Source organism: Microbacterium sp. Leaf320, assembly GCF_001423485.1.
Classification (GTDB): Bacteria; Actinomycetota; Actinomycetes; order Actinomycetales; family Microbacteriaceae; genus Microbacterium.
This window is the reverse complement of sequence record NZ_LMOD01000004.1, coordinates 277,746-391,218: the sequence shown is the minus strand read 5'-3', so window position 1 is coordinate 391,218 and position 113,473 is coordinate 277,746. Positions and strand designations below refer to the sequence as shown.

The 113,473-nt window shown below is 67.7% G+C and carries 108 protein-coding genes and 1 tRNA gene (2 of these 109 only partly in view); 44 read left to right on the top strand and 65 right to left on the bottom strand.

Annotated elements, in window-relative coordinates; translation table 11 throughout:
• On the bottom strand, positions 1-540 hold the 5' end (the start) of the coding sequence (locus ASF63_RS15440) for a hypothetical protein (RefSeq protein ID WP_056515990.1). Its footprint begins 765 nt before the window's first position; 540 of the gene's 1,305 nt are visible here — the first part of the coding sequence; it begins with the start codon at positions 538-540; the stop codon falls past the left edge of the window.
• A 48-nt stretch (positions 541-588) separates the two neighbouring features.
• Positions 589-1,014, bottom strand: a complete 426-nt coding sequence (locus ASF63_RS15435) for a hypothetical protein (protein ID WP_162238899.1) — start codon at positions 1,012-1,014, stop codon at positions 589-591.
• A 1,025-nt stretch (positions 1,015-2,039) separates the two neighbouring features.
• Between ASF63_RS15435 and ASF63_RS15430 the strand changes: the two genes are divergently transcribed.
• The 3 genes from ASF63_RS15430 to ASF63_RS15425 all read left to right on the top strand — a co-directional run bounded on the left by ASF63_RS15430 (position 2,040) and on the right by ASF63_RS15425 (position 3,337).
• Entirely contained in the window at positions 2,040-2,525 is a 486-nt protein-coding gene (locus ASF63_RS15430) for a hypothetical protein (RefSeq protein ID WP_056515984.1), read from the top strand.
• 40 nt (positions 2,526-2,565) lie between these two features.
• On the top strand, positions 2,566-2,697 hold the full coding sequence (locus ASF63_RS19560; RefSeq protein WP_268771071.1) for a hypothetical protein: 132 nt from the start codon (positions 2,566-2,568) through the stop codon (positions 2,695-2,697).
• Positions 2,698-3,058: 361 nt separating this feature from the next.
• A complete protein-coding gene (locus ASF63_RS15425) occupies positions 3,059-3,337 on the top strand; it encodes a hypothetical protein (RefSeq protein ID WP_056515981.1) in 279 nt (92 codons plus the stop codon).
• Positions 3,338-3,597: 260 nt separating this feature from the next.
• Here the strand turns inward: ASF63_RS15425 and ASF63_RS15420 are convergent, their stop codons facing one another.
• Positions 3,598-4,191 (bottom strand): CD225/dispanin family protein, encoded by a 594-nt coding sequence (locus tag ASF63_RS15420; protein ID WP_162238898.1) that lies wholly within the window; start codon positions 4,189-4,191, stop codon positions 3,598-3,600.
• Positions 4,192-4,437: 246 nt separating this feature from the next.
• Between ASF63_RS15420 and ASF63_RS15415 the strand changes: the two genes are divergently transcribed.
• From ASF63_RS15415 to ASF63_RS15400, 5 genes are all read left to right on the top strand, one after another.
• A complete protein-coding gene (locus ASF63_RS15415) occupies positions 4,438-5,157 on the top strand; it encodes an ABC transporter ATP-binding protein (protein WP_056516331.1) in 720 nt (239 codons plus the stop codon).
• Positions 5,154-5,888, top strand: a complete 735-nt coding sequence (locus ASF63_RS19495) for an ABC transporter permease (RefSeq protein ID WP_235560817.1) — start codon at positions 5,154-5,156, stop codon at positions 5,886-5,888. The genes ASF63_RS15415 and ASF63_RS19495 overlap by 4 nt, the downstream gene beginning before the upstream one ends.
• Positions 5,889-5,897: 9 nt before the next feature.
• Positions 5,898-6,443, top strand: coding sequence for an ABC transporter permease (locus ASF63_RS19490; protein WP_235560816.1), 546 nt, complete (start codon positions 5,898-5,900; stop codon positions 6,441-6,443).
• Positions 6,444-6,492: 49 nt separating this feature from the next.
• The gene (locus ASF63_RS15405) at positions 6,493-7,080 is read left to right on the top strand and encodes a TetR/AcrR family transcriptional regulator (protein WP_235560815.1); all 588 of its coding nucleotides are present in this window, start codon (positions 6,493-6,495) and stop codon (positions 7,078-7,080) included.
• Between the two features lie 224 nt (positions 7,081-7,304).
• Entirely contained in the window at positions 7,305-8,018 is a 714-nt protein-coding gene (locus ASF63_RS15400; RefSeq protein WP_056515972.1) for a CPBP family intramembrane glutamic endopeptidase, read from the top strand.
• Between the two features lie 619 nt (positions 8,019-8,637).
• Here ASF63_RS15400 and ASF63_RS15395 read toward each other — a convergent pair.
• Positions 8,638-11,391 carry a hypothetical protein gene (locus ASF63_RS15395; RefSeq protein WP_157534393.1) on the bottom strand — a complete coding sequence of 918 codons (2,754 nt, stop codon included), beginning with the start codon at positions 11,389-11,391 and terminating at the stop codon, positions 8,638-8,640.
• 663 nt (positions 11,392-12,054) lie between these two features.
• Between ASF63_RS15395 and ASF63_RS15390 the strand changes: the two genes are divergently transcribed.
• The gene (locus tag ASF63_RS15390) at positions 12,055-12,684 is read left to right on the top strand and encodes a hypothetical protein (RefSeq protein ID WP_056515967.1); all 630 of its coding nucleotides are present in this window, start codon (positions 12,055-12,057) and stop codon (positions 12,682-12,684) included.
• Here the strand turns inward: ASF63_RS15390 and ASF63_RS15385 are convergent.
• Entirely contained in the window at positions 12,681-12,908 is a 228-nt protein-coding gene (locus ASF63_RS15385; RefSeq protein WP_235560814.1) for a helix-turn-helix transcriptional regulator, read from the bottom strand. The two genes, ASF63_RS15390 and ASF63_RS15385, sit on opposite strands and share 4 nt — an antisense overlap.
• 89 nt (positions 12,909-12,997) lie before the next feature.
• Here ASF63_RS15385 and ASF63_RS15380 point away from each other — a divergent pair, with 89 nt between their 5' ends.
• A complete protein-coding gene (locus tag ASF63_RS15380) occupies positions 12,998-13,843 on the top strand; it encodes a hypothetical protein (RefSeq protein WP_056515964.1) in 846 nt (281 codons plus the stop codon).
• A gap of 19 nt (positions 13,844-13,862) precedes the next feature.
• Here the strand turns inward: ASF63_RS15380 and ASF63_RS15375 are convergent, their stop codons facing one another.
• Positions 13,863-14,297 carry a hypothetical protein gene (locus tag ASF63_RS15375; RefSeq protein WP_056515961.1) on the bottom strand — a complete coding sequence of 145 codons (435 nt, stop codon included), beginning with the start codon at positions 14,295-14,297 and terminating at the stop codon, positions 13,863-13,865.
• Between the two features lie 114 nt (positions 14,298-14,411).
• Between ASF63_RS15375 and ASF63_RS15370 the strand changes: the two genes are divergently transcribed.
• Both ASF63_RS15370 and ASF63_RS15365 read left to right on the top strand, forming a co-directional pair.
• Positions 14,412-15,314 carry a hypothetical protein gene (locus ASF63_RS15370; protein WP_056515958.1) on the top strand — a complete coding sequence of 301 codons (903 nt, stop codon included), beginning with the start codon at positions 14,412-14,414 and terminating at the stop codon, positions 15,312-15,314.
• The gene (locus ASF63_RS15365) at positions 15,307-17,130 is read left to right on the top strand and encodes a hypothetical protein (RefSeq protein WP_157534392.1); all 1,824 of its coding nucleotides are present in this window, start codon (positions 15,307-15,309) and stop codon (positions 17,128-17,130) included. Before ASF63_RS15370 ends, ASF63_RS15365 begins: the two co-directional genes overlap by 8 nt.
• A 226-nt stretch (positions 17,131-17,356) precedes the next feature.
• On the opposite strand, the gene ASF63_RS15360 is transcribed toward ASF63_RS15365, so the two are convergent.
• Both ASF63_RS15360 and ASF63_RS15355 read right to left on the bottom strand, forming a co-directional pair.
• Positions 17,357-17,441 (bottom strand) — tRNA-Tyr (locus tag ASF63_RS15360).
• Positions 17,442-17,527: 86 nt separating this feature from the next.
• Positions 17,528-18,457, bottom strand: coding sequence for a PfkB family carbohydrate kinase (locus ASF63_RS15355; protein ID WP_056515950.1), 930 nt, complete (start codon positions 18,455-18,457; stop codon positions 17,528-17,530).
• An 85-nt stretch (positions 18,458-18,542) separates the two neighbouring features.
• Here ASF63_RS15355 and ASF63_RS15350 point away from each other — a divergent pair, with 85 nt between their 5' ends.
• Positions 18,543-19,139 carry a hypothetical protein gene (locus tag ASF63_RS15350; protein WP_056515948.1) on the top strand — a complete coding sequence of 199 codons (597 nt, stop codon included), beginning with the start codon at positions 18,543-18,545 and terminating at the stop codon, positions 19,137-19,139.
• A 106-nt stretch (positions 19,140-19,245) separates the two neighbouring features.
• Here ASF63_RS15350 and rpoC read toward each other — a convergent pair whose 3' ends face one another.
• From rpoC to ASF63_RS15320, 6 genes are all read right to left on the bottom strand, one after another.
• Positions 19,246-23,121, bottom strand: coding sequence for a DNA-directed RNA polymerase subunit beta' (rpoC, locus tag ASF63_RS15345; RefSeq protein WP_056515946.1), 3,876 nt, complete (start codon positions 23,119-23,121; stop codon positions 19,246-19,248).
• Positions 23,122-23,206: 85 nt separating this feature from the next.
• Positions 23,207-26,710 carry a DNA-directed RNA polymerase subunit beta gene (locus tag ASF63_RS15340; protein WP_056515943.1) on the bottom strand — a complete coding sequence of 1,168 codons (3,504 nt, stop codon included), beginning with the start codon at positions 26,708-26,710 and terminating at the stop codon, positions 23,207-23,209.
• Between the two features lie 231 nt (positions 26,711-26,941).
• Entirely contained in the window at positions 26,942-28,651 is a 1,710-nt protein-coding gene (locus tag ASF63_RS15335) for an ABC transporter ATP-binding protein (RefSeq protein WP_056515940.1), read from the bottom strand.
• Entirely contained in the window at positions 28,648-29,613 is a 966-nt protein-coding gene (locus ASF63_RS15330) for an ABC transporter permease (RefSeq protein WP_056515937.1), read from the bottom strand. Before ASF63_RS15330 ends, ASF63_RS15335 begins: the two co-directional genes overlap by 4 nt.
• A gap of 34 nt (positions 29,614-29,647) precedes the next feature.
• Positions 29,648-30,652, bottom strand: a complete 1,005-nt coding sequence (locus ASF63_RS15325) for an ABC transporter permease (RefSeq protein WP_056309358.1) — start codon at positions 30,650-30,652, stop codon at positions 29,648-29,650.
• Between the two features lie 86 nt (positions 30,653-30,738).
• The gene (locus tag ASF63_RS15320) at positions 30,739-32,412 is read right to left on the bottom strand and encodes an ABC transporter substrate-binding protein (RefSeq protein WP_056515933.1); all 1,674 of its coding nucleotides are present in this window, start codon (positions 32,410-32,412) and stop codon (positions 30,739-30,741) included.
• Between the two features lie 169 nt (positions 32,413-32,581).
• Here ASF63_RS15320 and ASF63_RS15315 point away from each other — a divergent pair, with 169 nt between their 5' ends.
• A complete protein-coding gene (locus ASF63_RS15315; protein ID WP_056515931.1) occupies positions 32,582-33,502 on the top strand; it encodes a sugar kinase in 921 nt (306 codons plus the stop codon).
• A gap of 39 nt (positions 33,503-33,541) precedes the next feature.
• Here ASF63_RS15315 and ASF63_RS15310 read toward each other — a convergent pair whose 3' ends face one another.
• The 5 genes from ASF63_RS15310 to ASF63_RS15290 are packed head-to-tail and all read right to left on the bottom strand — an operon-like array spanning position 33,542 to position 39,048.
• Positions 33,542-34,408 (bottom strand): MurR/RpiR family transcriptional regulator, encoded by an 867-nt coding sequence (locus tag ASF63_RS15310; protein ID WP_056515928.1) that lies wholly within the window; start codon positions 34,406-34,408, stop codon positions 33,542-33,544.
• Positions 34,409-34,422: 14 nt separating this feature from the next.
• Positions 34,423-35,937, bottom strand: a complete 1,515-nt coding sequence (locus ASF63_RS15305; protein ID WP_056515925.1) for a glycoside hydrolase family 3 N-terminal domain-containing protein — start codon at positions 35,935-35,937, stop codon at positions 34,423-34,425.
• Complete coding sequence (locus ASF63_RS15300) at positions 35,934-36,767, bottom strand: carbohydrate ABC transporter permease (RefSeq protein WP_056515922.1); 834 nt, start codon at positions 36,765-36,767, stop codon at positions 35,934-35,936. Before ASF63_RS15300 ends, ASF63_RS15305 begins: the two co-directional genes overlap by 4 nt.
• Positions 36,764-37,741: a carbohydrate ABC transporter permease gene (locus tag ASF63_RS15295; RefSeq protein ID WP_056515921.1), complete on the bottom strand. Its 978-nt coding sequence runs from the start codon at positions 37,739-37,741 to the stop codon at positions 36,764-36,766. Before ASF63_RS15295 ends, ASF63_RS15300 begins: the two co-directional genes overlap by 4 nt.
• A 14-nt stretch (positions 37,742-37,755) precedes the next feature.
• Positions 37,756-39,048: a sugar ABC transporter substrate-binding protein gene (locus tag ASF63_RS15290; protein ID WP_056515917.1), complete on the bottom strand. Its 1,293-nt coding sequence runs from the start codon at positions 39,046-39,048 to the stop codon at positions 37,756-37,758.
• Between the two features lie 144 nt (positions 39,049-39,192).
• Between ASF63_RS15290 and ASF63_RS15285 the strand changes: the two genes are divergently transcribed.
• From ASF63_RS15285 to ASF63_RS15270, 4 genes are all read left to right on the top strand, one after another.
• Positions 39,193-40,461 (top strand): LCP family protein, encoded by a 1,269-nt coding sequence (locus tag ASF63_RS15285; RefSeq protein WP_056515912.1) that lies wholly within the window; start codon positions 39,193-39,195, stop codon positions 40,459-40,461.
• Positions 40,462-40,478: 17 nt separating this feature from the next.
• Entirely contained in the window at positions 40,479-41,339 is an 861-nt protein-coding gene (locus tag ASF63_RS15280) for a spermidine synthase (protein ID WP_056515908.1), read from the top strand.
• Between the two features lie 102 nt (positions 41,340-41,441).
• A complete protein-coding gene (locus ASF63_RS15275) occupies positions 41,442-41,969 on the top strand; it encodes a hypothetical protein (protein WP_056515905.1) in 528 nt (175 codons plus the stop codon).
• Positions 41,970-42,015: 46 nt separating this feature from the next.
• Positions 42,016-42,504 (top strand): SprT-like domain-containing protein, encoded by a 489-nt coding sequence (locus ASF63_RS15270; protein ID WP_056515903.1) that lies wholly within the window; start codon positions 42,016-42,018, stop codon positions 42,502-42,504.
• Positions 42,505-42,539: 35 nt separating this feature from the next.
• On the opposite strand, the gene ASF63_RS15265 is transcribed toward ASF63_RS15270, so the two are convergent.
• The 11 genes from ASF63_RS15265 to ASF63_RS15215 form a co-directional block, all read right to left on the bottom strand.
• Entirely contained in the window at positions 42,540-43,028 is a 489-nt protein-coding gene (locus tag ASF63_RS15265; RefSeq protein WP_056515901.1) for a DUF3054 domain-containing protein, read from the bottom strand.
• A gap of 71 nt (positions 43,029-43,099) precedes the next feature.
• Positions 43,100-43,756: a 2-phosphosulfolactate phosphatase gene (locus ASF63_RS15260; RefSeq protein WP_056515899.1), complete on the bottom strand. Its 657-nt coding sequence runs from the start codon at positions 43,754-43,756 to the stop codon at positions 43,100-43,102.
• A 94-nt stretch (positions 43,757-43,850) separates the two neighbouring features.
• The gene (locus tag ASF63_RS15255) at positions 43,851-45,323 is read right to left on the bottom strand and encodes an ABC transporter permease (RefSeq protein WP_056515895.1); all 1,473 of its coding nucleotides are present in this window, start codon (positions 45,321-45,323) and stop codon (positions 43,851-43,853) included.
• The gene (locus tag ASF63_RS15250; RefSeq protein ID WP_056309384.1) at positions 45,320-46,081 is read right to left on the bottom strand and encodes an ABC transporter ATP-binding protein; all 762 of its coding nucleotides are present in this window, start codon (positions 46,079-46,081) and stop codon (positions 45,320-45,322) included. Before ASF63_RS15250 ends, ASF63_RS15255 begins: the two co-directional genes overlap by 4 nt.
• Positions 46,082-46,173: 92 nt before the next feature.
• Entirely contained in the window at positions 46,174-46,809 is a 636-nt protein-coding gene (locus ASF63_RS15245) for a response regulator (protein ID WP_056515891.1), read from the bottom strand.
• Positions 46,806-47,981: a histidine kinase gene (locus ASF63_RS15240; RefSeq protein WP_056515886.1), complete on the bottom strand. Its 1,176-nt coding sequence runs from the start codon at positions 47,979-47,981 to the stop codon at positions 46,806-46,808. The genes ASF63_RS15245 and ASF63_RS15240 overlap by 4 nt, the downstream gene beginning before the upstream one ends.
• A gap of 64 nt (positions 47,982-48,045) precedes the next feature.
• Positions 48,046-48,837 carry a class I SAM-dependent methyltransferase gene (locus tag ASF63_RS15235; RefSeq protein WP_056515882.1) on the bottom strand — a complete coding sequence of 264 codons (792 nt, stop codon included), beginning with the start codon at positions 48,835-48,837 and terminating at the stop codon, positions 48,046-48,048.
• A gap of 43 nt (positions 48,838-48,880) precedes the next feature.
• A complete protein-coding gene (locus ASF63_RS15230) occupies positions 48,881-50,041 on the bottom strand; it encodes an AMP-binding protein (RefSeq protein WP_056515880.1) in 1,161 nt (386 codons plus the stop codon).
• A gap of 31 nt (positions 50,042-50,072) precedes the next feature.
• Positions 50,073-50,984, bottom strand: coding sequence for a 1,4-dihydroxy-2-naphthoyl-CoA synthase (locus tag ASF63_RS15225; RefSeq protein WP_056515875.1), 912 nt, complete (start codon positions 50,982-50,984; stop codon positions 50,073-50,075).
• Between the two features lie 80 nt (positions 50,985-51,064).
• Complete coding sequence (locus ASF63_RS15220) at positions 51,065-52,024, bottom strand: permease prefix domain 1-containing protein (RefSeq protein WP_056515871.1); 960 nt, start codon at positions 52,022-52,024, stop codon at positions 51,065-51,067.
• Between the two features lies 1 nt (position 52,025).
• Positions 52,026-52,358, bottom strand: a complete 333-nt coding sequence (locus ASF63_RS15215) for a PadR family transcriptional regulator (protein ID WP_056515870.1) — start codon at positions 52,356-52,358, stop codon at positions 52,026-52,028.
• Between the two features lie 89 nt (positions 52,359-52,447).
• Between ASF63_RS15215 and ASF63_RS15210 the strand changes: the two genes are divergently transcribed.
• The gene (locus ASF63_RS15210) at positions 52,448-53,467 is read left to right on the top strand and encodes a GNAT family N-acetyltransferase (RefSeq protein WP_056515866.1); all 1,020 of its coding nucleotides are present in this window, start codon (positions 52,448-52,450) and stop codon (positions 53,465-53,467) included.
• Between the two features lie 59 nt (positions 53,468-53,526).
• Positions 53,527-54,504, top strand: a complete 978-nt coding sequence (locus ASF63_RS15205) for an o-succinylbenzoate synthase (protein ID WP_056515863.1) — start codon at positions 53,527-53,529, stop codon at positions 54,502-54,504.
• A gap of 7 nt (positions 54,505-54,511) precedes the next feature.
• Here the strand turns inward: ASF63_RS15205 and ASF63_RS15200 are convergent, their stop codons facing one another.
• Positions 54,512-55,135: a TetR/AcrR family transcriptional regulator gene (locus ASF63_RS15200; protein WP_056515859.1), complete on the bottom strand. Its 624-nt coding sequence runs from the start codon at positions 55,133-55,135 to the stop codon at positions 54,512-54,514.
• 121 nt (positions 55,136-55,256) lie between these two features.
• Here ASF63_RS15200 and ASF63_RS15195 point away from each other — a divergent pair, with 121 nt between their 5' ends.
• The 3 genes from ASF63_RS15195 to ASF63_RS15185 all read left to right on the top strand — a co-directional run bounded on the left by ASF63_RS15195 (position 55,257) and on the right by ASF63_RS15185 (position 60,707).
• Complete coding sequence (locus tag ASF63_RS15195; protein WP_056515856.1) at positions 55,257-58,046, top strand: MMPL family transporter; 2,790 nt, start codon at positions 55,257-55,259, stop codon at positions 58,044-58,046.
• Positions 58,043-59,926, top strand: a complete 1,884-nt coding sequence (locus ASF63_RS15190; RefSeq protein WP_056515853.1) for a YhgE/Pip domain-containing protein — start codon at positions 58,043-58,045, stop codon at positions 59,924-59,926. Before ASF63_RS15195 ends, ASF63_RS15190 begins: the two co-directional genes overlap by 4 nt.
• Before the next feature lie 184 nt (positions 59,927-60,110).
• Positions 60,111-60,707 (top strand): 2'-5' RNA ligase family protein, encoded by a 597-nt coding sequence (locus tag ASF63_RS15185; RefSeq protein ID WP_235560813.1) that lies wholly within the window; start codon positions 60,111-60,113, stop codon positions 60,705-60,707.
• A 31-nt stretch (positions 60,708-60,738) separates the two neighbouring features.
• Here ASF63_RS15185 and ccsB read toward each other — a convergent pair whose 3' ends face one another.
• From ccsB to ASF63_RS15160, 5 genes are all read right to left on the bottom strand, one after another.
• Positions 60,739-61,728 carry a c-type cytochrome biogenesis protein CcsB gene (ccsB, locus tag ASF63_RS15180; RefSeq protein ID WP_056515851.1) on the bottom strand — a complete coding sequence of 330 codons (990 nt, stop codon included), beginning with the start codon at positions 61,726-61,728 and terminating at the stop codon, positions 60,739-60,741.
• 9 nt (positions 61,729-61,737) lie between these two features.
• A complete protein-coding gene (locus ASF63_RS15175) occupies positions 61,738-63,534 on the bottom strand; it encodes a cytochrome c biogenesis protein ResB (protein WP_235560812.1) in 1,797 nt (598 codons plus the stop codon).
• Between the two features lie 28 nt (positions 63,535-63,562).
• Entirely contained in the window at positions 63,563-64,342 is a 780-nt protein-coding gene (locus ASF63_RS15170; protein ID WP_056515846.1) for a cytochrome c biogenesis CcdA family protein, read from the bottom strand.
• A 16-nt stretch (positions 64,343-64,358) separates the two neighbouring features.
• Positions 64,359-65,012, bottom strand: a complete 654-nt coding sequence (locus ASF63_RS15165; protein WP_082478234.1) for a TlpA family protein disulfide reductase — start codon at positions 65,010-65,012, stop codon at positions 64,359-64,361.
• Positions 65,013-65,076: 64 nt separating this feature from the next.
• Positions 65,077-65,481, bottom strand: a complete 405-nt coding sequence (locus ASF63_RS15160) for a MerR family transcriptional regulator (protein ID WP_056515844.1) — start codon at positions 65,479-65,481, stop codon at positions 65,077-65,079.
• Between the two features lie 6 nt (positions 65,482-65,487).
• On the opposite strand from ASF63_RS15160, the gene ASF63_RS15155 reads away from it, so the two are divergent.
• Positions 65,488-66,441 carry an NAD(P)/FAD-dependent oxidoreductase gene (locus ASF63_RS15155; RefSeq protein ID WP_235560811.1) on the top strand — a complete coding sequence of 318 codons (954 nt, stop codon included), beginning with the start codon at positions 65,488-65,490 and terminating at the stop codon, positions 66,439-66,441.
• 25 nt (positions 66,442-66,466) lie between these two features.
• Here ASF63_RS15155 and ASF63_RS15150 read toward each other — a convergent pair whose 3' ends face one another.
• On the bottom strand, positions 66,467-67,096 hold the full coding sequence (locus ASF63_RS15150) for a histidine phosphatase family protein (protein WP_056515838.1): 630 nt from the start codon (positions 67,094-67,096) through the stop codon (positions 66,467-66,469).
• A gap of 1 nt (position 67,097) precedes the next feature.
• Positions 67,098-67,472, bottom strand: coding sequence for a DUF5684 domain-containing protein (locus ASF63_RS15145; protein ID WP_056515832.1), 375 nt, complete (start codon positions 67,470-67,472; stop codon positions 67,098-67,100).
• 129 nt (positions 67,473-67,601) lie between these two features.
• Here ASF63_RS15145 and aspS point away from each other — a divergent pair, with 129 nt between their 5' ends.
• On the top strand, positions 67,602-69,383 hold the full coding sequence (gene aspS / locus ASF63_RS15140) for an aspartate--tRNA ligase (RefSeq protein ID WP_056515831.1): 1,782 nt from the start codon (positions 67,602-67,604) through the stop codon (positions 69,381-69,383).
• Positions 69,384-69,562: 179 nt separating this feature from the next.
• Here aspS and ASF63_RS15135 read toward each other — a convergent pair whose 3' ends face one another.
• A complete protein-coding gene (locus ASF63_RS15135) occupies positions 69,563-70,393 on the bottom strand; it encodes a sulfite exporter TauE/SafE family protein (RefSeq protein ID WP_056515830.1) in 831 nt (276 codons plus the stop codon).
• 25 nt (positions 70,394-70,418) lie between these two features.
• Between ASF63_RS15135 and ASF63_RS15130 the strand changes: the two genes are divergently transcribed.
• The 6 genes from ASF63_RS15130 (at position 70,419) to ASF63_RS18900 (ending at position 75,307) form a co-directional block, all read left to right on the top strand.
• Positions 70,419-70,949, top strand: a complete 531-nt coding sequence (locus ASF63_RS15130; protein ID WP_056515829.1) for a GNAT family N-acetyltransferase — start codon at positions 70,419-70,421, stop codon at positions 70,947-70,949.
• A 131-nt stretch (positions 70,950-71,080) separates the two neighbouring features.
• Positions 71,081-72,229: an ABC transporter substrate-binding protein gene (locus ASF63_RS15125; protein ID WP_056515826.1), complete on the top strand. Its 1,149-nt coding sequence runs from the start codon at positions 71,081-71,083 to the stop codon at positions 72,227-72,229.
• A complete protein-coding gene (locus ASF63_RS15120) occupies positions 72,226-73,176 on the top strand; it encodes an ABC transporter permease (protein WP_157534391.1) in 951 nt (316 codons plus the stop codon). The genes ASF63_RS15125 and ASF63_RS15120 overlap by 4 nt, the downstream gene beginning before the upstream one ends.
• Positions 73,173-73,967, top strand: coding sequence for an ABC transporter permease (locus ASF63_RS15115; protein WP_056515813.1), 795 nt, complete (start codon positions 73,173-73,175; stop codon positions 73,965-73,967). Before ASF63_RS15120 ends, ASF63_RS15115 begins: the two co-directional genes overlap by 4 nt.
• The gene (locus ASF63_RS15110) at positions 73,964-75,043 is read left to right on the top strand and encodes an ABC transporter ATP-binding protein (protein WP_056515810.1); all 1,080 of its coding nucleotides are present in this window, start codon (positions 73,964-73,966) and stop codon (positions 75,041-75,043) included. Before ASF63_RS15115 ends, ASF63_RS15110 begins: the two co-directional genes overlap by 4 nt.
• An 87-nt stretch (positions 75,044-75,130) precedes the next feature.
• Complete coding sequence (locus ASF63_RS18900; protein ID WP_082478232.1) at positions 75,131-75,307, top strand: YegP family protein; 177 nt, start codon at positions 75,131-75,133, stop codon at positions 75,305-75,307.
• A gap of 89 nt (positions 75,308-75,396) precedes the next feature.
• On the opposite strand, the gene ASF63_RS15105 is transcribed toward ASF63_RS18900, so the two are convergent.
• Genes ASF63_RS15105 through ASF63_RS15095 form a run of 3 tightly spaced genes read right to left on the bottom strand, consistent with a single transcriptional unit; the run spans position 75,397 to position 77,793 of the window.
• A complete protein-coding gene (locus ASF63_RS15105) occupies positions 75,397-76,152 on the bottom strand; it encodes an amino acid ABC transporter ATP-binding protein (RefSeq protein ID WP_056515807.1) in 756 nt (251 codons plus the stop codon).
• Positions 76,149-76,946, bottom strand: a complete 798-nt coding sequence (locus ASF63_RS15100; RefSeq protein ID WP_056515803.1) for an amino acid ABC transporter permease — start codon at positions 76,944-76,946, stop codon at positions 76,149-76,151. The genes ASF63_RS15105 and ASF63_RS15100 overlap by 4 nt, the downstream gene beginning before the upstream one ends.
• A 34-nt stretch (positions 76,947-76,980) precedes the next feature.
• Positions 76,981-77,793, bottom strand: a complete 813-nt coding sequence (locus ASF63_RS15095; protein ID WP_056515800.1) for a transporter substrate-binding domain-containing protein — start codon at positions 77,791-77,793, stop codon at positions 76,981-76,983.
• A gap of 237 nt (positions 77,794-78,030) precedes the next feature.
• On the opposite strand from ASF63_RS15095, the gene ASF63_RS15090 reads away from it, so the two are divergent.
• From ASF63_RS15090 to ASF63_RS15080, 3 genes are read left to right on the top strand one after another with little or no spacing between them, the layout of a single operon-like run.
• The gene (locus tag ASF63_RS15090) at positions 78,031-78,789 is read left to right on the top strand and encodes a hypothetical protein (protein ID WP_056515797.1); all 759 of its coding nucleotides are present in this window, start codon (positions 78,031-78,033) and stop codon (positions 78,787-78,789) included.
• Positions 78,779-82,708, top strand: coding sequence for a Pls/PosA family non-ribosomal peptide synthetase (locus tag ASF63_RS15085; protein ID WP_082478230.1), 3,930 nt, complete (start codon positions 78,779-78,781; stop codon positions 82,706-82,708). The genes ASF63_RS15090 and ASF63_RS15085 overlap by 11 nt, the downstream gene beginning before the upstream one ends.
• Positions 82,705-84,021, top strand: coding sequence for a M1 family metallopeptidase (locus ASF63_RS15080; RefSeq protein WP_056515792.1), 1,317 nt, complete (start codon positions 82,705-82,707; stop codon positions 84,019-84,021). Before ASF63_RS15085 ends, ASF63_RS15080 begins: the two co-directional genes overlap by 4 nt.
• A gap of 71 nt (positions 84,022-84,092) precedes the next feature.
• On the opposite strand, the gene ASF63_RS15075 is transcribed toward ASF63_RS15080, so the two are convergent.
• The 7 genes from ASF63_RS15075 to ASF63_RS15050 form a co-directional block, all read right to left on the bottom strand.
• Entirely contained in the window at positions 84,093-84,716 is a 624-nt protein-coding gene (locus tag ASF63_RS15075) for a 4'-phosphopantetheinyl transferase family protein (RefSeq protein WP_056515789.1), read from the bottom strand.
• Between the two features lie 50 nt (positions 84,717-84,766).
• Positions 84,767-85,066: a Dabb family protein gene (locus tag ASF63_RS15070; RefSeq protein ID WP_056515786.1), complete on the bottom strand. Its 300-nt coding sequence runs from the start codon at positions 85,064-85,066 to the stop codon at positions 84,767-84,769.
• On the bottom strand, positions 85,063-85,353 hold the full coding sequence (locus ASF63_RS15065; protein ID WP_056309447.1) for a glutaredoxin family protein: 291 nt from the start codon (positions 85,351-85,353) through the stop codon (positions 85,063-85,065). Before ASF63_RS15065 ends, ASF63_RS15070 begins: the two co-directional genes overlap by 4 nt.
• Positions 85,350-85,652, bottom strand: a complete 303-nt coding sequence (locus ASF63_RS15060; protein ID WP_056309450.1) for a rhodanese-like domain-containing protein — start codon at positions 85,650-85,652, stop codon at positions 85,350-85,352. The genes ASF63_RS15065 and ASF63_RS15060 overlap by 4 nt, the downstream gene beginning before the upstream one ends.
• An 81-nt stretch (positions 85,653-85,733) precedes the next feature.
• Positions 85,734-85,832 (bottom strand): 30S ribosomal protein bS22, encoded by a 99-nt coding sequence (locus ASF63_RS18895; protein ID WP_003792170.1) that lies wholly within the window; start codon positions 85,830-85,832, stop codon positions 85,734-85,736.
• A 135-nt stretch (positions 85,833-85,967) separates the two neighbouring features.
• Complete coding sequence (locus ASF63_RS15055; protein WP_042538977.1) at positions 85,968-86,159, bottom strand: helix-turn-helix domain-containing protein; 192 nt, start codon at positions 86,157-86,159, stop codon at positions 85,968-85,970.
• Between the two features lie 148 nt (positions 86,160-86,307).
• Entirely contained in the window at positions 86,308-87,240 is a 933-nt protein-coding gene (locus ASF63_RS15050; protein ID WP_056515784.1) for a TetR/AcrR family transcriptional regulator, read from the bottom strand.
• Between the two features lie 113 nt (positions 87,241-87,353).
• Here ASF63_RS15050 and ASF63_RS15045 point away from each other — a divergent pair, with 113 nt between their 5' ends.
• Together ASF63_RS15045 and ASF63_RS15040 are read left to right on the top strand one after the other, a co-directional pair.
• Complete coding sequence (locus ASF63_RS15045) at positions 87,354-88,235, top strand: ATP-binding cassette domain-containing protein (protein WP_056515781.1); 882 nt, start codon at positions 87,354-87,356, stop codon at positions 88,233-88,235.
• Positions 88,232-89,056, top strand: coding sequence for an ABC transporter permease (locus ASF63_RS15040; RefSeq protein ID WP_056515778.1), 825 nt, complete (start codon positions 88,232-88,234; stop codon positions 89,054-89,056). Before ASF63_RS15045 ends, ASF63_RS15040 begins: the two co-directional genes overlap by 4 nt.
• 197 nt (positions 89,057-89,253) lie before the next feature.
• On the opposite strand, the gene ASF63_RS15035 is transcribed toward ASF63_RS15040, so the two are convergent.
• Entirely contained in the window at positions 89,254-89,670 is a 417-nt protein-coding gene (locus tag ASF63_RS15035) for an ArsR/SmtB family transcription factor (protein WP_056516323.1), read from the bottom strand.
• Positions 89,671-89,774: 104 nt separating this feature from the next.
• Here ASF63_RS15035 and ASF63_RS15030 point away from each other — a divergent pair, with 104 nt between their 5' ends.
• The gene (locus tag ASF63_RS15030; RefSeq protein ID WP_056515776.1) at positions 89,775-91,205 is read left to right on the top strand and encodes a TrkH family potassium uptake protein; all 1,431 of its coding nucleotides are present in this window, start codon (positions 89,775-89,777) and stop codon (positions 91,203-91,205) included.
• Complete coding sequence (locus ASF63_RS15025) at positions 91,198-91,869, top strand: potassium channel family protein (RefSeq protein ID WP_047520565.1); 672 nt, start codon at positions 91,198-91,200, stop codon at positions 91,867-91,869. Before ASF63_RS15030 ends, ASF63_RS15025 begins: the two co-directional genes overlap by 8 nt.
• A 22-nt stretch (positions 91,870-91,891) precedes the next feature.
• On the opposite strand, the gene ASF63_RS15020 is transcribed toward ASF63_RS15025, so the two are convergent.
• Entirely contained in the window at positions 91,892-92,179 is a 288-nt protein-coding gene (locus ASF63_RS15020; protein ID WP_056515773.1) for a DUF1905 domain-containing protein, read from the bottom strand.
• Between the two features lies 1 nt (position 92,180).
• Positions 92,181-93,020 (bottom strand): pyrroline-5-carboxylate reductase, encoded by an 840-nt coding sequence (gene proC / locus ASF63_RS15015; RefSeq protein WP_056515762.1) that lies wholly within the window; start codon positions 93,018-93,020, stop codon positions 92,181-92,183.
• A 60-nt stretch (positions 93,021-93,080) separates the two neighbouring features.
• Between proC and ASF63_RS15010 the strand changes: the two genes are divergently transcribed.
• Positions 93,081-94,052: a cation diffusion facilitator family transporter gene (locus ASF63_RS15010; RefSeq protein ID WP_056515760.1), complete on the top strand. Its 972-nt coding sequence runs from the start codon at positions 93,081-93,083 to the stop codon at positions 94,050-94,052.
• A gap of 45 nt (positions 94,053-94,097) precedes the next feature.
• Here ASF63_RS15010 and tadA read toward each other — a convergent pair whose 3' ends face one another.
• Positions 94,098-94,553, bottom strand: a complete 456-nt coding sequence (gene tadA, locus ASF63_RS15005) for a tRNA adenosine(34) deaminase TadA (protein ID WP_056515757.1) — start codon at positions 94,551-94,553, stop codon at positions 94,098-94,100.
• An 82-nt stretch (positions 94,554-94,635) separates the two neighbouring features.
• Between tadA and upp the strand changes: the two genes are divergently transcribed.
• On the top strand, positions 94,636-95,268 hold the full coding sequence (gene upp / locus ASF63_RS15000) for a uracil phosphoribosyltransferase (protein ID WP_056515754.1): 633 nt from the start codon (positions 94,636-94,638) through the stop codon (positions 95,266-95,268).
• A 58-nt stretch (positions 95,269-95,326) separates the two neighbouring features.
• Here the strand turns inward: upp and ASF63_RS14995 are convergent, their stop codons facing one another.
• From ASF63_RS14995 to nadE, 3 genes are all read right to left on the bottom strand, one after another.
• Complete coding sequence (locus tag ASF63_RS14995) at positions 95,327-96,094, bottom strand: hypothetical protein (protein ID WP_235560810.1); 768 nt, start codon at positions 96,092-96,094, stop codon at positions 95,327-95,329.
• Positions 96,095-96,118: 24 nt separating this feature from the next.
• Positions 96,119-99,589 carry a TM0106 family RecB-like putative nuclease gene (locus ASF63_RS14990; RefSeq protein WP_082478226.1) on the bottom strand — a complete coding sequence of 1,157 codons (3,471 nt, stop codon included), beginning with the start codon at positions 99,587-99,589 and terminating at the stop codon, positions 96,119-96,121.
• A gap of 70 nt (positions 99,590-99,659) precedes the next feature.
• Complete coding sequence (gene nadE, locus ASF63_RS14985; protein ID WP_056515752.1) at positions 99,660-100,478, bottom strand: ammonia-dependent NAD(+) synthetase; 819 nt, start codon at positions 100,476-100,478, stop codon at positions 99,660-99,662.
• A 112-nt stretch (positions 100,479-100,590) separates the two neighbouring features.
• On the opposite strand from nadE, the gene ASF63_RS14980 reads away from it, so the two are divergent.
• Positions 100,591-101,148: a nucleoside phosphorylase gene (locus tag ASF63_RS14980; RefSeq protein ID WP_056516314.1), complete on the top strand. Its 558-nt coding sequence runs from the start codon at positions 100,591-100,593 to the stop codon at positions 101,146-101,148.
• A 72-nt stretch (positions 101,149-101,220) separates the two neighbouring features.
• Here ASF63_RS14980 and ASF63_RS14975 read toward each other — a convergent pair whose 3' ends face one another.
• From ASF63_RS14975 to ASF63_RS14955, 5 genes are all read right to left on the bottom strand, one after another.
• Positions 101,221-104,217 (bottom strand): AAA family ATPase, encoded by a 2,997-nt coding sequence (locus ASF63_RS14975; RefSeq protein ID WP_056515749.1) that lies wholly within the window; start codon positions 104,215-104,217, stop codon positions 101,221-101,223.
• Between the two features lie 93 nt (positions 104,218-104,310).
• Positions 104,311-105,465, bottom strand: a complete 1,155-nt coding sequence (locus ASF63_RS14970) for an exonuclease SbcCD subunit D (protein WP_056515747.1) — start codon at positions 105,463-105,465, stop codon at positions 104,311-104,313.
• A 107-nt stretch (positions 105,466-105,572) separates the two neighbouring features.
• Positions 105,573-107,018: an MFS transporter gene (locus ASF63_RS14965; protein WP_056516311.1), complete on the bottom strand. Its 1,446-nt coding sequence runs from the start codon at positions 107,016-107,018 to the stop codon at positions 105,573-105,575.
• Positions 107,019-107,347: 329 nt separating this feature from the next.
• Entirely contained in the window at positions 107,348-107,815 is a 468-nt protein-coding gene (locus ASF63_RS14960) for a DIP1984 family protein (RefSeq protein WP_056515745.1), read from the bottom strand.
• 52 nt (positions 107,816-107,867) lie between these two features.
• Entirely contained in the window at positions 107,868-108,107 is a 240-nt protein-coding gene (locus tag ASF63_RS14955; RefSeq protein WP_056516308.1) for a GNAT family N-acetyltransferase, read from the bottom strand.
• A 399-nt stretch (positions 108,108-108,506) separates the two neighbouring features.
• Here ASF63_RS14955 and ASF63_RS14950 point away from each other — a divergent pair, with 399 nt between their 5' ends.
• The 3 genes from ASF63_RS14950 to ASF63_RS14940 are packed head-to-tail and all read left to right on the top strand — an operon-like array spanning position 108,507 to position 110,441.
• Entirely contained in the window at positions 108,507-109,211 is a 705-nt protein-coding gene (locus ASF63_RS14950; RefSeq protein WP_056515741.1) for a winged helix-turn-helix domain-containing protein, read from the top strand.
• Between the two features lie 34 nt (positions 109,212-109,245).
• Positions 109,246-110,205: a DNA-3-methyladenine glycosylase family protein gene (locus ASF63_RS14945; protein WP_056515739.1), complete on the top strand. Its 960-nt coding sequence runs from the start codon at positions 109,246-109,248 to the stop codon at positions 110,203-110,205.
• Between the two features lie 38 nt (positions 110,206-110,243).
• Positions 110,244-110,441 carry a hypothetical protein gene (locus tag ASF63_RS14940; RefSeq protein WP_056515736.1) on the top strand — a complete coding sequence of 66 codons (198 nt, stop codon included), beginning with the start codon at positions 110,244-110,246 and terminating at the stop codon, positions 110,439-110,441.
• 6 nt (positions 110,442-110,447) lie between these two features.
• Here the strand turns inward: ASF63_RS14940 and ASF63_RS14935 are convergent, their stop codons facing one another.
• The 4 genes in view from ASF63_RS14935 to ASF63_RS14920 are tightly spaced (at most 54 nt apart) and all read right to left on the bottom strand, a layout consistent with a single transcriptional unit that may run on beyond the window.
• Positions 110,448-111,203: an ABC transporter ATP-binding protein gene (locus ASF63_RS14935; RefSeq protein WP_056515733.1), complete on the bottom strand. Its 756-nt coding sequence runs from the start codon at positions 111,201-111,203 to the stop codon at positions 110,448-110,450.
• Positions 111,200-112,225, bottom strand: a complete 1,026-nt coding sequence (locus ASF63_RS14930) for an iron chelate uptake ABC transporter family permease subunit (RefSeq protein ID WP_056515730.1) — start codon at positions 112,223-112,225, stop codon at positions 111,200-111,202. The genes ASF63_RS14935 and ASF63_RS14930 overlap by 4 nt, the downstream gene beginning before the upstream one ends.
• Entirely contained in the window at positions 112,218-113,204 is a 987-nt protein-coding gene (locus ASF63_RS14925; protein ID WP_056515728.1) for an iron chelate uptake ABC transporter family permease subunit, read from the bottom strand. Before ASF63_RS14925 ends, ASF63_RS14930 begins: the two co-directional genes overlap by 8 nt.
• A 54-nt stretch (positions 113,205-113,258) precedes the next feature.
• Positions 113,259-113,473 carry the end of a siderophore ABC transporter substrate-binding protein gene (locus ASF63_RS14920; RefSeq protein ID WP_056515725.1) on the bottom strand. It continues 778 nt past the right edge of the window, so only the last 215 of its 993 coding nucleotides appear in the window; the start codon falls outside the window, past its right edge — the gene reads right to left on this strand; it ends in the stop codon at positions 113,259-113,261.

The window sequence follows — 113,473 nt, the reverse complement described above, 5'->3', positions numbered from 1 at the left end:
GAGGCGCACCTGGTCGGCGTCGTGCTGAGCCTGGGCGATGATGCGGGCGACATCGGCATCCGCCTCGGCGCGCTGCGTCGTGACCTCTTCGCGAGCGGCGGCCATCAGCCGGTCGGCCTGCACCGCCGCGTTCTGGATCAGGACGTTCGCCTGCTCCTCGGCGACGCGGAGGATGGCCTCGAACTGCTCGCGCGAGGGGGCGTCCTGGCCGTCGGCGCGGGGAGTGTCGACGAGCTCGTTCGTGAGCGTGGCGACCTGCTGCTCGGCCTCAGCGGCCTTCGCCCTCGCGGCGGCAAGTTCCGCCTCGAGCTCCTCGCGAGACGTTCGGTCCGCATCCTTCACCGCCTCGACGGCATCCTCATGACGCGCCTCAGCGTCGGCGAGGTCCGCTTTCGCCTGCTGCAACTGATTTCGCAGGGCCGACATCGCGGCATCCACCTCCGCTTTGTCGTAGCCGCGGAACGACGCCGTGAAGCCGCCGCTCGTCTCGCGCGGTGCGTCGTCGATGAGGTCCTCGAAGAAATCAGATGCGTCAGTCATGGCGTGCCTTCCTGGGTGAATGAGAGGGTGTCGAAAAGCGGCACGTAGTCACGCCGGAGAAGGAGCGAGAGCAAGGAACCTCATCTGGTCCTCCCCGTAAAAACAGGTCTGCACTAGCAGTTCACCGTCAATGCCGGCCAACGTGTCCACGGGAGCACCCTTCGGGGTGCGACGCTCATCGACGACCTCGTAGACGGTGTCCGAGCCTGCAACCTGCACCCTGGTGCCCAGTTGCCACCCGAGGATGATGTCTCCGCCGCAGTTATTGTGCGCGGCGTACAACGGGGGAACAGCGGCGTCACGGTATGTGATCATCTCCGTGAACTCACCGGTGCACGCGTCCAGTTCCCGCGTGCCGCCCTCAGCGCCGAGTGTGATCCGCGGCAGCTGGTCGGGGGCGATGAGTTCCTGCGCTGCGGTCTGCAGAGCGACTTTCGCCGTCCCGAGCACACGCTCGGTCTCCGTCGGCAGCATCCAGGTGCACGCGAGCAAACCGATGCCCGCAGCAACGACAACGACACACCCGATCGCGCGCGCGACGGAGGAGCGACTTCTGCTCGACATGAGGTCCCCGGATTCGTGGTGAGTGACGCGCGGCCCCCGCCACACGGATCGAGCAGTGGCGAATACCTCGTCCCGCTCTCATGTTCCAGTGTGCGCCGCAGATCCTTGTTGTCGGCAGCCGTCACGACCGGTGCGGTACTCTCGGTCCCCGCGTTAAGTGCCGTGTGGCTTCCCGTGCGTGCAGACCGGAGCACCGTTCGGTATGCACCACTGTCCGAAACCTGGAGATCCCCAAATCGACAGCCCCGCTGACGACCTCTGATGCCGCGCGACCAAGAGGACGCGTACATCAGCTCCGAAACCTCACCGGCTTACGCCTCGACCGAGTTCGAAGGATCTGCGAACTGACGGCTCGTCGGTCTGATAGATCTCTGCCCGCTCGGCGTCGTCAACCAACCTTTCGAGCGCTCGATCCCAGCGGGATTCATGATCTAGACGTCCGCGTGCTGCGATCTCGGTAGGCGCAAAGGCCGCGAAAGCACGAAAGAACACCCAGCTGGAAGCCAGCAAGCGGGCCGATACGCGGGCACCGATCATCTGTGGTCCGGTGGTGAGGGTGCGACCGGTGTGCGGACGGACGGTGAGGGTCCCGCTGTCCACCTGTGGGCAGGACGAGCCCGAAGGACTGAGCTCGTGCTGTCCCCAGGTGGGCAGGGGGTCGACCGGCTCGACTGTCGGGGGCTGCGGGGGAGCCCGAGGGGATCGCCCCTCGGCCGCCATGCGGGGGCGCGTGGTGGTTTCGATCGCGACGCGCACGTCCGTCGGGCACCACTGTCGAGGTGGCCGCGTGTACTGCACCTCTCGCGGATCCGTACTGCACCACTCGGGAAATGATGCGGCGCGGGGGGCGTCACCTCAACAATGGGTCGTGCGGCGTGCTCTACCCGCCGGACGTGGATCGTGCGGAGATCGATGGTGCCGAGTATGGAGACCGTATGGATTCGATAACGCTGTATCCGCGATGCGCGCGAGCGGTTCGCGACCTGGTGCTCAGCGACACACGCGGGTTCGGGTTGACGGATCTGCTCCTCGAAGAGGAGTGGCATCGCGTGATCGAGCTGCGACTGGGCGCCACCGTGATTGCCGCGATCGCGTCCGGTGCCGCCGCCGGGCTACGTCACCAGGCTATCCGCTCTCTCGACCCCCGAGCCGCAGACCCCACCTCACCCGGAATGACAGCGTCGGAGGAGGACTACATCCTCGCCCGGGCCTGGCTCATGACTGCTCTGCGCGGCCACACCGACGACGAGCTGATTCAGAACGTGCGAGGGAAGCTTCGTGATCGACACTGGACCACGCGTCCCGAGCGCATCACGACCCTGAGCCTCGCCCTCCTCTCCATCGCCATTCACACACGTCTTGATCACGTCAGGATGGTCGACGACCCGTTCGCCATCCCGTCACGAGGCCGCCGGCGGTAACCTTCCCCGTACTCCCCCGGGCCTGCCTTGCCCGTGGCCCGTGTCGCTAGACGACCGCGGCGCCACCTCCTCCTACGACGACGCCTCCGGCCCGCCCGCCGAGGTGGGTGACGGCTTCGACCTCCTCGACGGCGCCGTCGACCACCCGGCGCGACCGCTCTCACGGTCGTGAAAACACGGCACCACTGACGCAGGACGCCGCCCATGACGGAACGCGTGGAAGGGAGTCACGCAACGACCGGGATCTTCGTACTGCAATCCGCTCCGTCCGCTCGTCAACGGGCCGTATCGGCTGCGAGGGGTGTATCGGACCGGGGAGAGTAGATGGTGCGTGATCACCCCGCTCCCCGGGGCCGCGCGGGTGCCCTGGGGGTCTGGGCACCGCCTCCCTAACAGTCTCCGCCACAGTCGGAGACCTGCCCCCGTGTTCCGGTCGAGACACGGGGGCACCCCTCTTCTCGAATACCGGACCACTGCCCGTCACGGGGATGAGCGAACCAGTCGACCACGGTCACCAGGGCGAAGGAGGGCGCATGGCGATGAACTCGTGGGGTCGCGTGCACCCGGCGGCACTGGAACGGTTCCGTGCGCGGGTAGGGCGCAGCGCCGCCGTTGTCGTGTGGGACGCCGGAATCGATCCGGGCGAGTTCCGCGCCCGCCTCGCCGGCCCCGGGTTCACCCCGGGACAGGTCGCGGCGTTGGCGGCCGCGCTCGAAACCACCCCACGTGAGATCCTCAGCGCCAGCAAGCTGCAGTTCACTGCCGAATCGATCCGCTTGCCCCACATCCTCCCTTGGCGTCACGCATCCTGAGACCCCGCTCACGCACCGCGAGCGCTCCTCGGCTGGTCAGGCAGCGTCCGCGTCCACTCCCTGGTGGGCGAGCCAGGTGCCCCTCGATGGCGTCGATAACGTGCTCGGGACCGTCAGGGATCCGTCCACCGTCGGCGTCGATGACGGTGAGGATGGTCGCCATGTTTTTCGAGGTGAGCTGCAGATGGCGGACACGCCACTCCGAGCGCCCGGTGAGCTTCTTCGCCGCCGGTGTTTGTGGGGCGAGTTCAGACGCCAGGTTAGTCGTAGATGTTGTTCGCGGTGCAAACCGCGAAGTATTCGGCTTCCTGGGTGAATGTGCCGTTGGCGAAGGCTGACGGGGCGTCGATGGCGCACGAAGCTCTTGTGTTCGAATCCGTGCTGACCTCGACGCTGATAGTGATCTCGGCTGCGAGGTCCGCCGGAACGTTGAACTCCACGATCTTGTCGCCCTGGAGATCGCCCTCGCTAGTGAACTCTCGGCCGCCCACTGACCATTCAATTAGGTAGTCTCCGTTACTCTCCGCCGCCAAGCTCACCGATACGGTGTGCTGCGGTGCGGATGCTTGAGCCGCCCACACGCCAGCTCCGATACACAGGAGTACCAGCGTGACGCTCAATCCGAGGGCACTCATAATGACGGCCGTGCGCGATGCCTTGCGAGCGAGAGTGAGGTCATCTCGTCGGATCGCGTTCCGGGCTCGGATGGACTGCATGATTGCCGGAATGCCCAGGGGCCAGCAGGCAATGGCAGCGATGATCGCGAACCACAACCAGTCCTTGGGAATGTCGCCTGAAGTGTTGTGAGCAGAATCCGGGCGCGGTTGAGTATTGGGCGTGGGGATGTTGGTCATCATGCCTCCTAGCTGGCGTTGCTTCTGATCCTCGCGGCATTAGTCGTGTGCTGAAGCGTGTTCGAGTCTCGCTCGGTATAGCGGCGATCCGTATCGGACGCCCCGTTCCGGATGTTGCGTACCGGAGGGGGCGCGCTGATCGGTCGACGGGGGTGACGGGGCTTCCCCGGTACCCCTGCACCAGTATGTTACAGTCACTGCAAGATAATAAAGTGCAGTTACTGCAAGATAAAAGGGATGGTCGCCATGACCTCATTCTCGTCTCCACTGTCCAGCGCCCCTGCGGTACGCCTCTCACAGGTGACGCGCACATATGGGCGAGGAGACCGTGCGTTCACCGCGGTGAACGACATCTCCCTCGACGTCCAGCAGGGGCAGTCGTTGGCCGTTGTTGGGAAGTCCGGTTCCGGCAAGAGCACCCTCATGCATCTGATGGCGTTGCTCGACACCCCCACCACCGGCGAGGTCGATGTGCTGGGGACGCCGTCCGCGCGGCTGCGACCTCGGGAGAAAAACCTCATCCGCAACCGCCCGTTCGGGTTTGTGTTCCAACAGTTCTTCCTCAACGGCAGCCAGTCCGTGTTCGAGAATGTCAGCCTTCCTCTGGTGATCGCTGGCGTGCCTGCACGGCAGCGTCGCGCGAAGGTGATGGCGGCGTTGGAGTCGATGGGCCTGGAGGGCAAGGCCCGCAATGCGGCGTCGGACCTCTCCGGCGGACAGAAGCAGCGTGTGGTCATCGCCCGCGCACTCGTCAACGACCCCGCGGTGATCTTCGCCGATGAACCCACCGGGAACCTCGACTCAGCCACCGGTGCGCACGTCGAGGACCTGTTGTTCGATCTGCAGCGCCGTAGGGGGATCACGCTCGTCATCGTCACCCACGATCCCGATCTCGCCGGACGGTGCGACGAGAGGGTCACCATCGCGGATGGCCGCGTGGCGATGGAAGGAGCGCGGGCCGCATGAAGAACAGTGACCTTCTCCGCATGGCGGTGTACAACTCGTTCCGCAGCAAACTCCGCACCTCCCTCACGATGCTGAGCCTGTTCGTGGGGGCGTTCACGCTGACGTTGACGACCGCGCTCGGTGCCGGCGTCAACGACTACGTCGAACGGCAAGTCGCGACGCTGAGCTCCGGCAACATCCTGCTCGTCAGTGTGGCCACCGACACGTCCGCCGGGGACGGCCCTGCGCAATGGGATCCCGACGGACGAACGACGGCGGCCGCGGGAGCACCACTGGCGGGCCGGACGCTCCTGAACGCCGCCGATATCGACGACATGAAGACCATGGACGGGGTGACCCGCGTCACGCCGGTCACCCAGGTCAGCGTCGACTGGGTGGAACGCGCTTCCGCAGATCACGGCGACAGGTTCGAGGTGACCATCAACCCCACCTCCTCCGTGGGACAGAGCGACCTCCTCGCCGGCGCGCAGCTGGACCAGGCCACGGCGGAGAACGAGATCGTCGTTCCCGAGGAGTACATGGACGCTTTGGGTTTCGCGAACCCGGCGGCCGCTATTGGGGAGACGGTGACCCTCGGCTATGTGGACGCGGAACGCGCCCAGCACACTGTCGACGCCGTGGTGGTGGGTGTGGCACGGGAAAGCCTGTTCGCTGCCGGGGCCGGAGCGAACCCGGCGCTGACAGAGACCATCGCGACCGCCCAAGCTCCCGGCGGACAGGTCGACGGGTGACCTCTCGCTGTGGTGGAACTCTCGACCGCACCAGACATGGATGCGGTGATCGCGGACATCAAAGATGAGTTGAGTGCGCGGGGACTGTCCGGTCAAACGGTGGAGGATCAGCTCGGGGTCGTGCAGGTCGTCATCAACGGGATCATCGGGGTGCTCACCGCATTCGCCGCGATTGCGCTGCTTGCGGCGTCGTTCGGGATCGTGAACACGCTGCTGATGAGTGTGCAGGAGAGAACGCGGGAGATCGGGCTGATGAAGGCGATGGGAATGCCCAAAGCCCGGGTGTTCGGCCTGTTCAGTATTGAGGCGTGCGTTATCGGTGCCGTCGGGGCGGGGATCGGTGCCATTTCGGCTACCGGGGTGGGCTCCGTGATCTCCGCTGCCGCAGCAGATACGCTTCTCACAGGCCTGCCCGGGCTGCAGATCCTGCTGTTCGATCCCGTCCCGGTGGGGATCGTGGTCCTGGTCATCACCGGCATCGCGTTCGTGTCAGGGGTGTTGCCCGCCCGCCGCGCCGCGAGACGGGACCCCATCACATCCCTGCGGTACGAGTAACAGGAAGCAGATCATGTCGACCGAACCCCGACGCCGTCGCCGAGACGCCGTGGAGAAAGCGCAGGCCATCGAGCAGGCGGCCACGGACTTGGTCCTCGCACACGGCTATGACGCGGTCACGGTCGACATGATCTGCGCCCGCGCCGGCGTCAGCCAACGCACCTTCTTCAACCACTTCCCCACCAAAGACATCGCCCTGCTCGGAGATGTGAGCCCGTGGCTGGACGAGGAGGCCGCCGAACGGTTCACCCACTCCACCGGCCCTCTCCTGGACGAAGCCGCCCGTCTGATCCGTTTAGACCCGCGTTTCGCGCGTTCGGATCCCTCCGATATTGCCCGTCGCATCCGGGCGGTCGCATCCAGCCCGACGCTGAGAGCGCGGCAGATATCACGCGTCGATGCCCTGCACCCGCGACTCGAAGAACTGATCCTCGCCCGCCTCACCCACCAGTACCCGAACGAGACCGACCACGCCCGGCGGGACCAGGCCGCATTGATCACCCAGATGGTGTTCGCCGTGATGCGGTTCACCGCACAGCTGTGGGCTGACGCCGCCGCGACCGGACAGATGCCCGCACTCGACCCGGAACGCATTTCCGACCTCGTCGCGCAAGCGCTCACCAAACTCCGCCCCTAACACCGCCGCGCACCGACGGCTCCTGAGTGACGGTGCCGATCTGCGGTGTGACTCGCGCCCGGGCCACGGCACTGGGCGGGGAGCACTACCACCCCCGGGGGTCAGCGCACGGCAGCACCCCGCCCCCACCACTGCATCTCCCGGTCGTCCACGGCCCGCACCCACCGCGACGCGTAGCGTCGGCCGGTGTCGTGTGCACGCACCGAGAACAGCACTGGAGTGCCATGCCCACCCCCTCCCACACCCTCCCCCTGCCCCACGTCAGACCTGACCGGCCGCTCACCTCCGCCATCGTGGCCTTCCTCGTCGTCTACGGTGTCGTCGTCGCCGCATCCGGATGGGTGTCCGACATTCTTCCCCCCACCGCCCGGGACCTGGCCGTCCTCACCGGCGTGGCCGTGACCGCCGCAGCCGGCGTGTGGGTGTTCCGTGACGCGTTCGCGGCCGGGTGGGACCAGACCACCGCCCGGCCCTTGCACACCCTGGGTCTCGTGGCGGCGGGGATTGTCGCGTCCACGGCCGTCGCCGTCGGCACCGTCCTGCTCCTAGCCGTGACCGGGCACACCCCCACCGGGCTGCACACCACCGGCATCGTCCCTGTCCGTGATGGCGCACCCCTGCTCACGATGATCCTCATCGGCATCGTCGGCCCGATAGTGGAAGAACTCGTGTTCCGGGAGACGGCTCTCGCCCGACTCGGGCGACGAATCTCCCCGGTTCTGGCCCTCGTCGCCTCCTCGCTGCTGTTCGGCGCCCTGCATGTTCGTGGCGTCGATGACCTGCCCCTCCTCCTCGACACCGCGACCGCCGGCATGGTACTCGGCGCCTTCTTCCTCCTCGCACGCCGGAACATCGTCGTCCCCCTGACCATCCACGTCCTGTGGAGTGTCGCCAGCATCGTCGTGTGGACGCGCATGGCACCACCGCCCCTCGCCTAACCCCGCCGCCCGCTCCCCCGCCTACCGGTCCCTGCTTGTCTTGTGGCGGTGGTGAGTGATCCCGGGCGGGGAAGGTGACAGAACGCGAGCCCAGAATCGCTGCACGCATCGATGTCGGTGGCCGGTTCAGCGCCAGTCGCTCAATGACGGCGTGAGGTGTGCGCGACCCGGCGCTGAATCGAGAGCCGCTCGCGTATGGTGCGAACATCGACGTCACGACCATCGCCCGGTGGTAGAAGCGCGACAGCGACGAGCCGGCACGATGAGGGCGGACACCTTGCACGCAATCACGGCACTCCTGACCGCGTCCGATGACGACGCTCGCGCCGCCATCGCCACTTTCGGCCGTGCACCTCGCTACCACCGGCGCCGATTCTGCGCTGCCCGAGGCCCGGAGACTGCAGAGGACGCCGTCACGGTACGGATGCGCCCGTCGGTAGGCACTGCACGGGGCGGTGTTGACCACGGCAATGCGACGATCCGGTACCCGGGGATGGCGGAGGTTCGTAGGCTGAGGGTGTGGTCGCGGTCCGTGGGTGGCGGTGACCGCCGTGCGTCCTTCGGGTGGTCGCATGCGAGGGAGGGTCCCGATGCCTGTCGGGACCCTCCCTCACCGGTGTCAGCGGCGCACGCGGCGGCGGGCGACGAGCAGCACACCCAGACCTGCGAGCAGCGCTGTCACTCCCGCGGCCGTGACAGCGACCGGTGACAGCTCCCCGCCGGTGGCGATGACCTTCTGGCCCTTCAGGCTGAGGGTCTCGTTCGGGTCACCGCACTCGCCCCGGTTGACTTCCCGGTCCAGGGCGTCGCGAGTCACCGCGACAAAGTAGAGGACCGAGTCCACATCCGGGTCGAACGTGTGACGTTCACTCTCTACCTTCAGCGGGGTCGTCTCGTCGTAGAATCCGCCCTCGAGCGAAACGGGGCTGCTCGTCCAGGCAAGGGTGTCCGCCGTGCATGCGGTGCGGAGGTCCACACCTGCGCGGGCCGGGACGAGGTGGGCTTCAAACGTCACCTGTCCCCCTTCGGGCACGTACCCGGTGAGGGTAGCCGTGTCCCAGACGTGCACACCGTGCTCGATCCCCGTCGTCGCCCCGGTGTCGCTCATCGCCTGGGTGGTGACGTCGAGAGCGAAAGACGTCTCCTCCGCGACACCGCAGCCGCCTTCCCGGATCAGCTCCCGTTCCTTGCCCACGGCGGGCACGGACCACAGCTTCTCCACCCAGAGATACTTGCCGTTCTCGACGATCTCGTACTCGTGGGACCGGTATTCGCCCGTCTCCGTGACAATGGCGCCGCCGGTGTCAGCGTTGCTGCTGACGAGGTTGTCGGCAGTGCACACCCAGGACAGGTCGCCCGGCGCGTACGACACCGGCGCGCCGTCACCGTCGACACTCGGGGCGTCAACCTCTCCCGTCCCCTCGACCAGGGGGACCCGGTACAGGTCGAAGGTCAGCTCCGCGCCGTTATGCGGGAGGTGGCCGGTGATGACGGCCGTGTCGGAGATGCTTTCCCCGATGCGGGCTCCGGCGGAGGCCTTCGTGACTACCTCGGGCTGCACGATGGTCGAGATCTCCGACGGCACCCCGTAGTCATCGACGATGTCGGTGACGTACTCGGCGTTCGCGCCCTGGTCGTCGCGGAGGATGCTGAACACCCAGACGATGCTGCCCTTGCCCGCGGCCGGGACCTGGACGGCGCCGTCGGGCAGTGTGGTGGGGGTGTTCACCGTTCCATTGCCCGTCAGGGTGCCGGTGCGGGTGCCGAGGTGCACGGCTTCGTCGGGGACCTCGGTGCCGGGAACCCGAACGATGTCGGCGGCGGGGCGGGCGTCATAGTAGGCGTCCCAGCGTCCGACGACGGGAATGTTCTCACCGTCCTGCTGCAGCCAGAGCCCCTCGGCGGTGACCGTCGCGGTGTCCGCGGCCGGGCCACTGAGGAGCACGTCCGGTGAGGTCACTGCGGTGGTCACGGTGAACTGCATCGGGACGATGCTGGATTCCACGGTCTGACCGAAGTGGTCGGTGAACGTGTACCCGTCCGGCAGGTACATGCGGGTCGCGGCGGACTGGTCGTCGTAGGCGATGGTCCACACCCAGGTGTAGTAGCCCGCCGTCTCGACGGTCGCATCACTGGTCGCGGTGTACTCCACCGTCGGGCCATCCACGGGCGTGGTCTTTACCTGTGCGTGCGCGGCGACCGGTGCGTCGTCGGGCACGTCGGCCGACTCCGCCGGCTGCGCAGCGAACGGTCCATAGAGGGTGCCGTCGGCGCGCACGACCCGATACTGGGCATTCCCGGTCTGCGGCCACGCATTGTTCAAGCCCGTCTCCCCGGCGACAGTGTGGAAGCGCAGCATGTCGGTGGCATGCTCGCCCGGCTGCACGTACCCCGCGGCGGTCGTGGTCACAACCGGCTGGAAGGTGACGGTGCGCTCCGTGGGGTCGGCACCGGTGACAGCGAACTGGCTGGTAGCGCGAGGGCCGGGGCCCGCGGTGGTCTGCTGCGAGGCCGTGTGCCAGAGATGCACGCTTCCTGCCCATCCGGATCCACCGAGCGTGAATGACCCTGTCCCGGAGATGCTGTACGGCTTCCCATCCCAGCTCGGCGGGACCCCGGTGATGGCATACGGGACGTTCGCCTGCATCCCGGACAGGGTGGCGGTGCCGGTCGTATCGAACACGCCGTTGGTGAGCGTCACAGTGCCGGTCGCACCGGCAGTGCCCACCATGGTGACCGTGCCGTCGTAGTTGTTGAAGGGGTCGACCTGAAAGGTCAGAGCCCCGGAGCCGTCGACTCCGGTCCCCGCTGTGATCCCGGCGGACGCGTCGATGAGTGCCTCCGCACGCGCGGCAATGGCCGCCGCTTCGGTGGATCCGACTTCGCTGTACAGCACCCAGTTGACGTACCCGGGAAGGTTCCAGGAGCCGTTCCAACTGTGGGAGCGGAACATCGCATTCGGGTTGGCAATGTACTTCACGGCGAAGTTCACCGCGGAGGCCTCCCGATTGTTGGATGTCTGCCCGAAACTGGAGACGAGGTAATTGATCCGTGCGAGGTCATCGGCGCTCAGCGCACGGTCCCCGTACGGGCTTCGCGACACCACAGAGCCCTGGTGGCCGGCGCTGGTGCTGCTTCCCGACGGGTTCGACACGCCGGGTTCGATGCAGTACACGACGGTGCCGTCCGGTGCAACGAACCCTCCCTGCCACCCGACCCGGTCATCCCAGGTGCCGTACCCGGCCCCCTGAGACGCGGCGTGTGCGGGCTGCTTCAGCGTAAACACTGCCGTGAGGGCGAGCATCAGGGTCACGATGATGACGATGGTCTTTTTCGCCGCACTTGAGAGTCGTCGGCGCAAGGGAATATCCACAGATTCCTTCCCGGGTCCCGCCCTGTGCGTGGACCCGTGACACCCCGGCGGGGGCATCACAGCGATACCCTGCGGCACATCGCACCTCAGCCCCGAGGTCGCGACATCCGGCCGCCCGCGCGCGTCGACACCACTGGTTCTCTTGGCGGCGCTGCCCCGATACCGCGCCAGTGAGAGTCGGCGCCTCTGCCCGGCGACGATCGGGATCCGTGCGCGTCATCAAGTGAAAAGGGCCCTTCACTACCCCCAGCACAACATCTTGTACTCTGGCACAGGATGCTTTACCGCTCCGAAGAGGAAAGGAACTTCGATGTCACCTGTCGGGCGGAGGGCTCGTCCCCTTGCTATAGGAGCCCTGGCCGCTCTCGTCGTCGCCATCGCCGTCGCCATTGTTCTCATGTCGACGTCCGGTCGAGATACACCGACGATGGTCGCTGAGCGCACACTGACCGCGCTCGCGGATCGGGACGCGGGCGAGTTGGCTGCGACGATTCGCGGGGACGAGAGCGTCGATGAGGCGCTCGAGCACCTGAATGCGATTCAGATCCCCATCGCCGACATCGAGGTCGAAGACGTCAGTACGTGGGAGACGGAGGATGGCTTCGACCAGGCGCGAGTCACATTCCGTTTCACCGTCGGAGACACCCCGTCGACGGCGAGCTCGTGGTGGTCCGCGAACACGGCGGCGACACGTTCGCGCAGTTCCCGGTCCTGTCCGGAGACCTGCATCTGCCCCGCACCGACGCGGGTCAGGCGACGCTCGTGGGCGCCGACGAGGAGGCGGAGCGTTTTCAGCTCCTTCCCGGCATCTATGGGGTCACTGTCGATGATCCTCTGCCCTTCCCGTTCACGTTCAGCGATGACACCGTGACCGTGACTCCGGGGTCCAGTGCGACTGTCTCTCCAGAGCACGACGAGGACGCCGTACGCGCACTCCTCACCGAGACGGAAGGCAGCGCCGAGGCCGCAGCGACCACCGCCGCCGAAGAATCCGTCAGCAACGGGACACTTCCCACGGACACCGCCACAAGCTTCGGTCGCGCCGGGCGGGGATTCCACCTCGCGTCCCTCACCGAGAAGACGCCCCCTTCCTATGCCGACGGGCTCGTCAGCTACCACTACACGGCAACGTTCGGGGCAGAGCAGTACAACGGCTCTCTCGACCGGGAATGGATACCCGTCGAGGGCACAGCGTCTGTCACCGTCACGATCCCGATCAACGCGGCCGGCGAACCCGAAGAATCACAGGTGGCCATCGATACCCGCGACTTGGTGTGGGGCTCCGCAGGCTAAGCCCAGACCGCGCCGACCAGCTCGTCGACGGTGATACCGAACGCTCGACTGAGTTTGAGCCAGGTGCGCAGGTCACCGTTGTACTTCCCGGACGAGATATTCAGCAGGGTCTGCCGGCTAATCCCTGAGGCTTCAGCAAGCTGCTCGAAGGTGAACCCCGCGGCGTGGCGACGTTCGTTCAGAACAGCACGCAAGCGCGTCAGATCAGGTTCGGGAACAGGCACGTTTCAAGAACACGACATCCGCTCTAGAACTACAGCACAGCATCCTGTACTTTCAGCACAAGATCCTTGACCAAGGAAGGAGTCGTGCCGTGGACGTGGAGGAGTACACCCCCGACCTGCCGACAGAAGACTGGCTGCGGGTGCGGCCCGCCGTGGTCGAGATCGTTCGCGAGGTCACCGACCATCTCCCCTATTCGCTCGCCGCCGTGACGAACGCTGTAGCGCGTCACGTCGATTGGTGCGTGAACGTCTCGGGCTTTCCCCTGTCGAAAGAATCGCTGTTCCGACGCGACGTGATTGCCTACGCGGTAGATCTCATGCCGACCTCCTCCCCATCAACGAGAGGACGGCAACGGGCGATCCTGCTGCGCACCGGCGAGCGCCTCGGCACCGTGGAGGCCCTCCCACCGCTCACCCCTCTGTCCGCCGCACAACCCAGCGCTCCTTACACCGCCGCGGACGTGGAGGACCTGTGCGCGTGGGCCGAGTTCCAGAGCTCCACGGCACGACAAGCCTCCGCTCGCGCCCTCATTGCCCTGGGCCTGGGTGCGGGACTTCCGACACGTGACCTGTGCGGCATCCGCGCACTCGACATCGGTCGAGGCGGCGAGCACGTTCATGTCGGCGGCAGGAACCCCCGCACAGTCCCCGTCACCTCGCCCTGGGCACCTGCCCTCGACCAGATCGCCCAGCACGTCGGCGACCCGTCAGCGACGCTGTTCCGACCAGGAACCCGCTGGCACCCGAACATCGTCACCGTGTTCGTCGAACGCTCCAGCGGCCTCTCGGTGCATCCGACCACGCAACGCATGCGTGTCACGTGGATCGTGGAGCAACTCACCCACGGCACACCCATGCACCTGCTCCTTCACACCGCCGGCGTGAAGTCCATGGACGCTCTCGTCCGCTACGAGAAGTTCCTCCCGCACGTCTAAGAGCCCGGACATGGACCGCTTACCGCGCAGGCATGCCACGCTGCGCGTGTGCGGCCGGTTCCAGGGTCTGCAGCTGCTCACGCAGGTACAATGCGACGATCTGCCGGGCAGGAGCCTCGCGATCCTGCGCCGCAGTGTTCGACCAGCTGACTCCCGCCACACTCGACTGGCATTCGCGCAACACTTGCTCGAGATCCGCGAGGGTCACCCACACCTGACCACCGAGCACGCGCGACAACCGCTCACGCCGCCACCCCAGAGCCTCAGCCAGCGACCCGTGACTCCGCTCTTCCGAGAACAGGAACGCCCGCACCTGGAACGCGGCGTTGTGCTGCAGCCGGGCCGCCGCGCACTCCGCCTCACCCCGAGACGTAACGGTCGAAACCCAATCACTCACCCCAGGCCGACCGAAGGTCGTGGGGTCGATCAACCAGTCCCGCGGTGCATCATTCACCAGTCGATCCTAGAGTCAATGTGTTCCTTATGCGCACAAACCGGCGCGCGTGTGCTGCTTGGACGCAACAAGTGTTCATGGTGTGCTGGTCGCGCGCATACCTCTTGTGTGACAGTGACTCCTGACTTTCTCGACAGCTACCACCCCTACCTTCCTGCGGGCGACTGGGCGCAGATGCGCGACAGTGTGCTCGCGTCCGTCCGCCCACACCTCGATGACCATTCGGAAGCCACGACCCGGCAGGCGCTGGCAACGCTCACCGGCTACGTCCAGTGGACGCGCGAGCGTGGTCTCGTCGACCAGGCGGATGATGCGCTCACCCCGCGGTTCATCGACCTGTACACACATCACCGTTCCACCCAGATTCGCCCGCAGAAAGCCGCCCGGGAAGGCGCCATCCTCCGCACCCTGTTCAGCGAAGACCCACTGCCGCGACGGGCGGAGGCTCCACCGTCCCCCGTGGACGCCCCTTACGGCGACGACGACCTCGCCACGATCCGCTCGTGGGCCGCGTACCAGCCGAGCGCCCGCAAATGCCTGGACGCCACGGCCATCGCCGCCCTGGGACTTGGATGCGGCTTCACCGTCAGCGAGATGATGACCACGCGAACCGACGACGTCACGGTCGCGGGCAACGGCGACGTCGACGTCACCGCCCGCGGGCCACGAGCGCGCACAGTCCCCGCACTGCACACGTGGGCGCCACTGCTTGCGGAACTTAGGTCCACCGCCCCTGAAGGGGGCGACTGGCTCATCGGACCAGGACGCACGGACCGCGACTCGCACAACCTCAACGACATCCGCCGACACCTCCGCGGGGACATCCGACCCGTCCCCCAGCGGATGCGGAACACGTGGCTGGTCACCCAAGTGAACGGCGGCACTCCCCCGTCCGTGGTGATGAACGCCGCAGGCCTCCTCGACGCCGCCTTCCTGCGCCGGCTCGGCCCGTACATCGACATGCCCGCCGCGCACGAACAGCGAGCGATGCTCCGTGGCGGAGGCGCTCATGCGTGACGACCTCCTCCGCCACGACCCGACCGCCCGCGGCCCTATCCCCAAGCAGACGCTCCGTCAAGCGGCCGTGGTCATCGACGAGTCCGGACTCGTCGACCTCGTCCTGCTCTGGGAACGACAAGACCGCATCTACAAAGGAGGACGCCGCCCCTATCTGACCGTACGCGCGACCCTCATCCTCTGGCTGGTGCTCGCCTGCGAGCACCAGCCCATGCACATCCGTCGTGTCGAAGACATCCTCCGAAACCGCCTCAGGCCGAAAACCGCGGCCATCCTCGGCATCGAACACGACCCCCTCGCTCCCGCCGAAGCGCTCTTCGAGCGCGTACGTAACAGCACACGCCGCATCATCGACCTGTTCGACGCCTACCCGCTCCCCACCCGCCAGCGTCGACTGACCGTGCAGGAGTACCAGGACGCGTTGGAGGACCGCAGGCTCCGCGATGAAGAGATGAAGACCAAAGCGCGCCGCGCCCACATCTTCGCGAACCAGATGCTCGAAGCGACCTACCAGATGCTCCCCGCCCAGTACCGGCCCGCGCAGATATCCCTTGCTGTCGACGCCACCCGCCTGAAGGCCTTCGCCCGCGGCATCGGCAAGGAGCGCCTCGCCCGCAAGAAGCCGCACGAGAAGGTCTCCATCGAACCCGACCACGGCTTCTACCTCCGCACCGCCGCCGGCACACCCACCGACGTATTCAAGGACGCGCGCGTCCGCGAATACGCCCTCGAGGCCGAATTCGCGGTCGTCACCTCCAACGACCCCTCACAGCCTGACGCCGTCCCCTCGCTCATCGTCGCATACGACCAGCACCGTCCCGGAGAGGAACCTGCCCCCTCCGCGATGCGCCTGGTGAACTCCCTCATCGAACGTGGACACACCATCGACCACTTCGTCAGCGACCAGGCCTACCTCCCGGGCGGCAAGCCCGACGACCTCCAGAACCCCCTCCGAGCACTCGGCATCAAACTCGTCATGCAATACCCCACCAAAGAATGGGCCCTCGGCATCCAGCACCACGCGCACGGCGCCATCATGGTTGACGGCAACTGGTACTGCCCCTCCATGGCAGAGCACCCCGACCTCATCAATGCCACCTGGGACTTCCGCAAAGGCACCCGGCAAGACGAGGAAGACCCGACCCTCACCCCTGAGGAGAGAAAGTCACGAGAGGCCGCGAGGAAAGTGCGCTGGAAGAGCCTCATCAACCAGCGCACACCGTTCCTCGTCACCGACAAGGAGAAAATGGACAGCCGCGGCAAGACCGCGAAGAAGTGCCCGTCCGCCGGCGGCTCCCCCACCGCATCCTGCGACCTGAAGCCCAACCCGAAAGCCGCCCAGCCCGGCCGCATCCTGCTCCCCATCATCAATACGCCGAAAGCACCCGGGAAGCTCTGCACCAACAAGACCAGCACCAGCTTCGACTACACCGACGACGGCAAGTTCGGTCAGCACTACCAGTACGGCACCGACGAGTGGGAGTCGATGTTCGGCTATGCCCGCTCCCAGGTCGAATCCGCGAACGACTACGTCAAGGACGACGCGACCTTCGCCCTCGACCGGCCCGGGCGCCGACGCATGCGCGGCCGCGCCGCCCAGGCGTTCCTGCAGGTCATGACCATCGCCGCCGCCAACCTGCAGCGGATCCGCGACTTCCTCCTCGAACGAGACGAACGAGCCGGCGAAATCGAAGACGGCATCACACCGCCCGTCGCCCGCACCCGCCGCAGCCGACGCACCTCCGCACGCACCCGCCTCATGCTGCGTGAAGCCCGCATGGCCAGACGAAGTAGACGCGGGCCCGCGCGCACGTAGACGTTGGTCCTCTCTCTGAGGTGAGTACGTTGGTCACTGCAACACCGACGGCTTCAGTGTGCCTGGAAGTCGGTTGATTGGGCCCTGCGGTCGTGCTTGAGCCGCGCCGAGAGCTCCCAGAACGATTGTGAGCAGCTGACAAACGAAAAACGCCCCCGGTTTGGGGGCGTTTTTCTTTGCGTTTCGAGTTTCCTGGATTTCTCTTGCGAGAAGTACGAACAACTCATGGTGGCGAGTGAGGGATTCGAACCCCCGAATGCAATGCAGTCTGATTTACAGTCAGATCCCTTTGGCCGCTTGGGTAACTCGCCAGAGCGCACCCGTCCAACTTCGACAGCCAACCGGGGGCACGATAGATAATCATACCTGCGAACGGCAGGCGCGAGAAATCGAGACGTCAGCTGCCGAAGACGCCTCGATCGGCGTCCGCCAGAGACTCCGGAGTGCGCAGCAGGCCGCCCTCGGCGCGACACGTCGCCGCGGCCACATCCATCGCCCGATCGAGCAGCTCCTGCCATCCCTCCGCATGGGCAGGTGTGCCCTTGGCGAGTCCCGCAGCCACCGCCGCGAGCGTCGCATCGCCGGCACCGACCGTGTCGACCACGCGCCCCGGCAACGCCGAGATGGGAGCGGTGACCACTCCGGCATCCGACTCGAGTGCGGCGCCGTCGGCACCCGCTGTCGCGAGCACGGCACGCACGCCGAGGCCGCGCAGCCGCGCGCGGAGCCCGTCGAGATCGCCGTCGTAGAGGAGCGCGGCGTCATCCGCGCCGACTTTGACGATCGCAGCTCCTGCGGCCGCACGCTCGAAGCCCCGCACGAACTCCTCGCGGTCGCTCAGCATGCCCGATCGCGGGTTGGGATCGATCGCGAGACGAGCGTCACCCGCGGCGGCGACGAGAGCATCGACCTCAGCGGGAACATCGAAGGGGAAGCAGCTGACGGCCACGAGACCGGCATCGGCCATGACCCGCACAGCCTCGTCGGAATAGCGGATGCCGCGCCGCTGCGCCGCCTCGTTGAAGACGTACACGGGCTCGCCGTCCGGCCCGCGTTCGACGATGGCCCTCGAAGAGCCGAGCGGAGCCTCACTCGCGATCAGTCTGACGTCGTGGTCCTCGAGGTATTCGCGGATGTGCGCACCCGCCTCGTCATCGCCGACCATCGCGATCAGAGTGGTCGGCACACCGAGTCGTCGAAGGCCGACGGCCACATTCAATGCCGCTCCGCCGACGAGCTCGCGCACACCGGCATCGTCACGGATCTCATCGATCAGCGCGTCTCCGACGACGACAGCACCGGACGCACGGGAGGAATCAACGCTCATTCCGCCGACACTACCGCGCGAACGGCATCTGTGGCGCCCGGTCTGCCTCCCGCTCCCCCGCCCCCTCCGGCGCTACGGTGAGCGCATGAACGCGCGACTCGCCGCCGGCGCTGCGGCTCTACTGCTCACCGCCGCTCTGACCGGCTGCGGTCCTGCCGGTTCCGACAGCGCCGAACAGAGCGCATCGCCTGAGCCGTCATCGACCTCGACTCCGGACGACACCGCGAGCCCCTCGCCCACGGCATCCCCCACTCCCACGACCGCACCGATCGCTCTGCCGACCGACTGCCGGGCGATCCTCTCGGAGGACGTGCTGGCGCAGCTCGACGGGGTGCCGCTGAACGACGCAGCCTTCGGTCCGTCGGGCGTCGCGGATGACGGAACTCTCACCTGCATCTGGGCCGACCCCCGCGCCGACACCACCCGGCTCGTCACCACGATCTCGCTCATGAACCGCGGACCCGCCCTCGACATGCTGAACGCCCTCGTCACGAACGAGGGCTTCACCTGCTTCGCCCCGGACGGCGGCACACGCTGCGAGAAGACCTGGCAGAACACGCAGTACCCCGTCACGGACGGACGCACCCTGTTCTGGCGCGACGACGTGCTGATCGACTCGCGCTACTCGAACCTCGCGCCCTCCGGCTACACGTCGAGCATCATCGCGCACCTGTTCGACTGACCCGAGCCAGACGTCGCCAACCGGTCGCCGTCCGGGCACGAAGAAGGCCCCGGGCGAATCGCCCGGGGCCTTCTTCTACTCACTCAGTACGTCAGAGCTGAATCGATCAGTTGTACGTACCCGGCGTGATGTCGTCCGTCGAGAACGCGTCGAAGTCGACGTAACCGAAGTCACCGTCTGCGTACGCACCGTCGGATGCGAAGATCCGGTTCGGGTAGCGCTCGCTCTTGGCTTCTTCCGTCGCCTCGACCGTGACGTCGCGGTACTTCGAGAGACCGGTTCCGGCGGGGATGAGCTTTCCGATGATGACGTTCTCCTTGAGACCGACCAGCGGGTCGCGCTTGCCCTGCATCGCAGCCTCGGTGAGCACGCGGGTCGTCTCCTGGAAGGAGGCGGCCGACAGCCACGACTCCGTCGCGAGCGACGCCTTCGTGATACCCATCAGCTCCGAACGGCCGGACGCGGGGCGCTTGCCCTCTGCCACTGCCTCGCGGTTGATCGCCTGGTAGCGCTTGAGGTCGACCATCTCACCCGGGAGCAGAGTCGTGTCGGCGTGATCGACGACAGTGACCTTGCGGAGCATCTGACGGACGATGACCTCGATGTGCTTATCGTGGATCGGCACACCCTGCGAGCGGTACACGCCCTGGACGCCACCGACGAGGTAACGCTGCACCTCGCGAGCACCCATGACACGCATGACCTCCTTGGGGTCGAGCGTGCCGACCAGGAGCGGCTGACCGACGGAGACGTGCTGACCGTCCTCGACCAGAAGCGTCGCACGCTTCAGGACCGGGTAGATCACTTCCTCGTCACCGTTGTCGGGCGTCAGGATGAGCCTCTTGGCCTTGTCCGTCTCGTCGATCGTGATGCGGCCATCGGCCTCGGCGATCGGCGACGCAGCCTTCGGGGTACGAGCCTCGAAGAGCTCCTGCACACGGGGCAGACCCTGCGTGATGTCATCTGCAGACGCGGAACCACCGGTGTGGAAGGTACGCATCGTCAGCTGGGTACCGGGCTCACCGATCGACTGGGCCGCGATGATGCCGACGGCCTCTCCGATGTCGACGGTCTTACCCGTCGCGAGCGAACGGCCGTAGCACTGCGCGCAGACACCGACGGCGGAGTCGCAGGTGAGAACCGAGCGCACCTTGATGCTCTCGACGCCCAGTGCGACCAGCTTGTCGATGAGCACGTCACCCACATCGTCGCCGGCAGAGGCGAGAACCTCGCCCTTGCTGTCGACCACGTCGGAGGCCAGGGTACGAGCGAACACCGAGTTCTCGACGTTCGCGTCGCGCACCAGCTCACCCTGCGAGTTCGGAGCGGCGATCGGGAGCTCGAGGCCCTTCGACGTGCCGCAGTCCTCTTCGCGGATGATGACGTCCTGCGAGACATCCACCAGACGACGGGTCAGGTAACCCGAGTCGGCGGTACGCAGAGCGGTGTCGGCCAGACCCTTACGGGTACCGTGCGTCGCGATGAAGTATTCCGCAACCGACAGACCCTCGCGGTACGAGGAGATGATCGGACGCGGGATGATCTCACCCTTGGGGTTGTTCACCAGACCACGCATACCGGCGATGTTCCGGATCTGCAGCCAGTTACCACGGGCGCCCGAGGACACCATGCGGTTGATGGTGTTGTCCTCAGGGAAGTTCGCCTTCATCGCGGCCTGGACCTCGTCGGTCGCCTCGGTCCAGATCTTGATGAGCTCCTGACGACGCTCGACGTCGGTCGTGAGGCCCTTCTCGTACTGGGACTGGACCTTCGCGGCCTGCTTCTCGTAGCCCGCGACGATCTCAGCCTTGTTCGGCGGCGTGAGGATGTCGCTCAGGGCGACGGTCACACCCGAGCGCGTGGCCCAGTAGAAACCGGCGTCCTTGATGCGGTCGAGCGACGCAGCCGTCTCGACCTTGGGGTACTCCTCGGCCAGCTTGTTGACGATCTGCGACAGCTTGTTCTTGTCAGCCTGCTCGCGGACGAACGGGTATCCCTTGGGAAGCGTGTCGTTGAAGATCGCCTGTCCGAGCGACGCGTCGACGAGACCGTGGCGCTCGTAGCCCTCGGGAGCTTCGCCCTCGAGGAACGTCAGACCCGGGATGCGGATACGGACCTTGGCCTGCAGGTCGAGGGTTCCCTCGTCCTTGGCCAGGATCGCCTCGCCCACCGAACCGAATGCACGGCCCTCACCGGCTGCGCCCGACTTGACCGTGGTCAGGTGGTGCAGACCGATGATCATGTCCTGCGAAGGCAGGGTGACCGGGCGTCCGTCGGACGGCTTCAGGATGTTGTTCGACGCGAGCATCAGCACGCGGGCCTCGGCCTGAGCCTCGACCGACAGCGGCAGGTGGACAGCCATCTGGTCACCGTCGAAGTCGGCGTTGAACGCCGCGCAGACGAGCGGGTGCAGCTGGATGGCCTTGCCCTCGACGAGCTGAGGCTCGAACGCCTGGATGCCCAGGCGGTGCAGGGTGGGTGCACGGTTGAGCAGCACCGGACGCTCGCGGATGATCTCCTCGAGCACGTCCCAGACCTCGGGACGGGTGCGCTCGACGGCGCGCTTGGCCGCCTTGATGTTCTGCGAGTGACCGAGGTCGATCAGGCGCTTGATGACGAACGGCTTGAAGAGCTCCAGAGCCATCTGCTTGGGCAGACCACACTGGTGCAGCTTCAGCTGCGGTCCGACGATGATGACCGAACGGCCCGAGTAGTCGACTCGCTTGCCGAGCAGGTTCTGGCGGAAACGACCCTGCTTACCCTTCAGCATGTCGCTGAGGGACTTCAGGGCGCGGTTGCCGGTACCGGTGACGGGGCGACCACGACGACCGTTGTCGAACAGTGCGTCGACGGCCTCCTGCAGCATGCGCTTCTCGTTGTTGACGATGATCTCGGGGGCACCGAGGTCGATCAGACGACGAAGACGGTTGTTGCGGTTGATCACACGACGGTAGAGGTCGTTGAGGTCGGAGGTCGCGAAGCGGCCACCGTCGAGCTGCACCATCGGGCGCAGCTCCGGCGGGATCACCGGGACGACGTCGAGGACCATGGCGGCCGGGCTCATGCCGGTCTCCAGGAACGAGTTGACGACCTTCAGACGCTTGATCGCGCGGATCTTGCGCTGGCCCTTGCCCTCGGAGATCTGCAGGTGCAGGCTCTCCGCCTCGGCAGCCAGGTCGAACGCCGCGAGGCGACGCTGGATCGACTCGGCGCCCATGTAGGCCTCGAAGTACTGACCGAAGCGGTCCTGCAGCTCGTGGAAGACGTCGTCCTCGGGGCGGAGGGCCCCGACCTCGAGGGTGCGGAAGTCTTCCCACACGCGCTCGAGCTTGGCGATCGCCTCGTCGGCACCCTTGCGGATGAGCGACATCTCCTTCTCGCCGGCGTCCTTGACCTTCTTCTTCGCGTCGGCCTTGGCGCCCTCTGCCTCGAGGGAAGCGAGCTCCTCCTCCAGGCGAGCCAGGCGCTCGGCGATCTTCGCGTCGCGGCGGTCTCCGAGCGTCTTCAGCTCGAGGCGGATGTTGTTCTCCTGCGTGCCGAGGTCGCGGTGACGAGCATCCTCGTCGACTGAGATGACCATGTAGGCAGCGAAGTAGATGACCTTCTCGAGGTCCTTCGGCGCCATGTCGAGCAGGTAGCCGAGACGCGAGGGAACACCCTTGAAGTACCAGATGTGGGTGACGGGAGCGGCGAGCTCGATGTGACCCATGCGCTCACGACGGACCGAGGACTTGGTGACCTCGACGCCGCAGCGCTCGCAGACGATGCCCTTGAAGCGGACACGCTTGTACTTGCCGCAGGCGCACTCCCAGTCGCGGGACGGGCCGAAGATCTGCTCTCCGAAGAGACCGTCCTTCTCCGGCTTCAGGGTGCGGTAGTTGATGGTTTCAGGCTTCTTGACCTCGCCGTAGGACCAGGCGCGGATGTGATCCGCGGTGGCCAGGCCGATGCGAAGCTCATCGAAAGTGTTTGACTCGAGCACAAATTCTCCTGTGTAGGAATTCTTCTGAAGAAATCGGGGAGGTGGGCCGCCGACCGGGCGTGACGCTCAGTCGGCGGCCTGGACCTTAGATCTCGTCGATCGAGGCGGCCTCGAAGCGGCTGGAGATGTTGATGCCGAGCTCCTCCGCTGCGCGGAAGGCCTCGTCGTCCGTGTCACGCAGGTTGACCAGCGTGCCGTCGGCCGAGAGGACCTCGACGTTCAGGCAGAGCGACTGCATCTCCTTCATGAGCACCTTGAAGGACTCGGGGATGCCGGGCTCCTGGATGTTCTCGCCCTTGACGATGGCCTCGTACACCTTGACGCGGCCGAGGATGTCGTCGGACTTGATCGTGAGGAGCTCCTGGAGCGCGTAGGCGGCACCGTAGGCCTCGAGGGCCCACACCTCCATCTCACCGAATCGCTGTCCACCGAACTGCGCCTTACCACCGAGCGGCTGCTGGGTGATCATCGAGTACGGACCCGTCGAACGCGCGTGGATCTTGTCGTCGACCAGGTGGTGGAGCTTCAGGATGTACATGTAGCCCACCGAGATCGGCGCCGGGAACGGCTCGCCGGAGCGGCCGTCGAACATCTGGGCCTTTCCGGTGGAGTCGATCAGGCGGATGCCGTCGCGGGTCGGGATGGTCGCGTCGAGGAGACCTGCGATCTCCTCCTCGCTCGCACCGTCGAACACCGGGGTGGCGACCTTGGTGCCGGGGGCGGCCTCGAAGGCGTCCTTCGGGAGCTTGGCAGCCCACTCGGGGGTTCCCTCGACCTTCCAGCCCTGCTTCGCGATCCACCCGAGGTGGGTCTCGAGCACCTGGCCGAAGTTCATTCGACCCGGGATGCCCAGCGGGTTCAGCACGATGTCGACCGGCGTTCCGTCCGCGAGGAACGGCATGTCCTCGATCGGGAGGATCTTCGCGATGACACCCTTGTTGCCGTGACGTCCGGCGAGCTTGTCACCCTCGGTGATCTTGCGCTTCTGGGCGATGTAGACCACGACGCGGCGGTTGACGCCGGAGCCGAGCTCGTCGTCGCCGTCTTCGGCGTTGAACTCCTTGACGGCGATGATCGTGCCCTGCTCACCGTGGGGCACCTTCAGAGAGGTGTCACGGACCTCGCGGCTCTTCTCGTTGAAGATCGCGCGGAGCAGACGCTCTTCCGCCGACAGCTCGGTCTCGCCCTTCGGCGTGACCTTGCCGACGAGGATGTCGCCGGGGCGGACCTCGGCGCCGATGCGGATGATGCCGCGCTCGTCGAGGTCCTTGAGCAGCTCGGGGCTGACGTTGGGGAGGTCACGGGTGATCTCCTCCTTGCCCAGCTTCGTGTCGCGGGCGTCGACCTCGTACTCCTCGATGTGGATCGAGGAGAGGGTGTCGTCCTTCACCAGATCCTGGCTGAGGATGATCGCGTCCTCGAAGTTGTAGCCCTCCCACGTCATGAACGCGACGAGGAGGTTCTTTCCGAGTGCCAGCTCGCCGTTCTCGGTGGCGGGGCCATCGGCGATGACCTCTCCGACCTCGACGCGGTCGCCCTCGTTGACGACGACCTTCTGGTTGTAGGACGTGCCCTGGTTCGAGCGGTCGAACTTGCGCAGGTGGTAGTCCTGCGTGCCACCCTCGTCGAGCATGACGGTGACGCGGTCTGCGGAGACCTCGGAGACGACACCCGGCTTCTCGGCCGTGAGCACGTCACCGGCGTCGATGGCCGTGTAGCCCTCCATACCGGTTCCGACGAGCGGCGAGTCGCTGCGCAGCAGCGGCACAGCCTGACGCTGCATGTTGGCACCCATGAGGGCGCGCTGTGCGTCGTCGTGCTCGAGGAAGGGCACGAGCGAGGTCGCGACCGACACCATCTGGCGCGGCGAGACGTCGATGTAGCCGATCTCCTCCGGGAGGAAGAGGTCGACCTCACCGCTACCGCCCTTGGGACGTGCGAGGACGTGGCTCTCGCGGAAGCGACCGTTCTTGTCGAGCGGGGCGTTGGCCTGCGCGATGTTGAAGTCGACCTCTTCGGAAGCGGTCAGGTAATCGATGTGCTCGGTGACGACGCCACCCTCGACCTTGCGGTACGGGGTCTCGATGAAACCGAACGAGTTGATGCGCGCGAAGGTCGCGAGAGCACCGATCAGACCGATGTTCGGGCCTTCAGGCGTCTCGATGGGGCACATGCGGCCGTAGTGCGACGGGTGGACGTCACGGACCTCGACACCTGCGCGGTCACGGCTCAGACCACCGGGGCCGAGAGCCGAGAGACGGCGCTTGTTGGTCAGACCCGCGAGCGGGTTGTTCTGATCCATGAACTGCGACAGCTGCGACGTTCCGAAGAACTCCTTGATCGCGGCGACGACGGGGCGCACGTTGATCAGGGTCTGCGGCGTGATCGCCTCGATGTCCTGCGTGGTCATGCGCTCGCGGACGACGCGCTCCATGCGGGAGAGACCGGTGCGGACCTGGTTCTGGATCAGCTCGCCGACCGCGCGGATGCGACGGTTGCCGAAGTTGTCGATGTCATCGGTCGCGATGCGGATCTCGGCCTTCTTGCCCGAGCGGATGCCGGGGAAGGTCTCTTCGGTGCCTGCGTGCAGACGCACGAGGTACTTGATCGTCGCGACGATGTCCTGAACCGTGAGGACCGAGTCGGTGAGCGGAGCGTCGAGGCCCAGCTTGTGGTTGATCTTGTAACGACCCACCTTCGCCAGGTCGTAGCGCTTCGGGTTGAAGTAGAAGTTGTCCAGCAGCGCACGGGCGGCCTCGGCGGCGACCTGCTCGCCCGGACGCAGCTTGCGGTAGATGTCGCGGAGCGCATCTTCCTTCGTGACGATGGTGTCCTTCGCGAGCGTCTCCTCGATCGAGGTGTAGCCGGCGAACTCCGTGAGGATCTCCTCGCTGGTCATGCCCAGCGCCTTGAGGAACACGGTGACCGACTGCTTGCGCTTGCGGTCGACGCGCACGCCGACCTGGTCGCGCTTGTCGATCTCGAACTCGAGCCATGCACCACGGCTCGGGATGACGCGGGCCGACACGATGTCCTTGTCGGACGTCTTGTCGGGGGTCTTGTCGAAGTAGACACCCGGGGAGCGCACGAGCTGCGACACGACGACGCGCTCGGAGCCGTTGATGATGAACGTTCCCTTGTCGGTCTGCAGCGGGAAGTCGCCCATGAAGACCGTCTGGGTCTTGATCTCACCCGTGAGGTGGTTCATGAACTCGGCCTCGACGTACAGCGGAGCGGCGTAGGTCTTGCCACGCTCCTTGCACTCCTCGATGGAGTACTTCTCCGGCTCGAGGTACGGGTTCGTGAACGACAGCTGCATCGTCTCGCCGAGGTCCTCGATCGGAGAGATCTCCTCGAAGATCTCGCCGAGACCGCTGTTCTCGTTCACGTCGGTGCGACCGGCCTTCTTGGCCTCCGCGACACGAGCCTTCCAGGCGTCGTTGCCGACGAGCCATCCGAAGGATTCGGTCTGCAGAGCGAGAAGGTCAGGGACCGTCAGCGTGTCGGAGATCTTGGCGAACGAAAGACGGGATGCTCCGCGTCCGTTCTTGGTGGTGGTGGATGTGGATGCGTTGCGAGCAGCAGCCAAGGGAATAACCTCCGTGAGCCCCGCAGGGCTTCTCGATTCCTTTGTCGTCAGGTGGAGTGTGCGCCCGAATGCTCAACGAGCTGCCGACCACCATATGAGGGCAGGGAGAAGCGAGCGCAACTACCAACTATACGCTCGATCTCGCGACATGGCAAGCTCGATCCTTGACCTTCTTCGGATGCTGCGGTAATGGCATCCGAAGAAGGTCGAGAGGAACGGGTCCGAAGAGCCTCAGGAGGCGATGTTGAGCTCGTTCCCCGGGATCGAGGCCAGCAGCCGTCGTGTGTACGGGTCCCGCGGATTCGTGAAGATCTCCTCCGACGAGGCCGCCTCCACGAGCGATCCGTCCTTCATCACGCACACGTAGTCGCTGATCAGTCGCACCACCGCGAGGTCGTGCGAGATGAACAGATAGCTGAGCCCGTACTCGGTCTGCAGGTCGCCGAGCAGCTTGAGGATCTGATCCTGCACCAGCACGTCGAGCGCCGAGACCGGTTCGTCGCACACGATCAGCTCGGGCGAGAGAGCGAGCGCTCGCGCGATCGCCACACGCTGACGCTGACCTCCGGACAACTCCGACGGGTACCGCCGCAGCATCGACTGCGGCAGCGCCACATCGTCGAGCAGCTGACGGACGCGCTTGCGCCGATCGGCGCTGCTTCCCCGCTTGTAGAAGTCCAGCGGCTCGGCGATCAGCCGCTCGATCGTGAACATCGGGTTCAGACTCGAGTACGGATCCTGGAAGATCGGCTGCACCTTCTGACGGAAGTCCCGCGTCTCCGCTCGGCTGAGCGAGGCCACGTCCTTTCCCTCGTAGCGGATGAGTCCGCTGGTCGGCTCGATGATCTTGAGCAGCATCCGCGCCGTGGTCGTCTTGCCGGATCCCGACTCACCCACGATCGCGACGGTCTCGCCGCGCGGGATCGCGAGAGACACGTCGTTCACGGCGACGAAGTCCTCCTTCTGCCCGCGCACCGGATAGACCTTGGTGAGGTTCTCGATCTCGACGATGTTGTCGGCGGTCGACGGAGCATCGACCGTCTCGGCATCCTCCGACGTCACAGCACCCGCGGGCTCCGCCGGTCGATCGTCCACCTGGAAGGCCTCGGGGCGCAGACGCGCTGCGGCCACCGACGGCGCCGCCTTCACGAGCGACTGCGTGTACGGATGCTGCGGATCCTCGAGGATCTGCTTCGCCGGCCCCTGCTCGACGACCTTGCCGCGGTGCATCACGATGACGCGCTCCGCTCGCTCGGCCGCGAGTCCCAGATCGTGGGTGATGAGCAGCACGGCGGTACCGAGCTCCCGGGTCATCTCCCCGATCTGATCGAGGATCGTCTGCTGCACCGTGACGTCGAGCGCGCTGGTCGGCTCATCCGCGATCAGCAGACGCGGCTTGCACGCCAGGCCGATCGCGATCAGCGCGCGCTGACGCATGCCGCCGGAGAATTCGTGCGGATACTGCTTCGCACGCTTCTCAGGGTCGGGCAGGCCTGCGGCGGTGAGCGCCTCGACCACCTTCTCCTGCACGTTCTGCCTGGTGGCCAGCCCGTGCGCGAGGAGCGTCTCGGCGACCTGGGTGCCGATCTTGGCGACCGGGTTCAGATTAGACATCGGGTCCTGCGGGACGAGCCCGATGTCGCGGCCGCGGATCATCCGCAGCTCGTGCTCGGGAGCGCGGGTGATGTCCTTGCCGTCGAGGCGGATGCTGCCGCCGGCCACACGGCCGCCTCCGGCGAGCAGACCGATGATCGCCATGGCCGTCGTCGACTTGCCCGATCCGGACTCCCCCACGATCGCGACGGTCTGCCCCGGAGCGATCTCGAGATCGACGCCCTCGACCGCGTGCACGACGCCGTCCATGGTGGCGAAGTCGACGGCGAGTCCCTCGACGGACAGCAGCGGTGCGTCCGGATTCTGATTCACTTTCGCAGCGTTCATCGTGCTCTCGTCCTCGGGTCCATGGCCTCGCGCAGCGCTTCACCGAACAGGGTGAAACCGAGCGCGGTGACCGCGATGCAGATACCGGGCAGGAATGCCAGCCACGGCGCGATGGCGAGTTCCGCCTGCGCGTAGGTGAGCATGCGCCCCCACTCGGCCGTCTCGGGGCGACCGCCGCCGAGTCCGAGGAACGACAGCGCAGCGGCGTCGATGACGGCGGTCGCGAGCGTCAGCGTTCCCTGAACGATGACCGGACCGATGGCGTTCGGCAGCACGTGCGACATCGTGATCTGCCCGCGACCGAGGCCCAGGGTCTGCGCCGAGAGCACGTAGTCGCTCGAGCGCTGCTGCAGCATCGACGCGCGCAGCAGACGCGCGAAGATCGGCACCTGCGACGCACCGATCGCGATCATCACCGCGAAGGGCGTCTGCCCCAGGATCGCGGCGATCGAGACCGCCAGCAGCAGGTTCGGCACCGAGAGGATGATGTCGACGATGCGCATGATGAGCGTGTCGACCCAACCGCCGAAGGTGCCTGCGAGCAACCCGAGGATCATTCCGCCGACCAGGCCCAGCGCCGTCGAGATGACACCGATGAGCAGCGACGCCTGCGCACCCCAGATGAGTTTGGAGAGCACGTCACCACCGAAGCGGTCCAGGCCGAGTGGGAACTCGGGGATCTCCCCCGGGCCCGGGATGTTGGTGGGAGTGATGTACTTCGCCCCGGGGAGCGCGGTCTCGGGGTACGGCGCGAGAATCGGTGCGAGCACCGACACGAGCACGAACAGCAGGACGATGCCGGCGCCGATCCAGGCGGTGGGGTTGCGACGGAGACGGCGGAACACGTCGCGCCAGAATCCGCCCGGCCCCTCCTTGAGGCCGGCCTGATTGACGGCGACGGTGTCGACGACCGAGCCGCTCGCCGCCGACGGGCCTTGTGCGGGTGGGAGCGAGATGGTCATGACGCCACCCCCTTTCGGAGAACGAGACGGGACATCACTGCACCCGCACTCTCGGATCGATGAAGCTGTACGACACGTCGACCGCCAGGTTGATCAGCGCGTAGGCGATCGCGATGAAGATGATGAACCCCTGGAGCACCGGGAAGTCCCTCGTGAAGATCGCCCTCGCGAGGAACGAGCCGATGCCGGGGAACGCGAACACGGTCTCCGTGAGCACGGCTCCCGATATCAGCAGACCGGTCTGGAGGCCGATCGTGGTGATCACCGGCAGCATGGCGTTGCGCAGGATGAAACGGCTGCGCAACGTCGAGGCGCCGACGCCCTTCGCCCGGCCTGTGCGCACGTAGTCCGCGTTCTGCACCTCGAGGACGCTCGCCCTCGTGATGCGGACGATGATCGCGAGCGGGATGGTGCCGAGTGCGAGCGCCGGGAGCACGAGGTGCATCAGCGCGTCCCACGAGGCATCGAATTCGCCGGTGATGATGCCGTCCCACACATAGAAGCCGGTGGGATGGGTGGCGTCTATTCGAGGGTTCTGCCTGCCGTCAGACGGCAGCCAGCCCAGCTGCACCGCGAAGACGTACTTCAGGATGAAGGCCAGGAAGAACACCGGGATGGTGATGCCGACGAGGCTCAGGACCACCGAGGCGTGGTCGGTGAACTTGCCGTGACGGCGGGCGGCCCAGTAGCCGAGAGGGATGCCGACGCCGATCGCGAAGATGAGCGCCACGACGCTCAGCTCGATCGTCGCGGGGAAGCGACGGAAGAACTCCTCCGTCACGGGCCGATTGGTCTGGATCGAGGTGCCGAAATCGCCCTGCAGAAGGCGTCCGACCCAGATGAAGTACTGCTCGATGATCGGCTTGTTGAAGCCGTAGAGCTCGTTGACCCTCGCGATGGCATCCGGAGTCGCCTTCTCGCCGAGAAGAGCGACGGCGGGGCCGCCCGGGAGGGCCCTGACCCAGGCGAACAGCAGGATGCTGAGGCCGATCAGGGTGGGAATGAGGAAAAGCAGTCGCCTGCCGATGGTGCGCAGCAAGAGGTCTCCGTTGATCAGAAGGTACGCCTGGCCCGGGCCTCCGCGGCGAGCGCGGAGACCCGGGTGGGCATCTCAGTCGGTCAGACCTACTCGGTGAGGACGATGTCCGTGAAGACCTCGTCGTTCACCGGGCTGGCGGGGTAGCTCTCGACGCGCGGGTCGAACGCCAGCGTGGGCGCCGGGTGCGCGAGAGGAACTCCGGGGATGAACTGAGCGACCATCTCGTTGATCTCCTCGTAGAGGGCCGTCTGGTCCTCGAGGTTGGAGACGCCGCGAGCCTCGTTCAGCTTCTGGAACAGCTCGGGGTTGTCGAAGCCCCACTCGGAGCTCTGCTGGCCGAAGAAGACGCCGACGAAGTTGTCGGTGTCGTTGTAGTCGCCGGTCCAGCCCAGCAGGTGGATGCCGTGGTCGGACGTACCGGTGGTGCGGTCGAGGTACTCGACCCACTCCTCCGAGACCGGGGTGGTCTCGACGCCGACCTCGGAGAGCTGCGACGACAGGACCGTGAAGATCTGCTCGGGGTCCGGCATGTACGGACGCGAGACGTTGACCGGGTAGTTGAAGGTGAGCTTCAGCGGGTTGGCCTCGTCGTAGCCCGCCTCGGCGAGCAGTTCCTTGGCCTTCTCGGGGTCGTAGTCGTACGTCGTGACATCGGGGTTGTAGCCGTTGACGGTGTCGGGCACGAACTCGATCGCCTTCTCGGTGCCCTCGGGGAGCACCTGGCTGATCAGCGCGTCCTTGTCGACCGCGTACGAGAGCGCCTCACGGACCTTGGGGTCCTGCAGCTCGGGGATGGCCTGGTTGAACGCCAGGTACAGGATCGTGAACGGAGGGCGCGACACCATGGTGAAGCCGTCGTCCTCGAGCGCCTGGGTGTCGGCAGGGCCGACCAGGTCGTAGCCGTCGATCGAGCCGGACTCGAGCGCCTGACGACGCGCGGTCGGGTCGTCGATCGTGCGGAAGATGATCTCGTCGATCTGACCCGCGTCGCCCCAGTAGTCGCCGTATGCCTTGAGCGAGACCTGCTCGCCCGGTGCCCACTCGTCGAACTGGTAGGGGCCGGTGCCGACGGGGTGTCCCATCGCGTACTCGGAGAGCACCGGCGCCTCGGCGGAGCCGCTGACGTCGTCGGCGCCGAACTCCTGCAGCGCCGACGGGCTCTGCATCGCGAACGACGGCAGCGAGAGCGAAGCGACGAAGCCGGCGAACGGCTTGTTCAGGTCGATCGTGACGGAGTAGTCGCCGTCGGGCGTGCACGACTTGTACACGGCGTCGGCGGGGTTCTCGGCGTAGCCCTTGAAGAGCTTGTTGTAGTAGTAGCCGAAGGCCTCGGACGCGGCGAGACCGGTCCAGTTGAACCAACGGTCGAAGTTCGCGCATACGGCTTCCGCGTTGAACGGCGTGCCGTCGTGGAAGGTGACATTCTCCTTCAGGGTGAAGGTGTGGCTCATGCCGTCTTCGGACGACTCCCACGACTCGGCGAGAAGCGGGGCAGGGTCGGCGGTGCCGGGTTCGGTTCCGACGAGACCCTCGAAGATCTGACGGGAGACGCGGAAGCTCTCACCGTCCTGGGCGAATGCCGGGTCGAGGCTGGCGGGGTCCGACGAGGCGGCGAACACGAACGTTCCGTCCACATCTCCCGAGGCCTCGGAGCCGTCGTCGCCGCGCTCGCTGGCGACGCATCCCGAGAGGACCAGCGCGGCGAGCGCTGCTCCGGTGACGGCGATCAGTCCTCGCCGACGCATGACTTCATGGTGCATTGTGTGACCTTCCTGTCGAGCGCTGCAGTGCGCGTTCCGAAGGCGTCTTCGACTCCGGAAACGGTGATGCCCTCGACGCTACCCAGTGGGTACACCGTTGCAAAACACCTCCAGGTTGCATTCCTGTTACGGATGTTCGGGGCACGGCCGATCGGGTAATCTCCAGAGCGTGCCCGACACGTCTCCCCTCGCCGTCTGCGTCGGCGAGGGCCTGGTGGCCCTCGTCCCCGCCACCGCCGCCCCTCTCGAGGACGTCCGGACCTTCCACCGCTCCCTCGCCGGAGCGGAGTGGAATGCCGCGATCGCCCTGGCATCGGCGGGCGTCCGCACCGCGGTCGTCTCCCGGGTGGGCGATGACGGTTTCGGCCGCTTCCTCACCGCCGAGCTGCGCAGGCACGAGGTCGACGACACCGCTGTCGAGGTCGATCCGGATGCTCCCACCGGTCTCTACGTGAAAGAGCTGTCTCCTCGTCCCGACGGATCGGTCGACGGAACCATGCGCTACTACCGCTCCGGTTCTGCTGCGTCGGCGATGTCACCCGCGACTCTTTCCGCATCACCCGCATCCGAGCTGCTGGCGGACGCGGCACTCGTGCACACCTCGGGCATCACCCCGGCCCTCTCCGACACGGCACGCGCGGCACAGGATGCCCTGTTCGACGCGGAGCGGGGAGGCCGTCTGCTCAGCTTCGATGTGAACTGGCGCCCTGCTCTGTGGCGAGGGCGCGAAGACCGGGGGCGAGCGGTGATCTCGGGCTACGTCCGCCGCGCCGACGTCGTCTTCTGCACGCAGCCGGACGCCGAAGCGGTGTTCGGCACGTCAGACCCCGACCGGCTGCGCGCGCTGTTCCCCGAACCTCGGTATCTGCTTGCCACGAGCCCGCGCGGAGCGGTCGCGTTCGACGGGGCCGAGCGCACCGACAGCGCGGCGCTGGATGTGCCGGTCGTCGAGTCCATCGGCGCCGGAGACGCGTTCGCCGCCGGATTCCTCGCGGGGGTCCTCACCGGGCTCTCGCTCACCGGCAGCCTCGCCCGCGCGCACCGCATCGCGACCCGCGCTCTCGCCAGCACGCGCGACCACGTCGACTGACCTCTTTCCCAGAGGGAAGGCCCCGCCGGCGCTCAGGGGTCAGCGCCGACGGCGTGACGCCGCCGCGTCGTGCGTCAGCTGGAGGGGGATCACGACGGGCTCCCCTCGGTGCTGCACCACCCTGACGAAGAGGATGTCGACGAGGGCGAGCTGCGCGATGCGACTCGACATCGCCGCCATGCGGAACGGCGACTCCTGTGCGTAGGTGAGCAGCACGATGTCAGCGGCGAGAGCGAGCGTCGAGTCCGGCGCGCTCGTGACGGCGACGGAGAGTGCCCCGGCGTCTCTCGCGACCTCCACCGCCCGCACGACCTCCTGCGTCTCGCCCCCGTGCGAGAAGGCGATCACGACGTCATCAGGCGAGCGCAGGGACGCGGTCGTGAGGGCGAGATGCGGGTCGGCGGAGTGGGCGACCGAGCATCCGATGCGGGCGAGCTTCTGCTGCAGATCCTGCGCCGTGAGCGACGACGCCGCCTGCCCGAAAAGGTCGACGTGTCGCGCCGCGACCACGGCCAGCGCGACCCGGTCGAGGGCTGCCGCGTCGAGTCCGAGCGCCGTCTTCTCGATCGCGTCGATCTCCTGGGACGCGAGCTTGGCGGCGATCGCCGACGGCTCGTCATCAGGGTCTATCGCCGTGGTGTCGAGACCGAAACGAGCCTGCTGCGCCTGGGCGAGCGTCACCGTCCGCGCGACGGCCACCCTCAGCTCGCGATACCCGCTGAACCCGAGCGACTGTGCGAAGCGCGCCACTGTCGACAGCGACGTGTTGCACAGTCGCGCCAGGTCGTTGATGGCGAGATCCACGACCAGCGTGGGGTCGCCGAGAATGGTCTCCGCGACCCGAGCCTCGGCAGCACTCAGACGGGCGATCGATCGGCGCACCAGCGCGAGAACGTCTGAGTCCACGGTGTCATCCTGCCTCAGTCGGCCAGATCCGCGTCGCCACGTGACGAGCCGTCTCCGGTCGAGCCCCTGCCGATCAGCCGTGCCCTGGCCGCCTGCGCACCGATCAGGCTCGCCGCGCCGACCTCGACGATCGGCAGAGCGAGCGGATGCTGCGGTGCGAGCCCGACGTTGACCACGACGGCATCGGGGTCCCGTGTGGCAGCGCGCTCGACCAGAGATCGCTGCGCTGCATCCGCGTCCGGTCGATCCAGCAGGATGACAGTGAGGCCGTCGGCCGCGACGGCTGCGTCGAGAGCTTCGTCCTGCTCATCGAGCGATGTCCGAGCCACGTCGACCCTGGCACGGTGGCCGCCGGCCGCGAGCGCTTCGGCGATGTAGGCCGAGGCACTGTCGACGGCGAGGGTCGACCGGCTACGCGCGTCGATGACGGCGAGTGCCACCGCATCCGCCGTCGCACCCGTGATCGCCCGCCCGACGATCTCGCGCGGATCGAAGTCGACAGGAGCGGATGCCGAGTCGGCGCGCTCCCGCAGGGCACCGGCGAGGGCTGCGACCCGAGCCGCCGCCTCCTCGACCCGCGCACGCAGCAGCGACCCGTCTCGGAGCGCTGCCACGATGCCGTCGCGCGCAGCGATGAAGTCACGTCGGTCCTGGTCTGGGAGGGTGGCTCCTCCCCTGTTGGTGGGGTTGCCGATGCACAAGAGGTCGACGCCCGCCGCGAGCGCCCGTGCCGCGCCAGCACCGATGCCGACGGTCTCGCGGATCGCCGCCATGTCGAGGGCGTCCGAGATGATCACCCCGTCGAAGCCCCAGTCGCGGAGCATGCCGAGCACCCGCGGATTCAGCGTCGCGGGCTCCTCTCCCCACGCAGGGACGACGATGTGCGCCGTCATGATCGTGTCGACTCCCGCGGCAACCGCGGCCCGGAACGGCTCGAGGTGCACCCGCTCGAACTCGTCGATGTCGAGCGAGATCACGGGCGACGCGTGATGCGAGTCCAGGTGCGTGTCGCCGTGCCCGGGGAAGTGCTTGACGCAGGCGGCCGCCGCGCCGCTCTGGATCCCGTCGACGGCGGCCAGCACGTGCCGCGAGACCAGAGTCTCGTCACTGCCGAACGAGCGGACGCCGATCACCGGGTTGCGCGGATCTGTGTTCACGTCGGCGACCGGTCCGAGGACCACGTTTCCGCCGATGGCGGTGACCCGCCTGGCGAGCTCTGCACCGGACGCCCTCGTCGCCCCGACGTCGTCGAGGAGGCCGAGCTGCCCCGCACCGGGGAGAGTGGATCCGGTCGCGGACTCGAGACGGGTGACGTTGCCGCCCTCCTCGTCGATGCCGATCAGGGCGTCGGGATTCGCACGGAGGATCTGCGCGCTCAGCGAGGGCAGATCCTCACCCATGTTCTGCCCGAAGTAGACGACGCCGGCGAGGCCGTCCTCGAGCTCGCCGACGAGCCACTGCGGAGCCTCGGTCCCGAGGAACCCCGGCCAGAGCACCGCATTGGCGAGTCGTTCGAGCTCGTCGGTCATCCCTTCACCGCTCCTGCCACCATGCCGGCGGAGAGCCGGCGCTGCACGATCACGAAGAAGATCATGACGGGGATCGTGATGATCGTCGATGCCGCCATGATGCTGCCCCAGTCGTTGGAGTGCAGGCCGAAGAACGACTTCAGACCGATCGACACCGTGTACTGGTCGGTGGCGCTGCCGAGGATCGTCATCGCGAAGATGAACTCGTTCCATGCGGTGATGAAGCTGAAGATGCTGGTCGCGACGAGGCCGGGCATCACGAGCGGCAGCAGGATCGAGCGGAACATCCGCCACCAGCTGGCACCGTCGATGTATGCGGCCTCCTCGAGCTCCACCGGCACGGCGGCGACGAATCCGCGCAGCATCCAGATGCCGAACGCGAGCGAGAGGGCGACGTACACGACCATCAGACCCAGGATGCTGTTGAGCAGACCCAGGCTCTTCACCTGCAGGAACAGCGGGATCACGAGGGCCTCGAGCGGCACCATCTGCACGACGAGGATCATCATGAGGATCGTGGTGCGGAACTTGAAGCGGAAGCGCGCGACGGCGACCGCCGCGAGCAGGCACACCAGGGCGCTGACGAGGACGGTGACGAGCGCCACGATCGCGGAGTTGCGGAGGTACGTGCCGAAGCCGCCGTCGGTGAGCACGAACGCGAAGTTGTCGAATGTGAACTCCTGCGGCAGCAGGGACTGTCCACCGCTGGATGCCTTGGCGTCGAGCGCGCTGGAGACCATCCAGTACACCGGGAACAAGGTGAAGATCAGGACCGCGGCGATCGCGATGCCGGTGCCGACGCGCGACATGACAGAGGGGCGGGGGTTCACAGCTCGTCCTCCTTCATGAGCGAACGGATGTACACGATCGTGATGCCGATCAGCACGAGGGTGAGGAGCACGGCGAGAGCGGCACCGAACCCGTAGCGGTTCTGGCCGAAGGACTCGACATACGACCAGACACCGAGGTTGAGCACGGACCGGTTGCCGCCGCCTCCGCCGGGCATCAGGTAGACCTGCGCGAAGACCTTGAAGTCCCAGATCGTCGACAGGATGATCACGACCGAGAAGACGGGCTTGAGAGTCGGGAAGATGATCTTCCAGAAGCGCATCCAGGCGTTGGCGCCGTCGAGGGCGGCCGCCTCCAGCATCTCCTTCGAGACACCCAGGAGACCGGCGAGAACCGTGATCGCGACGAACGGGAATCCGTGGTGCACAACATTCAGCAGGACGATGGCGTAGAACGACCACTGGTTGGTGAACCAGTTCACCGGGTCGTCCATCAGACCGAGGTCCTGCAGGACGGTGTTGAAGATGCCGCGGTCGGCATCGAAGATGAACGTCCACACATAGGTGCCGGTGACGGCGGGCATCGCCCAGGCCACCATGATGCAGCTGGAGACGATCGTGCGCCAGACGGTGCCGAGCTTCGCGAGCAGCAGCGCGACGAGCGTGCCCACTGCGACGGTGACGAACACGGCGACGGCGGCGAAGCCGACCGTGTTCGGGAGCACGACCGTCCAGAGTGTCGGATTGGTGAGCGCCTCGACGTAGTTGTCGACGCCGATCCAGTTGTTCTCGCCGGTATTGATCTCGCGCAGGCCGTAATCCTGCAGGGAGAAGATGAAGACCTGGATGAGCGGCCACAGCATGAGCACCGCGAGGATCACCAGGCCAGGGGCGAGGAGGAGCCAGGGGCGGGCCGTCAGCAGCGAGAGTCCTCGCTTGCGCGGCCGGCCGCCGGCCACGGAGGCGGAGGAGGACTCCGCCTTCGTGGCCGGCAGTGGCGCTTGCACCATCGACATGAAGGGATACAGCCTTACTGGTTGAGCAGATCGGTCATCTCAGCAGCGGCATCCTTCGTCGCCGTGGCGACGTCCTTCTGCCCGCTGAGGATGGCCTGGATCATCGAGTTGGTGGTCTTCTTGGCCTGGACGGCGCCGAAGTTCGGGGTCACCGGCACGGATGCGCCACCCTCGACCATCTGCTGCGCGAACGGAGCGACGAGCGGGTCGGTCGAGGCCAGGGCCTCTTCCATCGCCGACTGGACTCCGGGGAAGTACCCCGTCTCATCCGCCCACTTCTCGGCGAACTCGCCCGTGGTCATGAGCTTGACGAACTGCCACGCGAGGTCGGCGTTCTCCGTCGTGTTGAAGACCGACAGGTGCGAGCCGCCGAGCACGGACGGAGCGATTCCGCCGTCCTCACCGGGGATCACGGCGGCGCCGATCTTGCCCTCGAGCTCGGGGTTCGCCTCGATCAGAGCCTTCGGGGTCCACGAGCCAGAGAGCATCATGGCGACGTTGCCCTGCGTGAACGAGTCACGGAGGTCCGTCTCCTTCCAGGTGGTGGCACCGGCCGACGAGAAGCCGTGCTCGGTCGCGAGTCCCGTGTAGAACTCGATGCCGGCCTGCGACTCCTTGCTGTCGAGCTCGCTCGTCCAGGTCTTGCCGTCGAGGGTCGCGACCTCGCCACCCGCGCCCCAGACCCAGGGGTAGACCTGGAACTCGGCGTCTCCGGCGACGGGGAAGGGCAGCATGTCGGGCTTGGCGGCCTTGATGGCCTCACCCGCGGTGACGATGTCGTCCCAGGTCTTCGGAGCCTCGAGCCCGAGCTCCTCGAACACGTCGGTGCGGTAGACGATCGAACGGACGCCGGCGTACCACGGCATGCCGTAGAGCTCGTCCTCGTAGGTGCCGGCGACCGCGAGGCCCTCGACGAGGTCGTCGCGCAGGCCCTTCTCGGCGTCGACGTACTCATCGAGCGGCTCGAGCGCGCCTGCGTCGGCGAACTCCGCAGTCCAGGTGGTGCCGGTCTCGGCGATGTCGGGCGTGGTGCCACCGGCGATCGACGTGACGAAGCGGTCGTGGGCGTCGGCCCACTGGATCTCCTCGATCTTGACCGTGGCTCCGGTCTCGTCTTCGAAGGCGTCCGAGACCTCGTCGTAGAACGCGCTCGCGTCGGGGTTGGTGCCCTTCATGATCCAGACGGTGAGCTCCTGGCCCTCTCCGTCGACGGCTCCACCGTTGTCGGCGCTACCGCCGGCACAGGCCGCCAGGCCCAGGGTGGCCACGGCGCCGAGCGCCACGGCCGGAAGAATGCGCTTGTGCATCAGGGTTCTCCTCTTTGAACGTCCTGGCGGCATCGGGTGCCTACCACGTAGGAAAAAGTATTCATCACTAACTAATTCCCTGCAAGTTATTCTCAGAAACGTCATGCGGCCGTAACATCGTGCTCCGCGGGTAGGATCTGCGGCATGTCAGGGGCTCTCGACGACGCCAAGCGCAGCACCGTCGCGCGCCATGCCGACCTTCCGACGCCCAGCGCGCTGTCGACCTTCCTCAAGCTCCTCGGAGTCGCCCTGAGTGTGCTCCTCGTCTCCTCGATCGCCGTGGCCGGCTTCGTCTTCGTCGACGTGCTGAATCGGGTCGGCGAAGGCGCGGTGGCGCTCGAGGACGACGCGGAGGTGGCTCCTCCGTCGCTCGGGGCCTATCCGAGCGACAAGGCCTTCAGCATCCTCATCGTCGGCACCGATGAGTGCGGAGAGGTCTCGACGCAGCTGCTCGGGGAACGCTGCGAGAAGAGCGACGAGGGGTCCCGAAACGATGTGAATCTGCTCGTGCACGTCTCGGCGGCTCCCCGCAACGTGACCGTGGTGTCGTTTCCCCGCGACCTGATGGTCGAGGTTCCCGAGTGCACGCGCGACGACGGTTCGACCGCGTCGTCGATGGCGAAGGCGCCGCTCAACTCCCTCTTCGACCATGCGGGCATCTCGTGCATAGCGAAGACGGTCAGCGACCTGAGCGGCATCCCGATCGAGTTCGCGGCCAAGATCAGCTTCGACGGCGTGATCGCGATCACCGATGCGATGGGCGGCGTCGAGGTGTGCGTCGCCGGCGAGGGCATCCGCGACTCGCAGGCGGGCATCGATCTGCCCGTGGGGACTCACACCGTCTCGGGAGCGAACGCCCTCGCCTTCATCCGCACCAGACACGGTGTGGGCGACGAGAGCGACCTCGCCCGCATCTCCAACCAGCAGCAGTACATGTCGCGTCTGGCCAAGAAGATCCTCAGCGCCGAGACCCTGACGGATCCGTCGAAGGTGCTGCGGCTGATGAACACTGTCGCCGACAACATCGTGCCCAGCCAGTCGCTCAGCAACGCCCTCACCCTCACCCAGCTCGCGCTGGCATTGAAGGACGTGCGATTCTCGGACTTCGTCTTCGTGCAGTACCCGAACCTGGACGACCCCGACAACCCGGGGATCAAGGTCGTTCCCGACTACGACGCGGCCGAGCCGCTGTGGGCAGCACTGATCGCCGGCGAGCCGATCACGCTCTCGGGCGACGTCGCAACGAACAGCAGTGTGGAGCTCGCGACCCCGCCGGCCACTGAAGAGACCCCCGAGACCTCGGAGACCGCCGCTCCGACGGAGGCGCCCGAGACCCGAGCGACGCTGCCTCCGGAGATCTCGGGTCAGAGCGTCGATCAGGACACCTGCTCGGTCGGCAACCAGGCGAAGTGAGCGCGTAGTCTCGGAGCATGGGCAGGACGCGAGCACGAGACACCGAGCATCCTCAGGCCCGACTCGACCACGGCGGTATCGCGCGCATCGTGCCGTCGGAGTTCACGAGCGGGTTCGAGCTCATCGTCGACGACACCCCGCAGTCGCACGTCGACCTGGACGACCCCACGCATCTGCACTTCGAGTACATCGTGCGCATGGGCGCGGTGATCGACCAGCTGCCGTCCGGCCCCCTCACCGCCGTGCATCTCGGCGCCGGCGCGCTGACCATCCCCCGCTACATCGATGCCACGAGGCCCGGGTCCCGCCAGCAGGTCATCGAGCTCGAGGCACCGCTGGCGACTCTCGTGCGCGAGCATCTGCCGCTGCCCAAGGGCGCCGCGATCCGGTTGCGGATCGGCGACGCGCGCGAGGGCGTCAAGCGACTTCCGGCAGCGATCGTCGGCAGCTGCGACCTCGTCGTCTCGGACGTCTACTCGGGCGCGCAGACGCCCGCCCACCTGACCAGTCTGGAGTTCTACCGCGAGCTCGCGGATCTTCTCTCCCCCGGCGGCGTCCTGCTCGTGAACGTCGCAGACGGCCCCGGCCTCGCCTTCGCCCGCCGACAGGTCGCGACGATCGCAGAGGTGCTTCCGGAGATCGGCGTCCTCGCCGACACGCAGGTGCTGAAGGGGCGACGTTTCGGCAACCTGGTGATCGCCGCCTCTGCCGCACCGCTGCCCACCGAATGGCTGCCCAGGATGCTCGCCGCGGGCCCGCACCCTGCCAAGATCGCCCAGGGCGCCGAGGTGACCGCCTTCGTGCAGGGTGCACGGGTCGTGACGGATGCGGATGCCGTGGCATCCCCTCGTCCGGACGCATCGCTCTTCCTGCGCTGAGCGCATCGATCCGGATCCGGATGCGTGCTCGTGGGGCGTGCCGCTCCGGCGAGCGCGCGGTCGCGAGGCACACTGGTCGGGGGACGCTGCGGAAGGAGAGCAATGAGTTTCATCCGAGGGTACGACCAGGAGAGCCTTCGCGAGCTGGTCGATCTCGATGAATGCGCGGCACGACTGGAGGAGATCGAGAGCCAGAGGAGTCTTCCTGCGCTGCTCGAGCGAGTGTGGCTGCTGAAGGTCCTCGACCGGCTGGACGAGGCACTCCCCCTCGCCGACGAGGCCGTCCGGCAGTCGCGAATGGCGGGCACCCGCAAGGACGTGCTCCGAGCTCGTGTGCTCCACGCCACCGTGCTCCAGTACCGCGGAGCGTATGCCGCCGCAGAGCAGGAGCTGGCGACCTGCGCAGCCGAGGCCGAGGGCCAGCGCTGGGTCTCGATCGCCGCGTTCGCGCATCACAATCACGGCAAGAACGCGTACGAGGCCGGCGATTACGAGACCGCTCGCGAGAGCTTCAAGCAGTCGTTGTTCCTGCGTCGCGAAGCCGGTGCGGAAGACCGTGAGCTCGAGACCGTGCTTCTCGCGATCGAGGCGGCCGAACGGCGCCGCACATCGCACCTCGTCGCAGGCTGACGCGCCCCTGCGGCACGATGTCGGCAGCATGGCTTAGCCTGATCGCATGGCGGAACTTGACCGGGTGCGCGTCTGGGGCGAGGCACTGATCACGCTGCATCTCGACGACAGCTGGTCCTTCGGCTTCGACCACGCGAAGCGACGCGCAGGACAGTGCGATTACACGAAGAAGCGCATCACCGTGTCGCGCTATCTGGCGGCGCGTTTCGAGGACGACGAGATCCATCAGGTGCTGCTGCACGAGGTCGCGCATGCGCTGGCCGGGCACGAGGCAGCGCACGGATCGGTATGGAAGCGAGTGGCCCGCGACCTCGGCTACGTCGGCGGAACGACCCACCACGGCGAGACCGCGGTCGAGCTCGCCCCTTGGGTGGGCGAATGCCCCTCGGGCCACGTCACCTATCGTCATCGGCGCCCGTCACGGGCGACGTCGTGCGCGCGGTGCTCGCGGTCGTACGACGCGCGCTACCTGTTCGAGTGGACGCGCCGCGAGATCACGGCAGACACCCGGCTCGCCGCGCAGATGTCGCGCTGAGCCGCACTCGCACCGCCACGGTCACTCGGAACGGGTCAGCGTGAGTGCTGGTCCGAGTCGGGATCATCGTCGCGTGCCTGCGACGACTCTTCGGCTGCGATCCCTTCGGTTGCGTCCGCGTCGGCGGGGATCGCCTCATGCGCCCTTTCGTCCGCACCACGAGCACGCGCCGCACGGCGACGGAGCAGGGCTGCCACAGCGCGCCACCCGATCAGGAAGACTCCGAGCACAAGCGTCGCGACGATGATGAAGGCGACCTGAGCGGTGTCGCCCGAGGCGACGCGAAGAAGCATCCCCCCGACGACCGTGACGGCCCAGACGACCGCGCCCCAGGCGAGCGACCAGGGCCGGCGCGGCCGCCCCGGAAGCAGCGCGGCGACGAGGTGGCCGACGAGGAGCGCGACGATGAAGGGCCAGGCGGTCAGCAGGAATCCGCCGGGGTCCTCGTCGTGCGACGCACGACCGATCACGGCGAAGATGAGCACCAGGACGGCGTCGAGGACGAGAGCGGGGACGAACCTCATGCCACGACCCTACGTCGAGGGCGCCGAAACCGCTGCCGAGTGCGCGGCCTGTTGCCGAGTGAGTCGACGTATCAGTCGAAGGCGACGAACAGCCCGTCGCGGAGCACGGGAACGACATCGTGCGCGTCGAGTTCGGCGGCGGCGACTGTCGACGTGGGGACGAGCCCTGCCGATGCGATCCGTCCTGTCGCATCCACACCGTCGGCGATCTCGCGCGCGGATCCGCTGGCGCTGATCATGTGCCGCAGAGCCCTCTTGAGAGCCCGGAATCCTTCAGCCGCGACCGCCGCGTCCGGCGCGGTGTGGTCGATGCCGAGGTCCGTCAATGCCGCGATGACCGCACCTGCACCGAGGTGGTCCTCCACCGCGAAGCGCACGGCCCCTGCAGCATCCGCCTCTCCTGCGGCGATCACGGCGACCGAGGTGCGGGCCTGCCTGCGCTCCTGCACCGTCGCCACGGCGCGCGCCACGGCCGAGGCGTTGCGGAGGCTGCCGACGAGCACCACGGAGCCGCCCGCACGCGCGGCGACCGCGGCACCGTTGCGGGACCAGCCGACGGCGTCCTCAAGAGAGACCGCGGATCCGGATGCGACCGCATCCCCGACCGTCGACGAGAAGCGCAGGACGTCGACGACCACGACGACGTCCGCGGATGCGAGACGGTCGACCCCTTCGACGCCCCAGTCGAGGCGCACCTGATACGTGGACTGATCGAACGGAGACGGCATCCGTCCAGCCTAGAACGAGCCCGCACGAGCCCAGGCCCCGATGACGGTTCGAGTCATCGGGGCCTGGTCTCTGCGGCTCCCTCGCTGCCTGGGGTCAGTCGGCGGCGAGCGCCTCGACAGGGGCCACCCGGGTGGCGAGTCGGGTCGGCGTGGCCGCGGCGACCAGGGTGAGCACGGCCGTCGCCACGATGATGATCGCGATCGGCAGCCAGGGCACGTGCGGTGCGACGAGCCCCGCCGGTTCGAAGTCCGGAAGGGTGGGCGTCGAGCCGAGGAGCGACTGGGCAGCGATCCATCCGTAGACGACCCCCAGCACGAGTCCGGTCAGAGTGGCAGCGACCGTGATGTGCGTGGCCTCGAGCAGCACCATGCGGCGCACCTGACCGTTGGACAGGCCGATCGATCGCAGCAGACCGAGTTCACGGCGGCGCTGCACGACCCCGATCGTGAGCAGGTTGACGAGTCCGACGGCGGCGATGACCGCCGACACGGCCACGAGGACCATCATCACGGCGGCGAACGCGTCGAACGGCGTGAAGAACTCCGCGGGGATCTCGCCCTCGACCTGGCCGATCAGCATCTGCTTGACCGACTCGAGCGCGACGGCGAACATCGTGACGAGAGTGACGCCCATGACCACGCCGATCGCCATGCGAGACGACCGCTCGGGGTAGCGCAGCGCGTTCTCGGCGGCGAGCCGCGCGGTGGCGCTCGATCCGAACATCCGCCCCACCAGACGCAGTACGGGCGGCATGAACAGCACCGAGCCGAGCGCGAGCCCTGTGAAGGAGAGAAGTCCGCCGAAGAACGCGACGACGACACCGAGCGGATGCACCAGCCCCACCACCACGCCCGCTGCGAGGAGGATCGCGCCCGACACCAGCAGCACCCAGGCACCGATGTGGCGACCGGCGCGCGATACCTCTTCGTGGGTGCGCTCGACCGAGCCGCCGATCGCCTGCAGCGGCGTGACCGCGAGGACCCTGCGGGATCCGGCCCAGGCGGCAGCCCACGTGGTCAGGGCGACACCCACGGCAGGCAGCGCGATGAACGGCTGTGCGAGCGAGAAGTCCTTCGGCACGTTCGCGATCAGACCGCTGCCGATCTGCACGCCGATCGCGGCGATGCCCAGTCCCACGAGCAGACCCAGGGCTGCGCCGATGACGCCGACGACGAGTCCCTGCTTCCCCACCTCTGCACGCTGCGACCGAGCGGTCGCGCCGATCAGGCGCATGAGCGCGATCTGACGCGTGCGGCCGGCGATGATCGTCGAGAACGTGTTGGCGGTGACGATCGCCGCGACATACATCGCGACGCCCGTGAGCAGGATCGAGAGCAGACCGACGATGAAGGCGAGGGTCTCGCTGTCTCCGATAAACGGGTCGGCCTGCAGCACTGCGCCGAGGTAGGCGGTGGTCTCGACCAGCACCACCCCGAAAGCGGCGGAGAGCGCGGCGACGAGGACGCTGGCACCCATACCTCGGTCGCGCAGCCACCGGAGGCGCGGGCCGGTCGCCGCCGTCTGCGGCACGACCGTGCGGGTCGGCGCGTCGAGGACGGCGCTCATGCCGCCACCTCGGCGGCGAGCATGTAGGCCGAGATCTCTTCGGCGCTCTGACGAGGGTGGTCGGCGACGATGCGTCCGTCACCGAGGAAGAGCACGCGGTCCGCGTGGCTGGCCGCGATCGCGTCGTGGGTCACCATCGCGATCGACTGCCCGTGCTCGCGGCTCGCCGTGGCCAGCAGCTGCAGCACCTCCCGCCCGGTCTTGGAGTCGAGGTTCCCGGTGGGTTCGTCCGCGAAGACGAGATCGGGTGCGGTGGCGAGGGCTCTCGCGATCGCGACGCGCTGCTGCTGCCCTCCCGAGAGCTGATGCGGCCGGTGCTGCAGCCGGGAGCCGAGCCCGAGCGTCTCGATCAGTCCGTCGATGCGGGCCTTCTCGATCGCGCTGGGGCGCCGGCCGTCGAGTTCGAACGGCAGCATGATGTTTCCGAGCGCCGTGAGGGTCGGCACCAGGTTGAAGGCCTGGAAGATGAAGCCGACGCGGCGGCGGCGCAGGATCGTCAGATCGAGGTCGCCGAGGCCGGTGATCTCGGTGTCTCCGATCCAGGCGCGTCCCTGTGTGGGGGTGTCGAGGCCTGCCATGATGTGCATGAGCGTGGACTTGCCCGAGCCGGACGGGCCCATGATCGCGGTGAACTGACCGCGGCGGATGCCGACGCTGACGTCGTCGAGCGCGCGGACGGTTCCCTCGCCGGCGCCGTAGGTCTTGTCGAGGTGCTGCACGCGGGCCGCGAGCCCGAGGTCGGTGGTCGTGATCTCCATGCTTCGACGCTACGGAGCACTGCCCCGCCGCCGCGTCGCCCTGGCGACGCATCCGCGTACATCGCAAGGATGATCATCCGACCGGCTGCAGGTCAGGCGAGACCGTGCTCGAACGCGAACACGACGAGCTGCACGCGGTCGCGCAGGGTCAGCTTCGTCAGGATGCGGCTGATGTGCGTCTTCACGGTGGCCTCGCTGAGGTACTCGCGCGCGGCGATCTCGGAGTTCGACAGCCCCCTCGCGGCGAGCGCGAAGATCTCGCGCTCGCGATCGGTCAGCGACGCGAACTGCGGGGGCACCGGCTTCGGGGCCTCGGCGAAGTGCTCGAACAGCTCGCGCGTGGCGGATGCCGCGATCACGCTCGAACCGGAGTGGACCGTCCGGATCGCAGCGAGCAGGAACTCGGGGTCCGCGTCCTTCAGCAGGAAGCCGCTGGCTCCCTGACGGATCGCGCGGGCCGCCGCCTCATCGAGGTCGAAGGTCGTCAGCATCACGATCTTCGGCGGGTCGGGTTGCCCGAGGATCTCGGCGGTCGCGGTGAGACCGTCCATCACCGGCATCCTGATGTCCATCAGCACGACGTCCGGTCGGGTCACGCGGACCAGTTCGATCGCCTCGCGCCCGTCTCCGGCTTCACCGACCACATCGATATCCGGCTGCGATGCGAGCAGCATGCGGATGCCGGCACGGAAGAGCGACTGATCGTCGACGAGGACGACTCTGATCATGCGGGTTCTCCGATCGGGAGCGAGGCGTGGACGACGAACTGCACGCCCTGACGCTCCGCCTGAAGGCTACCGCCGACCAGCTGGGCGCGTTCGCGCATGCCGATCACGCCGTGCCCACCGCTGCCCTGCGTCTGCTCGCGGCCGACGGTGTTGCGCACCTGGATGTCGACCCGGTCGGGAAGCCAGGCGAGGTGCACGTCGACCGCGCCGTCGCCATGCCGGATGGCGTTGGTGAGCGCCTCCTGCAGGATCCGGTACACCGCGAGCTGGATCGCTCCCGGAGGTTCGCCGGGCGGCGTGGGATCGACCGTGATGCGCGGTTCGATTCCGGCCTGGCGCACCTGCGCGAACAGCGCTTCGAGGTCGGCCAGCGTCGGTTGCGGGCCGTCCCCCTGACGGTGCCGCAGCTGCGTGAGCAGCAGTCGCACGTCGCTCAGCGCCCCGCGCGCGGTCTGGGCGATGGTGCCCAGCGCCTCCGTCGCCATCTCGGGCTTGGCTGCCGCGGCGTATCGGGCGCCGTCGGCCTGCGCGATCACGACGGCGAGGGAGTGCGCGACGATGTCGTGCATGTCGCGGGCGATGCGCACGCGTTCCTGCTCCTCGGCCGCGAGAGACTCGGCCTGCAGCTGCGCCGACCTGGTGCTCCGTGCACGCAGGACCACGCGCCAGAGCAGGCCGCACACCCAGGCGAACCCGAGCGCGAGCACCGAGACCACCAGAAGAAGCGTGCCGGTGGTCAGCTGATCCCAGCCGCTCGCGCTCGAGGCGACACCGGTGACGACCACCATGTAGACGGCCGACACGAAAGCGCCGAGGAGCGCCGACCCGAATCCCCACCACAACACGACCCGTGACCCCCAGGCGGCGGTCGCGTAGAGCACGAGGAGGATCGCGACGTCGATCGGCAGCGGCCCGAATCCGGAGAGCATCTGCACGATCGCGCCCGCCCACGCCGCGGCGAGCGCGAGTCCGGGAGCGAGCCTGCCGATAGCTACGCCGCCGAACATCAGCAGTCCCGCCACGACGACTGCTGCGACGGCTGCACCGTCGACTCCCACGCCGCTCGCCCCCGGCCCGTAGAAGGCGACGGAGAACGGGGTGAGGATGACGAAGAGCAGCGCCGCCCCGACGATGTCGAGGACCAGCGCCGTTCGCGAGAGCGGGCGGATCACTCCCCCACGCTACGCGGCACGGCATCCGTCCCGCATCCGTCTGCAGATGTATCCGCCGGGTGGGTCAGGCGCGCGCGATGATCTCTCCGTGCGGCACGAGGTACCAGCCGTCGCCGTCGTCGGCCCAGCGCTTCCAGGCGTCACTGATCGCCTGCAGGTCTGCGGAGGTCGCCATGTCGCTGTCGACCAGCTGCCGGGCGAGCGCGGACTCGAGGATGCGGTCGGCCCACATGCTGCCCCACCAGGCGCGGTCCTCCGGCGTCGCATAGGTCCAGTTGGAGGTGGTCGCAGTCACGTCGTCGAACCCGGCTGCCCGCGCCCAGGCGAGCAGGCGGCGGCCCGCGTCGGGTTCGCCGCCGTTCGCCCGCGCGGCTCGTCTGTACAGGTCGAGCCAGCGGTCGAGCTCGGGGAGCATCGGGAACCAGATGAAGCCCGCATAGTCGGCGTCGCGCACGCCGACCACTCCGCCGGGCGCCGTGACCCGACGCATCTCGCGGAGCGCCTGCACGGGATCGCCGACGTGCTGCAGCACCTGGTGCGCGTGGACGACGTCGAAGCTGTCGTCGGCGAAGCTCAGGGAGTGCACGTCCTCGACGGAGAAGTCGAGGTTCGTGAGCCCTCTGCTCGCGGCGAGATCACGCGACAGCGACAGTGCGTTCTCATCGATCTCAGTCGCCGTGACGTGGCCGACCACGCTGGCGAAGTCGACCGTGATGCTGCCGGGCCCCGCTCCGACGTCGAGAAGCCTCGTGCCGGCGGTGAGGTGCGGGCGCAGGTACTCCGCCGAGTTCGCGATGGTGCGACTGCTGTGCGAGCGGAGGACGGTCTCGTGATGTCCGTGCGTGTAGGTGGCCATGCCCCACTCTGGCAGAAGACGTCTCGCCCCGGCGAATCGACGGTCAGCGCAGCTCGGCGACGGCTCGCCGGATGGCCTCGCGATCGGGCTTGCCCGAGGAGAGCACGTCGAGCTCGTCGACCAGGATCAGCCGCGCGGGCCTGGCGTGCTTGCCGAGCTCCTCCGCGACGACGTCCCGCGCATGTGCCAGCTGCTCGGACTCGCTGCGCCGCAGCGCCTCGCCACGAGGGGCCACGATCACCGAGGCCTCACCCCATCGCTCGTCCTCGACGCCCACCACGACCGCTCCGGTGAGCCCGGGGACGCGACGCACCAGCCTCTCGACGCGGTCGAGGGAGATGTTGAGGCCACCGGAGACGATCACGTTGTCGGCTCGGCCGTGCACTCGCACCACGCCGTCGTCCAGGAGTCCGAGATCGCCCGTGTGGTACCAGCGGATGCCGTGCTCGTCGCGCGAGAAGTTCTTCGCCGTCAGCTCGCCGTCCCCGAGATACCCGTCGGCGAGCATCGGACCGGCGATGCGCAGTTCGCCGTCGACCGTCCGCACGCCGACGGTGTCGAGCGGGACGCCGTCGTACACGCATCCTCCGCTCGTCTCCGTGGAGCCGTAGGTGCGCACCAGCCGGACTCCGAGATCGGCCGCGCGGTCGCGCAGCGGCTCGGGCAGCGCCTGGCCGCCGACGAGGATCGCGCGGTACGCCTGCAGCGCAGCACGCACGGGCGCATCGTCCGCCGCGTCGAGAAGGGTCGAGAGCTGTGCGGGGACGAGGGACGTGTAGAGGTCGGGGAGGGAGCCGGATGCTCCCGACGACGGTCGGAGCATCGACAGCGTCGACTCGGCGAAGGATGCGGGCGAGAATCGTCCGCTCAGAGCGACCGGATGCGTGCCGGCGACCAGCGATCGCACGATGACCTGGAGCCCCGCGACGTAGCCCGCGGGGAGGGCGAGCAGCCAGCGACCCGCACCGATCCGCGCTGCCGTGGCATCCGCGCTCGCGCGCAGCGCCTCGCCGCTCAGGGCGACCCGCTTGGGGATGCCGCTCGATCCCGACGTCGCGATCACGACCGCGGTGCCCTCGGACACCCAGCTCGGGGCGTCTCCGAGCATGCCGAATCCGAGCGCCGGACCTCCGTCGAGAGCACGGGCGAGAGCCTCACGGAGCTCGACCGGATCCTCGGCATCCGTCGATCTCAACGCGACCATGTGATCCTCGCTCCGCTCGGTCGTTCCGGGATCAGTAGTGCCAGGGGAACGAGGTCCAGTCCGGATCCCGCTTCTCGAGGAACGAGTCCCGCCCCTCGACGGCCTCGTCGGTGCCGTAGGCGAGCCGCGTGGCCTCCCCCGCGAACACCTGCTGGCCGACGAGTCCGTCATCGACGGCGTTGAACGCGAACTTCAGCATCCGGATCGCGGTCGGCGACTTGGTGAGCACGGTGCGCGCCATCTTCAGCGCCTCGCGCTCGAGCTCCGCATGCGGCACGACACGGTTCACGGCGCCGGCCTCGTAGGCGCGCTGCGCCGAGTACTCCTCAGCGAGGAAGAACACCTCTCGAGCGAACTTCTGCCCCGTCTGCCGCGCCATGTACGCCGAGCCGTATCCGGCGTCGAAGCTGCCCACATCGGCATCGGTCTGCTTGAACCGCGCCTCTTCCGCCGAGGCGATCGTGAGGTCGCACACGACATGCAGCGAGTGCCCTCCGCCGGCGGCCCAACCGGGGACCACCGCGATGACGACCTTCGGCATGAAGCGGATGAGCCGCTGCACCTCGAGGATGTGCAGGCGGCCGGCGCGTGCCGGATCGTGCACGGTCGTCTCGTCGTCGGAGTACTTGTAGCCGTCGCGGCCCCGGATGCGCTGATCGCCGCCGGAGCAGAACGCCCAGCCGCCGTCCTTCGGACTCGGGCCGTTGCCGGTGAGCAGCACGGCACCGATGCGCGGGTTCTGTCGTGCATCGTCGAGTGCGCGATACAGCTCGTCGACCGTGTGCGGGCGGAAGGCGTTGCGCACCTCCGGGCGGTTGAACGCGATGCGCGCGACTCCGCCATCGGTGCTCACATGGGCCGTGATGTCGGTGTAGTCCTCGGCACCGGGCGCGAGCACCCATTCGTCCGGGTCGAACAGGTCTGAGACGAATGCGCTGGTCACGGCATCCAGCCTATTCCTGTGGAGGTTGCAGACGCAGACGGCGCCGCCTGCGAGCAGGCGACGCCGTCTGCACTCCGTGTTCAGATGCGGCGAGCGCGAGCGGTCTTGATCCAGCCGTCGACGATGTCCCAGATCGGGAAGGCGACGAGACAGAAGCCTGTGATGACCGTGAGGATGCGCATCGTCTCGTCCGTCACGCCGTTGTCGGTGAAGACGAAGGCCAGGAACTCGGGGTTGATCAGTGCTCCCTGCAGCAGCAGCGTGAGCGACCAGGCGGCGAAGACCACGGCGAGCAGTGTGTTGACCACCGCGGTGACGACGGTCCACCGCCGCTGGGCGTAGACCACGACGGCCAGCAACGTTTCTGCGGCGAACAGTGCGAAGAAGAACGTGATGCCCCACGGCCACAGTCCCGGGTCGAGGATCGCGATCGGCTCGCCGCCGGTGGGGAAGAAGCCGACGAGCGCGTCCCAGAACACCGCGCCGACCCCGAGAGCCAGGAACACGAGGGAGGCGATCGCATCGGCCCGCCCCGCGCCGTTCTGCGTCGGCTCCGGAAGCTGATCGATGCTCCACTTCACGCCGGTGTCCGTGCCGGCGCGCTCGAGGATGACGAAGACCAGCGTCACCCAGAATCCGATGTGCACGACAGAGCCGAGAGTCGCGACGACTGCGGTGCCGATGATCTCTCCGGTCGGAGCGCCGTCGAGCAGCTGCCCGAGGACCACCCCTCCGAAGACGCAGACCGGGACGATCCAGAGCAGCAGCTTGAGCAGGCGCCACCATACGAGGTAGTACTTCGGGCCGATCAGGTGGAGCGGACGGTCGGCATAACCGGCGGCGAGGATGCCGGGGTCGCCGAGCTCCGTGAGGACCGCGCGCTCGGCGTCCTCAGGGGCCTCCCCCTGCTCGAGCCTGGCGTCGATCGCGTCGGCGATGGAACCTTCGAGTTCGGCGCGCACGTCGCCCTGCACCTCGGGGGTGAGGCTCCGGATGGTGGCGCTGATGTACCGCTCGGTGAGCGTGGCCGTCGTGTTCATGTCAGTTCTCCTCAGCTGTGAGGGTCGCGATCGCCGTCGTGAGCGATCGCCATTCTTCGGTCAGGGTGTCGGCGAGCCGGATGCCGGCCTCCGATGTGCGGTAGAACTTGCGGGGCCGTGCCTCGTCGGTGTTCCACTCGCTCGTGAGGTACTCCTGCTTCTCGAGCCTGCGAAGCAGCGGATACAGCGTGTTGGCATCGGTGGCGAAGCCACGGCGCTCGAGGTCCTCGAGCAGCGCGTAGCCGTACCCCGCGGTGCGCAGCAGCTGCAGGCAGGCCAGCACCACGGTGCCGCGGCGCAGTTCCTGCAGGTGCGTGTCGAGGGTCTCGTTCATGTCCGTCACGTTACTGTGCGTTACACACCATTGTCAATCACACATTTATGTAGCGCATGTCGACCACGCCTACGAAGTACCGTGGGCGCATGACCATCGAGATCTCGCGCATCGATCCGTTCGATCCCGTCGACGTCGACGCGTGGTGGGATGCGTACGCGGCCGCGGAGCGTGCCGACCGCGGCGCGGATGCCGTCGTGTGGTCGCTCGCGGAGAGCCGCAGCGAGCTGCAACAGGAATCCGCAGTCATCGATCGACGGGCGTACCTGCTGCGCGACGGCGACGAGGTGGTCGGCTCCGCGAGTCTCGCTCTGCCCCTCAAGGACAACACGCACATCGCGCACCTGGCGATCAGTGTGCCTCCGCGCCACCGACGGCGCGGCATCGGATCAGCGACGCTGGCGTTCCTCGAAGGCGAAGCCGTGGCATCCGGCCGGACCACCGCGCACGGTTCGACGTCCTGGCCCTATGAACACGGATCGGAGGGAGCTGGCTCCCCCGGGCGCGAATTCGCCCGCGCGCACGGATACGCGCTCGCCCTCGGCGACGTGCAGAGCAGACTCGACCTGCCCGTCGATCCCGCGTTGCTCGACCGGGTCGAGACCGACATCGCCGGCTCGACCGACGGCTATGAGCTCCGCAGCTGGGTCGGCCGAATCCCCGACGACGTCGTGGAACGCTGGACGATCCTCGACGCGACGCTCGAGACCGAGGCACCGACCGGCGAACTCGACATCGAGCCGCAGAAGCCCGATGTCGACAGCATCCGCGAGAGCGAGGAACTGATCGACCGACAGCGTCGCCTCTCGTTCGGAACCATCGCCCTCGCCCCGGACGGCGATGCGGCCGCATACTCCCAGCTGGTCGTCTCCGCCGACGACGGGAACGCGTACCAGTGGGGAACCCTCGTGCGCACAGCCGACCGCGGGCATCGTCTCGGCATCGCCGTGAAGGTCGCCAATCTGCGGATGCTGCACCGAGAGGCACCCCGCACGACAGCGGTCTACACCTACAACGCCGAGTCGAACGCGCACATGCTCGCCGTCAACGCACTGCTCGGCTTCCGACCCAGCGAGCGACTCGGCGAGCTGCAGAAGCGACTGACCTGACCCACCGCCTTCGGCACGGCGGATGCCGTCGGAGCGCGGGCACAGAGCAGAATGAGCACATGCTCCCACCGCTCGCAGACCTTCTCAGCTCGGCCCGGATCGTCGCACTGCCGATGCACACCCGATTCCGCGGTGTAGACACCAGGGAGGCGCTGCTCTTCGAAGGACCGCAGGGATGGGCGGAGTTCTCCCCGTTCCTCGAGTACGAGGATGCAGAGGCTGCGACCTGGCTCGCGGCCGCGATCGACTTCGCCTGGAGGCCACAGCCAGAGCCACTGCGCGAGCGGATCGGAGTCAACGCCACGATCCCGGCGATCGAAGCCGCACAGGTGGCGGAGGTGCTGGCGCGATTCGCCGGCTGCCGCACCGCCAAGGTCAAGGTCGCTGAGCCCGGCCAGACTCTCGCCGACGACATCGCACGCGTGCGAGCCGTGCGCGAGGCCATGGGCCCTGAGGGACGCATCCGCGTCGACGCCAACGGCCTGTGGAACGTCGACGAGGCCGAGCACGCGGTGCATGCCCTCAACGAGTTCGATCTGGAGTACGTCGAGCAGCCGTGCGCCACTGTGCCCGAGCTCGCCGAGCTGCGCACCCGCGTGAAGTACATGGGCATCCCGGTCGCCGCCGACGAGAGCATCCGCAAGTCATCCGACCCGCTCGCGGTCGCTCGCGAGAAGGCCGCCGATCTGCTCGTGATCAAGGCCCAGCCGCTCGGCGGCATCACGCACGCGCTGCAGATCATCACGGCCGCCGGCTTGCCGGTCGTCGTCTCCAGCGCACTCGACACCGCAGTCGGTCTCTCTCAGGGTGCGGCTCTCGCTGCGGCACTCCCGACCCTCGACTACGACTGCGGTCTCGGCACCGCGTCGCTCTTCCTCGACGACGTCGCCGACCTCCGTCCGGTCGACGGCTCGATCCCCGCAGCGCGCGTCACCCCGGATGCAGCGGCGCTCACGCGTCTCGCAGCCTCGGACGACCGTCGCGACTGGTGGCTCGATCGCCTCGCGCGGTGCTACGCCGTGCTCGACGCCCGCTGACCGACACTCACTCGGCGAGGAGCAGCTGCACAAGCCTTCCGAGTTCCTCACTGCCCGAGTGGCGCAGCTGGTCGGAGTCCTGACCGGCCATCGCGCCGCGAACTGTCATTCCCTCCCAGATGATCATGAGCATGCGCGCCGCTTCGTCGGCCGGGATCTTCAGCTCGAGTGCACTCACCGAGACGATGTCGGTGATGATGACGGCGATGCTCGAGACCATCTCGCGCTCCTGCACGAGGTAGGCGGCACCGAACTGCGCGTCCCGCAGTGCACGGATGCGGATCTCGCTCATCAGCATCACGCCGAGGCGGTCGTCGCCGCCCGCATCCATGATGCGCTGGACGAGCTCGACCGGATCGCACCCCTCTGAGAGGCCGCCCTCTGCGGCGATCTCCTCGACGCGGGCGCGCACGGCACTGACGCGCTGCTCGGCGACGCTTCCGGCGAGCATCAGGAACAGCTCGTCCTTCGACTCGAAGTTCGAGTAGAACGCGCCGCGCGTGAATCCGGCACGGTCGCAGACCGCCTCGACGGATGCACCATCGAGGCCGACCTCGGCGAAGACCTGCGCCGCGGCATCCAGAAGCCTGGCTCGCGTGTTCTCGCGACTACGGGTGGCGGGTGTCGTCATCGAATCCTCCTGCCTCTCATTCTCACACCCCGCACACAGACTCCGGGGCTCGGATCACCTTACGATACATCTATGTATCGGATACACCTGTGTATCCAACCCGGATCCCCTGAGGTGCTTCGTGTCCACACTCCTGTCCTCGCTCGGCCGCTGGTCCTACCGGCACCCGTGGCGTGTCCTCGTCTCCTGGCTCCTCGCGCTCGGCATCGCCGGTGCGGGAGCACTCGTTCTCGGAGCGGGCACCGACAACTCCTTCTCGATCCCCGGAACCGAGTCGCAGGCGGGTCTCGAGCAGCTCAACCGCTCGTTCCCGGCAGTCAGCGGAACCAGCGCGCAGATCATCGTGGTCGCGGCCGACGGCGACTCGATCACCGACGACACGTATCGGGATGACATCGAGGATGCCGTCGCCGAACTCGCCGATCTCGACGACTCCGTGCTCTCGGCCACCTCGCCGTTCGGCGAGATGGTCAGCGGCATGATCAACGACGACGAGACCGCCGGGATCATCCGCCTGCAGTTCGACGGCCAGGCGAGCGACGTCTCGGACGCGACGCAGGACGACCTCCGAGCAGTCGTCGCCGACCTCGCAGGCGAGCTCCCGGCCGGCTCCCAGACCGCGCTCGGCGGCGACCTCTTCGCGACGTCCATCCCCGGCGTGACCCTCACCGAGGCGGTCGGGCTGCTGATCGCCCTGCTGGTGCTGATCGTCACGTTCCGCTCGTTCGTCGTCGCGGGGCTGCCGCTCCTCACGGCCATCCTCGGCGTGGGCATCTCGATGGCGGGCATCTTCGCCGCCACCGCCTTCGCCACGGTCTCATCGACCACTCCCCTGCTCGCCCTCATGCTCGGACTCGCGGTCGGCATCGACTATGCGCTGTTCATCATGGCAAGGCACCAGGACCAGGTCCGCGAGGGCGTCGACCCCGAGGAGTCGACGGCCCGCGCGGTGGGCACCGCCGGCTCCGCCGTGGTGTTCGCCGGAGTCACGGTGCTGATCGCGCTGATCGGACTCGGCTTCGCCGGCATCCCGTTCCTCACGACGATGGGCATCGCCGCATCCGCCGCGGTCGCCGTCGCCGTGGCGATCGCCGTGACCCTCACCCCCGCGCTGCTCGGCTTCATGAAGGGCCGCGTCGCCGGACGCCCGCGCAAGGCACCCGAGGCGAAGGAGGGCAAGCCCGCTCCTGCCCCGCGTCGACGGTTCAGCGAGCGCTGGGTGACCGGGGTGACCAAGCGCCCTATCCTCGTGTCGCTCGCCGTCGTGATCGGACTCGGCATCGTCGCGGTGCCGGCACTGAGCCTGAACCTCGCCCTGCCCAACGCCGGTGTGCTCCCGAAGGACTCCGAGGCCCGACAGAGCTACGACCTCGTCGGCGAGGAGTTCGGCCCCGGCTTCAACGGCCCCCTGATCCTCACCGGCACCATCGTCACCTCCACCGACCCGCTGGCCCTGATGGACGACCTCGGCGACGCGGTCGCGAAGATCGACGGGGTCAAGGAGGTCGCCCTGTCGACCCCGAACGAGACCGCAGACACCGGCATCGTGCAGATCATCCCCGAGACGGCCGCCGACGACCCTGCGACCGCGGATCTGGTGCGCGAGCTCCGCTCGCATCACGACGAATGGCTCGACGAGTTCGGCATCGATCTGAAGGTCACCGGGTTCACGGCCGTGGGCATCGACATCTCCGACCAGCTCGGCAATGCCCTGCTGCCGTTCGGCATCTTCGTGATCGGTCTCTCGCTGATCCTGCTGACGATCGTGTTCCGCTCGCTCTGGGTGCCGATCACGGCTGCAGCCGGCTACCTGCTCTCGATCGTCGCCGGATTCGGCATCGTGGGAGCGGTGTTCGAGTGGGGCTGGTTCGCCGACGCGCTGCACGTGGCGAAGGTCGGCCCCATCATCAGCTTCATGCCGATCATCCTGATGGGCGTGCTGTTCGGACTCGCGATGGACTACCAGGTCTTCCTCGTCTCGCGGATGCGCGAGGACTTCGTGCACGACCCCGAGGGCAGGAGCCCGGATCGAGCGACCCGCCGCGCCGCTGCGCTGCGTGCTGTGCGCACCGGCTTCACGGGCTCGGCCAAGGTCGTCACCGCGGCGGGGCTGATCATGTTCGCCGTGTTCGTGGCCTTCGTCCCCGAGGGCGACTCGTCGCTCAAGCCGATCGCGCTGGGTCTCGCCGCGGGCATCGCGATCGATGCGTTCCTCGTGCGTATGACGCTGATCCCCGCGCTCATGGCGATCCTCGGCGAGCGCGCCTGGGAGATCCCCGCCTGGCTGGAGAAGATCCTGCCCAGCGTCGACATCGAGGGCGAAGCGGTCGAGCGCGAACGGCACCTGGCCGCGTGGCCGGGAGATGATTCGGTCGTGGCCGCCGATGACCTCGTGCTCGCGGACGCCGGCATCGACCGGCTCCACATCCGACTCGCTCCGGGCGCTGCCGCCGTGCTGACCGGTTCCTCGGCCGGCGCGCTCCGCGCCCTGTCGCTGACGATCGCCGGGCGCGTGACGCCCGACGACGGCCGCCTCCGAGTGGCCGGACATCTGCTCCCCGGGCGGGGCGCCTGGGTGCGTTCGCACGTCGGCGCGGTGATGGCCACGGACAGCGGAAATCTGTCGAATGACCTGTCAGAGGCGCTACGCGGACGTCCTGCTCTCGTGGTGATCGACGGCGTCGACCGTCTCTCCCGCCCTGAGCGCGACCAGCTCGCTGCCCGTCTGCGCGACGCCCGCAGATCGACAGCGGTGCTGCTCAGCGCACTCTCTCCTGAAATCGCCCTCGACGTGCTCACAGATGCCGGGCGCAGCCCCGCCGATGTGATCGACATCGATGCACCCGCCGCACTCTCTTCCGCGCCTCACGGCACGGAAGAATCCTCCGAATCGACCGAGGTGAACGCATGACCCTCCCCATCGAGCGCGCCCGTTCGCGCAAGCCCATCACCTGGCTGACCATCCTCGGCATCCTGCTGCTGCCGGCGGCAGTCGGCGGCATCCTCGTCGCCGCGCTGCAGAATCCGACCGAGCGCCTGGACTCGATGACGGCAGCGATCGTCAACCTCGACGAACCGGTCGAGATCGACGGGCAGCTCACTCCCCTCGGTCGCCAGCTCGCGTCGGGGCTCGTCGAGGGCTCTGACGAACTGGACTCGAACCTCACCTGGGTCATCTCGAACGAGGACGACGCAGCCGAAGGACTCGCCGACGGCTCGTACCAGGCGGTCATCACGATCCCCGAGGAGTTCTCGGCGGCAGCGACCTCCGCGGGCCAGGCGATCTCGGACGGCGGCGGCGAGGCCGAGCAGGCGACCATCCAGGTCACCACGCCCGACGACGGCCTGGTCGCCGACGACCTGATCACCAGCCAGATCGCGAACGTCGCGGCCTCGAGCATGGGCACGCTGCTGTCGGAGGCGACGACCGAGAACATCCTCGTCGGCTTCACCACGATCGGCGACCAGATCGGCGAGGCCGCAGACGGTGCCGTGCAGCTCGCCACCGGGGCGCGGGATGCCGCGACCGGTGCCGCGGTGATCCCCGGCGGTGCCACCCAGCTGGCGTCGGGAGCGGCCGAACTCGGTACGGGTGCCTCGTCGCTCGCATCCGGTCTCGACACGCTCGCCTCGAAGACCCGCGAGGCCGCGGGCGGCGCCACAACCCTCGGGCAGGGGCTCACCGCAGGCGCGGCGGAGTTGCAGAGCCGCGCGGCCGGCGCACAACAGGTCGCAACCGGTTCCGCAGGCATCGCGGCCGGCCTGAACAAGCTCTCGAGCGAGTGCGCGGCGAGTGGGGCGGCTCAGGCGTACTGCGACCAGATCGCCGCACTGTCGGCCGGCGCGACGAAGACGGATGTCGGAGTACAGCAGCTCGCCGCTCTGCCGTCCACCGTCGCCACCCAGATGGGCCAGGCAGGAACCGGCGCCACGACCCTCGCCGACGGTCTCAACCAGCTGGCGTCCCAGGGCCTCGACGAGTCGGCCGACGGCGCACGCGCGCTGTCGAGCGGGGCGGGTCAGCTCTCGAGTGGAGCGACCGAGCTCGCGACCGGCGCCACCGAGCTCTCGACCGGACTCGACACGCTCGCGACCGGCACCGGCGACCTCGCCGGCGGTCTGCGCACGGCCGCCGACTCGCTCCCCTCGTTCAGCGACTCGGAGTCGACCTCGCTCGCCTCCGTGATCGCCGACCCTGTCGCATCGAAGGGTGCCGACGGAGCAACGATCTTCGGCCCCACCGCCATCCCGCTGCTCGCCGCGGTCGTGCTGTGGTTCGGTGCTCTCGCCTCGTTCCTCGTCATGCGCGCCCACACCGCCCGCACCCTGACGTCGCGTCGATCGTCCGCCGGACTCGCTCTGCGCGCCTTCGCACCCGCCGCCGCCATCGGTGCGGCCCAGGGTCTGCTGGTGTCGCTGATCGTGCAGATCGTGGCGAGCTACGACGCCGGCACCTGGTGGGCGTTCGCCGGCATCGCCGTGCTCGCGGGAATCGTGTTCGCGGCCGTCAACCAGGCGCTGGTGGCGGTGTTCGGCGGCATCGGCCGCTGGATCAGCGCTCTGGTGGGAGTCCTCGCCATCGCGACGGGCCTGATCTCGACGGTGCCGGGATGGCTCGCCGACCTCGGAGCTGCGCTCCCGACCGCACCCGCCTTCACCGGTCTGATCGCCGCGACCGGAGGCGCCGCCGCAGGACTCGTCGTCTGGGGTGTGCTGTCGCTCGTCGCCACCACAGTGGCGGTGGCGCTGCGTCGCACCACCTCGACCAAGGCGGCACTCGCGACCGCCTGAGCATCCGATCCGATCGTCCCTCGGGCACAGGTTCAGACCTCGCCCGAGCACAGTTTCGGACGTCATCCGCTGACGCGCCGCGCATCGTCCTCGATGCGCGGCGCGACGCGCATCCGCTCCGAATCCGTGCCCGCCAGGCAGGAGACGGTATTCAGCCCTCCCTCGACGCACGTACGATCAGGAGATGCGCCGCCCCTTCATGACCTCGCCCACCCAGCTCGCTTCGCTGGAAGGGCAGCAGTACCTCGTGCTGCGGCCGACGAGGGCCGTCTCCGACGTCTACCGCGCCGAACAGAGGTCCGCGCTCGGCCGGATGGATGCACCGCATCCGCACACCGAGCACGTCACGCTCCGCGCGTTCCACGAACCCGAGCGACGCGAAGAGCTGCTCTCGTTGATCCGCGAGTGGGCAGTGGCCCAGCGACCTATCGAGGTCGTCGCCGAGGCCGTCGACGTGTTCCCGACGCCGTGGCAGATCGTGATCCTGCGGCTGACGCGCACGTCGTCGCTGGTGTCCGCTTACGCGAATCTCAGCACGGCGCTGGAGGCCACCGACTTCCTTCGCCTCGATGAGCGCAGCACCGCGGAGTGGACGTTCCACCTCTCCGTGATCTATGCGAAGACGCTCTCGACCGCGGCCTGGACGGAGCTGTCGCACAAGTCACGCCGGTCGCTCAGCAAGCGTCCTGCAGAGACCATCTCCGAGGCCGAGTTCGTCTGGTACGAGAACGGCATCGAGCACTCCGAGGTGATCCCGTTCGGACTGCGCTCGTTCCGCTGACGGGCGGTCAGCCGGTGTTCGACCGGGCGGTCTAGCTCAGGCCCGAGTAGGCGTGCAGTCCCTTGAAGAACACGTTGACGATCGTGAAGTTGAAGAGCACGGCCGAGAAGCCGACGATCGCCAGCCAGGCCGAGGGGTTTCCGCGCCAGCCGCGCGTGGCACGGGCGTGGATGTAACCGGCGTAGAGCACCCAGATCACGAACGTCCAGGTCTCCTTGACGTCGAAGCCCCAGAAGCGGCTCCAGGCGTAGTAGGCCCAGATGGACCCGGCGATGAGCGTGAACGTCCAGAGGATGAACCCGATGATCGTGAACCGGTATGCCATGCTCTCGAGGCGGTCGGCCCCGGGGAACGTGCGCAGGAAACCGGGGCCGGTCTTCTCGGCGCCCTCGGAGATCAGGCGCTCACGGCGGGACTGCATCAGCTGGATCACCGAGAGTGAGAACGCGAGAGCGAAGAACGCGGTGCCCAGCGACGCGACGAAGACGTGGATCACGAGCCACACGCTCTTGAGCGGGTCCATCAGCGGCGACACGTCGACGTAGAAGTTCGTGGCGGCGAGGCCGAGGAGGATCACGACGAGGCCAGTGATGAACGTGCCGAGGAAGCGCAGGTCGATGCGTGTCAGCACCACGAGGAACACCGCGACGATCAGGAGCGTTCCCATCATCGCGAACTCGTACAGGTTCGCCCACGGCACGCGGCCGGCGGCGAAGCCACGGGTGAGCGTCGCCGCGAGGTGGAAGACGAAAGCCAGAACGGTCAGCGAGGTGCCGATCCGGGCCATCACGAATCGCTGCGGAGCGGCGTCCGAGTCGGATGCCGCAGAGGCACCCTTCGCTGCCTTGCCCCCGCGTGCTGCAGCGCCGGCACCGACGAGCTCGAACTCGCGAACGCTCGCCGAGTCGGCCGAGAGCTGCGACCGGCGGGCGAGATCGAAGGCGAAAGCCACGAAGGCCGCCGCATAGATCGCGATCGCCGTCCAGAGCAGGATCGGCGAGATCACTTCGAGATCGAACATGGTGTCAGTCTACTTTCGGGTGTCGGATGCGGGGCGGTCGGGGTCGCCCTCGGATTCGGTCTCAGGTGCTGTGCCGGGCTCGATCTCGGGCTCCTCGGCATCCGCGGACTTCTCGGCGTCTTCGGGCTCGGGCACAGCCGCGGTCACTCCCGCCGCGTCGAGCAGTCGAGCATGACCGGCGACGAGGTCGTCGACGGCCGTTGCGAGCGTCGGGTCCTCACCTCGCGCGAGACCGGCGTACTCGATCGAGACGGCGCCGTCGGCAGCCGTCGCCTTGACCCACACGCGGCGGCGCGGGATGAACAGCGCGAGCATCAGGCCGCCGAGGGCGAGCAGCGCGAAGCCGAGCACCCAGGGCCCGGAGGCATCGCGGTGGATCTGCAGCGACGCGAAGCGCTTGACCGACTGCGAGGCGTCTGTGGCCCCCGCCGGGGATTCGTCCTCGAATGTGACTGTTCCCATGCCGTTCGGCAGGTCGGCGGTCTGGCCCGGGGTCAGCTCGATCGACTCGAGGTCGGTCGTTCGGCCCGTGACCTTCGTCATCCCGGTCGTGTCGAGCACGTAGACCGACCGCGGGATGCCCTCGTTGATGCCGAGGTCGCCGGTGTAGACATCGAGCGTCAGGGTCGGGTTCGTCAGCTCCGGGAAGCCCGAGACGAAGGCGCCCGTGTCGAGCGCCGCTGTGGTCGGGTAGAAGAAGCCGACCAGGCCGATCTGCTCGCTGAGGCCGTCGGGGATCTTGATGACGCCCAACGAGGTCATGTTGTTGTCCTGCGGCAGGAACGGCGTGCTGTTCGTGAACACGACGTCGCCGGCGGGGTCTCGCACGGTGACGGTCGGCGCGTAGCCGTTGCCGAGCAGGAAGACGTTGTCGTCGGCGACCCCGAGCGGCTCGTTCACCTTGACCGACCCGGTGCGCTCCTCACCGTTCTCCTGCACCGTGACGTTGGCCGAGAAGTCGCCCGCCTGTCCCGATCCCGGCTCGCCGAAGGGCTGGTACGTCACGTCGAAGCTGTCGAGGCGCATCGAGTACGGCGCGAGTGCCCCGTCGCTCACGAAGCGTCCGCGGTTCATCGAGTCGTAGTCGAGCAGGGTGTTCGCGAAGGTCTCGCCCTCGACCAGCACGCGCTGACCCGTGTAGGCGAATCCGCCGCCGACGCCGACCGTGATCAGCACGCCGACGAGCGCGAGGTGGAAGAGCAGGTTGCCGGTCTCGCGCCAGTACCCGCGCTCGGCCGAGACCGACGACGATCGCTTGTCGTCGTAACGCTCGACGCGGTACCCGAGGGCCTTGAGCTGCTTCTGCGCGATGTCGATCGACGCGGCGGCCTCGGCCTGAGAATCGGTCGACGTGCGCTCGACCGCGCGGAAGTCGGCGAGCCGCTTCAGACGTGCGGGGGTGCGCGGCGGTCGAGCCTGCAGAGCCTTGGCGTGGTGCTTGATGCGCGGGATGACGCATCCCACGAGCGACGCGAACAGCAGCAGGTAGATCGCCGAGAACCACGGCGACAGGTAGACGTCGAACAGCTTCAGGCCGTCGAGGATCGGGAAGAGATCGGGGTTGTCGCGCTCCCACTGCGTGACGCCGTTGGGGTCGGCCATCCGCTGGGGGAAGATCGAGCCGGGGATCGCCGCGATCGCGAGCACGAGGAGCAGGATCAGCGCGGTGCGCATGGAGGTCAGCTGACGCCAGCCCCATCGCAGCCAGCCCACGAAGCCGAGGCGGGGCTGGGTGATCGACTCTTCGCCGTCGACGTGGTCTGACGGTCGGAGCGGATCGCTCGACCTGTCGGTAGTGCTGCTCACGTCATCCTTCCGATGCGTCTTCTTCTGATCAGAACGGGAGGGGGACACTGCTGATCACCGCCGTCAGTCTCGACATGATGTCGGTCCAGAGCCCGGTCACCATCAGCACGCCGAGGACGATCAGCAGCACGCCGCCGATGATGTTCACGACGCGGATGTGACGACGGAGGAACCCGATCGTCTTCGTGGCCCACCCGAATCCGAGGGCGACGAGCAGGAACGGGATGCCGAGGCCGAGCGAGTAGGCGAGGCCCAGGAACCCGGCGCGCACCGGGTCGCCGGCGTTGAACGAGAGTGCGATGATCGCGCCGAGGGTGGGTCCCATGCACGGCGCCCATCCGATTCCGAGGGCGACTCCCAGCAGCGGTGCGCCGATGATGCCCACCTTGGAGTCGACGTGGAAGCGGATCTCTCGCTGCGCGAACCCGAAGGCTCCCAGGAAGATCAGGCCCATGACGATGATGAAGGCGCCGAGGATACGGGTGATCAGGTCACCCCAGCGGATGAAGAAGACTCCGAACGTGCCGCTGAGCACCGTGTAGAGGATGAAGACGACGGTGAAGCCCAGGATGAAGAGCAGCACACCGAGCACGAGGCGGCTGCGGGCAGGAGACTCGACCGTCGAGACGGCGGTGCCGTCTGCCGTGCTCGCCGCGCGCCGCGGAGCGACCGCTCCCCCGAGGAACCCGAGGTAGCCCGGCACGAGCGGCAGCACGCACGGCGACAGGAAGGAGACGAGGCCGGCGAGCATCGCTACCGGGATCGCGAGCCAGAGGGCTCCCGATCCGATGATGGCTTCGGGGTTCACGCCGCTCCCGGGAGGCTCACGAGTCCTCCGCGAGCGCGTCCTTGACGAGCGTCGAGAGGATCGAAGTGCCGTCGATGGGTCCGATGATGCGCGCGGCGACCCTGCCCTGCTTGTCGAGCACGAGGGTGGTCGGCGTCGCCTGGATCGGCACGGATGACGAGAAGGCGAGCTTCGCCTCGGCCGTGTCGACGTCGATCAGACTCGGATAGGTCACGCCGAACTCGGCCGAGAAGGCCTTCGCGGTGTCGGCCTGGTCACGGGTGTTGATGCCCAGGAACGCGACGTCATCGCCTCCGTGCTGCTGCCACACGCTCTCGAGGTCTTCTGCCTCCAGGCGGCACGGGGCGCAGCCGGCGTACCAGAAGTTGACGACCGTGACCTTGCCTGCGAGCTCCGAGCTGCTGAAGTCCTCGCCGTTCTCGGTGACCCCGCCGAACTCGGTGACGGGCTCTCCCCGATCGGCGACGGGGATCTCGACGATCGCTCCGTCTGCGGCCACGTATCCCGGGTTGTCACCGCTCAGGAACGAGTCGTTCACGGGGTCGGGAGCGCAGGCGCTCAGACCTATGGCAAGCACCGCGGCGAGCGCGGCACCGACCGCGCGGCGGGAAGGCCGGATGCGGGAGGAGCGGCCGCTGCGGATCGGACGAACCGTCGAGGCGAGTGGCACGATTCCCAGTTTACGCGGGGGTTCCTATGCATGGGCCGGACGCCCCAGGGGTACGCAGCGGCGGTCAGAGACGTGCCAGCACGTCGTCCACGCTCGCGCGGAAACGAGGGCAGGTGGCGATGTCGTGCGAGCGGCATCCCATCGCGTGCTCGGTCATCTCGCGCGATCGGCGCATGTCCTCCATCCGCCGGTCGAGATCGTCGAGATGCTGCTGCAGCACCTCGTGGCGCCCCGCGGCCCCGTCATCGAGAAGCACAGCGATCTGATCGAGGGTCATACCTGCTGCCTTGCTCCGCTGGATCACCGCGATGCGCACGACGTCGTCCTGCCCGTAGCGGCGGCGCCCTGCAGCATCGCGAGCAGGTGCGAGCAGCCCCACGGTCTCCCAATGCCGCAGCACATTCGTCGGCACATCGAAGCGTGCGGCGACCTCGCCGACGGACCACGGATTCTCGACACTTGACTTCATGTTGACATGAAGTCACAGACTGGGGACGAACGCAAGCGCGACCCCTCGGAAGGACCCCACATGTACGACGCGATCGTCATCGGCGCAGGCCCCGCCGGCCTGCAGGCGGCACTGACACTCGGGCGGATGCACCGGAGCACCCTCCTTCTCGACTCGGGCGAGTACCGCAACGGCACCGTGCGGCACATGCACAACGTGGTCGCGAACGACGGCACTCCCCCGGCCGAGTTCCGGGCGACGGCCAGGGCGCAGCTCGCCGAGTACTCCGACGTCGAGATCCGCGACATCGGAGCGCAGGCCGTCACTGCGAACGAGGGCGGATACACCGTCCTGCTCGCGGACGGGGATGCGGTCGATGCGCGCCACGTGATCCTGGCTACCGGAGTCGCCGACGACCTTCCGTCCGTCCCGGGGCTGCAGGAGTTGTGGGGCACGAAGGCGTTCAGCTGTCCGTTCTGCGACGGTCACGAGCATGCTGGCCGATCCATCGGCATCCTCGGGCCCGCTCCCCGCGCCGAACACCTCATCGGTCTCCTCGGACGCATCGCCTCGGACATCACCGTCTTCCCCGTCGAGCAGGGATTCTCGACCGAAGAGGCGCAGATGCTCGAGGGGCTGGGTGCCCGCGTCAGCGCCGAGACGGTGATCGCGGTGGCCCCGGACGCCGACGACGTGCGCATCACGACGGAGTCCGGCGAGCAGACCGTCGCCGGCGTCTTCGTGGCAGCAGGTTCCATGCGGCACCGCGCACCCTTCGCCGACCAGCTCGGACTGCAGATGCTTCCGTCGGGATCGATCGAGATCGACGACTTCGGGCGCACCTCACTGCCCGGAGTCTTCGCCGCAGGAGATCTCGCACACCGCGCATCGCTCCCAGGGCCCATGGCCTCGGTGCTGCTGGCAGCCGCGGCCGGCCAGCTCGCTGCAGTCGGCGTCATCCAGTCGCTGATGGCGCCCTGACTCCGGGGCCACGTACGGATGGCGGTCAGACCGCTCCGACGTCGACCGCGCCCCCTGTCGCCGCAGGCTCGGCGTAGGCGACCTCGCGCCACACGTCACCGACGAGCTCGAACGACGTGACGCTCGACAGGGCGCAGCGCCGGGTGCGCGGATCGTGCCGGAGGGGCAGTCCCGCGACCCTGAGGTGCGTGATCCAGATCGGCGCCTGGTGCGACACCATCACGACGTCACCGCCGTTCGCGGCCTGCCAAGCCTCACCCATCGCGCTCAGCATCCGCTCGGCGATCGACGTGTACGGCTCACCCCAGCTCGGAAGCGCCGGCTGCCGCAGATGCCACCAATTGAGCGGGTTCATCAACGAGCGCCGCATCTGCGTGCCTTCGAACACGTTGGTCGGCTCGATGATGCGGATGTCGATCTCAGGCACCAGATCGAACCCGGACGCGAACGGCTCCGCCGACTCCTGCGCACGCTCCAACGGAGAGGAGTACAACGCGGAAACCGGACTGTCGAGCGAGGCGACGTGGTCGGCGGCCGCCTGCGCCATCTTCCGACCTGCTCTGCTCAGGTGATAGTCGGGCAGCCGACCGTAGAGCACGCGCTTCGGGTTGTGCACCTCACCGTGGCGGACGAGGTGCAGTCGCGACGCCACCATGTCAGACCTGGCGGTAGCGGGACTCGCCGAAGCCGATGATCAGATAGCCGATGTACGGGAAGACGAACAGCAGGAAGAACGAGAAGAACCCGCCCTTGCCGAACCGCTCGCCGAGCTTGATCGACACGATGATCCCGAAGACGAAACCGACGATGGGGATCAGATAGAGCAGCGCGAGCCAGCCGGACATCCCGGCGATCTTGACGAGGAACACCACGTTCACGATGGGGATGATCGCGAGGATGCCCGGATAGCCGGCCTTCGTGAACACCTTCCACAGGCCGATGACCACGAGGACGTAGAAGACGAGGGCGATCAGTCCCGTCGTGCCGGAGAAGATCGATGCATACAGATCCGAGATGCCGTTGGAGTCCATGATGACCCTTTCGCTGGTCGAGCGGCTGTCGTGGCGATCCTACTGACCGATATGCCACCGGCGGAGGAGGCGACACCGCCCCCGTAGAATGGGCGGGTTCATCAGTTCCCAGATCAGGAGGAATCCTCCGTGCTTCGCACCCACTCGGCAGGCTCACTGCGAGCCGAGCATATCGGTCAGACCGTCACCCTCTCGGGTTGGGTCGATCGCCGTCGTGATCACGGAGGAGTCGCATTCATCGATCTTCGGGATGCGTCGGGCATCGCCCAGGTCGTCATCCGCGATGAAGAGGTCGCGCACCCGCTGCGCAACGAGTTCGTCCTGAAGGTCACGGGTGAGGTCTCGCGCCGCCCAGACGGAAACGCGAACCCCAACCTTCCGACCGGTGACATCGAGCTCATCGCGACCGACGTCGAGGTGCTGAACGAGTCCGCTCCGCTGCCGTTCCAGGTGTCGACCGCTGTCGCCGACACCGAGACGGTCGGTGAAGAAGCCCGCCTCAAGTACCGCTACCTCGACCTGCGTCGCCCCGCCGCGGCATCCGCCCTGCGTCTGCGCTCGAACGTCTACAAGGCCGTCCGCGACGTGCTGCACGGCGAGGACTTCACCGAGGTCGAGACGCCGACGCTCACGCGTTCGACGCCCGAGGGCGCCCGCGACTTCGTCGTGCCCGCACGCCTGCACCCCGGCAGCTGGTATGCGCTGCCGCAGTCGCCGCAGCTGTTCAAGCAGCTGCTCATGGTCGGCGGCGTCGAGAAGTACTACCAGATCGCCCGCTGCTACCGCGATGAGGACTTCCGCGCCGACCGTCAGCCGGAGTTCACGCAGCTCGACATCGAGATGAGCTTCGTCGACCAGGAAGACGTCATCACGCTGATGGAGTCGCTCATCCAGGCGATGTGGAAGACCATCGGCGTCGAGGTGCAGACCCCGCTGCCGCGCATGACCTACGCCGAGGCGATGGCCAAGTACGGCTCCGACAAGCCCGACCTGCGGTTCGGTCTCGAGCTCGTCGAGGCGACCGAATACTTCGCCGAGACTCCGTTCCGCGTCTTCCAGGCCGAGTACGTCGGCGCCGTCGTCATGCCCGGCGGCGCGAGCCAGCCGCGCAAGCAGCTCGACGCGTGGCAGGACTGGGCCAAGCAGCGCGGCGCCCGCGGCCTCGCGTATGTGCTCTTCAACGAGGACGGATCGCTCGGCGGCCCCGCCGCCAAGAACCTGTCCGAGGCTGAGCAGGCCGGTCTCGCGGAGTTCGTCGGCGCGTCCGCGGGTGACTGCGTGTTCTTCGCCGCCGGATCGACCAAGGAGAGCCGCGCGCTCCTCGGTGCCGCCCGTGTCGAGATCGGCCGTCGTCTCGGCCTGCTGAGCCCCGACGAGTTCGCGTTCACGTGGGTCGTCGACGCACCGATGTTCGAGCCTGCGGCGGATGCCGTGGCATCCGGTGACGTCGCCGTCGGCGCCGGAGCCTGGACGGCCGTGCACCACGCGTTCACCGGCCCGAAGCCGGAGTTCCAGGACACGTTCGACACCGACCCCGGTTCGGCTCTCGCCTATGCGTACGACATCGTGTGCAACGGCTCGGAGCTCGGCGGCGGATCGATCCGCATCCACCGCGAAGAGGTGCAGAAGCGCGTGTTCGAGGTCATGGGAATCAGCGACGAGGTGGCCCAGGAGCAGTTCGGGTTCCTGCTCGACGCGTTCAAGTTCGGCGCCCCGCCCCACGGCGGAATCGCGCTCGGCATGGACCGCGTGCTCCAGCACCTCTCGAAGACCGAGTCGATCCGCGACGTCATCGCGTTCCCGAAGTCGGGAAACGGCTTCGACCCGCTGACGGCTGCGCCCGCTCCGATCACGGCCGAGCAGCGCGCCGAGGCCGGCGTCGACTTCGAGCCCGAAGACGACGAGGCCTGACCCTCGCACGAAGAGGCCCTCTCCCGTTCAGGCGGGAGGGGGCCTCTTCGCTTCCCCGGTGGTTCGGCCAGGACGACGAAAGCGTCAGTTCGTTGAGCGAAGACGACGAAGTCGACTGAGACGAAACGACGCGAGCCGACCTCCCCACGTTTCGTCTCGGGCGGCTCCGCCGGCCTCGCTCAACGACCGATCTGCGCGAGCGCCGGCGCGATGTTCTCGTTCCACACGTCGACACCCAGCTTCGCGATGAGGGCGACCACCACGACGAGGAACACGACACGGATGAAGGTCGTTCCGCGCGAGATCGCCATGCGTGAGCCGAGATAGCTGCCGGCGACGTTGGCGACCGCGAGGATTCCACCGAGAAGCCACAGCACCGCGCCGTGCGGGATGAACAGCAGCAGGGCGCCGGTGTTCGTGGCGAGGTTGACGATCTTCGCCTTCGCGCTCGCCTGCAAGAAGTCGTAACCGAGCAGCGCGACGAGCGAGATCACCAGGAACGTGCCGGTGCCGGGGCCGATCAGACCGTCGTAGAAGCCGATCACGAGCCCCGCGAGGCCCGCCATGATGTGGTGCTTGTGTCCACTGAAGCGCAGTCGCGTCGCGGCGCCCATCTGCGGGCGGAATGCGGTGAAGAGCGCGACGGCGAGGAGCGCGACCACGATGATCGGCTTGAAGGCTGCTGCGGGGAGCACGGTGGCGACGGCGGCTCCGCCGAAGGATCCGACGAGCGCGATCGCCGCCATCGGCAGAGCGGTGCGGATGTCGGGTTTCGCGCGTCGATAGTAGGTGACGCTGCTCGTCGCGGTGCCGAAGACGGAGGCGAGCTTGTTCGTCGCGAGCGCCTGGATCGGTGAGATGCCGGGGATCAGCAGCAGAGCGGGAAGCTGGAGCAGGCCTCCTCCGCCCACCACGGCGTCGATCCACCCGGCCGCGAACGCCGCCACGACCACGAGGATCAGCGTGCCCCAGGTGAGCTGCTCGAGCCCGAGCACACTGCCGATGTCCATCCGTCCAGGATGTCAGACTGGGCGCATGCTCGACGCTCTCCCGCTGCCCTTCTCCATCGATTCTCGAGCGGGAGTCGCGACCCTGCGCAGAGCCGGCACCGGCGACACGGATGCGATCATCAGGCTGCTCTCGGACGACCCGATCAGCGCCTCGCGCGGCGACGTGGCCTCGGTCGCGGATCGCCCCGCCTACGCATCCGCCCTCGACGAGATCCTCGCCGACCGATCGAACGACCTGCTCGTGGTCGAGCTGGGCGGCGCAGTCGTCGGCACGCTGCAGCTCACGTCGATCCCGGGGATGGCCCGCCGGGGCGCGAAGCGCCTGCTCATCGAGGCCGTGCGCGTGCGCAGCGACCTGCGTTCCGCGGGTATCGGGTCGGCCGTGATGAGGTGGGTGTCGGACGAAGCCGCGCCCGCTCTCGGCACGGCGATGGTGCAGCTCACCTCGGATGCCGCCCGCACCGACGCCCACCGGTTCTACGAGCGGCTCGGCTACGTCGGTTCGCACGTCGGCTTCAAGTACTCGGTGCCGCAGGACTCGGTGCCGCGCGACTGAGCCCCGCTCCGACCAGCCACGACCCGGACATCTCCCGTTCACCAGGCTCGCTGCGATCGGCAACCCGCGGCTCATAGTGTCCTCTCGCAACCCGAATCCGGCGCGCAACGCCGGGCACCGAGAGGACCCTGATGACGAACTTCCACCGTCGCGCGCGCATCGGCGCCGGCATCGCCCTTTTCACCACCGCCGCGCTCGGCCTCACCGCCTGCGCCACGGGCGCGGAGACCCCCGCCGCCGGCAGCGACGCGGTCGACGCCGCAGCCGCGACCTCGGTCGAGGATTTCGGCTCGTTCGCCGAGCTCGAAGAGGCCGCCAAGGCCGAGGGTCAGCTCAACGTCATCGCCCTTCCGCGTGACTGGGCGAACTACGGCGAGATCCTCGACCTGTTCGCCGAGAAGTACCCCGAGATCACCATCAACGAGGCGTCCCCCGACGTCTCGAGCGCCGAGGAGATCCAGGCCGCGAAGACGAACGAGGGCCTCGACACCGCGCCCGACGTGTTCGACCTCGGGCTCACCGTCGCGCTGCAGAACACAGACGTGTTCGCGCCGTACCAGGTGCAGACCTGGGACGAGATCCCCGATGCTCTCAAGGAGCCGACCGGCCTCTTCGTCGGCGACTACGGCGGATACATGTCGATCGGCTACGACTCGTCGAAGTTCGACGCTCCCGAGTCGCTCGACGATCTGAAGGATGCCGCCTACAAGGGCGCCGTCGCCATCAACGGCGACCCGACGCAGGCCGGTGCGGCCTTCGCCGCCGTGGGCCTCGCCACGGTGCAGTCCGACGGCACGCTCGATGACTTCCAGCCGGGTATCGACTTCTTCTCGGAGCTTCAGAAGGCCGGCAACCTGCTCAAGGTCGACGTCACCACCGCGACCGTCGCGAGCGGCGAGACCCCTGTCGTGTTCGACTGGGACTACCTCAACGCCGCGCACGCGCAGGGCGATGACGGCAACAAGAACTGGAAGGTCGTCGTCCTCGACGGCACCGGCTACGCCGGCTACTACAACCAGGCCATCAACAAGGATGCCCCGAACCCGGCAGCCGCCCGCCTGTGGCAGGAGTTCCTGTACAGCGACGAGGTGCAGAACCTGTGGCTCAAGGGCGGCGCTCGCCCGGCTCGCATGGAGGCCATGACCGAGGCGGGCACGATCGACGCCGACCTGGCCGCGGCTCTTCCCGAGGTCCCGAGCGAGACCGTCGTCCCGACCGAGGCGCAGTCGACCGACGCCGGCACCCTTCTCGGCGAGAAGTGGGCAGCGGCGGTCCAGTGACCACTGCCACCGCAGCGGGGGCGGATGCCACGGCATCCGCCCCCGTCTCCCCCGCAGCGCACGGCGCTGGGCCCGCGACATCGTCGCGGGCCCAGCGCTCCGCGCCGTCCATCGCGTGGCTCGGTCTGGCGCCGTTCGCCGCGTACGTTCTGCTGTTCCTCGCCGTGCCGACGATCCTCGCGATCGGGTCCGGCTTCTTCACGGAAGACGGCTCGTTCACCTGGTCGAACGTCTCCGCTCTCGGTGATCCCGTCGTCCTCAACACGTTCGCGAACTCCGCCGGGCTGTCGCTGCTGACCGCCGTCGTCGGTGCGATCGTCGGCGCTCTCGTCTGCTATGCCCTGCTCGGCATGAACCCGGACGGGGCGGTGCGCTCGACCGTGGATGCCGCGGCCGGCGTGCTCGCCCAGTTCGGTGGAGTGATGCTCGCGTTCGCGTTCATCGCGACGATCGGCATCCAGGGAGTGGTCACGCTATTCCTCAAAGACGACCTGGGCGTCGACATCTTCGCGAACGGCACCTGGCTCTACGAACTCCCAGGGCTCATCCTGCCGTACATCTACTTCCAGATCCCCCTCATGGTGATCACGTTCATGCCTGCCCTCGCCGCCCTCAAGCCGCAGTGGGCCGAGGCGAACCTCACGCTCGGCGGCACACGCTCCAGCTTCTGGCTGCGCATCGGCATCCCGGTGCTCGCACCCTCGTTCCTCGCGAGCCTGCTTCTGTTGTTCGCGAACGCGTTCTCGTCGTACGCCACCGCTGCCGCCCTCGCGAGCCAGGGCGCGCAGATCGTCCCACTGCAGATCCGGGCCGCGCTCACGAGCGAAACCGTGCTCGGCCGCGAGAACCTGGCCGGTGCACTCGCGCTCGGCATGATCGTGATCGTCGGAGTCGTCATGGCCCTGTACTCGATGATCCAGCGACGAGCCGCGAGGTGGCAGTCATGAACCGTCTCGGCCCTTCTCTCGCGACCCGCTGGATCATCGGCATCGCCGTCGGCGCCTTCTTCGCCATTCCGCTGGCCTCGACATTCCTCTACACACTGCGCCAGACCGACGGAACCCTCGGCCTCGAGCGGTGGTTCGCGCTGTTCGACCCCGCCAAATCGGCAGCTATCAAGCCGATCTGGATGGGTCTCGGCAACTCGCTCATCCTCGCCGTGGTCACGGTCGCGATCGTGCTCCTGCTGCTCGCACCGACGATGATCCTGGTGAACCTCCGCTTCGCGAAGCTCAAGCCGTTCTTCGAGTTCGCCGCGCTGCTGCCGATCTCGATCCCCGCGATCGTGCTCGTCGTCGGTCTCGCCCCGATCTACCTGCAGATCGGCCGTGCCCTCGGCACGGGCACCTGGACGCTGGCCTTCGCCTACGGCATCACCGTGCTGCCCTTCGCATACCGGTCGATCCAGGCGTCCATCGATGCGGCCGACCTGCGCACCCTCGCGGAGGCCGCTCGCTCACTCGGCGCGAGCTGGCCGACGGTGGTGCTGAAGGTGCTCGCCCCGAACCTCCGCCAGGGTCTGCTCGCGGCCTCATTGATCTCGATCGCCGTGGTGCTCGGCGAGTTCACGATCGCCTCCCTCCTGAACCGTCAGGTGTTCCAGACGGCCATGGTCGTCGTGCAGAAGCAGGACCCCTATGCTCCGGCGATCTTCACCCTGCTGGCGCTGCTGTTCGTCTTCCTGCTGCTCCTCCTCATCGGCCGCGTCGCTCGCGGCACCGGAAAGGCCCGCTCATGACCCTCCCCCAGACCGCCGACAACATGCTGCTCGCCGAGGCGGGCGAAGGCACACGCGTGCAGTTGCAGGGCATCGTGAAGAGCTACTCGGGCACCACCGTGCTGCACGGGGTCGACCTCGACATCGCGCCCGGTGAGTTCGTGTCGCTGCTCGGCCCGTCAGGGTGCGGAAAGACCACGCTCCTGCGGGTGCTCGCCGGTCTCGAAGGGCTCGACAGCGGCGCGGTGCTGCTCGACGGCGGAGACGTCTCTCGGGTGCCCACGAACAAGCGCGACATCGGCATGGTGTTCCAGTCGTACTCGCTGTTCCCGCACCTCCGTGTCGCGGAGAACACGGCATTCGGGTTGCGTCGGCGAGGCGTCGGAAAGAGCGAGGCCGCGAAACGCGCGCTTGACGCCCTGGCGCTCGTCGGCCTCACCGACTTCGCTGACCGCTTTCCCCATCAGCTCTCCGGTGGTCAGCAGCAGCGCGTGGCGCTCGCGCGCGCACTCGTGACCGAACCGAAGGTGCTGCTGCTCGACGAGCCGTTGTCGGCACTCGACGCGAAGGTGCGCGTGCAGCTGCGTGATGAGATCCGCCGCATTCAGCTGCGCCTCGGCATCACCACCGTCTTCGTGACCCACGACCAGGAGGAGGCGCTGGCCGTCTCCGATCGGATCGCCGTGATGAACGCAGGGACCATCGAGCAGATCGGCACGCCTGAGCAGCTCTACACGACTCCGTCGACGGCGGGTGTCGCCGCCTTCGTCGGCCTCTCGAGCGTCGTCTCGGGCGTCGCCGATGGCGATCATGTCGTGGTGTGGGGGCAGCGGTTGCCCCTGCAGTCGCCGGCCGACGGCCCCGTCGACGTCTATCTGCGCCCCGAGAACGTGCACTTCGCGTCCGAGGCGGATGCCGCGACCGACGCGCTCGTGCAGGAGAGCACGTTCCTGGGCAGCATGCGGCGCACGCTCGTCCGCACGGAATCCGGTGAGCTGGTGCGTCTGCAGCACTCCCCCGGCATCCACCCGGCATTCGGTGACCGGGTGCGGATCGCTGTCGCGCCGGAGCCCGTGGCCGTGCATCCTCGGGGCTGAATCACCCTCTAGCCCCGGGCCAGTACTCCGGGATACCGTGATGCTCGAGGGCATCTCTCCCTCGATTCGGCAGAGAAAGGACGCCTCATGGCAGGCAAGTTCGAGCTGTACACCGACAAGTCCGGCGAGTACCGGTTCCGCCTCAAGTCGGGCAACGGCGAGGTCATCGCGATCAGCGAGGGCTACTCCTCGAAGTCCGCCGCGTTGAACGGCATCGACTCCGTCCGCCGCAACGCTGCGGATGCCGAGGTCGTCGAGGCCTGACGCGCCACCCCACGCTTCATACGAAGACCCCCTCCTGCTGACTCAGCGGGAGGGGGTCGTCGTATGAAGCAGGTCGTGCGACCGCGAACTCAGAGCACCCGAGCCAGGAAGTCCTGGGTACGCGGATGCTGCGGGTTGGCGAGCACCTCGCGCGGGTCGCCCTCTTCGACGATGTGGCCGCCGTCCATGAAGATCAGACGCGATCCGACCTCGCGGGCGAAGCCCATCTCGTGCGTGACGACGAGCATCGTCATTCCCTCATCGGCGAGCGAGCGCATCACCTGCAGCACCTCGCCGACCAGTTCGGGGTCGAGCGCAGACGTCGGCTCGTCGAACAGCATCATGTCGGGGTTCATGCACAGCGCTCGCGCGATCGCGACGCGCTGCTGCTGACCACCCGAGAGATGACCGGGGAACGCGTCCGCCTTCTCGGCGAGCCCGACGCGACCGAGCATCTCCTTCGCGACCCGCTCGGCCTCGGCCTTGGAGCGCTTCTTCACGCGCTGCTGCGCGATCATGAGGTTGCCCATCACGTCGAGGTGCGGGAAGAGGTTGAAGCTCTGGAACACCATGCCGATGCGCGTGCGCACGCGGTCGATGTCGACGTCGGGATCGGTGATGTCGATGCCCTCGATGAGCACCTTGCCGCCGGTCGGCTCCTCGAGCAGGTTCACCGAGCGCAGCAGCGTCGATTTTCCGGAACCCGACGGGCCGATGATGCAGACCACCTCGCCCTTTGTGACGGTGAGGTCGATGCCCTTGAGCACCTCGTTGTCACCGAAGCTCTTCACGAGCCCCTGCAGGTCGATCGCGGGTGCGTGGACGTCAATCAGATCGGTGATCATCGCTGCCTCGACATCCTTCGTTCCAGGTACGCACTGAAGCGCGTGAGGGGGATCGTGACGATCAGGTAGAGCGCCGCCGCCATGATCAGCGGCGTGCCGTTCGCGTTCTGCGTGCTCGCGTCACGGGCGAAGTTCGTCAGCTCCTTCGACCAGATGAAGGACCCTGCGACGAAGAGCAGCGAGGTGTCCTTCAGCAGCAGCACGAACTCGTTCGTCAGCGGCGGGATGATGATGCGGAATCCCTGAGGGACCACGATCCAGAAGGTCGTCTTCATGGGAGACATGCCGAGAGAGCGAGCCGCCTCCGTCTGTCCCTTGGGAACCGCCTGGATGCCCGCCCGGATGGTCTCGGCCATGTAGGCCGATGCCACCAGGATCAGACCGATCAAGCCGAGCACCACCGGTCCGCCGAGCTTCGTTCCCGGCACGCCGAGTCCGATCGGCAGGATGAAGGCGATGGCGAAGATCGTGAGGATCGCGGGAAGCCCACGGAACAGCTCGATCCACGCCGTCGCGATCCATCGGAAGGGCCCGATGCTCGACAGCTTCAGCAGCGCCAGCACGACGCCGAGCAGCAGGCCGCCGGCGAACGCGACGGCCGTGAACCACAGCGTGTTCACGAGCGCGGTCGTGATGATGCCCGGGAGCATCTTCGCCGCGATCTCCGGATTGAAGTACAGCTGCGCGATACGCGGCCAGTCGGTGCTGACGATCAGCCAGACGGCGACCGCGATCAGCACCACATAGACGGTGTAGCGGTACAGCTTGCTCTTCGTGGTGCGCCTCAACGCCATTGTCAAGGTCTCCCTGCTCTACCTGGCTCGCCGATTACTTCGCGGTGAAGTAGGTGTCGTAGATGGTCTGGTAGTCGCCGCTGTCGCGCAGATCCTGCAGCGCGCCGTCGATCGCCTCGCGCAGCGCGTCCTTCTCGCCCTTCGCGTACGCGAAGCCGTAGGACTCGCCCGTCTCGTACTCCTCGACGATCTTGTAGGCACTGTCGGCCTTCTCGTGCTCGAGGTTCACCGGCTGGTCCTGCAGGATCGCGTCGATCTGACCTGCCTGCATGGCGGGCCACAGCTCACCGTCGGAGGGGTACTGCACGAGCTGCGCGCCTTCGGCGTTCTCGGTCGCGTACGCTTCACCGGTCGTGCCCTGCTGCACGCCGACGTTCTTGCCCGACAGGTCGTCGATCGACTCGATGCCGGAGTCCGTGCGGACCAGCAGCGACTGCAGCGAGTCGTAGTACGGCTCGGAGAAGTCGATGTTCGCCTTGCGCTCGTCGGTGATCGTCATCGCGGAGGCACCGATGTCGCACTGGCCGGCGGCGAGGGTCGTGCCCGACTGCAGAGCGTCGAAGCCGACATCCTGCACCGCGAGCGTGAGGTCGAGCTCCTTCGCGATCGCGTCGAGCAGGTCGATGTCGAAGCCGGTGTAGCCGGTGCCGTTGTCGCCGCCCTCGAATTCGAAGGGCGCGTAAGGGATGTCGGAGCAGACCGTCAGAGTGCCGGCCTCGATGAGGTCGTACTCGTCGCCCGCCGCCGGCTCACCGGATCCGGCACCTGCCCCGGTCGCACAGCCTGCGAGGGCGAGGGTGGCGGTCGCGGCGAGCGCGATCCCGGCGATGATGTTGCGACGCTGCATGTCAGCTCCTGAAGGACGAGGGTGTGTTTCCCACGGACGGGTAGGAGAACATCTAAACATGCGCCACCCGACCGAACGTGCCGCCAGCCGCCCTCAGCGGATCACATTTGTGTTGCAAGTGTGACCGAATATGACAGCCGTGTTACAGGCGCCCCGGCACCGATTGTTCACCTTGCCTGAGTATCCTCTGCCCAAACGCCCGAGCCGACGCGCTCCGGATTCGGAGGAGACCCGATCATGGCCAAGAAGACCCCTGCACAGCGCACCGCGGAGGCGGCCCTCGATGCCGCCAAGGATGCCGCGAAGGATGCGAAGAAGCTGATCAAGTCCCTCCCGAAGAAGGACGCCAAGAAGCTCAAGCCGCTGGTCGAGGACGCGAAGGATGCGTCGAAGGCGTCGAAGAAGAAGATCGCCGACAAGCCCAAGAAGGTCGCGAAGTCGGCCACTGCTGCCACCGAGCGACTGCAGGAGGCTGCTGCCCGGCTGCAGGCTCCGAAGACGGCGGACAAGAAGAAGGCCGAGAAGTCCGAGGCGAAGAAGTCCGAGGCGAAGAAGCCCGAAAAGTCCGAGGCGAAGAAGCCGGGCGCGAAGAAGCCAGGCGCGAAGAAGCAGGCGAAGAAGGCCTCGCCGACGAAGAAGGCTGAAGCGACCAGGTCTGACGTTCTCTCGTCGCCCGCCGCGACGACCCCCGCGCCGAAGACGGCCGCAGTCGCGCCGAAGACGGCCGCAGTCGCGCCGAAGACAGCAGCAGTCGCGCCGAAGGCAGCGAAGGTCGCTCCTGCTCCCACGACCGCGGCGACGCCTGCCGCTCGTCCTGCGAAGAAGGCGGCCACCACCAGGACTGCGACGCCGAAGCCCGACGCACCGGCGTCGGCCCCAGCGAACGACCTGAGCGATCTCACGGTCGTCGAGCTCCGCGCCCGCGCGCGCGCCGAGGGTCGCGCAGGCTACTCGCGGCTGACGAAGGCCGCTCTGCTCGACCTTCTTGCGCACTGACGTGCAGGAGGCGCTGGACCGCCGCGCCGAGGCGCCGCTCCCCCGCACGCTGATCGACATCCTCCGCGAGACGACCGGTCTGCATCCCGACGCGTCTGCCATCGAGGACGCCGACGGCGCCCTGAGCTACGCGGAGCTGCTCGCGCGCGTCTGGCGCACGGCCGCCGTGCTGCGCGAGCACGGTGTCGGCCGAGGAGATCGCGTCGGCATCAGGATGACGTCGGGACGCCGCGATCTGTACATCGCGATCCTCGGTGCGATGGCGGCGGGTGCGGCGTATGTCCCTGTCGATGCGGATGACCCGCAGGAGCGCGCAGACCTCGTGTTCGGCGAGGCCCGCATCGCTGGCATGATCACCGACACCGGCTACCACCCGGCGGATGCCTCCGGTGCAGTTCCTCTCTTGGGCAGCGAGGATCCGCATCCCAGCACTTCCGCGATCCCGATCGTCACCCCGCCGACGATCGAGGACGACGCATGGATCATCTTCACGTCCGGCTCGACCGGGGTGCCCAAGGGCGTCGCGGTCTCGCACCGCTCGGCCGCAGCGTTCGTCGACGCTGAGGCGCGTCTGTTCCTGCAGGAGGCACCGCTCGGACCGGGAGACCGCGTGCTCGCGGGACTCTCGGTCGCCTTCGACGCGTCGTGCGAGGAGATGTGGCTGGCGTGGGGCCACGGCGCCTGCCTGGTGCCTGCGCCGCGAGCGCTCGTGCGCTCGGGAGAAGACCTCGGCCCGTGGTTGCTCGGGCACGGCATCACGGTCGTGTCGACCGTCCCCACGCTCGCGGCGCTGTGGCCGCAGGATGCTATCGAGAACGTGCGCCTGCTGATCTTCGGCGGCGAGGCTTGCCCGCCCGAACTGGTCGCGCGGCTGGCATCGGACGGTCGCGAGGTCTGGAACACCTACGGCCCGACCGAAGCCACGGTCGTCGCGTGCGCGTCGCTCATGGATGGCACAGGTCCCGTGCGCATCGGCCTGCCTCTGGACGGATGGTCCCTGGCCGTCGTCGACGCCGACGGCCTCTCGGTGGCCGACGGCGAGGTCGGCGAGCTCATCATCGGCGGGGTGGGTCTCGCCCGCTACCTCGATCCGGCGAAGGATGCGGAGAAGTACGCGCCCATGCCCACGCTCGGATGGGACCGCGCCTACCGCTCGGGAGACCTCGTGCGTCTCGAAGCCGAGGGCCTGATCTTCCAGGGGCGCGCCGACGACCAGGTCAAGATCGGCGGACGTCGGATCGAGCTCGGCGAGGTCGAGGCCGCCCTGCAGTCGCTGACCTCGGTCTCGGCCGCGACAGTGGTCGTGCAGAAGACCGAGACCGGCATGTCGATCCTCGTCGGCTACGTCGTGCCCGATGACGGCTTCGACAGGCAGATGGCGCGTGGCGAGCTCGCTGACACGCTGCCTGCACCCCTCATTCCGCTGCTCGCGATCGTCGACGACCTGCCGGTGCGCACGTCCGGAAAGGTCGACAAGGCAGCACTCCCCTGGCCCCTCGATGCGGGAGACGCAGGCGATTCATCATTGTCCGGCACAGCTGCGTGGCTCGCCGAGCAATGGTTCGCGGTTCTCGGCATCCGCCCCGGCGATGAGGACGCCGACTTCTTCCAGCTCGGCGGTGGATCGCTCGCCGCCGCGCAGCTGGTCTCGCGACTGCGCACCCGCGCCCCCGAGTTCACGATGACGGACGTCTACGATCTGCCGCGTCTGCGCCAGATGGCGGATGCCGTCGATGATGAGGCAGACGACGAGCACACCGAGGAGAGGGTCTTCAGCCAGCAGGCGCCCACCCCCAGACGCATGCAGTGGGTGCAGACCATCGCCGGTCTGCCCCTGTTCGTGTTCACCGGCATCCGATGGCTGCTGTTCCTGCTCACCGCGAGCTGGATCCTGCGACTGACTCCGGGCTTCGAATTCCTGCCGGACGTTCCGGTGTGGACGATCATCGTCGGCCTGCTGATCTTCGTGACTCCCCTGGGCAAGATGACGATCGCCGCGGTCGCCGCCCGTCTGCTGCTCACAGGCCTCCGCCCGGGAGACTATCCCCGGGGCGGCGGAGTTCACCTGCGTCTCTGGCTCGCCGAGCAGATCGCGCAGCAGGTCGACCCGGTGGGACTCGCCGGGGCCCCCTGGGTCGTGTACTACGCACGAGCGCTCGGCGCCCGCATCCACAAGGATGTCGACCTGCACACAGTGCCTCCGATCACCGGCATGCTCGACATCGGCGCCGGAGCGTCGATCGAACCGGAGGTGGATCTCACCGGTTACTGGATCGACGGCGACACCGTGCGCATCGGCGGCATCCGTATCGGCGCCGACGCCACAATCGGCGCGCGCAGCACTCTCGCGCCCGGCACGAAGATCGGCCGTGGCGCCGAGATCGCGCCCGGCTCGGCCGTCTTCGGCCGCGTGCGATCGCAGCAGCGCTGGGCGGGTTCACCTGCAGCGCGCATCGGTGGTGTCTCGAAGCCGTTCGCGCCTGGTCGGCCCCCGAGCCGCAGGCGATGGCTGTGGGCGTACGCCGCGTCCTCGGCGTTCCTCGGCATCCTGCCTATCGTCTCGTTGGCCGCGGGGGCGTGGGTGCTCACGATCGGTATGCGCGGCGCGGAGTCCCTGGTCGCGGCTGTTCCCGGCATCATCGCGCTGCTCATCCCCGCTGTGCTGCTCGCCGGGCTCGTCTTCGCCGGTCTCGTGCTCCTCCTCGTCCGCGTGCTCGGAGCCGGTCTCGCGGAGGGCGTGTACCCCGTGCGCTCGCGCATCGCGTGGCAGGCGTGGACGACCGAGCGTCTGCTCGACTCCGCCCGCACCTTCCTCTTCCCCCTGTATTCGAGCATCGCCACCCCGCTCTGGCTCCGTGCCCTCGGAGCCGATGTCGGCCGCGATGTCGAGGCGTCGACCGTGCTGCTCATTCCGAAACTCACGACCATCGCCGACGGCGCCTTCCTCGCCGACGACACGATGGTCGCGACCTACGAGCTGCAGGGTGGATGGATGCGGCTGGGCACCGCGCGCATCGGCAAGCGCGCGTTCCTCGGCAACTCCGGTATGGCGGCCGGTGGCCACAACGTGCCGCGTGACGGTCTGGTCGCCGTGCTGTCTGTCGCGCCTCCCAAGGCGAAGGCCGGTTCGTCGTGGTTGGGATCGCCGGCTGCGAGGTTGCGGCGCGTGGTCAACGACTCCGACCTCGAGCGCACTTACCGCCCGCGCGCCGGTCTGCGCGTCGCGAGAGCGCTGTGGGAGCTGTGCCGCATCATCCCCGTGTTCGTGAGCTGCGCGATCGGACTGGGTGCCATGCTCACGCTCGCCGCTGCACTCGATGCCTGGGGACTCGGGTGGGCGATCGTCCTGTCGGGCGCGGTCATGCTCGCCGCCGGCGCGGTCGCCGCCCTCATCACGACGGCAGCGAAATGGATCATCGTCGGGCCGATCCGCGTCGGAGAGCATCCGCTGTGGTCGAGCTTCGTGTGGCGCACAGAGGTGTCAGACACGTTCACCGAGATGGTGGCAGCGCCCTGGTTCGCCAACGCGGCATCCGGCACGCCTGCGCTCGCCATCTGGCTGCGCACTCTCGGGGCGAAGATCGGTCGGGGCGTCTGGACAGACAGCTACTGGCTCCCGGAGCCCGATCTCGTCACGCTCGGAGACGGCGCCACCGTGAACCGCGGATGTGTGGTTCAGACGCATCTGTTCCATGATCGTGTGATGAGCATCGACGCAGTGACCCTCGAGAACGGTGCGACCCTCGGCCCGCACAGCGTGATCCTGCCCGCAGCTACGATCGGGGCGGACGCGACGGTCGGCCCCGCCTCGCTGGTGATGCGCGGCGAGTTCGTTCCGATCGGCAGCCGATGGAGCGGAAATCCCATCGGCCCCTGGCGCGCGGTCAAGGTTCGCTCCTACCAGGCGTCGAACTCATGACCGTCGACCCGTACACCCCGCACAGTGGCGATCGACGATACGCGGTGCTGCACTACGACCTCGCCATCGACTACCGCGTCACCACGAACCGTCTCGTGGGCACTGCGACGATCAGGCTGATGATGCAGGAGTCGGCCAAGCACATCTCCCTCGACCTCGTCGGCCTCAAGGCCACGAAAGTGCGGGTGAGTGGCGACCGTGCCGCGTCGTTCCGCCAGGACGATCGGAGAATCAAGGTGATCTTCGGGAGCGAACTCCAAGGCGGCGCCGAGATCACCGTGACCGTCGACTACTCGGGCGCACCGTCCCCTCGCCGCACCCGCTGGGGACTCCTCGGGTGGGAGGAACTCGAAGACGGCGTGCTGGTGGCATCTCAGCCGACGGGCGCCCCGACCTGGTTCCCCTGCAACGACGTCCCCTCCGACAAGGCGACCTATCGCCTGGAGTTCACCTCCGACCCCGAGTACACCGTCGTGAGCGGCGGTGCGGCTACGCGGTCGACGCAGCGGGGTCGCACTCGCTGGACCTTCCATCAGCCGGTGCCGACGGCCACATATCTGATGACGGTGCAGATCGGTCAGTACGACGACGACAGGATCGACCTCGGTGCGACTCCAGGGCGCCTGTTCCACCCCCGGCAGCTCGCGTCGCGGGTGCGCTCGGACTTCGCCGCACTGCCGCAGATGATGGACGCATTCGTCGACGCCTTCGGCCCGTATCCGTACGAGTCGTACAAGGTCGTCGTCACACCGGACGATCTGGAGATCCCCCTCGAGGCGCAGGGAATGGCGATCTTCGGTGCCAACCATGTCGACGGTGCGAGTGGCAGCGATCGATTGATCGCGCACGAGCTCGCGCACCAATGGTTCGGGAACAGCGTCGGAGTCGCGCGCTGGCAGGACATCTGGCTGAACGAGGGATTCGCCTGCTACGCGGAATGGCTGTGGTCCGAAGCCGCAGGCGGCCCCTCCGCTCACACGAAGGCCGTGGCGCATCATGGCCAGGTCCGCGCCCTGCCGCACGACCTCGTGCTCTCTGATCCCGGAGCGAGCGACATGTTCGACGACCGCGTCTACAAGCGCGGTGCCCTCACCCTCCATGCACTGCGGCTGACGATCGGCGACGAGGTCTTCTTCGCTCTTATGCGGGAATGGACCGCCCGTTTCGCACGGCTCGCCGTGACGAGCGACGACTTCCTCGGCCTGGTCGACGAGATCGCCGGAGGCGAGGCACGAGCCCTGGTGCGCACCTGGATCGACACGCTCGCGCTGCCCCCTCTCCCGCCGAGGTACCGCGACGGTCACGGGGCATGACCCGCACTGCGATTCGACGGGCGCGCCACACCCACGACTGACACGGCGCGGAGGTCGCTCCGCACCGTGCGTCAGCCGACTGCCGCACTCAACACGTAGCCGGGGGGACCGGCGAGCGTTGCCACCTCGATACGGGCCGGGCCCCCGGGGAGCACAGCGGACCACACCCGCGGATGGATATCGGGTGACCCTTCGAGAAGCATCACCGCGCTCGGATCGACCTCGAAGCCTCGACCATCCGCCTTGACGGCGGCTTCGATGCGCGTCCACCCGGCGATGTCGGGGGACGCGCCGTCAGGGAACAACGACCCGACCTCGTTCACGCGACCGGCGGCGCCCTCAGGCTCGACGTCGACACCCAGCCGGATGATCCCGGCGGCCGCGGCGACCACGACGAGATCACCGGCATGGCTGACGCTGAGCGAGACCCCGGCCGAGCGCGGACGGCCGTGATCACCGCCGCATCGGTCACACCGACTGTCGAGCAGAACCGCGTCCCCGCCTCGGATGCGCTGTACGAGTGCACGGATCAGTGCTCGGCCCGCGAGGAAGCCTCGGGCACGGTCGCCACTGAGCTGACGGAGTCGATCGAGCTGTCCCTGCCCCATCGCAGCGACATCCGCTTCGGTGAAACCCGCAAGCTCCGACGCCTGCGCCCACGCGACGGACACCTCTCGCCAGGTGATCTGCCCCATGATCCCGCCCCTGTCCCGTCAGCTCGACAGCTCGACAGCTGCGGGTCGACTCAGACCTCGAAGTCGACTGCGGCGCGCGAAGCGACCACCGACCGCACGTAGGCGACGACCTCTTCGTGTGCCGGATGCACCTGGTACTCCTCCAGCGCGGCGATCGAATCGAAGTCCGCGACGAGTGTGACATCCCAGTTTGCGTCGGGGTAGGCGGCATTCGCGCCCGCCGAGATCGAGCGCAGCTGCGGCACGACGCCGTCGAGGGCGTTCAGTCGACGGGCGACCTCTGCGGCCTGCTCGGCACGCTCGCCGGCATCCTCTGCGGCCAGCTTCCAGGTGACGACGTGACGGATCATCGCGAATCCTTTCCCAGCGCGTCCTCCTGGACGGCCTCTTCGAGAGCCTCACGCAGCCGGTCGGCGGACAGCCGCCAGTGAGCGTGCAGGTCGCCGTCGATCAGCACGACGGGGATCTTCTCCCACCACAGCTCGTAGAGTGCGGGGTCGTCCTGGATCGATGCCTCGACGATCTCGATGCGCTCAGCCGCGGCATCCGGAAGCTCGGCGACCACCGCGTCGATGATCTCGGAGGCGACGTCGCACAGATGGCAGTCGGGCTTGCCGATGAGGGTCAGCGTGGTCACGCCGACGGCACCTCGACCGAGCGCCCCTGCGCGATCCACTCGCCCGTTCCGCCTTCGACGTTCGTCGCGTCGTAGCCGCGGGACTCGAGCGCCTCGACGACGCGAGCCGAACGGCCACCCGCCTGGCAGATCACGTCGAACGACTCGGACGGAAGCTCTTCGAGCCGATTGCCGATCTCGGACATCGGGATGTTCACGGCTCCCGGGACGTGCCCCGCGGCGAACTCATCGACCTCGCGGACGTCGATGAGCGGTGTGTTCGAGCGCTCGGCGAGCTCGGTGACGGTGATCGACTTCATGGCATGCTCCTGCGACGAGTGGGAAACCGGGGGTAGAGACACAAAGCGCCCGTCCGGAGACAGGCGCTCGTGTCTGGTCGCTTACTTCTTGTTGCGACGCTGGTGGCGAGTCTTACGAAGCAGCTTGCGGTGCTTCTTCTTCGCCATGCGCTTGCGGCGCTTCTTGATGACAGAACCCACGGAAACCTCGCTAAGTCAGTGGCTGGGTGTCGTCGGTGACAGACACCCGGGTACGGGCACGGAAAAATGCCTCGGATCAGTCTAGCAAATCGTGGAGCTCCTGCTGCACGCCTCTGCGAGACCGTCGCCGAGGGGTCAGCCCACGTCGGCGATGGGGCGCTGCAGCGCGTCGGCGACCGCGGACTCCGGAACCCGGAAACTGCGGCCGAAGCGGATGGCAGGCAGCTCCCCAGCGTGCACCATCCGATAGACGGTCATCTTCGACACGCGCATGAGCTCGGCGACCTCAGCCACCGTAAGGAACCGGACATCAGGAACCTCGGGCATCCCACGTACCCCTTTCTCGATTGTGCACACTCTATGGGGAACCTGGGACGCGTGTAAACCCATGTGGCCTGTGTGATCAGTGGGGATGCTCGATCACATGCACGCCGGCAGCCAGCCGGATGCTGCGCGTCAGACGCTCACCGCGGGCTCAGACGGTCTTCGCGGGCTTCGCGACCCGCTCACGCGCCTCGCGCAGCGCCTGTCTCTCGACTCTGCGCGCCGTTCGCAACGCCTTCTCGGCCTCGCGCACGGCCTTCTGCGCTTCCTTGAGGCGCCGGTCACCCGCGAGCTCGGCCGGCTCGATCGCGATCCAATCGGTGACTGGTTCGCGCGCACCACCATGGTCGAGCGAATCGATGTACGAGGAGACTCCGTCGAGGACGCGTTCCATGCCGAACCGGAAGGGATCGTCGGGCGACGTGAAGACTCCTGAGTCGATCGCTCGGCGGAGGGCGGGGAACTCATCCGCCGTGATCACCCGGTCATACAGCTCGGATTCGCGCACCGCCACCTCGTCGGGCGAGAGTCCACTGCCGCGGGACTGCTCGGTGTATCCGGCCTGCACGATCCCGCACCAGCGCGCATCGCCGGTCACGGCAAGCGCCACGGCCATACGCTCGTCTGCGGAGAGCGGGGTGCCCTCGAGCGCCTCCAGGCTCGCATCCAGCCACGCGGAGCTGTTCGGAGTGATCGGTGAGCCGTTGATCGGCAGCGACAGCATCCAGGGATGCCGCAGATAGAGAAGCACCTGCTCGGCATACAGCGCGAGCAGCCGGTCCCGCCAATGGCTGTGCTCGCGGATGGATTCCGGGGGCAGCCCGGTGGCCTGCTCCTGCATGAGAAGCAGAAGGTCGTCCTTCGCGCTGACATAGCGATAGAGGGACATCGGAGTGAAACCGAGCGCCGCCGCCACAGCAGCCATCGACACCGCGCCGATCCCCTCAGCGTCCGCCAGCTCGACAGCGGCGTCGACTATCCGCTCCACGCTCATCTCGCGTTTGGGGCCGCGCTGCGGACTGGCCGCGACGCCCCAAGCGAGAGCGATGCCGCGCGGCAGCTCCGGAGGCTCGATCTCAGTCATCCGATCATCCTACTTCTGTTTATGACGTAAACAGTGTGTTACCGTCATACACAGTTGCGTACGACGCACACAGTTTCGGCACCACTCATAGGCGCTCAGAAGGGAACGGACTGATGGCTCAGGCGATTGAGGTACGAGGGCTGCGCAAGGCCTTCGGCAGGAAGCGAGTCGTCGACGACCTCGACTTCTCGGTCTCTCGGGGTGAGGTCTTCGCACTGCTCGGACCTAACGGGGCGGGCAAGACCACCACGATCAGCATCCTTACGACGCTGACCACGGCAGACGCGGGAACGGCTCACGTGGCCGGGTTCGATACGAAGACCCAGCCTTCGGAGGTCCAACGCAGAATCAGCCTCACCGGACAATCCGCCGCCGTCGACGACGCACTGACCGGGATGGAGAACGTCGTGATGTTCGCGCGCCTGTCCGGCCTCAGCCGCGCCGACTCCGCACGGCGAGCCGCCGAGCTCATCGCACGCTTCGATCTGATGGAGTCCTCGACGCGCGTGGTGCGCACGTTCTCCGGCGGCATGCGTCGCCGCCTCGATCTCGCCGTGAGCTTCGTCGTCACGCCCGAGGTGCTGTTCCTCGATGAGCCGACCACGGGTCTGGACACCCGCAGTCGACGCGACCTCTGGGATCTCATCCGCACGATCGCCGCCGCGGGGACGACGGTCTTCCTCACCACCCAGTATCTGGAGGAGGCCGACCAGCTCGCCGACCGGATCGCCGTGCTGCACGACGGACGGATCGCCGCTCTCGGCACGCCGACTGAACTCAAGTCACGCATCGGAGGCGACACCGTCGAACTGCACGATCGCGAGGGGAATCTGGTCCGCGAGATACCCACGGACGGAGGCGTCGCGGACCTCCGCCGAGCGCTCGATCAGCTCGACCAGGACGGCGAGGACGGTGTCGTGACCCTCCGACGGCCGACCCTCGACGACGTCTTCCTCGCGGTCACGACATCGAGCGTCAGCGAGGAGCGCGCATGAACGCCACGGCCGCAGTCGCGGACACGAACGGCCCCGCACCGCTTCCGGCACCTCGACCGCGACTTCGCGGACTGACCGCCGAAAGCGTCTTCGTGGGGCGGAGCCTGCGCCATTCCCTGCGCGACGGCGAATCGCTGCTGATGGCAGTTCTGCTCCCTGTGATGCTCATGCTGATGTTCACGTGGGTCTTCGGCGGCGCGATCGACCCGTCCGGTGGCTACGTCGACTACGTCGTGCCCGGCATCATCCTCACGTGCGCCGGCTTCGGCGCCTCATCGACCGCCGTGTACGTCGCGAACGATATGCGCACGGGCATCATCGACCGCTTCCGCACCATGCCGTTGCGCGCGAGCGCAGTGCTCACCGGACACGTGGTGGCGAGTCTGCTGCGCAACCTCGTCGCGACGGCGATCGTCATCGCGGTCGGCATCCTCGTCGGCTTCCGCCCTGACGCGTCATTCGCAGAGTGGATCGCTCTGGCAGGACTGATCGCGCTCTACATTCTCGCGATCACCTATCTCTTCGCGGCGATCGGGCTCGCCGCCGGTACCCCCGAGGGCGCGAACGGCTACGGGTTCATCCTGCTCTTCATCCCCTACCTGTCCAGCGCCTTCGTCCCGGTCGCGAGCATGCCGTCGTGGTTGCAGCCCGTCGCGGCGAATCAGCCGATCACTCCGATCGTCGACACCATCCGCGGCCTGCTCACGCACGCACCGATGGGAACGGCGCCGTTCTGGGCGATCGGGTGGTGCCTGGCGATCCTGGTGTGCGCGGTGCTGTGGGGGACGTGGGTGTTCCGACGCAGGGGGGCACGGCGCTGAGCCCGCGTTCCGCCGGACCGGCTCTGGAGTCTCAGCCGAGACATAGGATGTATGCCGGATCCGCTCAGAATGCTCTGAGAAAGTGATCCCACGACTCACGATGGCACCATCCGAGTCCACGCGGGCTGGGGCCCGCGGCTTCGCCCCTGACGACACGCCCCCCGATCGTCAGGGGCGACGTGTGTCTGCAATCGCTGTCAGGCGCCGAGACGCTTGAGCGCGGTCTCGACGACGTGCTTCGCGGATGCGGCTGCACGACCGACGACCTCGGCGGCATGCGCAGCACTGCCGGGCAAGGGCTGTCCCGGGTAGTCGATGTCGGGCGCGTCGTCACCGTACGCGTCCATCAGGAACGGCACGAGCCAGTCATCGACGACCCCGAGAGGCTCGACGGCGAGGCTGTAGAAGCGACGCTGACCGTCTTCTCGCACACTGACGAGTTCCGCCTCTCGGAGCACCTTCAGATGCTTCGAGACGGTGGGCTGACTGATGCCCAGATCGGCGACGATCTGGCTGACGCTCGTTCCGGCGTCCCCTTCGGTGGTGCGACGCAGGAGGAGCTGGAGGATGTCTCGCCTCGTACCGTCTGCGATCACGTCGAAGATGTCCGTCATGTGATCAGGGTAGTCGTCCCCGGCACGGAGTACCATGACGAAGGCTCGGCGATCGACGTCGTGCAGCCGCGGTGCGTGGCGATGGGAAAGCGAAGGGGGACTCGATGTCGGGCATCGTTTCGGCGTCGTCACCTCGACAGCGGCTTCAGAACGCGGCGTCCTGGGGCAAGCACATCATCACGTCGTCGCCCTCGCGCTTCGCGATCGTGATCTTCGCCCTCCTGATCCTCGTCTTCACCGTGCTGCTCTCGCTGCCCATCGCATCGGCGACGCGCGAGGTCACGCCCCTCGCCGACGCCCTGTTCACCGCAGTCTCGACCATCTGCGTCACGGGGCTCGCGACCGTCGACATGGCGACGTACTGGTCGCCTTTCGGCCACGTGCTGATCTTCATCGGCGTGAACATCGGCGCCCTCGGGGTGCTCACTCTCGCCTCGCTGATGGGCATGCTGATCTCGAAACGACTGGGGCTGCGTGCCAAGCTCCTCGCTGCCGGAGACACGAACCCGCTTCGCGCGCACGGCGGCGTGGTCAATGAGAGCCAGACCGTGCGCCTCGGCGAGGTCGGACAACTGCTCACGACCGTCGCAGTCTCGGCTCTGATCATCGAGGGCGCGCTGGCGATCCTGCTCTACCCCGCACTCGTGATGGCCGGAGTCGAGCCGATCGCCGCGCTCTGGGAGGCGCCCTACTTCGCCGCGATGGCGTTCACCAACACGGGCTTCGCGCCGAACGCCGGCGGCGTCGCCGTGTTCGCCGACGACTACCTTGTTCTCACGCTACTGATGGTGGGAGTGTTCCTCGGCAGCATCGGGTTCCCGGTGATCTACACGCTGGCCAAGCACGTCTGGCACGTGAAGAAGTGGTCGCTGCACACCAAGCTCACCCTGGTCACCACGGTGCTGCTGTTCGTGCTCGGCGCCGCGGTGTTCCTGATCCTCGAGTACGCCAACCCGAAGACCTTCGGCTCGATGGATGCCGCGGATACGACCTTCCAGGCGTTCTTCCTCTCGGCGATGACTCGCTCGGGCGGCTTCAACGTCATCGAGATGGACGATCTGAACGGCTCGTCTCTGCTCGCGGCGAGCATGCTCATGTTCGTCGGCGGCGGCTCGGCGTCGACCGCCGGCGGTATCAAGGTGACCACCCTGGCCGTGCTCGCCATCGCCGTGTGGTCGGAGGCGAAGGGTCGCCAGTCGGTCGAGGCCTTCGGCCGGCGGATCCCGAGCGATGTGCAGCGCGTCGCGCTCAGTGTCGTGGCGTGGGGCGCCACCATCGTCGCGCTCTCGACGATCATCATCGCCCAGATCACCAAGGCCGACATCAGCCACGTCCTCTTCGACGTCATCTCGGCCTTCGCCACCGTCGGTCTCTCGACCGGTCTCACCGCCGAGCTCCCCGATGCCGGTTCATACGTGCTCGCGACCACCATCTTCATGGGGCGCGTTGGTACAGTGACTCTCGCCGCGGCGGTCGCCGCGACATCGCGAACGCAGTACTACTCACTGCCCGTGGAAAGGCCGATCGTTGGTTGAAGTCCTCCGGGGCGACGCGCCCGTACTCGTCATCGGTCTCGGCCGGTTCGGCGCCGCCTGTGCGGGCGAACTCGACCGCCTCGACCGCGAGGTGCTCGCGATCGACGACAACCTCGAGCTCGTGCAGAAGTGGTCGGACCGCGTCACGCACACCGTTCAGGCCGACGCCAAGAACATCGACGCCCTGCGACAGATCGGCGCTCAGGACTTCCAGGTCGCCGTCGTCGCCGTCGGTTCGTCCATCGAGGCGTCGGTGCTGATCACCGCGAACCTCGTCGACCTCAAGGTGCCGCAGATCTGGGCGAAGGCCGTCTCGCAGTCGCACGGCAAGATCCTCGCCCGCGTCGGTGCGAACCACGTGATCTACCCCGAGCGGGAAGCCGGAGAGCGCGTCGCGCACCTCGTCTCGGGCCGCATGCTCGACTTCATCCGCTTCGATGACGACTTCGTGCTGGCCAAGATGTACCCGCCGAAGTTCATCCGCGGAGTCGGTCTGAACGAGTCGGGCGTGCGCAGCAAGTACAAGGTCACGGTCGTCGGAGTGAAGAGCCCAGGCAAGCCGTTCCGCTACGCCGAGGCGAACACGATCGTCACCAACCACGACCTCATCATCGTCTCGGGAACCAACAGCGACATCGAGCGCTTCGCCGCCCTCGACCGCTGAGCGACACTCGCACGGTCCCGCGTCAGGCGTCGATATCGAGCGTCAGGTCGACGACGTCGTCGATCGTGACGCTCTCGCGGTCCTGAAGGACCTTCTTGATCGGGACGATGTATCCGCCGTCCTTCGGCCAGAGGGCGGTCGTCACGGTGGTGCTCCCGATCGTCACGGTTGCCGGGATCATCCCCCACCCGTAGGTGACGACGCTCGCCACGTCGCCGATCATCTCGCTCTCGGTTGGCGGCACGGTGACGAAATGGAACGGCGCGGGACCGCGCCAGAACCAGATCGCACCCGAGAACCGCAGCTGCATGTCAGGCTCCGGCTGCCAGTTCCTTCGCGCGAGCGAGGGCCGCGGCTGCCGCATCGGAGAAGGTGCGATCGAGGTGCGCGTCCTGCAGCACGGCGACCGCTCGCTCGGTGGTGCCCTTCGGACTCGTGACGCGCCGGCGAAGCTCGGACGGCTCCTCACCCGACGCGTCGAGCAGTGCGGTCGCCCCGATGAACGTCTGCTCGACCATGGTGCGCGCGTCCGTCTCGCTGAAGCCCATACCGACGGCGGCCTTCGTCAGCTCCTCGATCAGCAGGTAGACGTAGGCAGGACCCGAGCCCGAGATGGTCGACAGGGCATCGATCTGCGACTCGGGCACCTCGACGACTGCACCCACGGTCTCGAAGAGGCGGTGCACAAGCGCGAGATCGTCGGCGGAAGCCGCTGCTCCCTTGGCAAGACCGGTGACCCCCTTGCCGACCGTCGACGGAGTGTTCGGCATCGATCGGATGACGCGAACGGCCGCGCCGAGGTTGTCAGCGAAGGTCTGCAGGGTGACGCCTGCCGCGAGGCTCACGACGATCGCGTCGTCGGCGAGATGCGGTGCGATCTCGCGCAGCAGATCGGGCACCATCGCGGGCTTCACGCCTACCAGGACGATGCGCGCCTTCGCCGCCGCTTCGGCATTGCCATCGGCGGTCTCGGAGAGCGCGATGCTCGTCACGCCGTCGAGCTCTGCAAGCGCCGCCGCCTTCTCGGTCGTGCGGTTCGTGGCGATGATGCCGCCGTCGATCCGGATTCCCGATGCGACCACTCCCCGGAGGATCGCACCGCCCATCGAACCGGCACCGAGGAAAGCGAGAGCGGGAAGAGAGTCAGCCATGTCGTCATCCTACGGCGGGCGCACCCGGCGACAGCGGGCAAGCGGATCTAGACTCGACGCATGAGTGCATCCGGCGGCGGCAAGGCCATTCTCGCGGCGTTTCTGGCGAACCTGGGCATCGCCCTGGCGAAGTTCGTGGCATGGGCGCTCTCAGGATCCGCCTCGATGCTCGCCGAGGCGATCCACTCGGTCGCCGATTCCGGAAACCAACTGCTGCTGATGCTGGGCGGCCGGAAGGCGAAGCGAGAGGCCGACCGGGCGCACCCCTTCGGCTACGGGCGTGAGCGGTACGTCTACGCGTTCGTCGTGTCGATCATCCTGTTCTCGGTCGGTGGGCTGTTCGCCATCTACGAGGCGATCGACAAGCTCACCCACCCGCACGAGCTCGATGCGACCTGGTGGTGGCTCCCGATCGTCGTGCTCGTGGTCGCTATCGGACTCGAATCGTTCTCTCTGCGCACCGCGGTCAAGGAGAGCAACCTCGTCCGCGACGAGGGCCAGTCCTGGGTGTCGTTCGTCCGGCGCGCGAAGGCGCCGGAGCTGCCCGTCGTGCTGCTGGAGGACGTCGGAGCCCTCACCGGACTGACGTTCGCCCTGCTCGGGGTCGGTCTGACCGTGATCACCGGGAACCCGGTCTTCGACGCCCTCGGCACGCTGATGATCGGCATCCTGCTGGTGCTGATCGCCATCGTGCTCGGAGTTGAGACCAAGAGCCTTCTCGTGGGCGAGGGCGCCACGCCCGCCGATCACGACCGCATCGTCGACGCGATCAACGCGGGTGACGAGATCGAGAAGATCATTCACATGAAGACGCTGTATCTCGGGCCCGATGAGCTGATGGTCGCGGCGAAGATCGCGCTCAACGCCGACAAGCCGCTGCGCGAGGCTGCGGTCGACATCGATGCGATCGAGGCCCGGATCCGCGAGGCTGTTCCGACTGCCCGGGTCATCTACATCGAACCCGACGTGTACCGACCGTCGCTCGACCCCGAGCCCTCCACTGACGTCTTCGTGCTCAAGTCATCCGACTGAACGCGGTCGCTCGGCTCAGCCGCGCTGTTGGGCCTCTCCGCCGATTCAGCGGCGCTGCTCGAAGAAGTCGCGCAGCAGCGCGGTGGCGGCGTGCGTGTCGACCCCTCCGATGACCTCCGCTCGGTGAGGAAGACGGCGGTCACGGAGCACGTCGTACATGGACCCTGCCGCGCCCGCCTTCTCGTCCCAGGCGCCGAAAACCACGCGCCCGACTCTCGCCTGCAGGATCGCCCCCGCGCACATGACACAGGGTTCCAGCGTCACCACGAGAGTGTGGCCTTCGAGGTTCCATGAGCCGACGGACGCTGCCGCTGCGCGCAGCGCCTCGATCTCGGCGTGCCCGGTCGGATCGTGCGTCGCCTCGCGGTTGTTGCGGCCCTCGGCGACGATGCGACCCTCAGCGTCGAGCACCACGGCGCCGACGGGGATCTCGGACGCCGCCGCGGCTTCGGCCGCGAGCTCGAGCGCGCGGCCCATCGCGATCTGGTCGGCGGCAGTCATGCGTCGAGCCTACCGACAGAGGAGTGAGCCGCTCACGGCATCCGATGTCGTGCGGGAGCGTCCGGCGCATTACCCTGTATCCATGCGTGTCCACGTCGCCGACCACCCTCTCGTCACTCACAAGCTGTCGGTCCTGCGCGACCACCGCACACCGTCACCCGTCTTCCGCCAGCTGACCGAGGAGCTCGTGACCCTCCTCGCTTACGAGGCGACGCGCAACGTGAAGGTCAGCCCGATCGAGATCACCACTCCGGTGACGACGACGATGGGCGTGAAGATCTCCGAGCCGCGTCCGATCGTCGTGCCCATCCTCCGCGCAGGGCTCGGGATGCTCGAGGGCCTCGTCAAGCTGCTGCCGACCGCAGAGGTCGGCTTCCTCGGCATGGTCCGTGACGAGACGACATTCGAGCCGACGACCTACGCCGAGCGTCTTCCCGACGACCTGAGCGACCGCCAGTGCTTCGCGATCGACCCGATGCTGGCCACCGGCGGCTCGCTGGCGGCCGCGATCCAGTTCCTCTTCGACCGCGGGGCCAAGGACGTCACGGCGATCTGCCTGCTGGGCACGCCTGAGGGCGTCGCCGCCATCGAGGCGCTCGTCGGCGACCGCGACGTCACACTCGTGCTCGGAGCTCTCGATGAGCGCCTGAACGAGAAGGGCTACATCGTCCCCGGTCTCGGCGACGCCGGCGACCGCCTGTACGGCACGGTCTGACGCGCGCCGCCCCGCCTGCCCACCCCTCCCGTCGGCCCACCGCTCCCGTCGGCCAGGCTCACACCCTCAGCAGGTAGGCGCGTTCGTCTCCGTAGTGCGTGAAGCCGGCTCTTGCGAGGATCGGTGCGGACGTCGCTGTGCGACCTTTGACGAGCGCGGTGGTCGCCCCGAGTGATGCGCTCACGCGCAGGCGTTCGGCCAGGACTGCTCTGTAAGCGCCTCGGCCACGAGCCGCCTCGAGCGTCGCGGCGCCCCAGAGCCGAGAGAAACCATCGACGATCGTGCATCCGCCGGTGCTCACCGCCAGGCCATTGAGGCGCGCGAGCACACGGACGTGCGTTCCTGCCTCGAACCCCGACACCACTTCGTCGAGTTCCGTCCTGAGGCCCGCTTCATCGAGTGGCTGCTGCTGCCAGACGGGGACGTTGATCGCGTCGACCTCGCGCACCTGGTCGATCGTGCGCACGACCTCTGCTGTGGACTCCGGTGGAACGTCGATGGCAGCGCCGTCGATCTCGCGGGCGAACACCGCGACCGTGTCGATGTGCTCGGCTCCGCGGCGACGGATCTCCTCTTCGAGATCGGGGCGATCGGATCCGTTGGTCCAGAACCGGAGCTCGCGCTCGCCCCAGGCTTTGGTGCGAGCGATGGCGCGATCGAGGACCGCCGCCGCATCGGAGTCGGAGTCGACCTGCGATGCTCGCACGCCGCCGCCGAATCGCGCGGGATACCGCACCAGTTGCAGATCGGTCTTCTCGTGCTCGCTGTCGCGAGGAAACCACACCCATGCAGCGGAGGCTCGCAGGATCTCGTCCCTCGTGTGCATCGTGATGTCTCCCATGGTGCGGCGTCAGCCCGCCGCACCGACGAGTCGGGCGAAGGCGCTCAGACGCGCCACGCCTTCGGGCGTGCGGGGAAGATCGTCGAGCAGCGCCGGCGAGTGGATCAGGTACGCCGCGACCTGGGCTCTCGAGATCGCCACATTGAGTCGATTCTGGAGCAGCAGGAACTCCGGGCCGCGCGGGGCGTCGCGCCCGCTGGATGCGGCGAGCGACGTGATCGAGACCACAGCCTCCTTGCCCTGGAAGTTGTCGACGGTGCCGACGGGCACATCCGGGAAGCCGGCCGCTGCGAGTGTGTCGAGAACGAGCTGCCGCTGCGCGTTATAGGGCGCGACCACGATGATGTCGCTCTGCGCGAGAGGCCGCACCGTGGAATCCGTATCGTTGTCGGTGAAAGGGCGACCGACGAGATCTCGCACCAGTGCCACGACCTCTGCCGCCTCTTCTGGCGACTGTGTGGCATTGCCACGATGACGGAGCGGAACGATATGCAGCCCTGGGTCGATCCCCTCGAGCGACCTCAGCTCGGTGCCGGGGGCCGATGCCAGCTGGCCGGCGTAGGCGAGCTTCGATACCGGGGCGGCGACGTGCGGGTGCATCCGCCAGGACCGCGCCAGGAAGTAGCCGTAGTCGGGTCTGACGACCGGATCGCCCTCCATGACCCACCCGAGCGCGGAGGTGTCGACGGGCTCGGGGTGTGCTCCCTGGCTCACCTGCGGAAGCTGTTGAGGGTCGCCGAGCAGCAGCAGCCGCTGAGCACCGGCGGCCACAGCGATCGTGGAGGCGAGGGAGAACTGGCCCGCCTCGTCGACCACGAGCAGGTCGAGGCCCCCTCGCTCCACGCGCGACGTGTTGCTGAAGTCCCAGGCCGTGCCTCCGACGACCGCCCCCTGCTGCGCGTGCTCGCCCAGGAACGATGCCATTCCGTTCTTCGGGATCACGGTGTACGACGGATCGACCGAGGGGTCCTTCGGCGCTTTCGCGACCTGCGCCGCGGGGACGCCGTCGGCGACCACGCGCTCGAGCAGGTTCTCGATGATCGCGTGCGACTGCGCCACCACGCCGATGGTGAAGCCGTGGTCGTTGACAAGGCGCGCGATCACCTGAGAGCCCGTGTAGGTCTTGCCCGTGCCCGGAGGGCCCTGTACGGCGAGATAACTGCGGTCGAGGTCGAGGATCCCGCGCACGATCGCTTCGATCGTGTCGTCGCCTTTCGCCGGCAGCGGGCCGCCTGAGATCGTGCGCGGCGGTATGCGACGCAGGATGTCGGTCGCCGCGTCGTGCGGGAAACCCGGCGCGGCAGCGTGCACGGTATCGGCCCACTCGTCGATCGCGCCCTGCAGCGAGACGACACGCGGAGGCGCCGCCGGGGTCAGAGCGAGCGGCAGATCATCCCACGTCTGCCCCTGAACCGCCGTCTCCGTGATCAGGTATCCGTCGTCGAGCACCTCGGCGACCGTGACCGTGTGCGGCACGTGCACGGCCCGAGACGGCACCTCGGTGTCGAACGGCGCCGGAACGGGGTAGAGCGCGAACGGCTGGGATCCGACACCGAGCGTGGTGCCCGGCGAGACCTCGCCGCGGATCTCGAGGTCACGCGACATCACTCGACGCCCCTCGGCGACACTCCACTCACGCCGGACCGCCGACGAGGTGCGGTCGACCCTCACCACGTCGCGCGTGCCGTCCCACATGGTGACCGGCTCGCGGAGTCGCTGGAAGTGCGACACCCAGAAGCTCTTCGCCTCGCGGGGGAAATAGTCGATCGCGGCGGCCGCGATGCGATGCACCTGCCCGTCTTCACCCGCATCGACCGCGCGCTCTGCGTCGGCGAGCAGAGCCACCGACCGCGGAGACGGCTCATAGATCACCTCGTCGGCCTCGTCGGGCGGCGCGGGATTCACCCCCTCCTTCTTCGCGATCTCGATCAGCCAATTGCGCAGGCGCCTGGTCGACACGCAGTCGTAGCGGTTGTAGTCGGCGAGATCGGCGAACACCGCCTCGGCGTCCGCCTGCTCGCCCGCGGCGGCGAGCTCACGCGCCGCGACGTACTGGACGATCGAGTCGTCGCCCTTCTGGACATCGCTCGTGCGCACGTCCTCCCCCATGTACAGAGGCTCGAGCTTCTTGATCGAGTACGACCGCGATCCCACCCGCACGGTGCGCAGCACCAGTGGATAGAGGTCGACGAACACCCCCTCGCGCAGCAGCCGATCGATCTCGCCCTCGCGCACACCGTGTCGTGCCGCCATGGCCACGAGGTGGGACGTCTCATACGGGGCGTAGTGGTAGATGTGCATGCCGGGGTGCGCGGCGCGGCGCACCTTCACGAAGTCGAGGAATCGCTCGAACGCCTCGCGCTCAGCGGCGAAGTCATGCGCCCAGAGCGCGGTGTACTGGTCGGTGTTGTCTACCCAACCGAAGAGGTAGTCGATGCCCCAGTGCGCCTGGCCGTCCGGTGCGGGTTCGGTGTAGAGGGGGTCACCCTCGAAGTCGAAGAAGATGTCACCGTGGCTCGGCACGGGCAGCGTGTGGATCGCCGCCGCGTAGTGCACTTCATAGGTCGGTGCGCCCTCGGCATCCGCCCTCAGCTGCAGCTGAGCCTGCGCGCGCAGCGTCTCGAAGGTGTCGGTGTTCATGCCTTCCGGAACATCGGTCGCCGCCGCCAGCGCGTCGATCGTCTCGATGCCTGCCGTGCGCAGCCGCGCGCGCTGCACCGGCCGCATCCGCGCGACCATAAGCAGATCGCGATTCGCGATCACCTGCTCTTCGCAGGTCGCGCAGCGACCGCACGCCACGATCTCGAGGTCGCCGCGGTCGTCGCCCCACGCGAGCGCCGCGTCGGAGGATGGATCGTCGATCCTGCGGTCAGCGATCAGCGCACGCAAGCGGGCCCTTCTCACCTGAAAGAGCGGGAGAAGGTCATCGACCGAATGGGTGCTGGTCGATCCGTCGCCGAGCAGGAGATCGACCTCGTCGGACCGAGGGATGCCGAGCCGGTCGAGCTGGTCGACGTATGCCGCGAGCTGCATGAGAGCTGTCACCCTGGCCTTGCGGGCGAGCTTGGAATCCTGCACCCGCCAGCGCCCGTCGTCATCGCGCTTCAGGAAATCGGCGAACCCGACGAACTCCGGGGTCGCGAACGCCGCCTGGAACAAGACGACGGCGTCGGACCCGAGCGCCTGCACCGTCTCGTCGACGGCTGCCGCGAGAGCCTCGGCGTCGACCGACGAGACCTTCTCGACGCGGTGCACGCGATCGTCGCCGAGATCATCGATGTAGCGCTCGAGGACGTTCTGCTCGTGGACGTCTCCGAGCAGCGCGGCGCGCGCGAGGGTCGCGTCTTCAGGCTCTTCGACAGCCGGCACACGGCCGAGCTTGGCGTCGATCGCCCGACACCACGCGAACTCGCATTCGGCGGCCGCCTTGAGGTCGCTCGCGCTCCAGATGACGCGCTGCGCCTGAGTGTCGATCCGCACGTTGCTCCCGTTCTCTCGGATGCTTCGACACTAGCCGCGGCATCAGACACGGGATCACGATGGGCTCGTGTCAGCGCCACCAGGTGTCGTCGGGCGTCACCGGGAGGTTCCGCTTGTGCTGTGTGGCGAGGTAGCGCGATTCGATGCGCCCCGCGACGTCGGGGTCGACCTGGCGTCCCTCGAGGAAGTCGTCGATCTGCTCGTAGGTGAGCCCCAGCTCGTCTTCGTCGGCGCGGCCGGGCTGACCGTCGAGCAGGTCGGCGGTCGGCACCTTGTAGGCGAGCCGATCGGGCGCACCGAGCAGCAGGAGCAGCGACCGCCCCTGCCGTTTGCTGAGACCCGACAGCGGAAGGATGTCTGCGGCGCCGTCGCCGAACTTCGTGTAGAAGCCCGTCACGGCCTCGGCCGCATGGTCGGTGCCGATCACGAGCAGACCGTCGTGCCCCGCCAGCGCGTACTGCGTCACCATGCGCACGCGTGCCTTGATGTTGCCGCGGTTGAAGTCGCTGATGTCGCTCGTGACGGCGAACTCGATGTCCTCCTCGACGCCGTCGACGCCGTTCTGGATGTTCACCTCGACGGACGAGTCGGGAGCGATGAACTCGAGCGCCGCCTCAGCATCCGCCGCGTCCTTCTGCACCCGATACGGGAGGCGAACCGCGAGGAACTTCGCTTCTCCGCCTTCGGCGCGCACGCGCTCGACCGCGAGCTGCGCCAGACGGCCGGCGAGGGTCGAGTCCTGGCCGCCCGAGATGCCGAGGACGAAGCCCTTCGCACCGGTGACGCGCAGGTAGTCGACGAGGAAGCCCACGCGGCTCTCCACCTCGGCCTCTGGGTCGATCTCGGACTTCACACCGAGTGCTTCAGAGATCTGCTGCTGCAGGGTCATGTCTTCCTCCGGTCTACCCGACGCCAGTATCCTCCCCCAGTGTTACATCGAGATGACGTGGATCGCACACGCGTGGCTTCGCAGCACTCGATCCACCTGGCAGGATGGCGGGGTGAAACTTCTCGTCGCAGCCATGGCCTCCGAACTCGCAGCGTTCCCGGAGGAGCTCGAGGGATTCGACCAGCTCGTCACGGGCGAGGGCAAGATGCAGGCGGTGTTCGCACTCACCCGAGCTCTCGACGCCAAGGAGTACTCCGAGGTCGTGGTCGTCGGGACAGCCGGCGGCATCGACCCTGAACTCGAAGCGACCGCGCACGAGATCGGCAGCGCGCTGCAGCACGACGTGTTCGACCTCGACGGCGTCGCAGGCCAGCATGTGTCCCTGCCCGCGCGCGTGTCCACGGGCCGCGAGGGCGTGCTGATCGCGACCGGTGACAGCTTCGTCGGCGATGCCGGCATCACCGCCGTGATCCGACCGTCCGGTGCAGGACTGGTCGACATGGAGACCTACGCGTACATCTGGGTCGCGCAGCAGTTCGGAGTACCGATCCGCGCGTTCCGTGCGATCTCGGACCGGGCCGAGGATGGCGCGCTCGTCGACTTCCGCGAGGCGATCGCACGGTGCAGCGTGCAGCTGCGCGACATGATCCGTCGGGAGTACGGCGTCTGACGACGGCCCCCGGCGCGCTGTCGCCCCAACGCACTCTGTCGTCGGCGGGGCGGCGAGCATACGGCGGGAGTCTCAGCGAGCTTCGATGACGCTCGGCCCTTCCGGAGTCGCGCGCACGCGGAGCTGAGCAGGAATCTGCTCCTGCATCGCCTCTACATGGCTGATCACGCCCACGGTGCGCCCGCCCTGTCTGAGCTCGTCGAGCGTGCGCATGGCCACGTCGAGGGTGTCACCGTCGAGGGATCCGAATCCCTCATCGATGAAAAGGGTGTCGAGGCGAATGCCCCCGGCGCGCGCAGTGACGACCTCGGCGAGGCCGAGCGCGAGGGCGAGCGAGCTCAGGAACGTCTCTCCTCCTGACAGCGACTGCGCAGGGCGAGTCTGTCCGGTGAAAGCGTCGAACACGACGATTCCCAGGCCCGACGCTGCGCCGCGGGCGGCGAGCGCGTCGGAGTGGCGCAGTTGGTAGCGCCCCGTCGACATGTCGCCGAGCCGACGATTGGCCGCAGCGACGATCTCTTCGAGCTCGGCGGCCAGGACGAACGTCTCGAGCGTCATCTTGCGAGTGTTCGCCCCTCGCCCGGCGATGGTGTCGGCGAGGCTGCGGAGCACCTCGTAGTCGGCGGCTTCGGCTGCGGTGCGCGCATGCTCTACGGCCGCGGCCTCGATGATCGCACTGAGCTGCTCGGCCACACCGGTCGCACGCCCTGCCTCATCGACCGCGGCGGACCAGCGCTGCCGTGCGGTGAGCGACGCCAGCTCCGCGGGGCCGAGATCGATCGTCTCTTCCGGAAGCGTGCGCAGTTCGAGCGGCAGGAGGATCGCGCGCTCCTTCTCCTTCTGGACCGTGTGCTCCGTGACGCGGATCTCGAGCGACGTCTGCGCCGCTGTCGAGCGGAGCGCCAGCTCGACCGCCGCGACTCCGTCGAATTCGGATGCCTCGAGCGCCGCATCCAGCTCGGTCTGCGCAGCTGCCTCCGCCTCGCTTCTGCGCGCTCGTTCGGAGGCCGCCTCGATCAGGGCCTGAGCATCCTGCACCTCGGCGAGAACCGCCGTGAGCCGGTCGGCCACAGAGCCGTATTGCCCTTGCGCTTCGGCGATCGTCTTTCGTGTCTCGTCGATCCGCTGAGACACGAGCGCGTGCTCTTCTCGCGCCGCGGCCAGCGCGGCTGCATCGCGTTCGCGGTCGCCGTCGAGACGCCGGATTCGTTCGATCAGGGCGTCACGCTGCTGCTCGATCGCTGCCTGTCGCTCTGACGCCTCCGTGCTCTGCGCGTGCGCGGCGGTCGCGGCGGTCAGCTCTGCGACGGCCGCATCGACATCTCGACCGTCGGCGCGGGTTGTCGCAGCGGCAAGGTCGGCGCGAAGCGAAGAGGTCGACTCCGCAGCTTCCCGCTCACGTCGCGCGAGGACATCGCGGGCGGCTTCGGCCTCGTCGACGTCATCCGCCGAGACCGGATCAGCGTGCACAGCAGGAGCCGGATGCTCGTGCGATCCGCACACCGGACATGCGTCGCCATCGTTCAGCGACCCCGCCAGCTCGCCCGCGAATCCGTCGAGCCGCCGCTGCCTGAGCTGTGCGAGGGCGGTCTGCGCACCGGCGAGTGCCGTGCTCGCCTCCGCGAGTGTGCGGGCAGCGTCGGCGTGGGCTTCCCCGAGGCGCACGGCCTCGAGCGCCGCCGCGTGCCGCACGGCGGCCGCGTCTTGCGCGGCGGCGAGATCGTGCACGCGATCAGCGAGCTGCCTGGCCGCGTCACGCGCGACAGTGAGCTGCTCGAGCTGGGCGGGGAGCTCACGCCGATCGGCCTCTGCCGCCTCGATGCGCGCTGCGGCGGTTGCCACCGCATCAGAGGCGGTTGCGAGCTCGGCATCGAGCGTCGAGGCTGTCCGTTCCAGCTCTGCCGCTCGCTGCCACGCCCCGGTCTGCCTGGTGCGCTCGGCGACCCATTCTGCAAGGTCGTCCACGACGATGCCGCGCGCCGCCCACGCCGCGCGTGCTCGCGTCTCGGCGGCGGTCGCCGCGTCGAGGGCCGAGGCCGCGGTCGCCGCGGTGGCGATCGGAGCGCGCAGCAGCTCTGCCGCCCTGGCATCGCGCAGTTCCCTGCGCGCGTCCACGATCAGGGGCTCTTCGGCCTCGAGACGATCGAGCGCGGCTCTCGCCCGATCCCGCTCGATCTGCGCCCGCTGTTCGTCGCGCACGGTCGTGAGCGCGGCATCTGCGGCATCCGACTGCTTCTCCGCCTCGGCGCGCTCCGCTGCACGACGCTCGGCCCGGTAATCGGCACGAGCCTTCGCACGGCGCAGACCCTCGAGGCGTTCGTCGGTGGTCACCGCGTGAGGCTGCTCTTCGGCCTCACTCATCTCGTCTGTCTGGGCCTCGCTGTCGTGCCCGAGGTCGGCGCTGTCGACCAGTCTCTGCGCTTCGTCGAGGCGAGCCGACACCGTGGCGAGTCTCGCTCCCAACGACTGCTCCGCCGCCCTGCGTCGCTCGTCGAACCGCGCCTGCACGTCTTCGAATCGCTCGGTGCCGAAGAGCCGCCTCAACAGCGCCTGTCGTTCTCTGCTGCCCGCGAGCAGGAATTCCGAGAAGCGGTTCTGCGCGAGCAGGATGACCTGCAGGAACTGCTCGCGACTGAGCTGCAGGATCTCGTCGAGCTCGTACGCCGCCTCGCGTTCCTTCGCAGCGAGACCGATCCATTCACCGCCGACCATCGTGTCGAGCTGGACAGCCGCCGACTGTATCGTCATACCGCCGCCACGCTTCTTGGGGCGCTCGTAGTCGGGCGACCGTCTGACGCGGTATCGACCGGCCGGCGTACTGAACTCGACCACGACCTCGGTGACGTCGTCGGGCTCGCAGTGATCGCTGCGCAGCCGCTTCTCGCCGCCCTCGTACCGCGGGACCCCGCCGTAGAGACCGAAGCAGACGGCGTCGAGGATGCTCGACTTGCCCGCACCCGTACGCCCGGCGATCAGGAAGATCCCGTCGTCGGCGAACGCGTCGAAGTCGACGGTCTGCCGCTCGCGGAACGGGCCGAATCCTTCGACCTCCAGTCGGTGCAGCTGCATCAGAGCACCTTCTTCATTGTCGGAGCGTGGTCGAGTTGGCGCGACACCGGATGAGATCGAGTCATCGCGGGGCGAGATCGAGTCGTCAAGAGACTAGATGAGCGCTTCGGCGCGGACGCGGTCGTCGAGGACTTCGCGGATCAGCTCGCCCTCACGCTCCGTCGCGCCATGGCCCGAGCGCACGTGCTCGAGGAAGGCCTCGATGCGCTCGGGGTCGGTGACAGCACCGCGCAGTCTCTCGACGTAGGAGCGCTCGACCGCCTCGGATGTCTCGGCGGGCTGGTGCTGCACCATCGCGCAGTGCGGGTACCGCTCGCGTAGCCTGCGCATGGGCTCGGTCTGGGCGAGCGCATCGGTGTACACGGCGCACACCCAGTCGTCGGCGTGCGCGGCGACGTTCTCGGCAGACAGGATCTCGTCGAGGGTGCCGGTCAGTGTGACGAGGCGGCGCGGCACCGGCAGCTCGAGCCAGTCGACCGATGCGAGCCCCGTCGCATCGAGTTCGACCAACCACGACCCTCGAGGCTTGTTCTGCTCGCCGAAGCTGTAGTGCAGCGGAGCACCCGAATAGCGCACGCGCTCGCTGATCTGCTGGCGCCCGTGGATGTGGCCGAGCGCGACGTAGTCGGGACCGTCGAAGACGGAGAGCGGCACGACGTCGAGACCGCCCTGGCGAACCTCGCGTTCGAGGCCGATCGTGGCGTCGACTCCGGCCGAGAAGCAGTGGGCGATCGCGACCGACCGACCGGGGTGCTCGGCCATGCCCGCGCGGACCAGATCCATCGCATGAGCGAGGGTCTGCGCCTGCGTGCGCAGGTCGACGCCGCTCCAGTGCTGACGGACGATCGCCGGCTCGAGGTACGGGATGCCGTAGAACTGCACCGGACCGTCGGCATCCTTCAGCGTCACCGGGGTTCCGATCGCGAGGGGATCGGTCAGCACGTGGATTCCGTCGCGCAGCAGACGTGCCTGGAATCCGAGGCGAGCGGCGGAGTCGTGGTTGCCGCTCGTGACGATCACCCGGGCACCCGTCTCGTGCAGTGCGACCAGAGCATCGCCGAGCAGTGTGTATGCGGCGCCCGCCGGAGTCGCGGAATCGAAGACGTCACCCGCGACGATGACGACGTCGACCGCGTTCTCCCGAACCTGCACCGTCAGCGCTCCGAGCACCTCGGCCAGCGCGTCCATGGTCGAGTTGCCATGGAAGGTGCGGCCGATGTGCCAGTCGGAGGTGTGCAGGATTCGCATACTCACACGGTACGAAGAGCCACCGACATTCGGTCCGAGGCGTGCCGCAGCGCCCGTTCCTGGCCGTCGATCTCTTCGGATCCGGCCGGGAACGGACGCCGCGCGCATCAGTGAGCGCCCACCGCCACTCCCGGATGCGCCGGCATCAGCTCGTCCTTCGTGCCGCGCACCATCACGGCGGCGATCACGGCTGCTGCGACCAAGAGGATCGACGCGACGATGAAGATCCAGCCGTATGCGTCGGTGAGCTGCCAGGGCGAGAGCTCCGCCTGCGCATGCCCGCCCACGGAGGCCGCGTACACCGCCGTGAACACCGACAGGCCGATCGACCCGCCGATCTGCATCGAGGAGTTGGCGACGGCCGATGCGACGCCCGCATCGTGCGGCGCGACTCCCGTCAGGGCGAGGTTCTGCAGCGGGATGAACACGAAGCCCATGCCGACTCCGAGAAGCACGAGCGCCGGGGCGATCTGCACGATGTACGCGCCGTCCGGGGTGATTCCCGAAAGCAGGAACAGGCCGGCCGCGGCGATCAGGGGTCCCACGATGAGCATCGGCCGCGGGCCGATCACGGTGAGGAGCTTCGTCGCGATGGGGGCGATGATCATCGTGGCGATCGGCAGCGGAAGCGTCGCGGCCCCCGCCGGGAGGGCGCCCATGCCCAGCACGAACTGGAGGTGGAAGGTCAGGTAGAGCGTCGCGCCGATCATGATCGCTCCGGCGACTCCCTGGATCAGGAACGCACCGCCGCGCACACGGTCCGCCACCACTCGCAGCGGCAGCAGCGGCTGCGCGACCCGACTCTCGACCCACACGAACACGCCGAGCAGCACGACTCCGAGGGCGAGGAACGTGATCGTCAGAGGGTCACCCCAGCCGTTCTCCGCGAGGCTGAATCCGTAGACGAGGGCTCCGAGTCCCAGGGTCACGGTGATCGCACCCCAGACGTCGTAGCGGTTGTCGCCTTCGGCGCGGCTCTCGGTGAGGAAGAGCGCACCGCCGACGAGGCCGACGGCGACGAAGAAGAGGTTCACCAGCAGGCACCAGCGCCAGTCGGTGAACTCGGTGAGGAATCCGCCCAGCAGCAGTCCGATCGCTGCACCCGTTCCCGCGACCGTTCCGAAGACCGCGAACGCGGTGTTGCGCTCCCGTCCGGACGGGAAGGTGACGGTCAGCAGAGCGAGCGCCGCCGGGGCGAGGAGTGCGGCGAAGACACCCTGCAGACCGCGCGCGAGGATGAGCTCCCATCCCTGCTGTGCGAGACCGCCGAAGAGGGATGCCGCGCCGAACCCGACCATCCCGATCATGAACGTCCGCTTGCGTCCGAGGTAGTCGGCGATGCGACCGCCGAGCAGCAGCAGCGCGCCGAACGCGAGGGCGTATGCGGTGACGACCCACTGCCGCTGGCCGTCGCTGAGGCCGAGATCGGCCTGGGCTCGAGGAAGGGCGATGCTCACGATGGTGCCGTCGAGGACGACGATCAGTTGGGTGAGGGCGATGACGGCGAGCGCCCACCACTTTGTCTGGGGGCGGGCGCGCAAGGACGATGACATGGAAGAACCTCCGGTGTCGGGGACGATGCCGGAGGTTTCGAGCCTCGGACCAGCGCGCTGCGAGCGCCTGACCACCTCAGCCGACGGGGCTGAGCAGAAGATCCATATTACCCGACGTGAGGCTCTGCGAGTGCGAGCGGAAGATCCCCTGACCCACCCTCGTCACGATGATCGGCACGTGGTGATGCGACATGCGCGATGCGCGGTCACATGTGCGGGGTGCGGGGCTGCGCGATGCGAATCTGGGCTGCCCTCCGCCCGACATGTGCCGGAATTGCCCCTCCGGCTGGGGTTGTGCCCGCCTCGTCGTGACTACCGACTTCCGCTCGCTACTCCTTCAGGTCATGCAGCCAGTTCGCCTGCTGGATCCGATTGTCGAGTTCACGCAGCTCCTGCGCGACGGCGTCCGCGCGCGAGCGCAGGGCGGTGACGGGGAGCGCGGAGATCTGCCGCAGCTCAGATCTCATCTGTCGGAGGAACTGGTCGTTCGCTCCGGATGCCGCAGCCGCGGCATCCGCCAGCAGCGAGTGCTGCAGACGGAGCACGTCGCGGGCGGCGAGCGCATCCGTCATCGTTCCGTCCGCGCCCAGGTCGAGCCGGGAGTTGGTCGCGTTGATGCGCCGGATCAGGTCACGAAGCTGCGCGAGTGCGGCATCGGCCTCGAGGAGGAGGGCTGCTGCGTCCTCTGCCGGCTCCTCCCCCTCCTGATACCTGGCATTCGCCGTGATGCGCGCGCGAAGCTGCTCGATGCGACGCTGCAGATCGGCGCGGGCGGTGAGGGCCTCTGCGAGTTTCATGCCTTCATCCTGTCAGGACGTCTCGTGTAACAGAGCGTCACACGGCCCGGCCTCAGCGCGCACGCAGCAGAGACGCGCGCTCAGGGTGCGCGGAGAACCAGTCGGAGACGTACCAGCACACGGCGTCGACCTTGCGATCGCCCCGCGATTCGATGTCGGCGACGGCTCCTTCGACGACCGTGCCCGCATAGCCCTTCCCGCGGAAAGTCGGGATTGTGAACGCTCTCGTCAGGGCGATCGTGTGTCCGTCGTCCCGGTAGTCGAGCACGCTCACGAGCTGCCCGTCGCGCATCAGCGTGTACCGCGATGCGTCCTTCTCGTCGGTGAGGATGAAGCCGGAGGCGAGGGTCGAGGTGGTCACCCGCACCACGTTACGCCCGACTCCCCCGCCGACGGCCGTTTTGACACGCACGGACTTCTTCCGACATAATCCCCCCATGACTACCAACGCAAGCCCTTTGTCCGCCCAGGAGGCGAACAGGACTGCCGGGATGATGATGCCCGGTCGCGTTGGCATGTGTTGCCGAATGTGTCGCTGAACGAACAGCCACTCCGTCTGACCTGACTTCTCGCGATCTGCGGGGACTGGTCTTCGAGCATCCACCCTTTGCTCGCTCTTCCGGCTCGCCCGGTCATTCATGCAACGCATCAGAGCCCGTCTCCCGGCTCACGTCCTGAGGACTTCATCATCATGTCGAACATCGCACTTCTCGAGCGTCCCTCCGTCTCCGCCGCTGTCCGCACCGCCCCGTCGGCGCCCGCGAGCGCCCCGCTCGACGCAGATCTTCCCGCCGTCCGCTCACCCCGCGGCTTCGCCCTCTACGTCGGTCTCGACGAGATCAAGGCCGCAGAGGCAGGGGTCAGTCTCCCGCTTCTCGTCGACGCCCTGCGTCGCACCCTCGCCGAGCTCGCGCCCGGCGCCGAGACACACGCCACCGTCGCCCTCGCCCCGCACGGATCGGGTGGTCGCGACCTCGACGTCGTCCGCCTCGCGCTGCACGAGCCCGGCGCGATCGCTCGCACCAAGGCCGCAGCCGAGGAGGAGACCACCGACGAGGAGGGCGGCGTCGTCGTCGACATCTCGCGCAAGCGGGTCCTGATCGACGGGGAGTCCGCCGCCTTCACCTACAAGGAGTTCGAGCTCCTGCAGTACCTCGTCCTCCGCGAGGGACGCACGATCGAGCGAAGCGAGCTCGTCTCCGCACTGTGGCAGGCACAGGACGACGAGACCCCGGGCGAGCGCACCATCGACGTGCACGTGCGGCGGCTGCGTGCCAAGCTCGGCCGCTACGAGGACATCGTCCGCACCGTACGTGGAATCGGATACCGCTTCGACCGTCACGCCGACGTCGTCATCCGCTACGGCCACGGAACTCCCTCGCCCGACCGCTTCTGATCCCGATGTCAGGCCCGCCACGTATGGTGGGCGCATGACCCTGACCGCGGATGCCGGAGCTGCTGACGCAGCGCCGCAGAGCCCACCGCGGACGACCGTGTACCGCCCGGCCGCGCCGGTCGATCTGCGCGCGACGGTGGGGATGCTTCGTCGAGGTCCCGGCGACCCGACCATGGTCCACGACGGCCCCGTCATCTGGCGCACACTGCGCACACCGCTGGGTCCGACGACACTCGCTCTCCGAATCCACGGCGACGAGATCAGGGCGACCGCGTGGGGCGCCGGAGCGGAGCACGCGCTCGACACCGTGCCGTCGCTCTGCGGCGCCGATGACGATCCTTCGGGTTTCGACCCGTCCCCTCATCCGTTCATCGCCGAGGTGGCCCGCCGCACGCGCGGATTGCGCCTCGCCCGCACAGGTGTCGTCTTCGACGCTCTCGCGTGCGCCATCATCGAGCAGAAGGTCACCGGACTCGAGGCGTTCCGCGCCTGGCGTCTGCTCGTCACGAAGTTCGGCGAGCGCGCGCCGGGGCCGACGCCGCGACCGATGTACACCGCGCCCACGGCTGCGGAGTGGCGCCGCATACCCTCCTGGGACTGGCATCGCGTCGCCGTGCAGCCACCGCAGTCGAAGACGATCGTGCGAGTGGCCGAACGGGCCGACAGCGTCTCCCGAGCCCTCTTGACCGCGCCCACCGGCGACGATCGCGACCGCGTGCTGACGAGTCTCCCCGGGGTCGGCCCGTGGACGTCGGCGGAGACCCGCATCCGCGCGCTCGGCGACCCCGATGCGGTGAGCGTCGGCGACTACCACCTCGCCCACGAGGTCGGCTACGCGCTCACCGGTCACCGCACCGATGACGACGGGATGCTCGAGCTCCTCGAGCCGTGGGCCGGCCACCGGCAACGGGTGATCCGGCTCATCTTCGCAAGCGGAGTGAGCGAACCCCGCCGCGGACCCCGACTCTCCCCCGAAGACCACCGCGGTCGCTGACCCGCGCGTCAGACCAGGATCGCCTCTAGGCTGAGCGCATGTCCCGCACCGCGCTCCGCTTCTCCGTCACCGCCGGGCTCCTCATCCTCGGCATCGTGATCGGCCTGATATTCCAAAACGTCTGGCTGGGCATCCTCCTGGCCGCGATCGTCTGGCTCGGGTGGTTCATCGGCTACGAATCCCGTCGCGGGCGCAACGAAGGTGTCAACGACGAGGACCACGGCATCGAACTCTGAGCGACCTCAGTAGTAGACGGCCAGCGGGCCGGAGGGTCCTTCGACCACCTGCACGTCGGTGTCGAACACCCGGGTGAGCACCTCACCGGTCATGATCTCGGCCGGCGAGCCGAACTCGACCACGGCACCGTCCTTCATGGCGCAGATGTGATCGGCGTAGTGTCCGGCGAAGTTGATGTCGTGCAGCACGATGACGATCGTGCGCCCGAGCTCCTCCGATGCTCGCCGCAGGTGCTTCATCATCTGCACCGCGTGCTTCATGTCGAGGTTGTTGAGGGGCTCATCGAGCAGGACGAACTCGGTGTCCTGTGCGAGCACCATCGCGACGTAGGCGCGCTGCCGCTGCCCACCCGAGAGCTCGTCGAGGTAGCGCCCCTCGAGCTCCCCGAGGTCGAGGAAGTCGATCGCCTCGCTGATGACCTGCTCGTCCGCCCGATTCAGCCTCCCCTGGGAGTGCGGGAAACGGCCGAAGCCCACGAGTTGACGAACGGTCAGACGCGTGACGAAGTGGTTCTCCTGTCGGAGCACCGAGACGATCTTGGCCAGATCCTTCGACTTCGTCGTCGCGACGTCGTATCCCGCGATCTCGATCGCTCCCGCATCCATCCCGCCGAGACGGCCGATCATCGTCAGCAGAGTGGACTTGCCCGCGCCGTTCGGACCGATCAGTGCGGTGATGCCCCCGGCGGGGATCTCGAGATCCACGGGACCGATCGCGACCTCGCTGCTGTAGTCGCGGCGCACGCCGTCGAGTGTGATCACAGTCGGCCCTTTCTGAGGATGACGATGAGGAAGACCGTGCCGCCCACCAGTTCGATCAGGATCGACACCATGCCCTGCGCGTAGAACACGTTCTTCATGACGAAGTACGCTCCGGCGAGGATCGTGAAGGCCGTGAGCACGGCCACGGGGAAGATCAGCCGGTGATCGTGAGAATCTGCGAACTGATAGGCGAGGGTCGCGACGAGGAAGCCGAGGAACGTCATCGGGCCCACCAGCGCGGTCGAAGTCGCCATCAGGACGGCCACCAGGAAGAGCACGATGTAGAGCTCGCGCTTGTGGTCAAGGCCGAGCGAGCGCGACACGTCGGGGCCGAGCGCCAGGAGGTTCAGCCTCCGTGACCTCAGCCACAGCAGAGCGGATGCCGCGACGCACAGCGGAATCGCCAGAGGCAGGTACGACGCGTCGGCGTTGGAGACGTTGCCGAACAGCCGCGCCGCCAGCACGTCGAACTCACTGGGTGTGAGCAGTCGCTGCATGAATGTCGAGATCGCGCCGAGCCCTCCGCCGATGATGATGCCGATGAGCAGCATGATCTGCAGGTTGCCGTAGCGGCCGGACAGCAGCCATCCGTACAGCGCCATCGCGAGCCCGACCATGATCACGACCTGGAGGCCGAACTGCCAGACCCCCTGGATCGCGACGAGCCCGGCGACGCCGAACAGGTACACGGTGGTGGTCTGCACGACCCGATAGAGAGACTCGAACCCCATGATCGACGGGGTGATGATGCGGTTGTTCGTGACCGTCTGAAAGCTCACGGTCGCGATGGCCTGCGCCACGGCGACCACCGCCATCACGATCACGTTCGTCGTCCTGAGCTTCGCGATGCGCCAGAAGCCGGGCGAGCCCACGGGCATCGGGTTCTCCCAGGCCAGCAGCGCGAAGGCGAAGACCGCGGCGAGCACGATGAGGATGCCGAGCACGATCGCGTACCGACGCCGTGCTCGGGGCGTCGTGAAGGATCCGGAGGTGCGGTCGTGTGCCGCGATCACACTAGCCACGACGGCGCTGCCTCAGCAGGAGAAGGATGAAGACGATCGCGCCGACGATCCCGAGGATCAACGACACCGGGACCTCGAAGGGCATGATGATGGTCCGACCGATGATGTCGCAGACGGTGACGATCGCGATGCCGAGCAGGCAGACCCACGGCAGGTTGCTTCGCAGGTCGTCGCCGCGGACCATCGAGACGATGTTGGGGACGATGAGCCCCAGGAACGGCAGGTTGCCCACGACCACCGTGACGACGCCGGTCGTGATCGCGATGAGCACGGTTCCGAGGAGGATCACCCGGTTGTAGTTCACACCGACGTTCGTGGCGATCTCCTCGCCCAGCCCGGCGATCGTCAGGCGGTCGGCCACGAGGAACACCACCACGCCGACGATCGCGACGATCCAGAGCATCTCGTACTGACCCCGCAGCACCGAGGTGAAGCTGCCAGCGAACCAGACGCCGATCGCCTGCAGGGAGTCCGTCGCCAGCGCGAAGTAGGTGGAGACCGCTCCGACGACGGCGCCCAGCATGATTCCGACGATCGGCACGATGAGCGACGACCTGAGCGAGACCCGGCGGAGGAAGGCGAAGAACACCATGGTGCCGATGAAGGCCGCGACGATCGCGCCGATCGTCCGCAGCGGGATCGACGGGTTGGGCACGAGCACCATCACGGTCAGCAGCCCTAGGCCCGCCCACTCGGTGGTGCCGGTCGTGGTGGGCTCGACGAAGCGGTTCTGGGTCAGCAGCTGCATCACGAGGCCTGCCATGGCCATCGCGGCACCGGCGAGGACGAGAGCGATCGTGCGCGGAACACGCGTGATCTGGAACATCTCGGCGCCGTCCGCGGCTCCGGCGATGTCGTACACGCCCGTGAAGAGGGACACGACGAGAAGGGCGACGACGACGAGGACGCCGACGAGGAGTCTCACGTCGAAGAGCCGCCCGACGGTGCGGGACGGCGCGGGAGAAGCGGTGCGGGTCATGATGGAACGCCGGATGGCGGCATCCGCTGCGGAGCGGATGCCGCCATGCAGCTGCTACTTCTGCGCCGCCTCGAGCGCGTCGGCGAGATCGTTGAGGAACGTCGTGTACGTCTGGATGCCCTCGTTCAGGTAGGTGTCGGTGGGCATGTAGACGATCTGGTCGTCGGCGACGGCAGTGACGGAAGCGAGTGCCTCGGAGTTCTCGAGGATCTCCGATGCCTGGACGTAGTCGGGCGTCTCGGCTGCGAACACGGCGTCACGGTCGAGCA

Coding starts and splice junctions, on each gene's coding strand:
- ASF63_RS15400 (WP_056515972.1), top strand. CDS start 7,305: ATGCCCACCCCCTCCCACACCCTCCCCCTGCCCCACGTCAGACCTGAC.
- ASF63_RS15080 (WP_056515792.1), top strand. CDS start 82,705: ATGACCGTCGACCCGTACACCCCGCACAGTGGCGATCGACGATACGCG.
- ASF63_RS15275 (WP_056515905.1), top strand. CDS start 41,442: ATGAGTTTCATCCGAGGGTACGACCAGGAGAGCCTTCGCGAGCTGGTC.
- ASF63_RS14995 (WP_235560810.1), bottom strand. CDS start 96,094: ATGCACACGAGGGACGAGATCCTGCGAGCCTCCGCTGCATGGGTGTGG.
- ASF63_RS15320 (WP_056515933.1), bottom strand. CDS start 32,412: ATGCACCATGAAGTCATGCGTCGGCGAGGACTGATCGCCGTCACCGGA.
- ASF63_RS15020 (WP_056515773.1), bottom strand. CDS start 92,179: ATGCAGCTGCGGTTCTCGGGTGCGATCTGGTTCTGGCGCGGTCCCGCG.
- ASF63_RS15330 (WP_056515937.1), bottom strand. CDS start 29,613: ATGACCATCTCGCTCCCACCCGCACAAGGCCCGTCGGCGGCGAGCGGC.
- ASF63_RS15160 (WP_056515844.1), bottom strand. CDS start 65,481: ATGAAGTCAAGTGTCGAGAATCCGTGGTCCGTCGGCGAGGTCGCCGCA.
- ASF63_RS15155 (WP_235560811.1), top strand. CDS start 65,488: ATGAAGTCACAGACTGGGGACGAACGCAAGCGCGACCCCTCGGAAGGA.
- ASF63_RS15115 (WP_056515813.1), top strand. CDS start 73,173: ATGAACCGTCTCGGCCCTTCTCTCGCGACCCGCTGGATCATCGGCATC.
- ASF63_RS15355 (WP_056515950.1), bottom strand. CDS start 18,457: ATGAGCGTTGATTCCTCCCGTGCGTCCGGTGCTGTCGTCGTCGGAGAC.
- ASF63_RS15185 (WP_235560813.1), top strand. CDS start 60,111: ATGCGCCGCCCCTTCATGACCTCGCCCACCCAGCTCGCTTCGCTGGAA.
- ASF63_RS14975 (WP_056515749.1), bottom strand. CDS start 104,217: ATGCAGCTGCACCGACTGGAGGTCGAAGGATTCGGCCCGTTCCGCGAG.
- ASF63_RS15135 (WP_056515830.1), bottom strand. CDS start 70,393: ATGGACATCGGCAGTGTGCTCGGGCTCGAGCAGCTCACCTGGGGCACG.
- ASF63_RS15350 (WP_056515948.1), top strand. CDS start 18,543: ATGAACGCGCGACTCGCCGCCGGCGCTGCGGCTCTACTGCTCACCGCC.
- ASF63_RS15010 (WP_056515760.1), top strand. CDS start 93,081: ATGAGTGCATCCGGCGGCGGCAAGGCCATTCTCGCGGCGTTTCTGGCG.
- ASF63_RS15110 (WP_056515810.1), top strand. CDS start 73,964: ATGACCCTCCCCCAGACCGCCGACAACATGCTGCTCGCCGAGGCGGGC.
- ASF63_RS15075 (WP_056515789.1), bottom strand. CDS start 84,716: ATGGGGCAGATCACCTGGCGAGAGGTGTCCGTCGCGTGGGCGCAGGCG.
- ASF63_RS14950 (WP_056515741.1), top strand. CDS start 108,507: ATGTCGAACATCGCACTTCTCGAGCGTCCCTCCGTCTCCGCCGCTGTC.
- ASF63_RS19495 (WP_235560817.1), top strand. CDS start 5,154: ATGAAGAACAGTGACCTTCTCCGCATGGCGGTGTACAACTCGTTCCGC.
- ASF63_RS15305 (WP_056515925.1), bottom strand. CDS start 35,937: ATGACCGACGAGCTCGAACGACTCGCCAATGCGGTGCTCTGGCCGGGG.
- ASF63_RS15235 (WP_056515882.1), bottom strand. CDS start 48,837: ATGGCCACCTACACGCACGGACATCACGAGACCGTCCTCCGCTCGCAC.
- tadA (WP_056515757.1), bottom strand. CDS start 94,553: ATGACTGCCGCCGACCAGATCGCGATGGGCCGCGCGCTCGAGCTCGCG.
- ASF63_RS15425 (WP_056515981.1), top strand. CDS start 3,059: ATGGCGATGAACTCGTGGGGTCGCGTGCACCCGGCGGCACTGGAACGG.
- ASF63_RS15285 (WP_056515912.1), top strand. CDS start 39,193: ATGTCAGGGGCTCTCGACGACGCCAAGCGCAGCACCGTCGCGCGCCAT.
- ASF63_RS14960 (WP_056515745.1), bottom strand. CDS start 107,815: ATGAAACTCGCAGAGGCCCTCACCGCCCGCGCCGATCTGCAGCGTCGC.
- ASF63_RS15105 (WP_056515807.1), bottom strand. CDS start 76,152: ATGATCACCGATCTGATTGACGTCCACGCACCCGCGATCGACCTGCAG.
- ASF63_RS15435 (WP_162238899.1), bottom strand. CDS start 1,014: ATGCTGCCGACGGAGACCGAGCGTGTGCTCGGGACGGCGAAAGTCGCT.
- ASF63_RS15365 (WP_157534392.1), top strand. CDS start 15,307: ATGCGTGACGACCTCCTCCGCCACGACCCGACCGCCCGCGGCCCTATC.
- ASF63_RS15050 (WP_056515784.1), bottom strand. CDS start 87,240: ATGACTGAGATCGAGCCTCCGGAGCTGCCGCGCGGCATCGCTCTCGCT.
- ASF63_RS14970 (WP_056515747.1), bottom strand. CDS start 105,465: ATGCGAATCCTGCACACCTCCGACTGGCACATCGGCCGCACCTTCCAT.
- ASF63_RS15045 (WP_056515781.1), top strand. CDS start 87,354: ATGGCTCAGGCGATTGAGGTACGAGGGCTGCGCAAGGCCTTCGGCAGG.
- ASF63_RS15295 (WP_056515921.1), bottom strand. CDS start 37,741: ATGTCGATGGTGCAAGCGCCACTGCCGGCCACGAAGGCGGAGTCCTCC.
- ASF63_RS15215 (WP_056515870.1), bottom strand. CDS start 52,358: ATGAACGAGACCCTCGACACGCACCTGCAGGAACTGCGCCGCGGCACC.
- ASF63_RS15095 (WP_056515800.1), bottom strand. CDS start 77,793: ATGCAGCGTCGCAACATCATCGCCGGGATCGCGCTCGCCGCGACCGCC.
- ASF63_RS15250 (WP_056309384.1), bottom strand. CDS start 46,081: ATGGAGATCACGACCACCGACCTCGGGCTCGCGGCCCGCGTGCAGCAC.
- ASF63_RS15420 (WP_162238898.1), bottom strand. CDS start 4,191: ATGACCAACATCCCCACGCCCAATACTCAACCGCGCCCGGATTCTGCT.
- ASF63_RS15430 (WP_056515984.1), top strand. CDS start 2,040: ATGGATTCGATAACGCTGTATCCGCGATGCGCGCGAGCGGTTCGCGAC.
- proC (WP_056515762.1), bottom strand. CDS start 93,020: ATGGCTGACTCTCTTCCCGCTCTCGCTTTCCTCGGTGCCGGTTCGATG.
- ASF63_RS14940 (WP_056515736.1), top strand. CDS start 110,244: ATGTCCCGCACCGCGCTCCGCTTCTCCGTCACCGCCGGGCTCCTCATC.
- nadE (WP_056515752.1), bottom strand. CDS start 100,478: ATGACCCTGCAGCAGCAGATCTCTGAAGCACTCGGTGTGAAGTCCGAG.
- ASF63_RS14955 (WP_056516308.1), bottom strand. CDS start 108,107: ATGCGCGACGGGCAGCTCGTGAGCGTGCTCGACTACCGGGACGACGGA.
- ASF63_RS18900 (WP_082478232.1), top strand. CDS start 75,131: ATGGCAGGCAAGTTCGAGCTGTACACCGACAAGTCCGGCGAGTACCGG.
- ASF63_RS14945 (WP_056515739.1), top strand. CDS start 109,246: ATGACCCTGACCGCGGATGCCGGAGCTGCTGACGCAGCGCCGCAGAGC.
- ASF63_RS15210 (WP_056515866.1), top strand. CDS start 52,448: ATGACCATCGAGATCTCGCGCATCGATCCGTTCGATCCCGTCGACGTC.
- ASF63_RS14965 (WP_056516311.1), bottom strand. CDS start 107,018: ATGTCATCGTCCTTGCGCGCCCGCCCCCAGACAAAGTGGTGGGCGCTC.
- ASF63_RS14925 (WP_056515728.1), bottom strand. CDS start 113,204: ATGACCCGCACCGCTTCTCCCGCGCCGTCCCGCACCGTCGGGCGGCTC.
- ASF63_RS15255 (WP_056515895.1), bottom strand. CDS start 45,323: ATGAGCGCCGTCCTCGACGCGCCGACCCGCACGGTCGTGCCGCAGACG.
- ASF63_RS15090 (WP_056515797.1), top strand. CDS start 78,031: ATGGCCAAGAAGACCCCTGCACAGCGCACCGCGGAGGCGGCCCTCGAT.
- ASF63_RS15280 (WP_056515908.1), top strand. CDS start 40,479: ATGGGCAGGACGCGAGCACGAGACACCGAGCATCCTCAGGCCCGACTC.
- ASF63_RS15260 (WP_056515899.1), bottom strand. CDS start 43,756: ATGCCGTCTCCGTTCGATCAGTCCACGTATCAGGTGCGCCTCGACTGG.
- ccsB (WP_056515851.1), bottom strand. CDS start 61,728: ATGTTCGATCTCGAAGTGATCTCGCCGATCCTGCTCTGGACGGCGATC.
- ASF63_RS15335 (WP_056515940.1), bottom strand. CDS start 28,651: ATGAACGCTGCGAAAGTGAATCAGAATCCGGACGCACCGCTGCTGTCC.
- ASF63_RS15230 (WP_056515880.1), bottom strand. CDS start 50,041: ATGGTCGCGTTGAGATCGACGGATGCCGAGGATCCGGTCGAGCTCCGT.
- ASF63_RS15415 (WP_056516331.1), top strand. CDS start 4,438: ATGACCTCATTCTCGTCTCCACTGTCCAGCGCCCCTGCGGTACGCCTC.
- ASF63_RS15125 (WP_056515826.1), top strand. CDS start 71,081: ATGACGAACTTCCACCGTCGCGCGCGCATCGGCGCCGGCATCGCCCTT.
- upp (WP_056515754.1), top strand. CDS start 94,636: ATGCGTGTCCACGTCGCCGACCACCCTCTCGTCACTCACAAGCTGTCG.
- ASF63_RS15100 (WP_056515803.1), bottom strand. CDS start 76,946: ATGGCGTTGAGGCGCACCACGAAGAGCAAGCTGTACCGCTACACCGTC.
- ASF63_RS15200 (WP_056515859.1), bottom strand. CDS start 55,135: ATGACGACACCCGCCACCCGTAGTCGCGAGAACACGCGAGCCAGGCTT.
- ASF63_RS15245 (WP_056515891.1), bottom strand. CDS start 46,809: ATGATCAGAGTCGTCCTCGTCGACGATCAGTCGCTCTTCCGTGCCGGC.
- ASF63_RS15205 (WP_056515863.1), top strand. CDS start 53,527: ATGCTCCCACCGCTCGCAGACCTTCTCAGCTCGGCCCGGATCGTCGCA.
- ASF63_RS15060 (WP_056309450.1), bottom strand. CDS start 85,652: ATGAAGTCGATCACCGTCACCGAGCTCGCCGAGCGCTCGAACACACCG.
- ASF63_RS15150 (WP_056515838.1), bottom strand. CDS start 67,096: ATGGTGGCGTCGCGACTGCACCTCGTCCGCCACGGTGAGGTGCACAAC.
- ASF63_RS15220 (WP_056515871.1), bottom strand. CDS start 52,024: ATGAACACGACGGCCACGCTCACCGAGCGGTACATCAGCGCCACCATC.
- ASF63_RS15145 (WP_056515832.1), bottom strand. CDS start 67,472: ATGGACTCCAACGGCATCTCGGATCTGTATGCATCGATCTTCTCCGGC.
- ASF63_RS15270 (WP_056515903.1), top strand. CDS start 42,016: ATGGCGGAACTTGACCGGGTGCGCGTCTGGGGCGAGGCACTGATCACG.
- ASF63_RS15070 (WP_056515786.1), bottom strand. CDS start 85,066: ATGATCCGTCACGTCGTCACCTGGAAGCTGGCCGCAGAGGATGCCGGC.
- ASF63_RS15040 (WP_056515778.1), top strand. CDS start 88,232: ATGAACGCCACGGCCGCAGTCGCGGACACGAACGGCCCCGCACCGCTT.
- ASF63_RS15265 (WP_056515901.1), bottom strand. CDS start 43,028: ATGAGGTTCGTCCCCGCTCTCGTCCTCGACGCCGTCCTGGTGCTCATC.
- ASF63_RS15190 (WP_056515853.1), top strand. CDS start 58,043: ATGACCCTCCCCATCGAGCGCGCCCGTTCGCGCAAGCCCATCACCTGG.
- ASF63_RS15030 (WP_056515776.1), top strand. CDS start 89,775: ATGTCGGGCATCGTTTCGGCGTCGTCACCTCGACAGCGGCTTCAGAAC.
- ASF63_RS15290 (WP_056515917.1), bottom strand. CDS start 39,048: ATGCACAAGCGCATTCTTCCGGCCGTGGCGCTCGGCGCCGTGGCCACC.
- ASF63_RS15035 (WP_056516323.1), bottom strand. CDS start 89,670: ATGACGGACATCTTCGACGTGATCGCAGACGGTACGAGGCGAGACATC.
- ASF63_RS15130 (WP_056515829.1), top strand. CDS start 70,419: ATGCTCGACGCTCTCCCGCTGCCCTTCTCCATCGATTCTCGAGCGGGA.
- ASF63_RS15055 (WP_042538977.1), bottom strand. CDS start 86,159: ATGCCCGAGGTTCCTGATGTCCGGTTCCTTACGGTGGCTGAGGTCGCC.